The following is a 112,405-nucleotide window of genomic DNA, read 5'->3' on the forward strand; positions in this document are numbered from 1 at the left end:
GCCCACACTTATCGGCTGTTAGTTTTTAAAGATCGATCCGCCCAACCCGCCGCGCCTGAACCACCACTACCCGGCACCGCTTCGTTTGCGTCGCTGCGTCTGCAGCAGAGAAACGAGATTATGGAGAACTTCCACCGGATCGTCAACAGGTTTTTATCACTTGCTTAACCTGCCCACGCCGCTGAAGCCCTCGCCATAAAGGCTTCCCGCTTCCCCGCGCTCCGGTATCCGGAGCACGAAAGAGCGGAATTCTAGTCGCCACGGCCAGAACTTGCAAGTGAAATCTAGGGTTTTCCTTAAGGGGTCTTTCCCACACGGCCCGGATCGTCTATCGCCGGCGTTTTTACTTCTGGCGCCGCCGTCTGCGCGGCGGATGCCCCGATCGTCCAATCATGCAGCACGGTATGAGCGACCGCCAACAACGTTGGGCCGATGAAAACGCCAAGGAAACCAAACGCAAACGCGCCGCCGAGGATGCCAAGCATGACCAGAATCAGGGGCATATCGCTGTTCTTGCCAATCAGGATCGGCTTGATGACGTTGTCGGCCATGCCGACTACCAGCAGACCCCATATAACCAGAAAAATCGCCCATCCAGTCGACCCACCCTGATAGAGCCAGATCGCTGCCGGCAACCAGACAACGACTGGACCGCCCGGTATCACCGACAGAAAGAACGTCACGAGCCCGAGCAACGCCGGCGCCGGCACGCCCGCCATCCAGAAACCGAATCCCGCGAGAACCCCCTGCACGAGGGCCGTACCAAGAATCCCGTAGACCACACCCTTCACGGTGCTGCCCGCCAGCGCCAGCAGATACTCGGCACGCTCGCCGGCGACTCGACGCATGCCAGCGTTCAGCCACGCGGCCGCACCCTCGCCCCCGGTATAAAAGAAGAACGCAAGCACGATGCTCAACGCGAGGAGCCCCAGCCCATGCGTCACCGCCAGCGCCGCCGCGAGAATCCACTTGCCAGCCGGCGCGGCGAGCGTGCGCAACTGCGCAATCAGCTCAGAATTGCTACTGGTCAAGCGCTCCCAAAAAGCTTCGATGCTCGAACCAACCAGCGGAATCCGCTGCACCCACGGCGGCAGATCGGGCAACCCCGACTCGAACAGTCTTTGCACCAGCGCGACGATCTCGTGAACATGGGTACCGAACGCGAAACCCGCATAGACGAACGGCCCGAGCACCACGACCAGGATGATCAGCACGATCAAGGTCGCGGACAGCTTGCGCCGGCCCCCAACCACGCCAGTGAGTCGCCGGTAGAGTCCCCAGGAGCTGTAGCTGAGGATGGCGCCCCACAGCAGCGCGGTCGTAAACGGCGCCAGCACCAGCAACGACCCACCCACGAGCACAATTAACGCGAATACCGCGGCTAGTCGCTCGATTAGTTGGTCCGATTTCACGATGGATCTCCTATTGCACCAGACGTGGCGATGAAATGGCACACGCCCGTCAGGCGCCCCCTAAACGCCGTAAGTATAGAAGCGAGTCGGGTATCCGGGGTGTCGAATCCCATCCGGCCAGAGCGTTATCAGTCGCGTGCGTCGTGCCAGTGGCGAACGCATTTTTTGAGACGAAAGAACTCGAATCTGCCTCAACATTGCCGACCAAGCCGTATAGCTGCCTGGAAAAGACTAGAATATAAGGTTCCGTGCCCCCAATTTTTCTGGATTTATGCGCTCGCGAATCGCCAAACGTCTCCCTCCCGACGCCGACAAGCTCGTCGGTCTCTCGCTCGCGCTTTTCGCGTCGGGCAGCCGTACCGAAGATCGCTTCTGGGAAGCGAAGCTCGACGCGCTGCTGGCCAAAATTGTGCGCAACGCCAACCAGACTACGCTGGACGCCGCGCTCGACCATCTGCAGCAAAACCATCCGGATGCCTACGGCGCGCTCGCCGACATGGCGGAAACCCATAGCGAATCGTTCGTCATCGAACACGAAGGCGTGTCGTACGAAGCGCTGCTGATCGCGGCTCCCGTACTCGCCTGGACCCGCTACGTGATCCCGTCCGGCCCGCTCAAGTCGGACGCCGCCGACGCCCTGCGCGCTCATCTGCAAGCGCACGTGCTTGCCGCCAACACGCGCGTGGCAATGGCTCCGTTCCTGTACAGCATCGACCAGTTGCCGCGCCATCACGTCGAAACGTGGCGCATCGCTCAGCAACTTGCGCAAGCCGCGGTCAGCGGCGGCAACGCGAAGCTCAATTTCGGAGAACTGCCGGAGACCTCGCCGATTCTGGCGGACCCGCGCTTTCTGCTTGCCGTAGTCGCCGCGCCCGTCGGCGAAGCGACGTTCCGCTGGCAGGAAGAAGAGCACGGCACGCGGATCGAACGCGGCCAATGTCTCGAGCAATGGGCCACGCAAGGCGGCGCGAACCTGTCGGTCGTGCTGCCGGGCTGCGAATTCGAATGTCTGCTGCCCGATGCTTACTACTCGGCCTGCCGCGACGCCGACGAGAGTGTGCGTCCTCACACCGTGCGTACCGCCGTGCGTTATCTTTTCGACACGATTGGCGCGGCGCCGCAGGATCTGCGCGCGGTGGTCGCCGGCTTCGGTGAACGGCGCATCGACGAGTACCGCGTCGGCTTCACCCGCAAGGGCAGCAACGAGGTGATTTATGGTGTCGTGTGGCCGCTCTACGGCCGCGAAAACGGCGAGGCCGGCATCGACGAGGAGCCGGAAGAAGTCACCGGCTCGGACGAGCCGCTCGAAGAAATCGTCGCGCTGCTGAAGGAAACCGGCATCACGGATGTGCGCCGCCACGCAGGCCGCTTCGAGCCGGAATACTGCGACGACTGCGGCGTGCCGCTGTATGCGGACCCGCTCGGCGAAATCGTCCACGCGGAAATGCCCGAGGATGCCGAGCCCGCGCAACCGCATTTCCACTAACCCCGACGTCGACATCCACGCCTTATCGCAAAAAGCCCCGTATAGACGGGGCTTTTTTCGTTGAATGTCCGCTTTTCTTATGCCTTTTGGACAGCCGTCAAAACGGAGGGAATTTGTCATCATAGGCACGGTGACGCATCGCCGTGATCGAGTCAGCTTAACGAGTCCCACAGATGCGTCGCGCCATTTCGCCCGACACATCTGGAGACATGCATGCGCTTCGCGATTCTCAATTCAAATGCAGAACGACGTGATGGACTCAAAGCCTTGCTGCGGCAGATCGACCGGCTGGCACGCTTCACCGAGGCCGACGAATGGCGTCTGCTCGAACGTCCGTTCAAGCGTTATCGGCCCGATCTCGTCGTGATCGACTGGGAGGACTGGATGTCGGTTGCACAAGTTCGCGCGCTGCTCAGCCACTTTCCCGACCTGCGCATCAGCGTGCTCACCGACGGGACCTTGCCAGCGCTCGTGCGTGCGCTGATGGACGAGGGTGTGCTCGGCGTCGTTCCACGCGACACCGATCCCTGCCTGATCGTGCGCGCATTGGAAATGGTGCTGCTCGGCGGTCACTACGTGCCGCCCGGCGCGCTGGCGATCGATCCGCCGCTGCCGACCGACACCACGATCCGTACGTTCGATGAAGAAAGTCCGCCGCCCCGCCGCAACAAGCTCTCGAGCGGGCTGTCGCCGCGGCAAGAGCAGATCATGCGCTGCGTGCACATGGGCAGCACCAACAAGATGATCGCACGCACGCTCGGCATTAGCGAAGGCACGGTCAAGATCCACCTGACGAGCATATTCCAGCAACTCGGGGCGCCCAATCGCGCCGCCGCGGTCGCGCTTTACAACGGCTGGCTCACGAATCATTTGCAAGTGCTGCGCAACAACGGCGAGCACAGCGCGCGGCCGGTCATACGCGGGCAGCCCGGCCCGGTTCCGCTCCGGCGACGCCAACGCGCGCGCTTCCAGTATCCGTTGCCCGGCAGCGACGCCAGCGCCGCGCTGCCGATGGCCGCGGAGCCCGCCACGTCGTACAGTGAAACGCCACACGGCTGGCCCGCGCGCAAGTCGGTCAGGCCGGACTCCGCATGACGCGGGTCGCGCCGCGCAAATGGGTTAGAACATCCGCATGCCCGCAGCGGCATGCGCGCAGCGTCGAGGGTGAGCTGGCATGGAATCCGCTCACACCTTTTGTCGTCCAACGAGTAATATGAGACACATGGGTTTCCTCTACACACCGCTTCCGTTCTGGGTCGCTGTCGGTGGCTGGACTGCCACCGCGATGGTGATCGCGCTCGCGCTGTGGAAAAATCCTTTCAAAAGACTTCAGGACGGCACGCTCCAGCATGTCTGGCTCGCGATAATCGTCGCGGTGTCTGTGCTGTGGGCGAGCAACGCCTGGCTGGACGACGGCACCGTGATGCACCTGCTCGGCGCCACACTCGTCGTCACGCTATTCGACTGGGGGCTCGCCCTGATCGCGATGGCACTGGTCACGGGCCTCGCCGCCGTCGTCTTCGATGCACCGTGGCAAGGCATTGCGCTGACGTTCCTCGTGTACGGCGCCCTGCCCGTCGCCGTCTCCACCTTGCTCCAGCGCCTCTGCACCGCGTGGCTGCCGCGCAACCTTTTCATGTTCATCTTCGGCCAGGGCTTCGTTTCGCCCGCCATCGCCGTGTCCTTCACCGCCGCGGCTGCGCTCGGCATCCATATCGCAGTGTCCGGCGGCTCGATGACCGTGGTGCCAGTCGGCTACGCGCTCAGCGTGCTGCTGCTCGCCACCGGCGAAGCATGGTTCACCGGCATGGCGACCGCGCTGATCGCGGTCTACCGTCCGGCGTGGGTTACCACCTACGACGTCCGGCGCTATCGTCTGGGCGGCCCGCGCACCTGAGAATGCGCGCTTTGGCGTCGCGTGCGGCGGATCTGTGATAATCAGCGCCTCTTCGCTGGAGACTTTCCGGGCGCGCCCATCAGGACAAGACAGAATATTTGCTGCAACATTGAACTCAACCCTTGCGCGGGGCATCTTATTTGCCTCATCTCCCATTTGCGTCTAAAGAACTAGATGGATCGCACCAATGTACCGAGCCGGTTGCTGCGGGTGATCGGCCGGGTGGCAGCCTGCGCAGCGAGTCTCTCGCTCATCTGCGCGGCTCCCGCATTCGCTGATCAGCTCGAACAGCACAACGACCTCGTCAAAAGATTTATCACCGAAATGCACGCGGATCCGCTCGTCGCGGACTGCGCCGCCCACGGCGACTTCGTCGCGAGCACATCGACCGCGTTCGACCACGTCGAATTTCCGTCCAGTTCGTTCGACAGCGCGCACTCCTCCGTCACGCCGTGGAACGACTCGTTCGACGAAGGCAAGCAGCGCGTCAAGGTGGATAGCATCGTCACCGTCGAAGGCGTCGGTGTGCGCCAGAACAACTCGGGCGAGCCCGCCGATCTGAAATTCCGCTGCGGCTACGTGGGATCGCAAATGCTCGCGTTCAGCTGGAACGACCCGGTACCGCCGAACCGCGCGCGCAGCGAGGGATCGGGCAAGCACAAAAGCGGCAAAGGCAAGCACGCGGTCGGCGGCAAGACGCCGAAGAAGTCGTCGAAGTCAGGCTCGGGCCAATCGTCGCGCACGACGTCGAGCAAATCGGCAAACAAGAACTCGAAGAAGAAGAGCTAACTGCATCTGGCGCTGATCGAGTCGCGCCACCGTCCGATCAGTCGCCCCAATAAAAAACGAGGCACGCACTTTTCCCGTGCGTGTCTCGTTTTTTTGTCCAGCCGTCCGCTGCTTCAGGCGAACGTCTCCACATGACGCAGAATCGCCTGCAACATTGCTGCGCCAAGCGACGCGCTGCGCTCTCCGTTCCAGCCCACGCGCTCGTCGGGCAGATTCGCGTTGTCCTTGAACGGCATTTCCAACGTCAACGACAGACAGCCGAATTCATTGCCAATGTACTTCGACGCAAGCTTCAACGCATCCTCTCGATACTTGCTCGCCGCATAGCCATACTTGTCCTGAAAATCCGGACTCGCGTGCTTGAACGCCTCGATGAACGCCTTCTGCTCGCGCCCCTGCCGCTCGGTAAAGCCCGGCAGCATTTCGGAGCCCGCGACGAACACATACGGCAAAGCTTCGTCGCCGTGAATATCGAAGAACAGGTCGCAGCCTGCCGCGTGGATCGCGTCGCGCACCACCAGCACCTCGGGACTGCGCGCGGCGTCCGGCTCCATCCATTCGCGATTCAGGTTCGCGCCGGCCGCGTTGGTGCGCAGATTGCCGCGCACGCTGCCGTCCGGATTCATGTTCGGCACGATGTGGAACACCGCGTGATCGTACAGCTTGCGCGCGACCGGGTCGCCCGCCCAGTCTCCCCAGCCCACGAGCCGCTTCACCAACCCCTCGATGAACCACTCGGCCATCGTCTCGCCCGGATGCTGGCGCGCGATCAACCAGATGTTCTTTTTGGGCACGGCGTTGGCGGCATCGTCCGCGGGCGGCGTGCCGAGCGTGAGCAGGGAAATCGGCCGCCCTTCGACCGTCTTGCCGAGCTCGGTCAGCGACGCGTGCGGCATCTGCTGCACGGCGCCGAGAAACTCGGCATGACGCTCCTCGCTGTACGGTTCGAAGTACGCGTAGTAGATGCTGTCGAATTCGGGCGTATGGTCGATCGTCAGCACGCGGCCGTCGTACGAGGTCGGCACGCGAAACCAGTTCACGCGGTCATAGCTCGCGACTGCCCGATAGTCGCGCCAGCCCTCCGCGAACGCGCACGCGGCGGCGTTCTCGAAGCTCATCACGCAGCGCTCGCCCGCCGCGCCCGACAGGCGGAAATAGAACCACTGCGCGAACTCGGCGTGGCTGTCGGGCCGCACGCGCAGGCGAATATGGCCGGCGTCCTCGCAGGACAGCACATCGATTGCGCCTGCGTCGAAATTGCTCGTAATCGATAAGGTCATCAGAGTCTTCCCTGCCTGATTGCACGCTGTCTTGTTAGCGCAGCGGCATGCTCATTCCGCAACGCGGCGGCGAAATACGAAAGTGGAGTCGTTCGAAGCTTCAGCGCTGAACGCGTAGCCTTCGGTGTCGAAGTCCTTCAGCTGCTCGGGACGATCGACGCGGTTTTCCACCGCGAAGCGCGCCATCAAGCCGCGCGCACGTTTTGCATGGAAGCTGATGATCTTGTAGCGGCCGCCCTTCCAGTCTTCGAACACCGGCGTGACCACCGGCGCGTCGAGCAGCTTCGGCTTGACCGATTTGAAGTATTCGCCCGACGCGCAATTGACCAGCACGCGCGAGGTGGCCGCATTCTTCTTCAACTGCGCGTTCAACGCGTGCGTGATCCGCTCGCCCCAGAACGCGTAGAGATCCTTGCCGCGCGGATTGACGAAGCGCGTGCCCATTTCGAGCCGGTAAGGCTGCAGCAGATCAAGCGGACGCAGCAGGCCATAGAGGCCCGACAGCACGCGCACATGATTCTGCGCATAGTCGAGATCGGTCGACGACAACGACTTCGCATCGAAACCTTCATACACGTCGCCATTGAAAGCGAGCACCGCCTGCTTGGCGTTGTGCGTGCCGAATTGCGGCGACCAGTCCGCGTAACGCTGGAAATTGAGGTGCGCGAGCTGATCGGAAATGCTCATCAGCGAAGCGATCTGTTGCGGCGACAAACGGCGCAGGCCGCTGATCAGTTCGGCGGCGTCATCGACGAAATCGGGGATCGTGTGCTTTTTGACGTGCGGCGGGGTGTCGTAGTCGAGCGATTTCGCCGGCGACAGAACGATTATCATAGAGGCTTGCAGGCACGCCGTGCCTGGCGGTCAAAGACGAAAGCCCGATTGTAACGAATGCCCAGTTCCCTCGCCTCAAGCGGCGCGTTGCGCGTCGTACTCGATTCCAATGTGTGGATCGATATTCTCGTATTCGACGACCCGCACACGCGGCCGATCGCCGCCGCGCTCGAAAGCGGCGCGCTTATTGCGCTAATCGACGCGCGTTGCCTCGCCGAGCTCGCCTACGTGCTCGACTATCCGCAGTTCGCGCATCGCAACGTCGACAAAGCGGCTGCGCTCGCGGTCGTCGCGCGGCTGGCGCAACTGGTCGAACCGCCTGAGCCGACCGGGTCCAGCGATAACGCCCGGCCGCTGCCCCAATGCAAGGATCGCGACGACCAGAAGTTTCTCGAGCTCGCGCATGCGGCAGGGGCCGACTGGCTCGTGTCGAAAGACCGCGCGGTGTTGAAGCTCGCGAAACGCATCGCGCGCGATTTCGGCTTCAGGATCGCGCAGCCGGCACCGTTCGCCGCGGAAGCCCGCATCGTGCAGAATGCTGGGGGCGAGGCCGTCAGCGCGTGAATCCGGCCGTCCGTAGGTGACACCCGCGGCGCGCACAGCGTGTCGCGATTCCCTACAATCAGGCTTCGCCCATCGCAACACTGTTCGCGAATCCGGACAAACCAGGCCCACCTTATCGCCCCGCTACCCACGACGCCATGAACGCACCGCACGACACGCCCACGAGCCCCACGTTTCCGTCTCGCCTGCCGAACGTCGGCACGACGATTTTCACCGTGATGAGCGCGCTCGCCGCAGAAAAAGGCGCGGTGAACCTGGGTCAGGGCTTTCCCGACTTCGCCTGCGATCCGCGCATCGTCGACGCGGTCGCGAACGCGATGCGCGACGGCCACAACCAATATCCGCCGATGGCCGGCGTACTGCCGCTGCGTCAGGCGATTTCGGACAAGATCGCGAATCTGTACGGCCGCCGCTACGACGCGAACAGCGAAATTACCGTGACCGCGGGCGCCACGCAGGCGTTGCTGACCGCGATTCTTTGCACGGTCCATGCGGGCGACGAAGTGATCGTGATCGAACCGACCTACGACAGCTATCTGCCGTCGATCGAACTGGCTGGCGGCAAGCCGGTCTTCGTCACGCTCGACGCACCCGACTACGCGATCCCGTTCGACAAGCTCGCCGCCGCGATCACGCCGAAGACGCGGCTCATCATGATCAACACGCCGCACAATCCGACCGGCACGGTGTGGCGCGAACAGGATATGCGCAAGCTCGAGGAGATCGTGCGCGGCACCAACGTGCTGATTTTGTCCGACGAGGTGTACGAGCACATGGTCTACGACGGCGCGCCGCATGAAAGCGTCGCCCGTTATCCGGAACTCGCGCAGCGCAGCTTCGTCGTGTCGAGCTTCGGCAAGACCTACCACGTGACCGGCTGGAAAGTCGGCTATGTGGCCGCGCCCGCCGCGCTGACCGCCGAGTTCCGCAAGGTGCACCAGTTCAACGTATTCACCGTCAACACGCCGATGCAGATCGGCCTTGCGGATTACATGAAGGACCCGGCGCCGTATGTGGAGCTACCGGCGTTCTATCAGCGCAAGCGCGACTTCTTCCGCGCTGGCCTCGCGAATTCGCGCTTCCGGTTGCTGCCGTGCACGGGCACGTATTTTCAGTGCGTCGACTATTCGGCGATCAGCGACCTGCCTGAAGCCGAATTCGCGCAATGGCTGACCGGCGAGATCGGCGTCGCGGCGATTCCGGTCTCGGCGTTCTATCACGAGGCTCACGAGTCGGGCGTCGTGCGCTTCTGCTTCGCCAAGCAGGAAGGCACGCTCGCTACCGCGCTCGAACGGCTCACGCGGCTCTAGGATGTCTTGCGCGATGCCACGAACGAACCTGCGTTCCTTGCCATCGCGCTCTGCGGCATGGGTGTGTCCTTGGCACCCATGCGCGCTTCACGACATCGCGGTCATACCCTCAGGACGCACGCGACGCCGCGACACAGGCCTTGCGATCCTCGCTCACGCGCTGCGCAGCCGGCCGCGCGTTGATCGTCTTCACGTAGCTCTTCCAGTCGATCCCCGCTTCGAGCAGAAAATCGCGGCCGTAAATCGTCCGCGTCGCCATGCCGACGAGCGGCAGGCTCACGTAACCGGCGGTATCCGCGACGCTGAATTGCTCGCCGCACAGATACGGCGCGAACTTCGCGATCCGCCTGAAGCCCGCGATGTGATGCGTGAGCAGCTTCTCGACGCGCCCTTTCGTCGCGTCGCTGACCGTGCCGCCGAAAAATGCTTCTTTGTACAGATTGCGCACCGTCAGTTCGAGATGCACATCGACGAAGAAGATCATTTCGCGCTCCTTGGCGGCCTGCCACGGATCGGCGGAGAAGATTCGCTTGTTGGGAAAACGCGCGGCCAGGTATTCGACAATGCACTGCGACTCGCACAGATCGCCGTGCTCGGTCTGCAGATATGGCACCTTGCCGAGCGGCGAATGCTCCAGCAGCGCTTCGTCCTGGCTCGGCTTCACGAGATGCTCCTCGAACTCGATGCCATGCTCGAGCAGCACGAACTTGACCTTGTTGTAGTAGTTGGAAAGTGCGAAACCGCACAGTTTGATCATCGGGTGTCTCCTTGTGTCATGGTGTGTGAGACCGCGCGTCGAGGTTGAAGCAGCGGCTTTCCATCGAATCATCCAAGAAACTGCACGATCGTGCTATTCTAAAATTACCATGGAGTCGGGCATCTCAATGAACTCTCGCAATTTCAGCATCGAGACCATCGGCATCGTCGGCACTGGCGCGATGGGCCGCGGGATCGCGCAGATCGCAGCGCTCGCTGGCCTGCGTGTGCGGCTCTACGACACCAACGCGGCCGCCGTCGGCGCGGCGCGCGACTATCTCTCGGAGACTTTCGCCACATTGACGGCCAAAGGCAAGCTCGAGCAGTCGCGCTCGCTCGCCGCGCTCGCCAACGTCAGCGGCGTGCAGGCGGTGAGCGAACTGGTCGGCTGCGATCTGATCGTCGAGGCAATCGTCGAAAAGCTCGAGATGAAGCAGGACCTGTTTCGCGAGCTCGAAACCGTGGTCAGCGGCCGCTGCATCCTCGCGTCGAATACGTCGTCACTGTCGATCACCGCGATTGCCGCGGGCTGCACCGATCCGTCGCGCGTGGTCGGCTATCACTTCTTCAATCCGGTGCCGCTGATGAAGGTCGTCGAAGTGATCGACGGCCTGCGCAGCGACCCCGAGGCCGGTGACGCGCTGATGGATCTCGCGCGCCGCATGGGCCATACGCCGGTGCGCGCGAAGGACATGCCCGGCTTCATCGTCAATCACGCGGGCCGTGGCATGAATACCGAGGGTTTGCGCGTGGCGAGCGAAGGTGTCGCGAGCTTTGCGGATATCGACCGCATCATGCGCGAGCAGGCCGGCTTTCGCCTCGGACCGTTCGAGCTGCTGGACCTGACCGCGCTCGACGTGTCGCATCCGGTGATGGAGTCGATCTATCACCAGTTCTACGAAGAACCGCGCTATACGCCGTCGCCGATTACGGGCACGCGGCTGTCGGCCGGACTGCTAGGCCGCAAGAGCGGCGAAGGTTTTTATCGCTACGTGGACGGCCAACAACAGGTTCCCGCCGAAGCACCCGCGCCGGCCACGCTGCCGCAAAGCGTGTGGGTCAGCCAGCGCTATCGCGACGCGTATCAGGCCGTCGTGCAACTGGTCGGCAAAGCGGGCGTGAAGCTCGACGAAGGCGTAACGCCTGCGGCCGGTTCACTGATCGTCGTCACGCCGTTCGGCCACGACGCGACCACGGCCGCGGTCGACGAAACGCTCGACGCGAGCCGCGTGGTCGCCGTCGACGCACTGTTCCCGCTCGTCGGCGCACAACGCCGCACGCTGATGACCACGCCCGCCACGACACGCGCCGCGCGCGATTGCGCGCATGCGCTGTTCGCCGCCGACGGCATCCCCGTCACCGTGATCCGCGATTCGGCCGGCTTCGTCGCGCAGCGGGTGGTCGCGACGATCGTCAACATCGGCTGCGACATCGCGCAAAAACAGATTGCAACGCCAGAGGACATCGACCTCGCCGTGATGCTCGGTCTCGGCTATCCGCGCGGACCGCTCGCGCTCGGCGATGCGCTCGGCGCCACCACCATTCTCACGATCCTGCGCAACATGCACAGCGTGCTCGGCGAACCGCGCTATCGGCCGTCGCCGTGGCTCGCAAGACGCGCGCAACTCGGCCTCTCGCTCACCCAGCGAGACGCCGCCGACATTCGAACGGAGACCCCATCATGAGCGCCGCCCTGCTCGCTTCACGCCCCGCCAGCAGCGAATCCACGCTGGTCCTCACGCTCTCGAACCCCGGTGCGCGCAACGCGCTGCATCCGGATATGTACGCAGCCGGCATCGAGGCATTCGATACCGTCGAGCGCGATCCGTCGATTCGCGCCGTCGTGATCACCGGCGCCGACGACTTCTTCTGCGCGGGCGGCAACCTGAACCGGCTGCTCGAAAATCGCGCGAAAGATCCGTCCGTGCAGGCCGATAGCATCGACATGCTCGCGCAATGGATTTCGGCGCTGCGGCTGTCGTCGAAGCCGGTGATTGCCGCGGTGGAAGGCGCGGCGGCCGGCGCGGGGTTTTCGCTCGCGCTCGCCTGTGATCTGATCGTCGCCGCGGACAACGCGAAGTTCGCGATGTCCTACGCGCGCGTCGGCTTGACGCCCGACGGCGGCGGCTCGTGGTTCCTCGCGCAGTCGCTGCCGCGTCAGCTGGCCACCGAGGTACTGATCGAAGCCAAACCGATCGGCGCCGCGCGTCTGCACGAACTCGGCGTCGTCAACCGGCTCACCAAAGCCGGCGCCGCGCTCGATAACGCGCTCGCATGGGCCGATGAGCTCGGCGCGATCTCGCCCAATTCGGTCGCGCGCATCAAAGGGCTGATCGCCGCGGCCGGCACGCAGCCGCTCGCGGATCACCTGGTCGCCGAGCGCGATAACTTCGTCGCGTCGCTGCATCATCGCGACGGTCTCGAAGGCATCAGCGCGTTCCTCGAAAAGCGCGCGCCGATTTACAAATAAGCGACGAGAGAGCCGCCCGACATGCCCGACTATCAATTGCCGAAACGGCGCCGCGTTTTCCTGATGCGTCACGGCGACGTCACCTACTTCGACGACTCCGGCCGCGCGATCGATCCCGAAACCGTGCCGCTGAACGCGAACGGCCGCGAGCAGGCAAGCGCGGCCGGCCGCGTGTTCGCCGAGCAGCAGGTGCGCTTCGACCGCGTGATCGTCAGCGGCTTGCCGCGCACGATCGAAACCGCGCGGCGCGTGCTCGCCGAAACGGGTCAGCAGATCGAACCCGAGATCGACCCCGCATTGCAGGAGATTCGCAGCGGGCGGCTCGGCAGCATTCCGCCGAGCGATATCGAGGCGGCGTTTCTCGGCGTGTTCGACGGCATCGTGCCGGAGAGCATGCGCTTTCTCGACGGCGAAACGATCGGCGAGCTGTTCGATCGCGTGCTGCCGGCCATCGCGGCGCTGCGCGAAGACACCTCGTGGGACACCGTGCTGCTGGTGCTGCACGGCGGCGTCAATCGCGCGATCCTGTCGCACGCGCTGACGGCGGGTGGCCGCACCTTCTTCGGCCATCTGTCGCAGGCGACCGGCTGCATCAACGCGCTCGACGTCGGCGCCGCGCCGCGCGACTGGGTGCTGCGCATGCTCAACTATTCACCGCCGTCGCCGCTGCATCGCGACGTTCGCAACACCACGATGGAAATCCTCTACGCACAATTCATCCGATTCCAGCGTAGCTGACACCGAACTGGAGGAGACACATGGCGCAAGCCACGCAGACCGGCGAACCCGCAGGCAAACAGGACTACTCGGCTTTCGAGGGCACCCGCCCGGTCAACGAGCGGCAACGCTTCGACACCGACGCGCTCGCCGCGTGGCTGGCCGGCCATGTCGACGGCTTCGCGGGACCGCTGACGCTCGAGCAATTCGCGGGCGGACAATCCAATCCCACGTTCAAGCTGATCACGCCGTCGCGCTCGTACGTGATGCGCGCGAAGCCCGGACCCACCGCGAAACTGCTGCCATCCGCGCACGCGATAGAACGCGAATATCGCGTGATGCACGCGCTCGCCGCCACCGACGTGCCGGTCGCACGCATGCTCGCGCTGTGCGAAGACGAAACCGTGATCGGCCGCGCGTTCTACGTGATGGAGTTCGTCGACGGCCGCGTGCTGTGGGATCAATCGCTGCCCGGCATGACGCCCAGCGAGCGCGCGGCGATCTACGACGAAATGAATCGCGTGATCGCGGCGTTGCACAGTGTCGACGTCACCGCCGCCGGCCTCGCCGACTACGGCAAGCCAGGCAATTACTTCGCGCGCCAGATCGGCCGCTGGAGCAAGCAGTATCTGGCGTCCGAGACCGAACCGATCGACGCGATGCATCGCCTGATCGAATGGCTGCCGCAGCATATGCCGGCCGAAACGAACGAGCGCGTGTCGGTCGTGCACGGCGACTACCGGCTCGACAACCTGATCTTCGATCGCAACGAGCCGCGCGTGCTCGCGGTGCTCGACTGGGAACTGTCGACGCTCGGCGATCCGCTCGCCGATTTCGCGTATCACTGCATGGCGTGGCATGTCGACCCGACGCAGTTCCGCGGCATCGCGGGACTCGATTGGGCCGCGCTCGGCATCCCCGATGAAGCACGCTACGTGGAGCGTTATTGCCAACGCACCGGCTTCGAGATTCGTGGCGACTGGAATTTCTATCTGGCCTACAACATGTTCCGCATCGCCGCGATCCTGCAAGGAATCATGAAGCGCGCCGTCGACGGTACCGCGTCGAGTGCGCAGGCGCTCGACGCCGGCCGGCGCGCGAAGCCGATGGCCGAACTGGCCTGGCATTACGCGCAGAAGGTTCGCTAGACTCGAGGGCTCGCCCCGCTCCCCCATCATTCGCAGTCCGTTACCCGCGAGGTCCCAGATGAATTTCGATTACACCCCGAAGGTCCAGGCGTTGCGCGAAAAACTGCTCGCCTTTTTCGACGAGCACATTTACCCGAACGAGCAGGCCTTCTATGCGGAGATCGCGCGCAATCGCCAGAACGGCAACGCATGGGTGCCCACCGAACTGATCGAGCAACTGAAGCAGAAGGCGCGCGATGCCGGTCTGTGGAATCTGTTCCTGCCGCAATCGCAGCGCGGCGCCGGCCTGACGAATCTCGAATACGCGCCGCTGTGCGAGATCATGGGCCGCGTGCCCTGGGCGCCTGAAGTGTTCAACTGCAACGCGCCGGACACCGGCAACATGGAGACAATCGAGCGCTACGGCAGCGAAGACAACAAGCGCGAATGGCTCGAACCGCTGCTGCAAGGGCAGATCCGTTCGGCGTTTCTGATGACGGAGCCGGAGGTCGCGTCGTCGGATGCGACGAACATCCAGACCAGCATCGTGCGCGATGGCGACCATTACGTGATCAATGGCCACAAGTGGTGGTCGTCGGGTGCGGGCGACCCACGCTGCGCGATCTATATCGTGATGGGCAAGACCGATCCCGACGCGCCGCGCCATCAGCAGCAGTCGATGATCCTCGTGCCCGCCGACGCCACCGGCATCACCGTGCATCGTCCGCTCACGGTGTTCGGTTACGACGATGCGCCGCACGGCCACATGGAGATCACACTCGACAATGTGCGCGTGCCCGCCACCAACCTGCTGCTCGGCGAAGGCCGCGGCTTCGAAATCGCGCAAGGCCGTCTCGGCCCGGGGCGCATCCATCACTGCATGCGCCTGATCGGTCTCGCCGAACGCGCGCTCGAACTGATGGCGAAGCGCTCGCTGCAACGTGTCGCGTTCGGCAAGCCGGTTGCGTCGCAAGGCGTCACGCAGGAGCGTCTCGCCGAGGCGCGCTGCATGATCGAGCAGGCGCGTCTGCTCACGCTGAAGACCGCGTACATGATGGACACCGTCGGCAACAAGGGCGCGCGCGGCGAGATCGCGATGATCAAGGTGGTCGCGCCGAACATGGCGTGTCAGGTGATCGACTGGGCGATTCAGGCGCACGGCGGCGGCGGCGTCAGCGACGATTTCCCGCTCGCGTATGCGTACGCGTCCGCGCGCACGCTGCGTTTCGCCGACGGCCCCGACGAAGTGCACCGCAACGCGATCGCCAAGCTCGAACTCGCGCGTCATATGGATGCGGGCGCGGCGGCTCGCGTGGAGATGCCGGTCACGCGCGTTTGAGTGCTTCGGCCCGAAGCGAGTGCGCCGTTGAGGTCACTGCAAGCAGCATCGCGCGATCTATGCTCTAATTTTCGACAACGGCGGCGCCCTCTTTGCGGCGCCGCTTTGACGAACAAGGAGCCAGGATGATCGATGTCTATAGCTGGGCGACCCCGAACGGCCACAAGGTTCATATCATGCTCGAGGAGACGGGCCTACCCTACAACGTGCATGCCGTGAATATCGGTGCAGGTGACCAGTTCAAGCCCGAATTTCTTGCCATCAGTCCCAACAACAAGATTCCCGCGCTGGTCGATTCCGAAGGTCCGAAAGGCGCCGACGGACGGCCGTTCGCGCTATTCGAATCGGGTGCGATCCTGATTTATCTGGCCGAGAAAACCGGTAAGTTTCTACCGACCGACCCGGCTGCGCGCTACGCGGCACTGCAATGGCTGATGTTCCAGATGGGCGGCCTGGGTCCGATGCTCGGCCAAACGCATCACTTCCGCGTGTATGCACCCGAGCAGATCGAATACGCGGTCAATCGCTACACCAACGAAGCGCGACGCCTGTACGGCGTGATGGACACGCAACTCGGCAAGACGCGTTACCTCGCGGGCAACGACTATACGATCGCGGACATCGCCGCGTTTCCGTGGACCCGTTCGTGGAAAAATCAGGGCGTCGACCTCGATTCGTTGCCGAACGTGAAGCGCTGGCATGAGGAGATCGCCACGCGGCCGGCAGTAGTGCGCGGCGTCGACGTGCTCGCATCCGCGCGCGTGCCGCTGATGGACGACAAGGCGAAAGAGATTCTGTTTGGCGCGACACAGTACGCGAAACACTAGTTGCAGGCCGTCTGGCTGACGCGGCTGGACACAACACAAAGCGCGAGCGGCATGTCTGCCGACTCGCGCTTTTTCACTGCATCTGCGAAGGGCAAACGCTAGAAGTAATGCCGTGTGATGAACTCCGCGACGCACACCGGTCGATCGCCGCCCTGACGCTCCAGCGTCACGTTCCACGCGACCTGCACGCCGTTGTTGTCTACGTCGGTCACCGACTCGACGGCGAACTTCGCGCGCAGCGATGACCCCACGAGTACCGGCGACATGAAACGTACGCGGTTCAAGCCGTAGTTGACGCCCATGCGCTGCTCGATTCTCAGAGTCTTACCGAGCAACGCCGGAATTAGCGACAACGTCAGAAACCCATGCACAATCGGCCCGCCAAACGGCGACTCGCGTATGGCCCGCTCGGGATCGATGTGAATCCACTGATGATCGCCGGTCGCCTCGGCGAAACGGTTGACTCTGTCCTGATCGACGCTCAGCCATTCGCTGACGAGCGACTGCGTGCCGACGAGTGCGCGCAGAGCGTCCGCACTGTCGAAGGCGGAGATCGTCGCCGCGCTCACCGTCATGCCGCCGCTCCCGGATTGCGCAGACCGAACATGCCGTTCGAGCGCACCGTGATCACCGTGTCGCCGTGCTGATTGATGCCCTCCCAGCGCGTCGACACGATGCCGCGATCGGGCTTGCTCTGCGACACGCGCTTGTCGACGATGACGTTCATCATCGTGATCGTGTCGCCGACTCGCACCGGCTTCAACCAGCGAATCTCGTCGATCCCGGGCGAACCCATCGACGTCGAATCCGCCAGCACCTTGCGCACGAGCATGCCCATCATCACCGAGCACGTGTGCCAGCCGCTCGCGACGAGGCCGCGGAACGGCGATTCGGCCGCGGCGGCTTCGTCGAGATGAAACGGCTGCGGATCGAACTTCTGCGCGAACTCGACAATCTCCTCGCGCGTGAACGTGTGCTTGCCGATTTCGTGGCTCGCGCCCACTTCCATGTCTTCGAAACTGATTTTCATCAGTGCATCTCCTTTGTTCGATGGAACGCCCCGATCAGACTTCGGCGACTGCAAATCCGGGCAGCGCGGCAAATCGCGCGAGATGATGATCTACGTCGCCGAGCGTGGTCTCGATGATCGCGAGGCGCTTGAACAGATGCGCGGCCGCCACTTCATTCGTGACGCCCATGCCGCCGTGCAACTGCACCGCCTGTTGACCGACGAAACGCGCGGCCTGGCCGACCCGAACCTTGGCCGCGGAGATCGCGCGACGGCGCTCGTTCGCGTCTTCGCTCGCGTAGCGCATCGCTGCGAGATACGTGATCGAGCGCGCCTGCTCCGCGTGGATCAGCATCTCGACCATGCGGTGCTGCAGCGCCTGGAAACGCGCGATCGGCTGACCGAACTGCTGGCGCGTTTTCGTGTATTCGACGGTGGCGTGATTGAGTGCGTCGAGCGCGCCGATCGCTTCCGCGCACAGCAGCAGGGTGCCGTAGTCGGCGATCTGCTCGAGCGTTGCCGCCCCCGCATGTTCGCCGGCGAGCCGGCGCGCGGGCGTGCCGTTGAATTCGAGCGTTGCGGCGCGTTGACCGTCGATCGTGCGGTACTCGGTGAGCGTAACGCCGGCCGCGTCGCGGGCGACGACGAAGAGTGCGATCTCGCCATCGAGGCGCGCCGGCACGATCCAGTGGTCCGCCTGCGCGCCGTGCAGCACGACAGATTTGCTGCCGCTCAGCATGTGCTGCGCGCCCTGCCGGCTCGCGTTCGTCGCGACGTCGAACAGATCGTAGCGGGCATGCGGCTCATGAAACGCCACGGCCAGTTTGCCTTCGCCCCGGGCCGCCCGTTCGAGCAGCGCGGCATCTTCGCCGTCGCCGGTGCCGGCGAGCCGCAGCGCTTCGATGCCGACCGCGGTCGCCCAATACGGCTCGACGACGAGCGCGCGGCCGAGCTCCTGCATGACCACGAGCATGTCGATCGGGCCGCCGCTGAAACCGCCTTGATCTTCCGGCACCGGCAACGCGGTCAGCCCCAACTCGGTGAACGCGGCCCAATGATCGGCCGATACGCCCGCCTCCGAGCGCACGATCGCCTGGCGTGCTTCGAAGCCGTAGTTCTTCTCGAGATAGCGGCGCAGCGCATCGGCAAATTGCTGCTGTTCGTCGTTGAAAGTGAAGTCCATGCGCCGCTCCTCAAAGTCCGAGAATCATCTGCGCGATGATGTTCTTTTGAATTTCGTTCGAGCCGCCGTAAATCGACGTCTTGCGGAAGTTGAAGTAGTACGCGGCAAGCGGCGCGGCATCGTCGTCGCCGGCAAGACTGTGCCCGCGTTCGCCTTCGAGGAACGGCACGTCGAACGGCGCGGCCAGCGGACCGATCGCTACGAACATCAGTTCGGTGAGTCCCTGTTGCACTTCCGTGCCCTTGATCTTCAGCATTGACGCTTCCGGGCCCGGGCCGCGTCCGCCCGCCTCGTTCGCCACCACGCGTTGCACGGTGACTTCGAGCGCCATCAACTCGATTTCCAGACTCGCGACCTTTGCCGCAAACACCGGATCGTGCAGCAGCGGCTTGCCATTCTTTTTCTGATTCAGCGCGACACGCTTGAGAAACACCAGTTCGCGCTTCGACGCACCGACTCGCGCGATACCAGTACGCTCGTGCCCGAGCAGATATTTCGCATAGGTCCAGCCGCGATTTTCTTCGCCGACCAGATTGTCGAGCGGCACTTTGACGTCCTCGAAGAACACTTCATTGACTTCGTGATCTTCGTCGAGCGTGATGATGGGCCGCACCGTGATGCCCGGCGTTTTCATGTCGATCAGCAGGAACGAGATGCCCTCCTGCTTTTTGGCGCCGCTGTCGGTGCGCACGAGGCAGAACATCATGTCGGCGTGCTGGCCGAGCGTGGTCCAGGTCTTCTGACCGTTGACCACGTAATGATCACCGACGCGCTCGGCGCGGGTGCGCAGCGACGCAAGGTCGGAACCCGATCCCGGCTCCGAATAGCCCTGACACCACCAGTCAGTGCCGTCGAGAATGCGCGGCAGATAATGGCGTTTCTGCGCCTCGGTACCGTATTTCATCAGCACTGGCGCAACCATCGACACGCCGAAAGGCAGCACGGTAGGTGCGCCAACACGCGCGCACTCTTCTTCCCAGATATGTCGTTGCGTCGCGTCCCAGCCGGGGCCGCCATATTCGCGCGGCCACGCGACCGCCGACCAGCCTCGCGTGCCGAGCAGCCTGTGCCAGCTTGCGAAGTCTTCGCGGGAAAGACGTTTGTGATTGAGAACCTTGTCGCTCAGCTCGCGAGGCAGATTCGCTTCGAGCCAGGCGCGGATGTCGGCGCGGAACGCGTCTTCAGCGGGGGAATAGTCCAGATTCATGCGTAGTGTCTCCTGGCCGCCACCGCCCAGCCGCCTGCAGCCACCGCGCTACTGCAGTGGTTCCTTCAGCGCAGCCGGGACCGGCAGCGGCATCACTTCGATGCCTTCCTCGACCAAGGCACGCGCATCCTCGGGTGTCGTGACACCGCGAATACTGCGCGCGGGCGCTTCGTTATAGTGAATGCGCCGCGCTTCCTCGGCGAAGCGGTCGCCCACGTTCTCGGTCTTCTCCAGTACCTCGCGCAGCGCGCGGATCATGTGCGCCTGCATTTGCTGCACACCCGCCGGCGCTTTTGAGTCGGTCGCGCCCGACAGATTCAGACGCGGTGCCGACGGCAAACGGCTCACCTCGTGCGCACCGCAGATCGGACATTCGACGAGTTTGCGGGACTGCTGCGACTCGAAGTCATCAGCCGAAGCAAACCAACCTTCGAACCGATGGCCATGCGGACACTGTAAATCGAGGACCTTCATGTGGAATCAGGGCTTGCGTGCCAGTTTAGCGCAAAATGGAAATTTGTGAACGATCGTTCGTAAAACCTTAGGGCCGACGCACAGCCGCCAGCTGCCGAAAGGGAATATCACGTGGGTGCGCGATTTTAACGCTTTACGGCATGTGCTGCCGAAGACGGCCCGAGCGGTCACCGGTGCCACAATTGCTCCGTTCTCCAGCCCGCTTGAAGCGCACCGCTACACCACGAGATTGCCGAGTTGGCGACTTACGCGCGGTTCAATCTGACGGGCCTCCTTCGCCAGATTGATCTGCTTCGCCAGTTTTGCGACATCCGCGACACCGATCTCAATCGCGTACCCGCCGCGCGCGGTCAGCCATTCGAGCACGTCCGTCAGATGCCACACCGACGCACTGCCTTCGTGGACCGGCGGAGGGAAGTCGATGGCGTTATTCAGCATCAGCTTGCGCATGTTTTGCCGCGACACGCCCGCCATTTCGGCCACGTCTGTCAGCCCCACGAAGTCAGGTCCCGCCTCGACCAGTTGCGCGGACGGCACAGCGCGTTTCACGTCCTTGAGCGCGCTGATGACAGCCTCGAATGCGCTCGCGCCTTCACGGGTGAAAAGCAGCGCGAGGCGGCCTGCTTGCCCGACGCCAATCGTAGCGTCGTCGCACCCCGCTTCGCCCAACCTCTCGACGATTGCATCTGCATCGCAATCTTCCGCGGTGAGGCGGTATTTCAAGGTGAATACATATTCCATACGGTACTCCTGTCTTTGTTGAGCCCAGGTTATTGCGATTCCTGTTTGCTGCCTACGAACGCACTAGCGCCGTGCCGCGCAGTTGCCGACGATGCGCCGCAGATGTCTGGCGTGATTGCCGGGATTCTTCGGCGTACTCCAGACGCTCGATATACAGAACTCACCGCACCGACATTCGGCGTCTTTGTACGGGCAATAGATTTTTCCCCACGCATGACCTTTTCCGCCTTCCTGAATGCGCCAGCCGTGCTGCTCCGCGTACGCCAATGCAGCCTCGATCTCTTTCTTCTTGTGCCTTCCTCGAACCATCGACACCTCCAATGTAGCCGCTCAATTTCGAGTTGTCAATTGACAACCCAGAGGTTGAGCTGGAATCAGATCGTTCCGATGAGTAACGTCGGTTATCCCAAACAAAATCGACGACGCACTCGGTGATCGGAGGGTTCATACTAGCCGGCCGGCGGGGCCGCGACGAGCCAGCCAGATGGCATAGGGAACGGCATTTTGTTGAGCCAGAAAGAAACGGCGGAGCCAATGACAAAGCCCCTGCCGGTCATCGACCGACAGGGGCTTGGTTAAATCAGCTATCGGGCTGACGCGAACTTATACCGTCTCGGGCGCCTGCGTCGGCCACGTGCCCGACAGCACTTTCTCGAGCCAGAAAGTACCGATGATCGTCTTCACATCGGTGATCTTGCCCGTGCGCACCCACTCGGACACTTGTTCCACGGTCGCGGTGAACAGTTCGAGAAACTCACCTTCGTCGAGCTTGCGCTCGCCCGCGGTCAAGCCCCGCGCCAGATAGATATCAATGAATTCGGTCGAGTAAGAAATGATCGGGTGGATCCGTGTCAGGTATACGTATTCGCGCGCGGTATAGCCGGTTTCCTCGCGCAGTTCCCGCACCGCGCATGCCAGCGCGCCCTCGTTCGGGTCGAGCTTGCCGGCCGGATATTCGACCATCACCTTGCCCATCGGATAGCGATACTGACTTTCGAGCAGCACGCGACCGTCATCGAACAAGGGGATCACCATGACGGCGCCCGGGTGCTGAACATATTCGCGCGTCGCGTGTTTGCCGTCCGGGAGTCGGACCGTATCGTACTTGACCGTCATGAACGGCCCCTGATGGACCGTCTTGCTGTCGATACAAGTCTCGGTTAGCGCGGCGTCGTGATTGGGAACTTCAGCCATGTGCGGACCTCAGAACAGCCAGGCGCGCGCGACGGCGGCACGCCGTCAGCGGCGTTTGACGAGATATTGGAAAGTAAAGCCGGGAAAAGCGAACACGACGAACAGAGCGAACGTGATCGCATAGAACTGCCAGCCCTGCTCGAAGCGATTTCCCGCGCGCGCTTCGAGCAGAAAGCCCAGCGCGCCGACCACGAAATACAGCACTATCAATTCGGCAATCCGGAGCCAGGCGCTTTTCTTCGCCGCTTTCAACGGCACCGCGGCGAAGAGGCGCTGATTCAGGAACGGCAGGTTGGCGCCGACCAGCGCCAACAGCACGATAAACCAGCCCGCAGCGGACATCAGAGCAGCAGCGTGTGCTGGATCGCCTGCAGGCAGGCGCGCAACAGCGGATCCGGCACGATACCGAGCGCCAGCACGGCGACGCCGTTCAACGCGAGCAACGCGCGCGTGCTCGTGTCTGCCGCGATCGTCGACTTGTCTTGCGGCTCGTCGAAGTACATCAGCTTGACGATACGCAGGTAGTAGAACGCGCCGAACAGCGACGTGATCACGGCAAGCACGGTGAGCCAGGTCAGGCCGGCGTTCATCGTCGCTTGCAGCACGGCGAGCTTCGCGTAGAAGCCGACTGCCGGCGGGATACCCGCGAGCGAGAACATCATGATCATCATCACGAAGGCGAATACCGCGCTGCGCTGATTGAGGCCTTTGAAGTCCTCCAGCGTGTCCGCTTCGAAGTCGCGGCGCGCGAGCAGCATGATGACGCCGAAGGTACCGAGCGTGGTGATCAGGTAGATGATGCTGTAGAACATCGCCGAGCCGTACGCGCTCGCGGCGCCCGTGGTCTTCTGGTCGACCACGCCGGCGAGCAGGCCGAGCAGCACGAAGCCCATGTTCGAGATCGCCGAATACGCGAGCATCCGCTTGACGTTGCGCTGCACGATACCGGTGATGTTGCCGACAATCAGCGACAGCGCCGCCAGAATCACCAGCATCTGTTGCCATTCGACCGCCAGCGGCAGCAGGCCCATCACGAGGAAACGCAGACCCCACGCGAACGCCGCGACCTTCGGGCCGCCACCGACGATGAGCGTCATCGCCGTCGGTGCGCCCTGATACACGTCGGGCACCCACATATGGAACGGCACCGCGCCCATCTTGAACGCCACGCCCGCCACGATGAAGATCACGCCGAACAGCAGCACGGTCGGATCGTAGTGGCTCGTGTTAATCGCCTTGAACACTTCATTCAGGTCCAGCGAGCCGGTCGCGCCATACAGCATCGAAACACCGTACAGCAGGAAACCGGAAGCCAGCGCGCCGAGCACGTAGTACTTCATCGCCGCTTCGTTCGACGACGCCACTTCGCGACGCAGCGCGATCACCGCGTACAGCGACAGCGACATCAGTTCCAGACCGAGATACAGCGTCAGGAAGTTGTTGCCCGAGATCATCACGATCTGGCCGAGCAGCGAGAACATGCCGAGCAGGAAGAAGTCACCGCGGAACAGGCTACGGTCTTCGAGGTAGCGACGCGAATAAACGATCGTCACCGCGTAGCCGAGCGACACCACCGCCTTCATCACGTTGGCGAACGGATCGACCACGTACATGTGATCGAAGAAGTAATGCACTTGCGGGTCGAACGCATTCACCGCGAACCAGATCCCGGCGACGAGCGTCGAGAAGAACGCGATGAAATACGTAGTACGGCGACCCTCCGGGCCGACGAACGTGTCGTTGAGCCACGCGATGACAATGGCGAACATCACCAATGCGTCAGGCAACAGAGCAGTCATAGGGGCGTTTTGCATGGTCTTAAATTCCTCCGCTCGTCGTTACTGAGGCAACGGCAGCTTCGATTGCGCAACGTGGGAGAGGAGGTTTTCCACGGATACGTGCATCACATCGGTAAAGGGCTTCGGATACAGGCCCATGAACAGCGTCAGTGCGGCGAGCACTGCCAGCATGAAAAATTCGCGACGGTCGATGTCGACCAGGCTCTTCACGTGGTCGTTCGCGACCGCGCCGAAGTAGACACGCTTGTACATCCACAGTGTGTAGGCCGCGCCGAGAATCAGCGTGACAGCCGCGCCACTCGCGATCCAGAAGTTGTACTGGACGGAAGCCAGAATCACCATGAATTCGCCGACGAAACCGGACGTGCCCGGCAAGCCGCAATTCGCCATCGCGAACAGCATCACGAACGCCGCGAACTTCGGCATCACGTTGACGACGCCGCCGTAATCGGCGATCTGACGCGAGTGCATGCGGTCGTACAGCACGCCGATGCACAGGAACATTGCGCCCGACACGAAGCCGTGCGAGATCATCTGCACGATCGCGCCTTCCGCGCCGAGCTGATTGAAGATAAAGAAGCCGAGCGTGACAAAGCCCATGTGTGCGATCGATGAATACGCGACCAGCTTCTTCATGTCGGCCTGCACCATCGCGACGAGACCGATGTAGATCACAGCGATCAACGACAGCGTGATGATGACCGGTGCAAGGAAATGGCTCGCATCAGGCGTGATCGGCAGCGAGAAGCGCAGGAAACCATACGCGCCGAGCTTCAGCATGATCGCGGCCAGCACGACCGAACCGCCGGTAGGCGCTTCCACGTGCGCGTCCGGCAACCACGTGTGCACCGGCCACATCGGCACCTTCACCGCGAAGGCCAGGAAGAACGCGATAAACAGTAGCACCTGCGGCGTCATCGCGATCTGCGCGTGCTGCCACGTGGCGATATCGAACGAGCCGGTCTCGTTGTACAGATAAATCAGCGCAACCAGCATCAGCAGCGAGCCCGCCAGCGTGTACAGGAAGAACTTGAACGCCGCGTACACGCGGTTCGCCCCACCCCACACGCCGATGATGATGTACATCGGGATCAGCGTCGCTTCGAAGAACACGTAGAACAGCATGCCGTCGGCCGCGCTGAACACGCCGACCATGATGCCCGACAGGATCAGAAAGGCCGCGAGGTACTGGCCGACGTTCTTCGTGATCACTTCCCACCCTGCGATCACGACGATCACCGTGATCAACGCGGTCAACGAGACGAACCACATCGAAATACCGTCCACACCGAGGTGATACATGATGTGGAAGCGCTGGATCCAGTTCGCCTGCTCGACGAACTGCAGGTCGGCGGTGCTCGAATCGAAGCTGGTGATCAGCGGCAGCGTGACGAGGAAGCTCAGGACCGAGCCGATCAGCGAGATCCAGCGCGCGGGAGCGGGGCTCTCGTCGTTGCCGATCGCGAGGACCAGCAGACCGAAGAAGATCGGCAACCAGATCGCGATGCTGAGAATCGGATAAGCGTGCATGAGTGTCCCTCGCCTTATTTGCCGCCGAGCGTTACAAACAGGGTCAGGAGCCCCAGCATGCCGATGATCATGGCGAACGCGTAGTGGTAGATGTAGCCGGATTGGAGGAAGCGGATCACGCTAGCGAACCAGCCGATAAAGCGTGCGCTGCCGTTGACGATGCCGTCGATCACGACCACGTCGCCTTCCTTCCACAAACCACGGCCAATGGCCACCGCGCCTCGCGCAAACACGACTTCGTTGATCTTGTCCATGTAGTACTTGTTATCGAGCAACGTGTAGATCGGGCCGAATGCGCGCTTGATGACAGCGGGCAGATCCGGACGGACCAGATACAGGAACCATGCGACTACCACGCCAGCCAGCGCGAGCCATACCGGCAGGCCCGAGACCGAGTGCAGACCCATCGACGCCCAGCCCTGGAACTCTTCGGCCATCTCATGCAGCGCCGGATGGTTCTCGCTGATGTAGATCACCTTGTCGAACGCGACGCCGTGCTGGAAGAAGTCGCCGAACAGCATCGGACCGACGCCGATCGCGCCGATCACGATCGACGGAATCGCCAGCAGCACGAGCGGCACCCACACGACCCACGGCGTTTCGTGCGGTTCGTGAGCGTGGTCGCCGTGACCATGGCCATGGTCATCGTGGCCGTGCGCGCCATGTGCATGCGACGCGGCTTCTGCGCCCATCGGCGATTCAGGGTGCTTCGGATTGCGGAAGCGCTCCTCGCCGTGGAACACCATGAAATACATACGGAACGAATACAACGCGGTCACGAACACGCTTGCGACCACCGCGAAGTACGCGAAACCCGAGCCCGGCAGATGCGACAGCTTCACCGCGTCGATGATCGAGTCTTTCGAGTAGAAGCCCGAGAAGAACGGCGTACCGATCAGCGCGAGCGAACCGATCAGCGACGTGATCCACGTAATCGGCATGTACTTGCGCAGGCCGCCCATGTTGCGCATGTCCTGATCGTGATGCATGCCGATGATCACCGAACCCGCGCCGAGGAACAGCAGCGCCTTGAAGAACGCGTGCGTCATCAGGTGGAACACGGCGACCGAGTACGCCGACGCGCCGAGCGCGACGGTCATGTAACCGAGCTGCGACAGCGTGGAATAAGCGACCACACGCTTGATGTCGTTCTGGACGATGCCGAGAAAGCCCATGAACAGCGCGGTAATCGCACCAATGACCATGACGAACGACAACGCCGTATCCGACAGTTCGAACAGCGGCGACATGCGCGTAACCATGAAGATACCGGCCGTCACCATGGTCGCCGCGTGAATCAGCGCGGAGATCGGCGTCGGACCTTCCATCGAGTCCGGCAGCCACACGTGCAGCGGGAACTGAGCCGACTTACCCATCGCGCCGATGAACAGGCAAATGCAAGCCACCGTCAGCAGGCCCCAGTCGGTACCCGGGAAGTTCAGCGCGGCGAGTTCGGTACGCTTGGCGAAGACTTCGCCGTAGTTCATCGAACCAGCGAACGCGAACAGCAGACCGATGCCGAGCAGGAAACCGAAGTCGCCGACGCGGTTCACGATGAACGCCTTCATGTTCGCGTAAATCGCGCTCTCACGCTTGAAGTAGAAGCCGATCAGCAGGTACGAAACGAGACCCACCGCTTCCCAGCCGAAGAACAGCTGCAGGAAGTTGTTGCTCATCACGAGCATCAACATCGAGAACGTGAACAGCGAGATGTACGAGAAGAAGCGCTGGTAGCCGTCGTCGTCGGCCATGTAGCCGATCGTGTAGATGTGCACCATCAGCGACACGAAGTTGACCACGACGATCATCATCGCGGTCAGCGAGTCGACCAGGAAGCCGACTTCGAGCTGCGTCTTGCCGATCGACATCCATTGATAAACGGTCGCGTTGAAGCTCGCGCCGTCCATCACCTGGAAGAAGACCATCACCGACAGGATGAACGAAATCGCGACGCCGAGGATCGTGACCGAATGCGCACCCGCCCGCCCTATCGCCTTGCCGAACAGCCCTGCAACCAGGGAACCGGCGAGCGGTGCAAGCGGAATTGCCAACAGCAGGTTTTCATTGAGTATCGTGGACATAACCGCTTTTCCTGAAATTAACCTTTGAGCTGATCGAGATCCTCGACATTGATCGTGTCGAGACTACGGAACAGGGTCACCAGAATTGCGAGACCGATCGCCGCTTCGGCTGCCGCGACCGTCAGCACGAAGAAGACGAAAATCTGGCCGTGCACGTCGCCCAGGTAGTGCGAGAACGCGACAAAATTGGTGTTCACCGCGAGCAGCATCAGTTCGATTGCCATCAGGATGATGATGACGTTGCGGCGGTTCAGGAAAATGCCGACGATGCTGATCGCAAACAGGATCGCGCCGAGGACAAGGTAATGGGCAAGGGTCAACATGATTTCTATCTCCTGTCCGCTCAGCTGTTCTTGGCTGCTGCCGAGTCGGCTGCTGCTGCGGCCGCCGCGGCAGCCGCTTGTTCCGCCGCGATGGTCGCCGCGGTTTTCTCCGACGGCATCTTCACGACGCGCACGCGGTCCTGGGCACGCACCTTGACCTGTGCGCTGACGTTCTGACGCTTGCTGTCCTTCTTGTGGCTCGTGGTCAGCGCGATCGCCGCGATGATGGCGACCAGCAGAATCAGGCCGGCGATTTCGAACGCGAAGATGTAGTTGGTGTAGATGACCTTGCCGATCAGGCGCGTGTTCGACCAGTCGCCCATACCGGCAGCGGCCGAGGCCGTGTCGTGCAGCGCGGTGGCGGTCGCGCCGTAGCCGTGCCACAGAATCAGCGCGGTTTCGATCACGATGATTGCGCCCACCGCCGAGGCCATCGGCACGAAGCGTTTGAAGTCCTTGCGCAGCACGTCGAGATTGATGTCCAGCATCATCACGACGAACAGGAACAGCACCATCACCGCGCCGACGTAGACCAGCACCAGCAGGATCGCGAGGAACTCGGCCTCGAGCAGCATCCAGATCGCGGCTGCGTTGAAGAACGCCAGCACCAGAAACAGTGCGCACGCCACCGGGTTGCGCGAGGTGATCACCTTCAGCCCTGAAACCACGAGGAGCAGCGCGAAGATGTAGAACAGTACGGTCGTGAATTCCATGATTACCGGTTCATCGTTAGGCCATCGTCAGGCATTGTTCTTTGGCACGCGTGGTTGGCAAAAGCGGAGCAATCCGCCAGTACCGCCACACAGGTGCGCCGTGCCGCGGCGTTCAGGCCGCGGCGGTCGGCCCGACAGCAGGCCGTGTTACTGCTTTTGCTGCCGCATTTACTGCACCAGCGGGAAAGCGCTTCAACGATACGGTGCGTCGGCTGCCTTGTTGGCGGCGATTTGTGCTTCGTAGCGATCGCCAACGGCCAGCAGCATTTCCTTCGTGAAGTACAGGTCGCCGCGCTTCTCGCCGTGATACTCGAGAATGTGCGTCTCGACGATCGAGTCGACCGGGCAGCTCTCTTCGCAGAAACCGCAGAAGATGCACTTGGTCAGGTCGATGTCGTAGCGCGTCGTGCGGCGCGTGTTGTCCGCGCGCGTTTCCGATTCGATCGTGATCGCGAGCGCAGGGCACACTGCTTCGCACAGCTTGCATGCGATGCAGCGCTCTTCGCCGTTTTCATACCGGCGCAGCGCATGCAGACCGCGGAAACGCGGCGAGATCGGGGTCTTTTCTTCCGGGAACTGCACGGTGACCTTGCGCTGGAACGTGTAGCGTCCGGTCAGCGCGAGGCCTTTCAGCAGTTCCGTGAGGAAGAAAGTCTTGAAGAAGTTTTGGATTGCGGTCATAGGTTCGTCCGCCCTTTATTTCCAGATGTTCAACGGCGACATGATCCAGAAGCCGACCACCACCAGCCACACCACGCAGACCGGAATGAAGACCTTCCAGCCGAGACGCATGATCTGGTCATAGCGGTAGCGCGGGAACGTGGCACGCGCCCAGATGAACACCGACAACAGGAAGAAAACCTTGGCGACGAGCCAGACGATGCCCGGGATGAACGACAGGAACCCGAACGGTGCGCTCCAGCCGCCGAGGAACAGTGTTGCAGCCAATGCCGAGATCACTATCATATTGATGTACTCGGCGAGGAAGAACAGCGCGAACGCCATACCCGAGTAATCGATCATGTGGCCCGCGACGATTTCCGATTCGCCCTCCACCACGTCGAACGGGTGACGGTTCGTTTCAGCGATGCCCGAGATGAAGTACACGACAAACATCGGCAGCAGCGGCAGCCAGTTCCACGACAGGAAATTCAGGCCGTGCGAGGCGAAGAAGCCCTGCTCCTGCGAGCCGACGATGCCCGACAGGTTCAGCGTACCGGCTGTCATCAGCACGACCACCAGCGCGAAGCCCATCGAGATTTCGTACGAGACCATCTGCGCGGCAGCGCGCATCGCGCCGAGGAACGCGTATTTCGAGTTCGACGCCCAGCCGGCCAGAATCACGCCATACACGCCGATCGACGAAATCGCCATCGCGTACAGCAGACCCGCGTTGATGTCGCCGAGCACCGCGCCCGCCTGGAACGGAATCACCGCCCACACAGCGAACGCCGGCACCACCACCATGATCGGCGCGATGATGTAGATCCAGCGGCTCGCCTGGGCGGGCTGGATCACTTCCTTGAGTAGAAGCTTCAGCACGTCGGCGATCGGCTGCAACAGGCCGCCGGGGCCGACGCGGTTCGGACCGAGACGCACGTGCATCCAGCCGATCAGCTTACGCTCCCACAGGATCAGGTAAGCGACGCACAGCAGGATCACGACGGCCACCACCAGGATGCGCACGAGCGCCCACACCGTGGGCCATGCCACACCGAGAAGCTGGGCGCCGCCCGAGTTGATCGTATCGAACAAGCTCATTTACGCCTTCTCCACCACCAGTTCACCGAACAGGCTGCCCAGCGCTGCACCGGCAGGCGTAGCCGCCGATACGCGGACCACCGTCTCCGCAAGATTCGCGTCGCGCACGGCCGGCAACTGCACCGCTTGCTCGCCCTGACGAACGCGCACCGCGTCGCCCTCTTTCAAACCCAGTTTGTCGAACAGCGCAGCCGGCAGGCCGACCGAATTCGCCGTACGGGCCGCCGCGGTCAGATGCAGCGACTCCGCGCGACGCACCAGCGCGTCGGCATGATAGATCGGCACGTTCGCGAGACGCTCGAACTTGCCTTCCGCCGCCTTCACGGCGTGGCCGCGCGTCACCGCGACGCCGGTACGGTTCGACAGCCTCGAACTCAGGTCACCGTCGCCGAGCGCGGCTGTGCGCACTTCCTCGACCGTGTCGTATTCGAAGCCCGGCGCACCGAGCAGGCTGCCCAGCACGCGCAACACCTTCCACGCCGGACGCGTGTCGCCGAGCGGACGCACGACGCCGTTGAAAGCCTGCACCGTGCCTTCCGCGTTGACGAACGAACCGCCCGTTTCGGTGAACGGTGCAATCGGCAGCAGGACGTCGGCATAGTCCGCGCCGGTCTGGAACGGCGACATCACGACGACCATCTCGGCCTGCTTCAGAGCGGCAAGCGCTTGCGCCGGATTGGCCGTGTCGAATTCCGGCTCGAGATTCAACAGCAGATAACCCTTGCGCGGCTGTTCGAACACTTCGCGGGCATTCAGACCGCCTTCGCCCGGCAGCGCGTTCACGAGGTGCGCGCCGACCGTGTTGGCCGCTTCGGTCAGGAAACCGAGCGTAGCGCCGGTTGCCTCGGCAATCCATTGCGCCGCGGCGTGGATCGCCGCGAAGTCCGGATGGCGGACCGCTTCGTTGCCGAGCAGCACGACGCGCAGGGCGCCGTTGGTCAGCGATTTAGCGATCTGCTTGTGCGCGTCCGTCGGCTGCGTGCCCGCAAATGCTTCCGGCAGTGCGACGCCCTTCGCTTCGCCCACCGCGCCGGCGATCCCTGCCAACGCCTCAAGCCATGCCGACGGTGCGGCGACCACACGGTGCGCCTGCGGGATCATCGCGTCGTCGTTGGTGGCCTGGATCAGCGTGAGCGCCGAACCGCCGCGTGCGACCTGGCGCAGACGCGCGGCGAACAGCGGATGATCACGACGCAGATCCGAGCCGATCACGAGCGCCGCATCGACGTTCGACAGATCGGCGATTGTCGTACCGAGCCACGGCGCGCCCGTAACGGGAGCCGAGAAGTCCGACTGGCGCAGACGGAAGTCGACGTTCGGTGTGCCGACCGCTTGCGCAATCTGCTTGAGCAGGAACAGTTCTTCGACTGTGCTGTGCGCGCTCGCCAGCGCCGCAAGCGCGTTCGCGCCGTGGTCGCCCGCGATGCCCTTCAGACCCTTGACCACATAATCGAGCGCGGTTTGCCAGTCGGTTTCGACCCACTGGCCGCCCTGCTTGAGCATCGGTTTGGTCAGACGCTCGGGGCTGTTCAGACCTTCGTACGAGAAGCGGTCCTTGTCCGAAATCCAGCACTCGTTGATCGCTTCGTTTTCGAACGGCAGAACGCGCATCACGCGATTGTTCTTCACCTGCACGATGAGGTTCGCGCCGACGGAATCGTGCGGGCTCACCGACTTGCGGCGCGACAGCTCCCACGTACGGGCGCTGTAGCGGAACGGCTTGCTGGTCAGCGCGCCGACCGGGCACAGGTCGATCATGTTGCCCGACAGTTCCGAGTCGACCGTCTTGCCGACGAACGACGTGATTTCCGAATGCTCGCCGCGGCCCAGCATGCCGAGTTCCATCACGCCGGCGATTTCCTGGCCGAAGCGGACGCAACGCGTGCAGTGAATGCAGCGCGACATCTCTTCCATCGAGATCAGCGGGCCCACGTTCTTGTGGAACACCACGCGCTTTTCTTCGCTATAGCGCGACGACGACTTGCCGTAACCGACGGCCAGATCCTGCAACTGGCATTCGCCGCCCTGGTCGCAGATCGGACAGTCGAGCGGATGGTTGATCAGCAGGAATTCCATCACAGCTTGCTGGCCCTTCACCGCCTTGTCCGACTTGGTGCGCACGATCATGCCGGCCGACACCGGCGTCGCGCACGCGGGCACGGCCTTCGGCATCTTCTCGACATCGACCAGACACATCCGGCAGTTGGCCGCAATCGACAGCTTCTTGTGATAGCAGAAGTGAGGAATGTAGGTGTCGACCTTATGCGCAGCCTGGATCACCATGCTGCCTTCAGGCACCTCGACTTTCTTGCCGTCTATTTCCAGTTCAACCATGATGGTCAATCTTCCTTAACCTGTTACCGCTCAATCGTTCGCCTGTTCATCGCCCGCTTCGGGCGATGAATCCTGCGGTTGAGGTGTTCGTCTGGTAGTTATTCGTCAGCCAAATCTGTCGGCGCGACTCAGGCTGCCACTGTTTCGGGCGCCGCCGCCGTGCCGGCATGGCCGCCGACGAGGCAATGCTTGTGGGCGACGTGATATTCGAATTCGTCCCAGTAGTGCTTGAGCATGCCCCGAACCGGCATCGCTGCCGCGTCGCCGAGCGCGCAGATCGTGCGGCCCATGATGTTTTCCGCGACGGAGTTCAGCAGATCCAGATCTTCCTGGCGGCCGAGACCATGCTCGATACGATGTACGACGCGATACAGCCAGCCCGTGCCTTCACGGCAAGGCGTGCATTGACCGCACGACTCTTCGTAGTAGAAGTACGACAGGCGCAGCAACGAGCGCACCATGCAGCGCGTCTCGTCCATCACGATCACCGCGCCCGAGCCGAGCATCGAGCCAGCCTTCGCGATCGAGTCGTAATCCATGTCGGTCTGCATCATCATCTCGCCCGGAATCACCGGCGCGGATGAACCTCCAGGAATCACGGCCTTGATCTTCTTGCCGCCGCGCATGCCGCCGGCGAGTTCCATCAGCGTCGCGAACGGCGTGCCGAGCGGAATCTCGTAGTTGCCCGGACGCTCGACGTCGCCCGACACCGAGAAGATCTTCGTGCCGCCGTTGTTCGGCTTGCCGATCTCAAGGTAATTCTGCGGTCCGATCGCGAGCAGGAACGGCACCGCCGCGAAGGTCTCGGTGTTGTTGATCGTGGTGGGCTTGCCGTACACGCCAAAGCTCGCCGGGAACGGCGGTTTGAAGCGCGGTTGGCCCTTCTTGCCCTCGATCGATTCGAGCAGCGCGGTTTCCTCGCCGCAGATATACGCGCCGTAACCATGGTGCGCATGCAGCTGGAACGAGAAGCCCGAGCCCATGATGTTGTCGCCGAGGAATCCGGCGCGGCGAGCTTCTTCCAACGCTTCTTCGAAGCGCTTATAGACTTCCCAGATTTCGCCGTGGATATAGTTGTAGCCGACCGTGATGCCCATCGCGTACGCGCCGATCACCATACCTTCGATCAACGAATGCGGATTGAAGCGCAGAATGTCGCGGTCCTTGAACGTACCCGGCTCGCCCTCGTCCGAATTACAGACGAGGTACTTCTGGCCCGGGAACTGGCGCGGCATGAAGCTCCACTTGAGACCGGTCGGGAAGCCCGCGCCGCCGCGGCCGCGCAGACCCGACGCCTTGACGTCGGCGATCACCTGCTCGGGCGCGATCTTCTCTTCCAGGATGCGGCGCAGCTGGGCGTAACCGCCGCGCGCCACGTAGTCTTCGAGATGCCAGTTGTCGCCGTTCAGTCCGGCGAGAATCAGCGGTTTGATGTGACGATCGTGTAAAGCCGTCATTTCGAAAGTTCCTCGAGCAGCTGGTCGATCTTCTCGCGGCTCATGAAGCTGCACATGCGTTGGTTGTTCACCAGCATCACCGGCGCGTCGCCGCACGAACCCATGCACTCACCCTCTTTCAGCGTGAATTTGCCATCGGGCGTGGTTTCGCCGAAGTCGATGCCGAGCTTCTGCTTCAGGTATTCAGCGGCGCTTTCGGAACCGCCGTCCGGGCCGAGCTGGCACGGCAGGTTCGTGCAGAGCGTGATCTTGAACTTACCGACCGGCGAGGTCTCATACATCGTGTAGAAGGTCGCTACCTCCTGCACGGCGATTGCCGGCATGCCGAGATAATCCGCGACGAACTGCATGAGTTCGGGCGACAGCCAGCCATGCTCGGTTTGAGCAGTGGCCAACGCCGACATCACGGCGGACTGTTTCTGATCGGCGGGGTACTTTGCGACCGCACGATCGATTTCTTTCAGGCCTTCAGCTGAGATCATTTTCAGACACGACTCTTTCAATTCCTACCGAACGAAAACCTGTCGCTCACGTGATACTGCGACAGACCCGGCGTTCCTTTGCTTGACGCGCGTGGCGGTGCAACGACCGCGGACGCGCGTCGATGAATATGTCCTAGCGATCCACTTCGCCGAACACGATGTCCTGGGTGCCGATGATCGTCACGGCATCGGCGATCATGTGGCCGCGCGCCATTTCGTCGAGCGAGGACAGGTGTGCATAGCCCGGCGCGCGGATCTTCAGACGATATGGCTTGTTGGCGCCGTCCGAGATCAGATAGATGCCGAACTCCCCCTTCGGATGTTCGACTGCGGCGTACGCCTCGCCTTCCGGCACGTGGAAGCCCTCGGTGAACAGCTTGAAGTGATGGATCAGATCTTCCATGTTCGACTTCATGCCGACGCGAGACGGCGGCGCCACCTTGTGATTGTCCGTCATCACAGGGCCCGGATTTTTACGCAGCCACTCAATGCACTGTTTCGCGATCCGGCACGATTGACGCATTTCTTCGACGCGTACCAGATAGCGGTCGTAGCAATCGCCATTCACGCCGACCGGAATATCGAAGTCGAGCTTGTCATAAACTTCATACGGTTGCTTCTTGCGCAGGTCCCACTCGACGCCCGAGCCACGCAGCATCGCGCCGGTCATGCCGAGTTGCAGCGCGCGCTCCGGACTGACCACACCGATGCCGACCAGACGCTGCTTCCATATCCGGTTGTCGGTGAGCAGCGTTTCGTATTCGTCCACGCACTTCGGGAAACGGGTGAAGAAGTCGTCGATGAAGTCGAGCAGCGAACCCTGACGGTTCTCGTTCATCTTCGACAACGCCTTCGCATTGCGAATCTTCGACGCCTTGTATTGCGGCATTGCGTCAGGCAGATCGCGGTAGACGCCACCCGGACGGTAGTAGGCCGCGTGCATCCGTGCGCCGGACACCGCTTCGTACACGTCCATCAGGTCTTCGCGCTCGCGGAACGCATACAGGAACACCGCCATCGCACCGACGTCGAGCGCGTGCGCGCCGATCCACATCAGGTGATTCAACACGCGCGTGACTTCGTCGAAGAGTACGCGAATGTATTGCGCGCGCAGCGGCACGTCGATGCCGAGCAACTTCTCGATGGCGAGCACGTAGCCGTGCTCGTTGGCCATCATCGACACGTAGTCGAGACGGTCCATGTACGGCACCGACTGGATAAACGTCTTGCTTTCGGCGAGCTTTTCAGTCGCGCGATGCAGTAGACCGATGTGCGGATCGGCGCGCTGAATCACTTCGCCGTCGAGTTCGAGCACGAGACGCAACACACCGTGCGCTGCCGGGTGCTGCGGACCGAAGTTGAGCGTGTAGTTCTTGATCTCTGCCATGACGTTCTCTTAGTGTTTCAGACCGCCATAGCGATCCTCGCGGATCACGCGCGGCGTGATTTCCCGCGGCTCGATCGTCACCGGTTGATAGACGACGCGCTTCTCTTCCGGGTCGTAACGCATCTCGACGTAGCCGGAGACAGGGAAATCCTTGCGGAACGGATGACCAATAAAACCGTAGTCGGTCAAAATGCGGCGCAAGTCCGGATGACCTTCGAAGACGATGCCGTACAGGTCGAACGCTTCGCGCTCGTACCAGTTGACCGAATTCCAGATATCGACGACGGACGGCAGGATCGGCATGTCGTCGTCCGGCGCGAATACGCGCAGACGCAGACGCCAGTTGTTCTGCACCGACAGCAGATGCAGCACTGCTGCAAAACGCGGGCCGTCGTAAGCGCCCTCAGCATAGGTCTGGTAATCGACGCCGCAAAGGTCGACACACTGCTCGAAACCGAGCGAGCGGTCGTCGCGCAGGCGCTTTGCCGCGTTGAGGTAGTCGCCAGCCTTGACGACGATCGTCAATTCACCGACCGACTCGGTCACGCTCGTCAGGAGGCCGCCAAAGGCCACCTCGAGGTTCGCTTTCAGGGTCTCGAGTTTGCTTGCCATATTGTGGGGAGGCTTTGGCCTTATTGACGGGCGATGGTGTTGGTGCGGCGAATCTTGGCTTGCAGCTGGATCACGCCGTACACCAGCGCTTCCGCTGTGGGCGGACAACCCGGCACGTACACGTCGACCGGGACGATCCGGTCGCAGCCGCGCACCACCGAGTACGAGTAATGGTAATAGCCGCCGCCGTTCGCGCACGAGCCCATCGAGATCACCCAGCGCGGTTCCGCCATCTGGTCGTAGACCTTCCGCAGAGCGGGCGCCATCTTGTTGCACAGCGTACCGGCGACGATCATCACGTCCGACTGACGCGGACTCGGACGGAACACCACGCCGAAGCGGTCAAGGTCATAACGGGCGGCGCCCGCATGCATCATCTCGACCGCGCAGCATGCGAGACCGAACGTCATCGGCCACAGCGAGCCGGTGCGCGTCCAGTTGATCAGTTTGTCTGCCGTAGTGGTGACAAACCCTTCTTTCAAGACCCCTTCGATACTCATTTGCTTTCCACTCCAGACGGGGCGGCAAGCCTGGCCACCCACGCAAACCGGCGATTAATCCATCATTCCCAGTCGAGGCCGCCCTTCTTCCAGATGTAGGCAAAACCAAGCAGGAACTCGAGCAGGAAAATCATCATTGCCGTGAACCCGGCCCAGCCGATGTCACGCAATGCCACGCCCCACGGGAACAGGAACGCGGTTTCAAGATCGAAAATGATGAAGAGAATGGCGACGAGGTAGTAGCGCACATCGAACTTCATGCGCGCATCTTCGAATGCTTCGAAGCCGCACTCGTACGGTGCGTTTTTTTCGGTGTCGGGTTTGTTGGGACCAAGGAGCTTGCCAATACTGACCAGCGCTACGCCTAAACCGGTGCCCACAATAAGGAACAACAAAACGGGGAAATAGGCTGCGAGGTTCAAGACAATCCTCAATCGGTTGGTTCTGAGTGCCGTCAGGAGCATAGCACCCCCTGACGCGAAATCACTTCCTGAACACGCATGACGTAAGCTCATAGCCATACGCCAGAAGTGAAAATGCCAGCCGAAGCGAAGCAAGCGGCTGGCATTTAGATAACATTTGGTGCCGACGGCGAGACTCGAACTCGCACAGCTTTCGCCACTACCCCCTCAAGATAGCGTGTCTACCAATTTCACCACGTCGGCACTATATGCAATCCGGGAAAACAACTTGTAAAACCCGCGAATCGCTTCAAGACTTGAATTGTAACTTGTTTAAACAGATTGTTCAACGCACAAGAGCACGCCTACCGAAAATTTATTTCGGCACACCCGTTGCTGGAACCGACGCAGGCGAAGCCGGCGCTGCGGGCGATGCCGCCACCGGAGCTGAACCTGCAGCCGGTGCGGAAGCAGGTGAAGCCGCGATCGGTGCAGTAGCTGCCGCGCCCAGCACGCCTGACGACGGCTTCACGTGATACGCACCAAGGTAAGTGAGCGCCAAGGTCGTGGCAAAAAACAGCGCTGCGAGCACCGCCGTGGTACGCGACAGGAAGTTCGCCGAACCCGTCGCACCGAACAGGCTACCCGATGCGCCGCTGCCGAAAGCCGCGCCCATGTCGGCCCCTTTGCCGTGCTGCAGCAACACGAGGCCGATGACCCCGAGCGCCGACAACAACTGAACGACGATAATCAATGTTTTCAAATACAGCATCACACTCACCTGAGTCTTTATTTAACCGCGCCGCACACTGTGTGTTGCGCGAAAAGGAGCCATCCTTGTCGAGACGCTCTGCTTAACCAGCCACGCTGGTCGCAGCGGCCGCCTTGCAGATTGCCAGGAAATCCTGATCTTTCAACGACGCGCCGCCGATCAGGCCGCCGTCGATATCGTTCTGACGGAACAGTTCTTCCGCGTTGTCCGGCTTCACGCTGCCGCCGTACAGCAACGGCACGTCCGCCGCACCTTTTGCCGCGAGACGTGCGCGCAGGAACGCATGCACGGCCTGCGCCTGTGCCGCCGATGCGCTCTTGCCGGTGCCAATTGCCCACACCGGCTCATACGCGACGACGAGGCGAGCCGCTTCCTGGGCCGACAGCTTCGCGAGCACCTCGTCGAGCTGACCGCCGACGACCTGCTCGGTCGAGCCAGCCTCGCGTTCTTCGAGCGTTTCGCCGACGCACACGATCGGCGTCAACCCTGCCTCAAGCACACGCTGCGTTTTCACCGCGACCAGCTCGGCGCTTTCGCGATGATACGCGCGGCGCTCCGAGTGCCCGACGATCGCAAACGTGGCACCAAAGTCTGTCACCATCGGCGCAGCCACTTCGCCGGTATAGGCGCCATGCGTGAACGCGGACACGTCCTGCACGCCCCACACGACCGGACTGCCTTCGAGCAGCGACTGCGCCTGCGCGATATAGAGGCTCGGCACGCAGACACCGACGCGCACGTCGGCCGGCAATTCATTGGCCCCCTGCACCACTGCCTGCAACAACGCGGCGTTCGCGGCGAGCCGCCCATGCATCTTCCAATTACCGACTACCAGTTTGGCTCGTTGTTGATTCGACATCGTCTCGTATTGTCCTGTCTTGCCAGTCCGACCTGCTCCGGCGCGCGCAAAACGCGCAATTTTACTGCGTGGGGTGGATCGGGTCAAACCGGTGGTGTCAAGCCTCCTGACCCCACGTCAACACGATCTTGCCAACGTGGGCGCTGCTTTCCATCAGCGTGTGGGCGTCGGCAGCCTGGGTGGCCGGAAACACGCGATGCACGACCGGCTTGATGCGCCCGGCTTCGAGATGCGGCCATACGCGCTCTTTCAGTTGCGCGGCGATCTGTGCCTTGAACTCGATCGGCCGTGGCCGCAGTGTCGAACCGGTAACGGTCAGGCGGCGACGCAGCACTTCGTTCAGGTTCAGCTCCGCCTTCGCGCCGCCGAGCAGCGCAATCAGCACGATGCGGCCACCGTCGGCGAGCGCCGACAGTTCGCGCGGCACGTAGCTGCCCGCGACCATATCGAGGATCACGTCGACCCCACGATCGTTGGTCAGCGACTTGATGACTTCGACAAAATCTTCCGTCTTGTAGTTGATGGCCCGTTCGGCGCCGAGCGCTTCGCACGCGCGGCACTTTTCGTCCGAGCCAGCGGTGGCGAACACACGGAACCCGAGCGCGTGCGCAATCTGGATCGCCGTCACGCCGATGCCGCTCGATCCGCCCTGTACGAGCAGCGTTTCGTTCGCGCCACCCTCACCCTGGCCGAGCTGCGCGCGATTGAATACGTTGCTCCACACCGTGAAGAAAGTCTCGGGCAGCGAAGCCGCTTCGACATCCGACAATCCCGCCGGCACGGGCAGGCATTGCAGAAGCGGCGCCGCCGCATACTCCGCATAGCCGCCGCCCGCGAGCAGCGCGCACACGCGGTCGCCAATCTTCAGACCGAACGGGTTGTTCTTCGCGTCGATCGTGCCGCCGACGATCTCGCCCGCCACCTCCAGCCCCGGCAGATCCGACGCTCCGGGTGGCGGCGCATAACCGCCCTTGCGCTGAAACACGTCCGGACGATTGATGCCGGATGCCGCCACCTTGATCAGCACCTCGCCAGCCTTGGGCTGCGGCGTCGGACGCTCCGCCAGCTTGAGGACTTCCGGGGCACCGAATTCAGTGATTTCGATCGCTTTCATCTGCGTCAACTCCCAGATTGGATTGCGTTGCCTATCCGTTGCTGCCGTTCGCCCTGGCACCCAGCTGCGATTCGAATGCGCAACGCAATCCATCCTGCATGAAAAACGGCCGGCGTGCATGACACGGCCGGCCGTTTGTCCGTTACCGCCTTACTGCGGCGTCGGTTCGCCTTGCGGCGCGTCGTTCAGCAGTGCCTTCGCCGACAGACGCACACGACCCTTCTCGTCCGTCTGGATGACCTTGACCTTCACCTGCTGGCCATCCTTCAGATAGTCGTTGATGTCCTTGATGCGCTCGTTCGCGATCTCGGAGATATGCAGCAGACCGTCCTTACCCGGCAGGATGTTCACGATCGCGCCGAAGTCGAGCAGCTTGAGCACGGTGCCTTCGTACACCTGGCCCACTTCGACTTCCATCGTGATCGCTTCGATACGACGCTTCGCTTCGGCCATGCCTTCGCTGTTCGTGCTCGCGATCGTGACGACGCCATCGTCCGAAATGTCGATCGTGGTGCCGGTTTCTTCGGTCAGCGCGCGGATTACCGAGCCACCCTTGCCGATCACGTCGCGGATCTTTTCCGGGTTGATCTTGATGGTGATCATGCGCGGGGCGAACTCCGACAGCTGGGTGTTCGCGCCCGACACCGCCGAGGTCATCTTGCCGAGGATGTGCATGCGGCCTTCCTTCGCCTGCGCGAGCGCGACCTGCATGATTTCCTTGGTAATACCCTGGATCTTGATGTCCATCTGCAGCGCGGTCACGCCTTGTTCCGTACCCGCGACCTTGAAGTCCATGTCGCCGAGGTGATCTTCGTCGCCGAGGATGTCGGTCAGCACCGCGAAGCGGTTGCCTTCGAGAATCAGGCCCATCGCGATGCCGGCGACGTGCGCCTTCATCGGCACGCCGGCGTCCATCAGCGCGAGGCAGCCGCCGCACACCGAGGCCATCGACGACGAGCCGTTCGACTCCGTGATTTCCGACACGACGCGGATGGAGTAGCCGAATTCGTCGGCGCTCGGCAGGCACGCGACGAGCGCGCGCTTGGCGAGACGGCCGTGACCGATTTCGCGGCGCTTCGGCGAACCGACGCGGCCCGTTTCGCCGGTCGCGAACGGAGGCATGTTGTAGTGGAGCATGAAGCGCTCACGGTATTCGCCTTCGAGCGCGTCAATGCTCTGCTCGTCACCCTTCGTGCCGAGCGTCGCAACCACCAGCGCCTGCGTCTCGCCGCGCGTGAACAGCGCCGAGCCGTGGGTACGCGGCAGCACGCCGGTGCGGATTTCGATCGGGCGCACGGTGCGCGTGTCGCGGCCGTCGATGCGCGGCTCGCCGTTCAGGATCTGGGTACGGACGATCTTCGCTTCGATGTCGAACAGCACGTTGCCGACCGACGCCTTGTCGGCCGCCACGGTACCGGCTGCCGCCGCTTCTTCCTCGAGCTTCGCCGAGGTCGCCGCGTAGACTTCCTTCAGCTTGGTCGAGCGAGCCTGCTTGTCGCGGATCTGGTAAGCCGCGAGCAGATCGGCTTGCGCGAGTTCCGTGACGCGCGCGATCAGCGCTTCGTTCTTCGCGGCCGGCTGCCAGTCCCACTCGGGCTTGCCGCCTTCGCGGACCAGTTCATGGATCGCGTCGATCGCGGTCTGCATCTGCTCATGACCGAACACGACGGCGCCGAGCATTACCTCTTCGCTCAGTTGCTGCGCTTCCGATTCGACCATCAGCACCGCGCGTTCCGTACCGGCGACGACCAGGTCGAGCGCCGATTCCTTCATCTGCGGACGCGTCGGGTTCAGCACGTATTCGTTGTTGATGTAGGCCACGCGTGCCGCGCCGACCGGGCCGTTGAACGGCAGACCGGACACCGCGAGCGCCGCCGATGCGCCGATCAGCGCCGGGATGTCGGCGGGGATTTCCGGATTCAGCGACAGCACGTGAATCACGACCTGCACTTCGTTGTAGAAGCCTTCCGGGAAGAGCGGGCGCAGCGGACGGTCGATCAGGCGCGAGATCAGCGTCTCGCCTTCCGACGGACGGCCTTCGCGACGGAAGAAGCCACCCGGGATCTTGCCGGCGGCGTAGGTCTTTTCGATGTAATCGACGGTGAGGGGGAAGAAGTCCTGACCCGGCTTCGCGGTCTTCGCGCCGACCACGGTGGCGAGCACCACGGTGTCTTCGACGTCGACGATCACCGCGCCGCTCGCCTGGCGAGCGATTTCACCGGTTTCGAGGCGAACGTTGTGCTGCCCCCACTTAAACTCTTTGACGATCTTATTGAACATAGTCATTGCTTTTCCTCATCGTAATGCCGCGCAGACCGGAAGCGGCGCGGCAACGCCGGGGCCGGCGCCGCATGGGAAGAGTCGTGCTATGCCATTCCAGAGAGTCACGTGCTGCGAGCGCGCGCGAACCGCTGGAATGACACAAAACTCTGCCCTGAAGCCCGGCCTTGTTTCCTGTTACTGCTTTTCTACTGCTGCTCTGCTACTGCTACTACGCTTGCCCGTGGACGCCGCGCGAACCGGCATACGCCGCGGATCACAGGCGGTGCGCGTTACACGAAGCGCGCCGTGCAAAAACAAAATGCCTGTATCAGCGAAACTGACACAGGCATCTTGCTGAACGACTGGCCGATTACTTACGCAGACCCAGCTTCTCGATCAGGCTGCGGTAACGGTCCGCGTCCTTGCCCTTCAGGTAGTCGAGCAGTTTGCGACGGCGGCTCACCATGCGCAGCAGACCGCGGCGGCTGTGGTGATCCTTCGTGTGCTCCTTGAAGTGGGAGGTCAGTTCGTTGATACGGGTCGTGAGCAGCGCGACCTGAACTTCGGGGGAGCCGGTGTCGTTGGCTGCGCGTGCGAATTGCGCGACGACTTCGGACTTCTTGCTTGCTTCAACTGCGGACATGTCAATTTCCTTGATAACTGGACAGGCGGTCACGGAAGAAAGGCCGTGCCGTGGGATACCCGTTTCACAATTTACTGAGCCCCGTTCGTGGCCGAATTAGCTGAATGAGAACCCAGCCCAACAACGGGACGCGTATTGTAGCACAGCCGACTTCGGCCGCGAAGCCCGCGCTAGCAAGGCGGATCGCGCGTCTCTCAGGGGCGTCGCATCCGACAGACCGTCGGCAATATCGTGCGCTCGGCTGCCAGCGCCAGCACCGTGCGAAAGCCATAGCCGGAACCTTCGTTATCGAAATGCACGCCGGGGGTGCCGGCTTTGTCCATCTGCATCACGTAAAGGGGCTGGATCAGCTGATGGTCGTCGGCGCGCATCCACGATGCGTGAAAACCGTTGTCGAAGCGGATGCCCTCGAGCGCTTTCGCGACCGCCGTCGGATCGGCGCTGCCGGCGCGGTTCATCGCGGCGGCGAGTGTGTCGATCAGCAGTGGCATACGCAGCACCGGATAGTCGTCCTGCGCGGCCGGATAGCGCGCGCGGAACGCCGCGTACCATGCATCGGAAGCCGCGCCGCCGACGTTCGGATGCCACTCGGCCACGGCGATCACGTGACCCACGCCCGCGTCGCCGAGGGCGGCCGGCGCGCCGAGGCTGTTGCCGTAGAACGTGTAGAACTTCGTGTCGAGGCCCTGCTCGCGCGCCGCCTTCACGAGCAACGTCAGGTCGTTGCCCCAGTTGCCGGTGATCACGGCGTCCGCGCCGCTCGCGCGGATCTTCGCGATGTACGGCGCGAAGTCCTTCACTCGGCCGATCGGGTGGAATTCGTCGCCGACCACCGCGATGTCAGGCCGCTTCGCCGCGAGCGTCGAGCGCGCGAGGCTGCTTACGTCGTGGCCGAAGCTGTAGTCCTGATTCAGCAGGTAGACCTTTTTCACCGTCTTGTCGCGCTCGATCACCTCGGCGAGCGCGGCCATCCGCATGCCCGCGTGCGCGTCGAAGCGGAAGTGCCAGAAGCTGCAGTTCGTGTTGGTGAGCGCGGGGTCGTCGGCCGAGTAGTTCAGGAACAGTTCGCGGTTGTCCGGCTCGCGGCTGTTGTGCTTGTCGATCGCGCCGATGAGCGCCGCGGCGACCGCCGAGCTATTGCCCTGCAGGATGTAGCCGATATGGCGATCCGCGGCTGCGCGCAATTGCGTCAGCGCTTCCTCTGTGCTGCCTTTGCTGTCGAGCACGACGAGTTCGAACGGATGCGCGCCGTCTGCGAGCTTCACGCCGCCGTGCGCGTTGACCTGTTCGACACCGAAGCGCAGATTGCGCTCGACTGCCGTGCCCGCGTTCGCGAACGGGCCAGACATGCCTTCGATCAGCGCGAGCCGGATCGGGGCGCCCGTGGGTTTGCCGATCGGATTCACCTCCGAACTCGTCGCCCGCGCCACGCCCACGCCAACCGCCGCCATAGAGATCGCCGTCAGCGCAACCGCCGCCGCCCGTTGCCACATCGCCGTCATGGTCGTCCTGCCTGAATCTTCGAAGCGCGGATCATAGAACCACGCGCACGGAATAGGCAAGCCGGCGCATCCGTTCCCTTTGGAGGCGACGCACGTTTGGGCAGCGCCATTCTTTCGCCGTGGCGCGTGTCAAAATAGTGCGTCTCGATGATAAGAACCGCTATTCAAACGCCATCGGAGGAATACATGTCGAACCGCCATCACCGCACGGCGGCCTCTATCACAACCCCGGCCGGCGCGAGTCTGCGGCGCGCCGCGTTCGTTTGCCTGAGCGTGCTCGCGCTCGCCGGCTGCGCCCAGCCGTGGCAGCAGTATCAACAGGGAGCGGATGCATCGACGGTGATCGCGCGGCTCGGACCGCCGCGCGAAACCTACGACCTGCCCGACGGCGGCAAGCGCCTGATGTGGCCGACCCAACCGATGGGCGAAACCACCACCGCCGCCGACATCGACGCGGCCGGCAAGATCGTCAACATGCGCCAGGTGTTGCAACCCAACGAGTTCTACCGCGCCGAGATCGGCAAATGGACGCGCAGCGACGTGCTGGTGAACTTCGGCCGTCCGGTCGAAACGTCGTACTTCCCGATGATGAGGCGCGAAGTGTGGACCTATCGGTATCTCGAGGACAACGTCTGGTACATGCTGTACAGCTTCTACTTCGACGACCAGGGCATCTTGCGCCTCACGCAGAAGACTCCCGACCCGCTGCACGAGCCCGACCGCCGCAGCCTGTTCTGAGTCCAGAGCGCCGTTTTCGAAAGAAGAAGCCTATCTCAAAAAAGCCGCTAGCCATAGGCGGCTTTTTTATTCCTTGAGCATAGAGAAGAATTTTATCCTGCTCGCGTCAACCATTTCGCAAAAGAAAGGTTATCGTAAACACCGTTAGGCACCGGCTCGCGATCGACCGCACAGCCGCGGTTTCGATCCGGTGCCAGGTCAATTGCCTGTGTTACGGAGTTGCTACGATGAACCGCCCCAAACACCTGCTGGTCGCCAACGTCGCGTGGGCCCATGAAACCGCGACGCGCAATCCGGCATTCTTTCGCGACCTCATGCGCGGTCAGAATCCGCACATTCTGTGGATAGGCTGCGCGGACAGCCGAGTGCCCGCCGAAACGATCACACATTGCGAGCCCGGCCATCTGTTCGTTCATCGCAACATCGCCAACCTGTTTGATCCCGGCGACGACAACGTCGCGAGCGTCCTCGAATACGCGGTGCGAGTGCTCAAGGTCGGCCATGTGATCGTCTGCGGGCACTATGGCTGCGGCGGCGTGCGCGCCGCGCTGCTGCCGCCTGACCCCGCGCTGCCGCATGTAAACCGGCGTATCGCGCCGCTCTGCGCGCTCGCGCGAACGCATCGCCCGGAACTGGACGGCGCGGCGAGCGAATCGGATCGCGTGAACCGCCTCGCCGAGCTGAATGTGCTCGAACAGGTGCGGCAGCTACGGGCGAGCCCGATCGTGCACGAGGCTGATGCGCCGCCGCTCGTGCACGGCTGGATCTTTGCGCTCGACGACGGGCGCATCAAGGTTCTCACCTCCGGCTATAGCGCCGACGACGCGATGACCTGCCCGACCGCCGCGCACAGCGCGGCCTAGCGAAGCGCGTCGCGCGCCCCATTCAAACCGCGGACGGAGCCGACAGCGGAATCGTCATCGAGCCACCGCTGTTCGTCGCCCGCCACCCTACTCCCGCTTCTGGACTCCATGGATACTCAAACCTCCTTCTCCGCGCTCCAGCGCGACGTACTCGCCGGAACGGCCGTTTTTCTGGTCGCGCTGCCGCTTTGCCTCGGCATTGCTCATGCATCGGGCGTCGACCCGTTTGCCGGACTGGTGTCGGGCATCATTGGCGGGCTCGTGGTTGCCGCGCTGAGCGGCTCGCGTCTGAGCGTGAGCGGCCCGGCCGCCGGCCTCGTCGTGATCGTCGTCGACGGCATCGCGCGGCTTGGCGGCTTTTCCGCTTTCCTGCTGGCCGTACTGCTGTCGGGCGTCATCCAGTTCGGCTTCGGCATGCTCAGGGCTGGTCGGTTGGCGGCCTACGTGCCGTCGCCAGTGATCAAGGGGATGCTCGCGGCCATCGGCGTGCTGTTGATCCTGAAGCAGTTTCCCGTAGCGCTGGGGTTGTCCGGCACCGCTCACTCCGTCCTCTCGGCGGCGGAGGTCGCAACGCCGCTCGGCCCAATCTCGCTGACCGCCGTGCTGATCACACTGCTGTCGCTCGCAATCCTCGCCGGCTGGGAAACGCGCGCGCTGCGCCGCTTCGCCGTCGTGCGCATCATGCCGGCGCCGCTCGCGGTGGTGCTGCTCGGCATCGGCGCGACCCTCACGCTCGATCTCGTCGCGCCATCGTTGGCACCGCCCGCCGAACGGCGGGTCGCGTTGCCGTCGCTCGAATCGTTCGCGGCACTGCAGGCCGTGCTCGCGTCGGCCGACTTCGGACCGCGGTTCGCCCAGCTCATCAATCCAGACATATGGCGCGTCGCGATCACGATCGCCATCCTCGCAAGTCTCGAAACGCTACTGAGCCTCGAAGCGGTCGAACAGATCGATCCGGAACGCCGCCGCGCACCGCCCGATCGCGAACTGAAGGCGCAGGGCGTAGGCAATCTGATCGCGGGCGCGATCGGCGGACTGCCGATCACCGCAGTGATCGTGCGTAGCTCCGCGAACGTGCATGCCGGCGCAAAAAGCCGGCTCTCGGCGATCGTTCATGGGGTGTTGCTTCTCGTCAGCGTGTTCGCACTCACGAGCGTGATCAACCTGATCCCGCTCGCCTGCCTTGCCGCGATCCTGATCTTCACCGGCTTCAAACTCGCCAAGCCGTCGTTGTTCGCCGGGCTCGCGCGACAGGGATTCGCGCCGTTCGCACCGTTTATCGTCACGGTCGCCGGTGTGCTCGTCACCGATCTGCTGATCGGTATCGTGCTCGGCATCCTGTGCAGCATGCTGTTCGCGCTGTACGCAAACCTGCGCGGCCCGATCGTGCTCGCGCAGCATGGCGATCACTACCTGCTGTCGTTTCGCAAGGACATGTCGTTTCTCGGCAAGGTGCCGCTCAAGCACTATCTGGAGCAGATTCCGGATGGCGCCACCGTCATCGTCGACGCGACACGCGCCGATTTCGTCGATCACGACGTGCGCGAACTGCTGGACGCGTTCGTCGCGGATGCGCCCCGCCGCGGGATCACCGTCGACCTCAGATATCAGGTCCGCGAGCAGGCGCGCGCAACGAACGGCTGGTCGCTGCGGCGCACGGCGGCGGAGTAGTCCCGGCGTATCGGGTCGCCGCGCTTGCGCGATGACCGCGAAAAAAAGCCCCGCGTCCCAGGCATCGCGGGGCTTCTCATCGATTCACAGTCGACATTGCGCGCCACCGGCGCGCAATGTTCGCGTTACTCCGAGCGCTGCGGATTCAATTTGTCCGCATTCGAATAGAGTTTGTTGAGCGCCGAGAAATATGCCTTCGCGGACGCCGCGACGATATCCGGATCGGTGCCGGTGCCGTTGACGATGCGTCCGCTCTTCGACAACCGAACGGTCACTTCGCCCTGCGCCTGGGTGCCGGTCGTGATCGCGTTGACCGAGTACAGCAGCAGCTCGGAGCCGCTGCCCACTTCCGTTTCGATCGCGTTGAGCGTGGCGTCGACCGGGCCATTGCCGCGCGCTTCGCCGGTGAACTCTTTACCCTCTACCGAGAATACGACCTTCGCGTGCGGCTGCTCACCGGTTTCCGAATGCTGCGACATCGACAGGAATTTGTAGTGCTCCTTCTCGTGCGCTTCGGCCGATTCCTCGTTGACGATCGCGATGATGTCTTCGTCGAAAATCTCCGCCTTGCGATCCGCAAGTTCCTTGAAGCGCGCGAACGCGGTGTTCAGTTCGGCTTCGCTGTCGAGCGCGATGCCGAGCTCCTGCAGACGCTGTTTGAACGCATTGCGGCCCGACAGCTTGCCGAGCACGATCTTGTTCGCGGTCCAACCCACGTCTTCCGCACGCATGATTTCGTAGGTGTCGCGGGCCTTCAGCACGCCGTCCTGATGGATGCCCGACGCATGCGCGAATGCGTTCGCGCCGACCACGGCCTTGTTCGGCTGCACGACGAAGCCGGTGATCTGCGACACGAGCTTCGAGGCCGGCACGATTTGAGTCGTATCGAGACCGACGTCGAGTCCGAAGTAATCCTTGCGGGTCTTCACCGCCATCACGATTTCTTCGAGCGACGTGTTGCCCGCGCGCTCGCCGAGACCGTTGATCGTGCATTCGACCTGGCGCGCGCCGCCGATCTGCACGCCGGCGAGCGAATTCGCGACCGCCATGCCGAGGTCGTTGTGGCAATGCACGGAGAACACCGCCTTGTGCGAGTTCGGAATGCGCTCGCGCAGCGTCTTCACGAGTTGGCCATAGAGCTCCGGCACACCGTAGCCGACCGTGTCCGCGATGTTGATCGTGGTCGCGCCTTCGGCGATCACCGCTTCGAGCACGCGGCACAGAAAGTCCATATCCGAGCGGCTGCCGTCTTCCGGCGAGAATTCGACGTCGTCGGTAAACTTGCGCGCGAAACGCACCGCGAGCTTGGCCTGCTCGAATACCTGCTCGGGCGTCATGCGCAGCTTCTTTTCCATGTGCAGCGGCGACGTCGCGATGAACGTGTGGATGCGGAAATGATCGGCCGGCTTCAGTGCGTCTGCGGCCTTCTGAATGTCCTTGTCGTTCGCGCGCGCAAGCGAGCAGATCGTGCTGTCCTTCACCAGGCCGGCGATCGTATGGATCGCGTCGAAGTCGCCGTTCGAGCTGGCCGCGAAGCCCGCTTCGATCACGTCGACTTTCATCCGTTCGAGTTGCTTGGCGATGCGGATCTTCTCTTCCTTCGTCATCGACGCGCCGGGCGATTGCTCGCCGTCACGCAGCGTGGTGTCGAAAATGATCAGTTTGTCGGACATGTCGGGCCTCCTCGGGAGTCGTTCAGATGTGTGACCTGGTTTTGGAATAGGACGATGGGTGCGGCCGCTGGCAAGGTAAGGCGATCGCGATGATCGCGGCCGGCGCGGACGGAACGCAAAGACGCATAAGGGCGAGAACCATGCATGATGGCGCGGCGCAGCGAACGATCTCGCCGACTCGGCAAAATCGGCCACGTCAACGCACTGATCCGACGACTATAGCGGCATTCCAGCCACCACGCAATGCGCTCCGGCGCGGCCTGCCCCGCGCTCCGAAGCGGGCTCGTAACAGCATCAGCCAATGAAAAACGGCAGCGCGTGGGCTGCCGTTTTTCGTATGTCGCTGCGATGCAGCGAAGCTCAATTCGTCACCGGTCGTGCGACATCGAACGCGCCGGATTGGCCCGGCCGCGTATCGCCTGATAGGCCCAGAACACGTAGCCGGACAGACCGTACAGCACGAACAGACCGAACAGCATCAGCGGCGGATCGGACGACACGAGCACGAACGCGACCACGACCAGCAGGATCACGCCGAACGGCACGCGATGCCGCACGTCGAGCGCCTTGCCGCTGTAGAACGGTGCGTTCGACACCATCGTCACGCCCGCATAGATGGTCAGCACGAAGGCGACCCACGGCAGCCAGACGAGCTTCAGCGGCACGCGGTTGTCGGTGGCGAGCCACACGAAACCGGCGATCAGCGCCGCCGCGGCCGGGCTCGGCATGCCCTGGAAAAAACGCTTGTCGACCACGCCGATGTTCGTATTGAAGCGCGCGAGCCGCAGCGCCGCGCCCGAGCAATAGACGAACGCCGCGAGCCAGCCCCACCGGCCGAGGTCTTTCAGTATCCACTCGTACATCACGAGCGCGGGCGCAACACCGAACGACACCATGTCCGACAGGCTGTCGAACTGCTCGCCGAACGCGCTTTGCGTATGCGTCATGCGCGCGACGCGGCCGTCCATGCCATCGAGCACCATCGCGACGAAGATCGCGATCGCCGCGATCTCGAAGCGCACGTTCATCGCCTGCACGACGGCGAAGAAACCGCAGAACAGCGCGGCCGTGGTGAACGCGTTCGGCAGCAGGTAGATGCCGCGTTTTCTGAGGAACTGCTGACGCTGCGCGCGCCGGCTGTCGGCGGCCGGCGACTCCGTGACCACCGGCTTGTTGCGGCGAAACGGACGCGGCAGCGGTCCGCTGCTGCGAGGTCGACGCGGTTTGAATGCGGCCATTCGGACAACCTCCTGTATGCCGCTTTACAGCTCGGCGAGGATCGTGGACGACGCCGACACCTTCTCGCCGATCGATACGCGCGGACGGCTGCCCACCGGCAGATACACGTCGACGCGCGAACCGAAGCGGATGAATCCGTAACGTTGGCCGCGGGTCAGCGGCTCGCCGGCACGGACGTAGCAAAGAATGCGCCGTGCGATCAACCCGGCGATCTGCACCGAGGTGACCGTCTGGCCGCCGGCCATTTCGATCACGACCGCGTTGCGCTCGTTTTCGAGCGAGGCTTTGTCGACCGCGGCGTTCAGATACGCGCCAGGAAAGTATTCGACCTTCGAGATCGCGCCGTCGACCGGCGAGCGCTGCGAGTGCACGTTGAACACGTTCATGAAGACGCTGATCTTGAGCGCTTCACGATTCGCATAAGGATCATGGGCGGTTTCTACCGCGACGATGCGACCGTCGGCGGGACACAGCACCGCGTTGGCCTGCGTCGGAATCGGACGCGCCGGGTCGCGGAAGAACTGCACGACGAAGATCAGGATCAGCCAGAAGAGCCACGCAAAGCCGAACCCCGCGAAGGCGTGAACCAGTAGTGCAACGACGGCCGCGATGGCGATGAACGGCCAGCCTTCTCGCGCGATGATCGGATGAGGGTAATTCATGGATGGCTTCTGTGTTTTTGTAAAACCGTAGGATAGCAAAAGCCGCCCAGGGTTCAGCACCCTTGGACGGCTTTTTGACTGGTCCGGCCGCCGCGCCGAAGCGCCGCGCCGGACCTGGTTGCGTCGAGACGCTTAGTTCTTCGACTGGTCGACGAGCTTGTTCTTCGCGATCCACGGCATCATCGCGCGCAGCTTCGAGCCAACCTGCTCGATCTGGTGCTCGGCCGTCAGACGGCGACGCGATTGCAGCGTCGGTGCGCCAGCCTTGTTCTCGATGATGAAGCTCTTCGCGTATTCGCCGGTCTGGATGTCGGTCAGCACGGCCTTCATCGCCTTCTTCGTTTCGGCGGTCACGATGCGCGGACCCGTCACGTACTCGCCGTACTCGGCGTTGTTCGAGATCGAGTAGTTCATGTTCGCGATGCCGCCTTCGTAGATCAGGTCGACGATCAGCTTCAGTTCGTGCAGGCACTCGAAGTACGCCATTTCCGGCGCGTAACCCGCTTCGACCAGCGTTTCGAAGCCAGCCTTGATCAGGTCGACGGTACCGCCGCAAAGCACGGCCTGCTCGCCGAACAAGTCGGTTTCGGTTTCTTCGCGGAAGTTCGTTTCGATGATGCCGGCACGGCCGCCGCCGTTAGCCGCTGCGTACGACAAAGCGATGTCGCGCGCCGCGCCCGACTTGTCTTGCGCAACCGCGATCAGGTGCGGCACGCCGCCACCTTGCGAGTAGGTGCCGCGAACCGTATGGCCCGGGGCCTTCGGCGCGATCATGATCACGTCGAGGTCAGCACGCGCGATCACCTGGCCGTAATGAACGTTGAAGCCGTGCGCGAACGCGAGCGCTGCGCCCTGCTTGATGTTTGCGTGGACTTCCTTCGCGTACACGTCGGCGATCTGCTCGTCCGGCAGCAGCATCATCACGACGTCCGCGCCCTTCACCGCTTCTGCGACTTCCTTGACTTGCAGGCCGGCGTTTTCAGCCTTGCTCCACGATGCGCCGCCCTTACGCAGACCGACCGTGATGTTCACGCCGCTTTCCTTCAGGTTCAGCGCGTGCGCATGGCCTTGCGAGCCATAGCCGATGATGGTGACCTGCTTACCCTTGATGAGGGAGAGATCGGCGTCCTTGTCGTAGAAAACTTTCATGTCGGTTCCTTGGCTAGATTCGATGATTCAGAGAAATTCAGGTACTGCGAATGTTGTTATTACAGCCGGGCGATGCCGCGTTGCCCGGCCTTTCGATCGGGACGTCAGACCTTCAGAATGCGCTCGCCGCGACCGATGCCCGAGCTGCCCGTGCGGACCGTCTCGAGAATCGCCGTGGAGTCGAGCCCCTCGATGAAGGCGTCGAGCTTGTCGCTCGCCCCCGTCAGTTCGATCGTGTAGGTCTTTTCGGTGACGTCGATGATGCGGCCGCGGAAAATGTCCGACATCCGCTTCATCTCCTCACGTTCCTTGCCGACCGCCCTCACCTTGATCAGCATCAACTCGCGTTCGATGTGGGCGCCCTCGGTAAGGTCGACCACTTTCACCACCTCGATCAGGCGGTTCAGATGCTTCGTGATCTGTTCGATCACGTCGTCGGAGCCAACGGAGACGATGGTCATGCGCGACAGCGAACGATCTTCGGTCGGAGCCACCGTCAAGGTTTCAATGTTGTAGCCGCGTGCCGAGAACAGACCCACCACGCGCGACAGCGCGCCCGGTTCGTTTTCCAGCAGGACTGAAATGATGTGTCTCATGTTTCGCTTCTTCCAGATGATGTGTCGATGTCTGCGAGCGGAGCGGCGCCGCCTCGTCTGCTCTCGCCCTTTGTGAAGGCGCGCATCACGAAGCCGGCGCTGGATTCAACCAAACGCCCCGTCGTTAAAGATCTTCCGAACCCATGAGCATCTCGGTGATGCCCTTGCCGGCCTGAACCATCGGCCAGACGTTTTCGGTCGGGTCGGTCTGGAAGTCGAGAAACACCGTGCGATCCTTCAGGCGCAGCGCTTCCTTCAGCGCCGGTTCGACATCGGCGGTGCGCTCGATGCGCATGCCCACGTGACCGTACGCTTCGGCGAGCTTCACGAAGTCCGGCAGCGCATCCATGTACGAATGCGAATAGCGCTTGCTGTATTCGATCTGCTGCCACTGGCGCACCATGCCCAGATAGCGGTTGTTCAGCGAAATAATCTTGATCGGCAGGTCGTACTGCTTGCAGGTCGACAGCTCCTGGATGCACATCTGGATCGAGCCTTCGCCCGTGATGCACAGCACGTCGTCGTCCGGATGGGCCATCTTCACGCCCATCGCGGCCGGCAAGCCGAAGCCCATCGTGCCGAGGCCACCGGAGTTGATCCAGCGACGCGGCTTGTTGAACTTGTAGAACTGCGCGGCCCACATCTGATGCTGGCCGACGTCGGAGCACACGAACGCGTTGCCGTCGGTCAGTTCCCACGCCTTTTCGACCACGTACTGCGGCTTGATGATGTCGCTCTTGCGGTCGAACTTCAGGCAGTCTTTCGCGCGCCAGCCTTCGATGTCCTTCCACCACTCGGCGAGCGCCGCGGTGTCGGGGCCATGCTCGGCCGTCTGCAACTGCTCGATCAGTTCCTTCAGCACTTCCTTCACGTCGCCGACGATCGGAATGTCGACCTTGACGCGCTTCGAAATGGAAGAAGGATCGATGTCGATATGAATGATCTTGCGCGGCCGCGACGCGAAGTGGTTCGGGTCACCGATCACGCGGTCGTCGAAGCGCGCGCCGATGGCGATCAGCACGTCGCAGTGCTGCATTGCCATGTTGGCTTCGTACGTACCGTGCATGCCGAGCATGCCGAGGAATTTCTTGTCGCTCGAGCGGTAGCCGCCCAGGCCCATCAGCGTATTGGTGACCGGATAGCCGAGCAGATCGGCAAACTGGTTCAGCTCACGCGACGCGTCCGCGAGCACGATGCCGCCGCCGGTGTAGATATAGGGGCGCTTCGCCGACAGCAGCAGCGACACCGCCTTGCGGATCTGACCGGAGTGGCCCTTCGTGACGGGGTTGTATGAGCGCAGCGACACGCTCTTGATCGGCTCGTACTGGCACGGCGCCTTCGACACGTCCTTCGGAATGTCGATCAGCACCGGGCCGGGACGGCCGGTACGGGCGATGTAGAAGGCTTTCTTGACGGTGGCCGCGAGGTCGCGCACGTCCTTCACGAGGAAGTTGTGCTTCACGCAGGGACGCGTGATGCCGACCGTGTCACATTCCTGGAATGCATCCTGACCGATCGCGGCAGTCGGCACCTGGCCGCTGATCACGACCATTGGGATCGAATCCATATAGGCGGTGGCGATGCCGGTCACCGCATTGGTGACGCCGGGGCCGGAGGTCACGAGACACACGCCGACCTTGCCGGTGGAGCGGGCGTAGGCGTCGGCAGCGTGCACGGCAGCCTGCTCGTGGCGCACCAGCACGTGCTGGAACTTGTCCTGCTTGTACAGCTCGTCGTAAATGTAGAGTACCGAGCCGCCGGGATAGCCCCAGATGAATTCGACGTCTTCGTCGGCCAGTGCCTTCATGAGCACGGTGGCGCCGATAGAGTCTGCTTCGTGAGGGGGGGTCGTATCCGACGTGGAGAATTCCGCGCTGGGCATATTCATTGATTCACCTTTCGAATTTTCGGCAAAAAATTGATCGGGTGCTCTCTGCCGGGCTTGTGGCTCGGGTTCAAGCGGCGCGTCCAGTTGACAGGCGGGCTTCTTGGGCCACACCTCAATTGAGACAACTCACTTATGTTGCGAACCAGCGACGATAGCTGTTGGCGCGCTCGCGGTCAAGAAAATATTGCCATTAGTACACGCGCGGGAGCGCGCGATCGGGCGGAATGTCGACTGTCATGCAAATGCAAGGTTCAGCAGGTTTCACCCCAATCTGAGCAAAAGTTTGTTAGCATCCGCGGGTTTTACGACATTTTTCGACCGATTACGCGCACGCTTGCTGCGCCGACCCCACACGGATGGCATCAGACAAGGAACTCGCCGATTTTCTGGCGGGCGTCGAAAGGCGCGCGTTCAAGCAGACGGTCTACGCCGTGCGGGACGACGATGCGTCCCTCGACATCGTGCAGGACGCGATGATCAAGCTCGCCGAGAAATACGGCGACCGCCCGGCGGCAGAGCTGCCACTGCTGTTTCAGCGTATTCTGCAGAATGCGACACACGACTACTTCCGTCGTGCCAAAGTACGCAACACCTGGGTTAGTCTGTTCTCGTCGCTCGGCAACGCCGATGACGACGAATTCGATCCACTGGAAACCTTCGAGGCGGAGGCGGGTTCGACTGGCGCCGAGAGCAACGAACAGAAGCTCGAGCGCGAGCAGGTCCTGCAGTTGATCGACGACGAGATCCAGAAATTACCGGCACGTCAACGGGAGGCGTTTCTCATGCGTTATTGGGAAGATATGGATGTCGCCGAGACTGCCGCCGCAATGGGCTGCTCCGAAGGCAGTGTGAAAACGCACTGCTCCCGGGCCACCCACACGCTTGCGCAAGCGCTCAAGGCGAAAGGAATCACGCTATGAGCTCCCTCGAAAACACAGAACTCGAGTTCGCGCGTCAACTGCGCCGCGCGCTCGACGAAAACACCGCCAGCCTCCCGCCCGCCACCGTCGACCGGCTCGCCGCCGCACGTCGCGCCGCGTTGGCGCGCAAAAAGCCTGAAGCCGTCAGCGCGCCGGTGTTCGTGCCTGCGTTCGCCGCCATGCCGGCGGGGCTGCCGCAGGGAGGCTTCGAGCCGCGCCGCCGCTGGTCGCTGCGCCGCTTCGCGCTCGCGTGGCCGCTCGCCGCGCTGGTGGTGAGCCTGATCGGCATCGCGTACTGGGAAGACCAGCAGCGCACCGCCGAACTCGCCGATATCGATGCCGCCATGCTTAGCGACGACCTGCCGCTCAATGCCTATCTCGACCACGGCTTCAACGCGTATCTTTCACGCGCACACTGAGCGGGAGATTCCTCGGGTGAGTTACAAGCGCGGCCTGGCCGTTGTTTTCGGATGCGCAATCGCGGCTCTGGTGTCCTTCGTCGCGACCTATCCGCGTTTTCATCCGAGCCCGTCCCCGGCGGGCCATCCGTCGCCTGACGTCAACGTCGCCGCGTCCGCGCCCGCCCCCGCACTTTCCGTCGACTTGCCTGGCCTGCCCGGCAGCAACAGCCCGCTCGCGTGGTCGCGTCTAAGCGCCGCTGAGCATATCGCGCTCGCGCCCTTCGCATCGCAGTGGGATTCGTTCAGCGACGAACGCAAGCGAAAGTGGATCAAGATCGCGTCGCGATACGCAAAGATGTCGCCGGATGCGCAAAAGCGTCTGCATGAGCGCATGAGCGAATGGGTGCGCATGACGCCCGATCAGCGCCGCGTCGCGCGCGAGAACTACCAAGTTTCGAAGGAATTGCCGCGCGAAGCGCGCCAGAATGCATGGAAGGCGTACCAACAACTGCCCGAGGAAACGAAGGAGCGGCTCGCCGCCAGTGAGCGCAAGCGCCGCCCCAGCGTCGTGAGCGCGCCGCCGTCGGCTCGCAATGAGATCAAGGGCATCGACCGGTTCGTGAACGCGCGCGAGCACGGCGCGGCCGCCAGCGCTGCCGCGGCGGCGAGCGCCGCGCCGGCCGCCTCCGCACCGGCCGCGGCCTCGCTGCCGGCTACCCCCGCGATTCCGGCGGCGGGCAGCTTCGTGCCGGCGACGCCCGTGCCGGTGTCGCCGGCCGAAGCGCCGGCGATTTTCCACGGCTCCTGATTCCCGACTCGAGCCCATTACGTGTCCCAGCCGCTCGTCACTCCCACCCTGCCCGCCGCCGCGCCCGGCGGCACGGCGCCCACCGTCCGGCGACGGCTGGCGGCGCTGCTCTACGAAGCGGTCATTCTGTTCGGCGTGGTGTTTCTCGCCGGCTATCTGTTCAGCACGCTGACGCAGCAGCGGAACGGGCTCGCGCATCACAACCTGCTCGCCGGCTGGATTGGCCTCGTGGTTGGCGTGTATTTCGTCTGGTTCTGGACGCATGGCGGCCAGACGCTGCCGATGAAAACCTGGCGGTTACGGGTTGTCGGCGCTGATGGCGAGCCGATTTCCATTGGACGGGCGATTGGGCGGTACTTGCTCGCCTGGTTGTGGTTTTTGCCGCCGTTGGCGGTACATCCGCTTCTTGGGTTGCGGGTGCCGCAGACGCTTGTCGTTGCGGGCGTCTGGTTCGTGGTTTGGGCCGCGAGTGGGCGGTTTGATTCGCAGCGGCAGTTTTTGCATGATCGGCTCGCGGGGACGCGGGTGGTCCAGGTTGTGCGCTAGCGCGCGTGCTGAATGCGTTGCCGCCTTTGGCGGGGTTAGGCTTTTTTTTCGTTGTTCTGGCTTTTTTGGCCTTTCCTTGCTGACTTGTCGGTCTATTGGCGTTGCACAGGCGCAACGCTAATAGACAAAGCAAGGAAAGGCCAAAAAAGCCAGAACAACGAAAAAACAGGCCCCGCCAAGGCTGCTCCGTAATAAGAACTTCTCGTGACTGTCACGGCAGAGTCACTCGCGCCTGGCCCAATACGGGCACCGCCACTCGACGCGTGAGCCATGGACCCCAATACGTCCGCGACTTCCCTGTTTCGTCAAACCGGACCGAGCGTCGACCCCGTCGCGTTCCGGCCCGCCCCGGGTTCTACTCATCACGGCTTGCCGCTGCCGGCGACGCCATCGCTCGACGCCCACGCCGATCATCCCGATGACGGCCACGACGATCCACATCGCTATCGCACGATCTGGCTCTCGGATATCCATCTCGGCTCGAGCGGCTGCCAGGCGGGTTATCTGCTCGACTTCCTGCGCCACAACGAATCGGAGTACCTGTACCTCGTCGGCGACATCATCGACGGCTGGCAGTTGAAGAAAGGCTGGTACTGGCCGCAGGCCCACAACGACGTCGTGCAGAAAGTGCTGCGCAAGGCGCGCAAAGGCACCCAGGTCATCTACGTGCCCGGCAATCACGACGAAGCCGCGCGCCAGTTCTGCGACCTCGCGTTCGGCGACATCCACGTGCGCGGCGAAGCGTTCCACACGACGCTCGCCGGCAAGCGGCTGTGGATCGTGCACGGCGATCTGTTCGACGGCGTGATCCAGCATGCGAAGTGGCTCGCCTATCTCGGCGACACGCTGTACACGATGATCCTCGTGCTGAACCGCTGGTTCAACCGCATTCGCAGCAAGCTCGGCTTCCCGTACTGGTCACTGTCGCAATACCTGAAGCATCAGGTCAAGAACGCGGTCAACTTCATCTCGTCGTTCGAAACCGTGATGACCGACGAAGCGCGTCGCCGCGGCTGTGACGGTGTGGTCTGCGGGCACATCCACAAGGCCGAGATGCGCGAGATCGACGGCGTGCTCTATTGCAACGATGGCGATTGGGTCGAGAGTCTGTCGGCGCTCGTCGAGACCTATGAAGGCGAACTCAAGGTGATCTTCTGGACCGCGCTGCGCGCGCCCCAGGCGCGTGCGCAAAAAGCCCGCGCCACCGCCTGAGCACTTCCACTGTCCACTTCCACAGGGCCCGCAGCGATGAACAACGCGATGAAGATCATGATCGTCACCGACGCATGGGAGCCGCAGGTCAACGGCGTCGTGCGCACGCTGAAGAACACCCGGCGCGAACTGGCCGCGCTCGGCCACCAGGTCGATCTGCTGACACCGCTCGAATTCCGCACCATCCCGTGCCCGACTTATCCGGAGATACGCCTGTCGCTGCTGCCGCGCCGCCGGCTGCGCGAGCGCATCGACCGTTTCGCGCCCGATGCGTTGCACATCGCGACCGAAGGTCCGCTCGGCATGGCCGCGCGCGCGTATGCGCTGGAGCACAAGCTGCCGTTTACGACCGCGTATCACACGCGCTTTCCCGAGTACGTGCAGGCGCGCTTTCGCATCCCGCTCGCGGCGACCTACAAGTTTCTGCACTGGTTCCACAAGCCGTCGCTCGCGGTGATGGCGCCGACGCCCGTCGTCAAGCAGGACCTCGAAAAGTTCGGCTTCACCAACGTCGTGCTGTGGACGCGCGGCGTCGATCTCGAGATCTTCCGTCCGATGGACTCGAAGGTGCTCAACACCGCGCGGCCGATCTTCCTGTACGTGGGACGCGTGGCGGTCGAGAAGAACGTCGAGGCATTCTTGCAGCTCGATCTGCCCGGCTCGAAGTGGGTCGCGGGCGAAGGTCCGGCGCTCGCCGAGCTGAAGTCGCGCTACCCGCAGGTGAACTATCTGGGCGTGCTGTCGCAGGCCGAACTCGCGAAGGTCTACGCGGCCGCCGACGTCTTCGTGTTTCCGAGCCGCACCGACACGTTCGGGCTCGTGCTGCTCGAAGCGCTCGCATGCGGCACGCCGGTGGCCGCGTATCCGGTCACCGGCCCGATCGACGTGCTAGGCGACGGCGGCGCCGGTGCAATGCACGAGGATCTGCGCGAGGCCTGTCTCGAGGCACTGAAGATCGAGCGATCGCATGCGCGCGCGTGGGCCGAGCGCTTTTCGTGGGCAGCGGCGTCCGCACAATTCGCCGCGCATTTGAAGCCACTGCGCGGCACGGCGTATCGTGAGGAAAGCGCCGCTGCGTGATGCGGCGCGCGGAGCTATCCATGCGAAGCAGTCGATCCAGCGCCGAAGGCGCGTCGAACGGCGCACTGCGCGCCGTCGAGTCCAGCCGCGACACCGCGAGCATCGAACCGTTCGATGATGTCCGCGAGCCGGGTGTGAGCGGGCATGCGGACACCGTGCATCGGGTGAACGGCGCGAGGTCCCTGAACGGCGGCCCCAGCGTCTCGGGCGGCGTGCAGCATGACGCCGGCCACGACACAACTCGCGACTCGAGCCACGACGTCCCCAACGAACCGCTCAGTCCCGACGACCCGCTCGCCCCGCTGCCCTTCAACCCGTACAAGGGCAACCGCGGCCTCACGCGCGCATGGCACGCGATGAAAAACTCGCTGGCCGGCTTTCGCGTCGCGATTCGCGAGGAAAGCGCGTTTCGTCAGGAACTCACGCTGGCCGCGATCCTGATTCCGTGCGGCCTCGTGGTGCCCGTCGATCCCGTGTCGCGTGTGCTGCTGCTCGGCTCGGTGCTGCTCGTGCTGATCGTCGAGTTGCTCAATTCGAGCGTCGAAGCAGCCATCGACCGGATCTCGCTCGAACGTCACGAGCTGTCGCGGCGCGCGAAGGATCTCGGCAGCGCGGCCGTGATGGTCGCGCTCGGCATGTGTATGATGACGTGGGGGGTGATCGTCGGGCCGCTGGTCGTCGGCTGGGTTCGCGCGTGGCTTTGAGTCTCGACGCGGGGTTGCAGCGCGCGGTTGCCCATGTCCGACAGGTTGAATATCCGCGCAGGCGGTTGGGTATTAGAACGCTCGGTTTATAATCGTTTAACGGTCTCACAGGAAAGGCGCTCGCGCAAACGTATCCGCGCATCGCCTCATCCTGCCCTTTCGGGGGGCCCGCCGCGTGCCGGCGGGTTCGGGAGAGCTCAATATACCAACCGCATCCGGGTGGAACACGCAGCGGCGGCACGCCGCCATGCGCCCAGCCCGGCATAACGAGGGCCGGACGACATGGAAGCCAAACCTCCCCGCCGCACGCGCGAACGGATTCTCGAACTGTCGTTGAAGCTGTTCAACGAAATCGGCGAGCCGAACGTCACGACGACGACGATCGCCGAGGAAATGGAAATCAGCCCAGGCAACCTGTACTACCACTTCCGCAACAAAGACGACATCATCAACAGCATCTTCAGCCAGTTCGAGCAGGAGATGGAGAAGCGTCTGCGTTTCCCCGACGACCATCGCGCGACCATCGACGAAATGTGGTCGTATCTGCAGTACATGGTCGATTTCACGTGGCGCTACCGCTTCCTGTACCGCGACCTGAACGACCTGCTCGCGCGCAATCGCACGCTCGAGACGCACTTCAAGCAGATCATCAGCCACAAGGTGCGCTTCGCGAGCCAGTTCTGCGAGCAGCTCGTCGCCGATGGCGAAATGGTCGCGACGCCGCAGGAAATGCAGGTGATTGCGACCAACGTCGGCGTGATCGGCACGTACTGGCTGTCATATCAGTTCGTGATGAATCCGCGCAAATACAACGAGCAGGAAGCGATCCGCGAGGAACTGCATCAGGTCAGCGTGCAGATCGTCTCGCTGATGGCGCCCTACCTGCGCGGCCGCTCGCGGCAGCTGTTCGACGACCTCGTATCGGGCATCCTGCCCAAGCGCGAGTTCTACGACTACCTGCCGCCGCGTGAAGGCGCCGCGCCTCGCAACGAATCGAAGGAAAGTTGAGTATGAAGTCGGTGTGTGTCTATTGCGGCTCTTCTATGGGAGCCAAACCGCTGTATGCGCAGGCGGCGCGCGCGTTCGGCCGCGCCCTCGTCGAGGCCGATCTCGCGCTCGTCTTTGGCGGCGGCAAAGTGGGACTGATGGGCGTGATCGCCGACACCGTGATGGCCGAAGGCGGCCGCGCGATCGGCGTGATTCCCGAGCTGCTCGTCAGCAAGGAAGTGGGTCATAACGGCCTGACCGAGCTGCACGTGGTGCCCGACATGCATCATCGCAAGAAGATGATGGCCGAGCTGTCCGATGCGTTCGTCGCGATGCCGGGCGGCGCGGGCACACTCGAGGAGCTGTTCGAGGTCTTTACGTGGGCGCAGCTCGGCTATCACGGCAAGCCGGTCGCGCTGCTGAACACGGGCGGCTTCTACGAACCGCTGATCCGCCTGCTTGAGCACACAGTCGACGAAGGCTTCCTGCGTAAGACCTATCTCGACATGCTGCAGATCGACGCCGATCCGCTCGCGTTGATCGGCAAGCTGCAACGTTACGCGCCGCCCGCTCGCGACAAATGGACGGCGGTCCAAAGCGACGCGATCTGAATCCGCGGCACGCCGCACACGCATCACCCCAACGACGAGGTTGCGATGACGAAAGCTGTTCTGATCACCGGCGGCAGCCGCGGCATTGGCCGAGCCACCGCGCGGCTGCTAGGCGCGCGCGGCTGGTATGTCGGCGTGAACTACGTGCGTGACCTCGCCGCCGCGCAGCAGACGGTCGCCGAGGTCGAACACGCGGGCGGCCGCGCGCTCCCGATCGCCGGCGATGTCGCGAACGAAGCCGACGTGATTCGCATGTTCGATATGCTGCAGCAATCCTTCGGCCGCATCGACGCGCTCGTCAACAACGCCGGCATCGTCGCGCCGTCGAGCCAGCTCGCCGATATGGACTTCGCGCGTCTGAAACGCGTGTTCGACGTCAACGTCCTCGGCGCCTATCTGTGCGCGCGCGAAGCGGCGCGGCGCATGTCGACTCAGCGCGGCGGCGCGGGCGGCGCGATCGTCAACGTTTCGTCGGCGGCGGCGCGGCTCGGTTCGCCGAACGAATACGTCGACTACGCTGGGTCGAAAGGCGCAATCGACACGATGACGATCGGCCTCGCAAAAGAACTCGGCCCGCAGGGCGTGCGCGTGAACGCGGTGCGTCCGGGTCTGATCGACACCGAGATCCATGCGAGCGGCGGCAAGCCCGAACGCGCCGCACAACTGGGCGCGACGACACCGCTCGGCCGCCCCGGCCGGGCCGACGAAGTCGCCGAGGCCATCGTATGGCTGCTCAGCGACGCGTCGTCGTACGTGACGGGCGCGCTGTTCGACGTCGCCGGCGGCCGCTGAGCGAACGTCGCGTTCAACGGGACACACAAGCCTCGAACGCATAGCGCGGTCCGCTACGGCCGCGCCTTTTTCCGCGCTCCCTCTCTCGTTCCACGAATCCCCGTCGATTTGTCGTGAAACCGACATAGCCGCGCATCGAATGCGCGCCTTTCTGCACCTGTAATCTTCCGTAATAATGCGGCGCTACAATCGGTCGGATCGAATGCATTCGCAGGCGACGTAAGCAAAACATAAGTACGAGGCCAACGCCGACGCGTACGCTGACCAGAGACTTCCATGCAAGACAAGCAGTCCACGCGCTGGCGCGCGCACAATGCCAGCGCGACGGCCGTGACCTCGGCCGCTCCAGCAGGCCGTGCGCAAGAGGCCGCGCTTAGCGCCAGCACCGCGCACCCGTTCGCCGGCGCGCAGGCCCAGCCCGCAATTGGAGACACCGCGGCTTCGGCGCTCGCGATCCATAGCGTCGACACAGCGCAGACATCGGACTCAGCCGTTTCCGCCGACCGCGCCGCGCGCGGCCTGCAGCGTTGGCGCGCGCTCGCGGCGATTCGTCCGCTGCTGTGGTTCGTCGCGCTGGCGATCCTGTGCGCGTGGCTCGTCCCCGGCATTCTCGGCCACGAGCCATGGAAGCAGGACGAAACCTACACATTCGGCATCGTGCAGCACATGCTCGATACCGGCGACCTCGTCGTGCCGACCAATGCCGGCCAGCCCTTCGTCGAAAAGCCGCCGATCTACGACTGGGTCGCCACCGGCCTCGCGTGGATGTTCGGCCGCTATTTGCCGCTGCACGATGCGGCACGGCTCGCGAGCGCGCTGTTCGCGGGCCTGACGGTGTACTACACCGCGCGCGTCGCGCGTCGCGCGGTCGCTGCGTCGAGCTGGTTCGACCTGCGCGTGATCGGCACGCTCGCGCTGTTCGGCGGCACGCTCGTCGTCGTCAAGCACGTGCACGACATGATGACCGACGTCGCGCTGATGGCCGGCGCCGCGCTCGGCTTTTGCGGACTATTCGAACTCGTGCTGGTGCATCTGCGTGACGACCCGCGCGCGGCCTCTTATTTCCCGATGGATGCTCAGGCCGCCCGGCAGATCAAACCGCTCGATGCCCGCGCGCGGCGTCACGCGATCCTCAGCGGCGCGACGATGTTCGGCGCAGGCGTCGGCGTGTCGCTGCTCGCCAAGGGGCTATTCGTGCCGCTCGTGTTCGGCGCCACCACCTGTGCTGCGCTGTTGCTCTATCCGGCTTGCCGCAGCCGCGGCTTCGCGGGCGCGCTGAGCCTCGCCGCGCTCGTCTGCGCGCCCTTCGCGCTGATCTGGCCAATCTGCTTCTACCTGCGCTCCGAGGCACTCTTCAAGGTGTGGCTGTGGGATAACAACGTCGGGCGCTTCTTCGGTTTTTCAGTCGCCGAGCTCGGCTCCGAAAACGAGAGTCACCTGTTCGTGCTGCGCACCGTGCTGAGCGTCGGCTTTCCGGTCGTGCCGCTCGCGCTGACCGCGCTCGCGGGTGGCGCATGGCGGCGCTGGCGCGATCCGCGCGTGGCGTTGCCGATGCTGTTCGCCGGCATCGGTTTCGCGGTGCTGCAAACTTCGGCGACGGTCCGCGAACTCTACATTCTGCCGTTCATCGCACCGCTCGCGCTGGTCGCGATGCAGGGCGTCGAACGCTTGCCGGCGCGCCTGCATACCGGCTGGGATATGGCGAGCCGCGTGCTGTTCGGCAGCGCGGCCGCACTCGTCTGGATCGTCTGGTCCACCATGACGAACCCGGCGAGCAACCATGCGTCGCTGCATCTGCTCGGCCGCTGGCTGCCGCTCGACTGGGTGCTGCCGATTTCGCCCGCGCTGATCATCGGTGCACTCGTGCTGACGATCGGCTGGCTGTGGCTGCTGCCGTCGTTCAAGTACGCGGGCAAATGGCGCGGCGCGCTGAGCTGGTGCGCGGGCGCGATGCTCGTCTGGGGGCTCGTCAGCACGCTGCTGCTGCCTTGGCTCGACTACGCGAAAAGCTACCGCTCGGTGTTCCGCGACCTCGGCGCGAAGATGGATATCGAATGGAACGACGGCGACTGCATGGCGAGCTCCGGCCTCGGCGAATCCGAAGCGCCGATGCTCTTCTACTACACGGGCATCGTGCATCAGCCGAGCGAAGATCCGCGCACGACCGCCTGCACGTGGCTGATCGAGGAAAGCCACCGCGATAACGCGCGGCCGCCGGCCGGCGAATGGCGGCTGTTCTGGTCCGGCGCGCGGCCGGGTGATTCGGATGAGCTCTTGCGCGTGTTCGTGCGCACGCCGGTGGCGGGCAAGCTACGCGGCGACGAGTAAAGCCGCGCAACACGTCGCGCCGGCCGAGTGCTTCGCGTGCGCGTCCGCGCTGATTCAGAACCTCGAACCGGGCTCGCGCAGAAACGCGATCTCCTCGTCGCTCGATTCACGTCCGAGCAACACGTTGCGATGCGGAAAGCGGCCAAACCGCTCGATCACTTTCGCGTGGCGCAGCGCGTGCTGATAGTAGCCGTCACCGCCCGGCTCCTGCGCCAGCTGTTTGAAGAGGCGCAGCGATTCCTGCTGGCTCGCGAGCGATTCAGCGTGCTCGAACGGCAGATACGCGAACGCCCGATGCTGCACGCCTGGCAACAGCCGATCTGCGCCGCTCGCGATCATTCGTTGCGCGGTTTGCAGCGCCTTGCTGTCGGTCGCGAACGCGCGCGGCGTCCCACGATGGCAGTTGCGGGAAAACTGGTCCAGCACGATCACGAGCGCCAACGCGCCCAACGGCGTGGCCTGCCATGCGTCGAGCTCGCCCGCGTTGGCCGCATCGATCAGGTTGCCGAAACGCTCGCGCAGCATCGCATCCACGGCGTCATTGCGCTTGAACCAGAGCTTGCGCTCGGTGCCGTGCTCCGGCGTGCCCGGCGCGCCGAACCAGCAGTCGAGTATCTCCCGTGCGCGCGGCTCGAGCGCCGCATAGTCGGCTTCGACCGAGTACGGTGCCGAGGCGGCGTGCGGCGGCGTATCAGCCATTGCGGTTGCGCATCCAGTCGGCGGTTTCGAAGAACGAGCCGAGCAGCCGCTCGCGCAGCGGCTCCGGCAAGCCGATGTCCTCCATCGCCCACGCCATACACCTCAACCACTGGTCGCGCTCGCTCGACGCGATCGCAAACGGCAGATGCCGCGCGCGCAAACGTGGATGGCCAAAGCGGCTGATGTAATGATCGGGACCGCCGAGCCAGCCGCACAAAAACCAGAACAGCTTGTCGCGCGAACCCTCGAGCGATGCCGGATGCAGCGCGCGAATCCCGGCGAAATCCGCCTCGAGATCCATCAGGTCGTAAAACCGGTCGACCAGTTCGCGCACGCGCGCCTCGCCGCCCACCAGTTCGAAGGCCGTCGGCTTGTCCGAGGACACTTCGTCGTTCAAATCGCTCATACCCTGCTCAACAGCAAATAAACATCACAAAGAAAGCTCACGCGTCGCGCAGCGATTGCAGCGCGGGCCGCGCCAACACATGCCGCAGACTCAGCCACCCGCCGACACCAGCACAAGCGATACCCGCGCCAATGCCCGCCGGCAGCAGCCACGGATCGAAGTCCAGATAGAACTCGAACACGTGCGTGGCCAGCAGCGAGCCGATGACCTGCGCGCCGACCGCCGCCATCAGGCCGGCTAGCGCACCGACCGCGACGAACTCGGCCACCTGCACCGCCCGCACCTGACGATGCGATGCGCCCAGCGCACGCAGCAGCGCGGATTCTCGCATACGCTCGTCGCGCGTACCGGCGAGCGCCGCGTACAGCACCAGCACGCCGGCCGCGAGCGTGAACGCGAACAGGAACTGCACCGCGCCGATCACCTGCTGCAACACGCGCTGCACCTGCGCGAGGATCGGGCCGGTGTCGATCGCGGTCAGATTGGGATACGCGGCGATCAGGCCGTCGATCGTCGACTGCTTATCCGCGGGCAGATGGAAGCTCGTGATGAATGTCGCCGGGAAGTCCTGCAACGAGACGGGCGGCATCAGTACGAAGAAATTGACCTTGAACGACCCCCAGTCGAGCTTGCGCACGCTCGTCACCGGCGCCTCGATGGTCAGTCCCGTCACGTCGAAGCGCAGTACGTCGCCGGGCTTCACGTTGATCAGCTTCGCGAGACCCTGCTCGATCGAAATCTGCGGCTTCGTCGTATCGCCGAACCAGCTGCCCGCGGCGATCCGGTTGTCGTCGGGCAGTTGCGTCGTGTACGACAGGTTGAACTCGCGGTCCACCAGACGCCTGGCGTCCGCGCCCTTGAACGAGTCCGGGTTGACTGCCTTGCCGTTGATCGCGACGAGCCGCCCGCGCACCATGGGCGACAACTCCACGCCAGCGATGCCGTGCGCGTCCAGATACTGCGTGACCGCGTCGCGCTGATCAGGCTGGATGTCGATGATGAACTCGTTGGGCGCATCGGGCGGCGTCGATTTGCGCCAGCCCTGCACGAGGTCGTTGCGCGTCATCGCGATCAGCAACAGGCACATCAGGCCGATGCCGAGCGCGGTGACTTGCAGCGCACTGGTGCTGCTGCGCCGCTCCAGCGACGCGAGCGCATAGCGCCAGCCGATGCCCGCATTGACGCGCTCGCTGCGCACCACGCGCGCCGCGCCCCACAGCGCGAGCCGCGCGATGCCTGCGAACACCAGCAAGCCGCCCGCGAATCCACCCGCGACGATGCCGCCGAGCTTCAATTCGCCGGCGGCGAGAATCAGCAACCCCGCGAACAGCACGATGCCGAACGCATAGGCGGCCCACGCGGTGCGCCCCTCCTCGCCCCATTCACGCCGTAGCACGCGCACCGGTGGTACGCGCGTGAGCGGCAACAGCGGCGGCAGCGCGAAGCCGAGCAGCAGCACGAGGCCGGCGGCAATGCCTTCGAACGCGGGCCACAGCGTCGGCTGCGGCAGCACCACGTCGATCAGGCCGCCGAGCCACGTCAGCAGCGCGAGATGCCCCAGATAACCGAGCGCCACGCCGAGCACCCCGCCGAGCAGGCCGAGCCCGACGAATTCGAGCGTGAACAGCGCCCGTAGCGCGGCCTGGCTCGCGCCGAGACAGCGCATCGCCGCGCAGCCGTCGAGATGCCGGCGCATGAAGCGGTGCGCGGCCATCGCGATCGCGACCGCTGCGAGCAGCGCGGTCAACAGCGACACGAGCGTCAGGAAATGGCCCGCGCGATCGAGCGTCTGACGCACCTGCGGCTGGCCGTCCTGCAGAGACTCGAGCGCGACGCCGCGCATCTTGCCGGCGTCGACGTGCTCGTGCGCAAACTGCGCGAAGCGCGCGACCGCGTCGTCGGAGCCGGCGACCAGCAACCGGTACGTGACCCGGCTGCCGTACGTGATCAGGCCGGTCGACTGCACTTCGTCGGCGCGCAGCATCAGGCGCGGCGAAAAGTTGACGAACGAGAAGCCACGATCGAGCTCGCGCGTGATCAGCGCGCCGACCGTGAAGCTGCGATTGCCGACCTTCACCGCATCGCCGACCTTCAGCTTCAGCGCGTCGAGCAATTCCTGGTCGACCCACACGGTGCCCGGCGCCGGAATCGACGTCGCCGGATGATCGGCCGCACCCGGCGCCGCCGCGATGCGCAGCGCGCCGCGCAACGGATAGCCCGGCGACACCGCCTTGACAGCGGCGAGCCGCGACGCCGGCTGCGCGCCGGTCGAGTTGATCATGCTGGGAAAGATCGCCGTGGTGGCGGTGCGCAGGCCCAAGGCGTGCGCCTCGGCCGCGAATTGCGGATCGACTGGATGATCGGCGCGCACGATGAAGTCGGCGGCGATCATGCGCCGCGCATCGCGCTCGAGCCCCTGATGCAGCCGGTCGCCCAGAAACCCGACGCTCGACAACGCCGCGACCGCCAGCACGAGCGCGAGCAGCAACATCGTCAATTCGCCCGCGCGCCAGTCACGCGCCGTCATCCGCATGGCCTGGCGCAACAGATCGATGCCGCCGAGCCGGCGCGCCGGTCTGGTGTCGGCGCGCGTTCTTGAACCCGCCTTAGATCCTGGTAGTGCTTCGCTCAATCGTGCCTGCTCCTCGCCAATCGCGACACCATGTGCGTGGCCATGCCGCGAAAACCGCCCTGCACGCCACGCCACAATCGCGGCAACGCCCACGCCGCGAGTAGCAGAAAGCCTACCATCAAGACCAGAAATGCGAGCGGCACGAATAGCGCAAGGAGTACCCCGCCGACCGCGAGGCCGTCCTCGGCGGTCGACGTGACGACGTTCGACACCGGTTCCGGCGACAGATTGATCAGCGCGCGGGTGCCCGCCTTCGCGAGATGCGCAGTGCCGGCGAGCGTGCCGCCCGCGAGCGCGGCGACGGTCAGCAGCGTCGGATCGGCGTGGCCGAGCGCGCCGGCGGCCAGCACGGCGCCGGCGGGAATGCGGATGAAGGTGTGGATCGCGTCCCACAGCGAATCGAACGCGGGGATCTTGTCGGCGAGGAATTCGGTGAGCGTCAGCACGGCTGCCGCGCCGATCACCCATGGCGACGACAGCGCGGACAACGTGTCCGGCAAGTGAATCAGGCCAAGACGTTCCAATACGCCGGCCAAAAGGACCGTTAGATAGAGGCGCAGACCGCTGCCCCATGAAAGGCCCGCTGCAAGCGAAAGTGATTCAAGCATGGCCGCCTCCACGCGCTTTGTGCTTGCCTGACGGCTTCGGCGGGAACCAGCGGGGGTTCCGCGCCCAAGCCGTCAGGCTTGCCAAGCCGGCCGCGCCAGCCAGGCCGCGGGCAATCTCAACGTCGTTGCTGTCTCATTATAGCTACGATGATTCGCGGAACGTAGAGCGGCGAGGCCGCGCTGTAGCTTGCAGGCAATGGCGGCCGCGCGCCGGGCGGACGGGGCCGAGGGGTCAGTGCCCCGACGACAGCTTCAGCCCGACGAGGCCGATCACGATCAGCGACGCACTGGCGACGCGCGCGAGCGTCAACGCCTCGCCCATCATCACGACGCCGAAGATGAACGCGCCGACCGCGCCAATTCCTGTCCACACCGCATAGGCGGTGCCGAGCGGCAGTTGCCGCATCGCCAGCGCGAGCAGCGCGAAGCTGCCGAGCGCGGTCACGACCGTGAAGACGGACGGCCAGAAGCGGGTGAAACTTTCGGAAGTTTTGAGACCGGCCGCCCAGGCGACTTCGAGCAAACCGGCGATCAACAGAAGAAACCAGGACATTGAAACAGCTCCATGAAAAATGGGGCCGTCCCCGATGATCGACAAAAGCGTAAGGTCGTCCTTACGTCGGGAGATTATAACGGAGCGGCTTCGCGGACGAACTCACACCGCGCCCACCAGCCGATACCCGACGCCGGTCTCAGTGACGATATGCTCGGGCTGCGCCGGATCGCGCTCGAGCTTGCCGCGCAGATGCGCCATGTAGATGCGCAAATAGTGGTGACTCTCCACATGCGACGGCCCCCACACGTCGCGCAGCAGCTGCCGGTGCGTGAGCACGCGGCCGGCGTGGCGCACGAGCGTCGCGAGCAGCCGGTATTCGATCGGCGTCAAATGGACCGCGGCGCCGTCGCGCGTGACCTGGCGCAGCGCGAGGTCGACAGTGACCGCGCCGAAGCGCACCTGCGGCGATTCGTTCGCGCCGCCGTGATTGCGCCGCCGCAGATGCGCGCGGATGCGCGCGAGCAACTCGGACACGCCGAACGGCTTGGTCAGGTAGTCGTCGGCGCCGGCGTCGAGCGCGGCGACCTTTTCGCTTTCCTGGGTGCGCGCCGACAGCACGATCACCGGCAGTTCGCTCCAGCCGCGCAACTCGCGGATCACGTCGAGGCCGTCGGTGTCGGGCAGGCCCAGATCGACGATCACCAGATCGGGCTTGCGCGTCGCCGCTTCGACGAGCCCTTGCTTGCCGGTCTCGGCGTCGTACACGGCGATGCCCTCGCCTTCGAGCGCCGTGCGCACGAAGCGGCGAATCTGCTTTTCGTCTTCGATCAGAACGACGGTGATGCTCAGGTCACTCATGGGCGGGTCGGGTGAGCGGGTTGAGGTCGGCGGCGGTGTCGTCGGCGGCGCCTTCGTCTTCGAGCGTATCGAACGTTTCAGGAGCATCGGGCGGCGTCTTGACCGGCAGTGTGAACCAGAAGCGCGCGCCCTCGACGTGGCCATCCGCTGCCGTCCTGTTGAGCGCGCCGATTGTACCGCCGTGCGCCTCGACGATCGCGCGGCAGATCGCGAGCCCAAGGCCGATGCCCGGTTTCGCCGATTCCTTCTCGCCGCGCGTGAACTTCTCGAACACCCGCGCTTCCATGCCGGCGGGCAGGCCGGGGCCGTTGTCGTCGATCGTCACGCGCACGAACGGCGCGCCGTCCGCGTCGATCTGCTGCGCGCCGATCATGAGCGGCGTGCCCGACGCCGTGTATTTGGCCGCGTTCTCGAACAGGTTCGAGAACAGCCGCTCCATCAGCACCGCGTCGAGATGCAGCAGCGGCAGATCGGCGGGCAGCGTGACCTGCACCGGATGATCGGCGAGCACGCGCTTGCACGCGCGCAGCGCGGCGCCGACCGTCTCCTCGAGCAGCGTCCATTGCTGGTTCAGCTGCAGGCTGCCGGCCTGCAGGCGCGCCATGTCGAGCAGATTCGTGACGATGTCGGTCATGCGCAGCGCTTCTTCGTGGATTGCATCGACGAGTTCGTCGTTGCGACGCGCGGCGGATTGCGGGTCGGTCGGCCCCTGCGCTCGCTGCCCCTGGGCGAGCATCGATGAAAACCCGACGATCGTCGTCAGCGGCGTGCGCAGATCGTGCGATATCGCCGACAGCAGCGAATTGCGCAGCCGTTCCGACTCCATGTTGACGAGCGCATCGCGCGCGATATCGACGTAATGCACGCGTTCGAGCGCGAGGGCGATCTGCGCGGCGAACGCATCGAGCATGCGCCGCTGTTCCGGCACGGTCAGCTCGCGCTCGTCACGCACGACGACCGCGAGCACGCCGCGTGTGCGCATCGGCGCCTTCAGCGGCAGGTACAGCGCCGCGGCGGCCGGCAGCGTGTCGGTGCCGTGGCCGGCCGGCTTCTGCTGATCGTAGACCCACTGGCCGACGTCGAGGTCGAGCGCGTCGCCTTCCAGCGTGATCGCCGGGTCCGGGTCCTCGATCTTCTGTTTGACCTGATCGGCGCTGTCCGGCAGCAGAATCGCGACTCGCGCGCCGAACACTTCGCTCAAGTGCCGGGTGCCGATGCCGACGATCTGCTCGGCCGCAAGCGCCGCGGCGAGCTCGCGCGCCATCTCGTACATCGCGCCGGTGCGCTGCTCGCGGCGTCGCGCGACGCTCGCCTCGCGGCGCAGGCTCGAAGTCAGATGGCTGATCACGAGCGATGTCAGCAGCATGCCGAAGAACGTCAGCAGGTACTGCGTATCGGACACCGACAGCGACATGCGCGGCGGCACGAAAAAGAAATCGAACGCCGCGACGCTCGCGAACGACAGCACGACACCCGGCCCGCGTCCGAGCTTCACCGCGGTGAAGATCACGCCGAGCAGGTACAGCATCACGAGGTTGGTCAGATCGATGCGGTCGATCAACTGGCTCGACAGCAGCGTGATCGCCGCGCCGATCGCAAGCGCGCACGCATACGCGCGCGGCGGCGAGCGACGCTCGCGCGCCGCGCTCAACGCTTCGCGCCACGCGTTCGCGGTCGTGTTCAACAGCCGCCGCTGTTCGCCGGCGTCGCGCTCCGACGACACGCGAATCAGCGTGAGATCGAGATCGCCGCTCTTCTCGGCGATGCGCTCACCAAGCGGCCGGCGCAGCCAGCGGCTAATGCCGGTGCGCGACGATGCGCCCGCCACCAGCTTCGATACGTTGCGCGCCTGCGCGTAACCGATCAACGCGTCGAGCGCATCCGCGGCGGCGAGCGTCGCGGTTTCGGCGCCGAGTTCGGCGGCGAGCTTCAGCGCGTTCAGCGTGCGTGCGCGGCGCGCGTCGGGCAGACGCTGCAACGCGGGCGTTTCGACATAGACCGCGAGCCAGTCGGCCTTCAGGCTCGCGGCGAGGCGCGCAGCAGAACGCACCAGCGCCGGCGCCTCGGGACCAGGACCTACGCACACCAGCAGCCGCTCGCGCGCCTGCCAGATACGCTGGATCGACCGGTCGGCGCGGTACTCGCGCATCTGCGCGTCGACACGATCGGCGGTGCGGCGCAGTGCGAGTTCGCGCAGCGCGATCAGGTTGCCCTTGCGAAAGAAGTTGCGCACCGCGCGCTCGGCCTGCTGCGCCATGTACACCTTGCCGTCGCGCATGCGGTCGAGCAGTTCCTCGGCCGGCAGATCGACGAGCGTGACTTCGTCGGCATGATCGAACACGCGATCGGGCACGGTCTCCCAAACGCGGATGCCGGTGATCTGGCCGACCACGTCGTTCAGGCTCTCCAGGTGCTGCACGTTGACGGTCGTATAGACGTCGATGCCGGCGTCGAGCAGTTCGTAGACGTCCTGCCAGCGCTTCAGATGGCGCGCGCCCTGCACGTTCGAATGCGCGAGTTCGTCGACGAGGATCAATTGCGGCTTGCGCGCGAGCGCGGCGTCGAGATCGAACTCGCCGAGCTTGCGGCCGCGATAGTCGATATGCGCGAGCGGCAGCACGTCGAGTCCAGCGAGCAACGCGGCGGTTTCGCCGCGCCCGTGCGTTTCGGCGATGCCGACCAGCACGTCGACACCCTCTTCCTTGCGGCGGCGCGCGGCCTGCAACATCGCATACGTCTTGCCGACACCTGCCGACGCGCCAAAGAAAATTTTCAGCCTGCCGCGCAGACGCTTTTCTTCGTCGCGCTGCAGCTTGTCGAGCAGTTCGTCAGGATCGGGGCGGTTCATGCTCAGTGATTGTCATAGTCGTGCGAGCGGCGGTGCCTGCATGGTGGCACGGCCCGCGCCGGCCCGCAAATGGCGCAGCGGCGCCACGCGGACGCCGCTGTTTTGCCGATGAACCGCAATCGCGGTTGATGATTCGTCGTTTGCGTTTCGGGTCAACCGCGCTTCATTTCATCGAGCGCGAGATTGAGCTTGAGCACGTTCACGCGCGGCTCGCCGAGCACACCGAACTGGCGCCCCGTCGTATAACGCTCGACGAGCACCTGCACGTCGCTCGGCGCGAGGTGGCGCGCCTGCGCGACCCGCTCCACCTGGTACGCGGCCGCGGCCGGACTGATCTCCGGATCGAGCCCGCTGCCCGACGACGTGACCAGATCGACCGGCACCGGCTTCGACATGTCGGTGCCAGCAGCCTTAAGCGCCGCGAGCCGACCCTTGATCTCGTCGAGCAGCGCCGCGTTGTTCGGCCCGAGGTTCGAGCCGCCCGAGCCCTGCGGGTTGTACGGCATCGGGCTCGTCGCCGATAGCCGGCCCCAGAAATACTGGGGCGCGTCGAACTGCTGGCCGATCAGCTGCGAGCCGACCACCTTGCCGTTCTGCTCGATCAGGCTGCCGTTGGCCTTGTCGTGGAACGCCGCCTGGCCGAACGCGGTCATCACCGCGGGATAAGCGAGTCCGGTGACCGCGGTCAGCACCGCGAAGATCACGATCAGCGGACGGAACAGATTTTTCATGATGAGTCTCTTTCCCTTTTCATCAATGCTGGTTACCGCGTAGCGATGCGCTGCGCGCTCAAACCCAGCCGAACACGGCGAGCACCATATCGATCAGCTTGATGCCGATGAACGGCACGATGATCCCGCCGAGGCCGTAGATCAGCAGATTGCGGCGCAGCAGGATCGCAGCTCCCAGCGCGCGATAGCGCACGCCCTTAAGCGCAAGAGGAATCAGCAGCACGATGATCAGCGCGTTGAAGATCACCGCCGACATGATCGCCGAGGTCGGTGTCGCGAGATGCATCACGTTCAGCGCATTCAGCGCCGGATACGTCGACGCGAACGCGGCCGGAATGATCGCGAAGTACTTGGCGACGTCGTTGGCGATCGAGAACGTGGTTAGCGAACCGCGCGTCATCAGCATCTGTTTGCCGATCTCGACGATCTCGATCAGCTTGGTCGGATTCGAATCGAGGTCGACCATGTTGCCGGCCTCTTTCGCCGCCTGCGTGCCGGTGTTCATCGCGACCGCGACGTCGGCCTGCGCAAGCGCGGGGGCGTCGTTGGTGCCGTCGCCGGTCATCGCGACCAGACGCCCTTCGGCCTGGTGCGCGCGGATCGTCGCGAGCTTCGTCTCCGGTGTCGCTTCGGCGAGGAAGTCGTCGACGCCTGCTTCGGCCGCGATCGCGGCGGCGGTCAGACGGTTGTCGCCCGTCACCATCACGGTCTTGATGCCCATCTTGCGCAGCTCGGCGAAGCGCTCCTTGATGCCGCCCTTCACGACGTCCTTCAGCTCGATCACGCCGAGCACGCGCGCGCCCTGCTCGCTCTTCTCGGCGACCACGAGCGGCGTGCTGCCGCGTCGCGCGACCTCGGCGACCGCGTTGCTGACTTCGTTCGGGAAACGGCCGCCGTTCGCTTCGACGTAGTGCTTGACCGCATCGGCCGCGCCCTTGCGGATTTCTCGGCCATGCGTTCCGGCGGGCGTTCCTTGCGGCGACAGATCGACCCCGCTCATGCGGGTCTGCGCGGTGAACGCGAGAAACACCGCGTGCAGCGAGGCCATGTCGCGCTGGCGGATATTGAAACGCTGCTTTGCGAGCACGACGATGCTGCGGCCTTCCGGCGTTTCGTCGGCGAGCGACGACAACTGCGCGGCATCGGCAAGCGCTTCTTCGGTGAGACCCGGCGCGGGCAGGAACTGCGACGCCTGGCGGTTGCCGAGCGTGATCGTGCCGGTCTTGTCGAGCAGCAGCACGTCGACGTCGCCGGCCGCTTCGACCGCGCGGCCCGAGGTCGCGATCACGTTCGCCTGCATCATGCGGCTCATGCCGGCTACGCCGATCGCCGACAGCAGGCCGCCGATCGTCGTCGGGATCAGACACACGAGCAGCGCGACGAGCGCGGTGATCGTCACCACGTGGCCCGCCGAATTGGCCAGGTGAGCGGCTTCGACCGAGAAGATCGAGAACGGCAGCAGCGTCGCGGTGGCGAGCAGCATCACGATCGTCAGCGCGACGAGCAGGATGGTCAGCGCGATTTCGTTCGGCGTCTTCTGACGCTTCGCGCCTTCGACCATCGCGATCATGCGGTCGAGGAACGCCTCGCCCGGGTTCGCCGTGACGCGCACGACGATCCAGTCCGACAGCACGCGCGTGCCGCCCGTCACCGACGAAAAGTCGCCGCCCGACTCGCGGATCACCGGCGCCGATTCGCCGGTGATCGCCGATTCGTCGACCGATGCGACACCGTCGATCACTTCGCCGTCGGCCGGAATCACGTCGCCGGTCTCGACCAGCACGACGTCGCCTTTACGCAGATCGGTCGCGGTCGTGATGCGGATCGGCGACTTCGGATGCGGCTCGTTGAGCTTCTTGGCCATCACGTCTTTCTTCGCGCTGCGCAGCGACGCGGCCTGCGCTTTCGAGCGGCCTTCGGCGAGCGCCTCCGCGAAGTTCGCGAACAGCACCGTGAACCACAGCCACAGCGTGACCGCGAGAATGAAGCCCGCGGGCGCCTCGGCCTGACCGCCGAGCGCGGCGATCCACAGAATGGTCGTCAGAATGCTGCCGACGTACACGCAGAACATCACCGGGTTGCGAAACTGCGTGCGCGGCGTGAGCTTTTTGAAGGAGTCCACGATCGCCGGACGCAGCAGCGCCGGGTCGAACATGGACCGCGTAGCGTTATGTTCAGTCATTGAATCCTCGAATATCCTTGTGCGCTTGCAGGCTTGCCGCGTGCAAGCGCCGGTTCGGTCGTCGGGAGTCGTTGATCGCGGCCCCCGCGTCAACCGTCACTGCACGCCGATCATCATCAGATGCTCGACGCCGGGACCGAGCGCGAGCGCCGGGACGTAGGTCAGCGCGCCGACCAGCAGCACCGTGCCGAGCAGCAGCACGACGAACAGCGGTCCGTGCGTCGGCAGCGTGCCGCCGGTCACGCCGATGCGCTTCTTCGCGGCGAGCGAGCCGGCGATCGCGAGCACCGGCACGATCGTGCCGAAACGGCCGAACCACATCGCGATCGCGGTGAGCCAGTTGTAGAACGGCGTATTCACCGAGAGACCCGCGAACGCGCTGCCGTTGTTGTTCGCGGCCGAGCTGAACGCGTAGAGGATTTCGGAGAAGCCGTGCGCGCCGGGGTTCGCGATGCCCGCCTTGCCGGCGTCGGTCAGCACCGCGATCGAGGTGCCGACGAGCACCAGCAGCGGCGTGAGCAGCACGACGATCGACACCATCTTCATCTCGTACGCCTCGATCTTCTTGCCGACGTATTCAGGAGTGCGCCCGATCATCAGTCCCGCGACGAACACCGCGAGCAGCGCGAACACGAGCATCCCGTACATGCCGGAACCGACGCCGCCGAAGATCACTTCGCCGAGCTGCATTAGCAGCATCGGGTATAGGCCGCCGATCGGCGTCAACGAATCGTGCGTGTTGGCGACCGCTCCGCACGAAGCCGCCGTGGTCGCGACCGTGAAGATGCCCGACTGCGCGATACCGAAGCGCGTTTCCTTGCCCTCCGCATTGCCGCCCGATTGCAGCGCGTTCGCCGACTGATCGACGTTGAGCGCGGTGAACGCGGGATTGCCGCTTTGCTCGGCGCTGATCTCGCCGAACAGACAGACGCCGAACGCGATCGTCATCGCCGCAAGCACCGCGACACCCTGGCGGCGATCGCCGATCACGCGGCCGAACACGAGCGCGAGCGCCGCCGGGATGATCAGGATCGAGAAGATCTGCACGAAGTTCGAGAACGGCGTTGGGTTTTCGTACGGATGCGCGGAGTTGCCGTTGAAGAAGCCGCCGCCGTTGGTGCCGAGCATCTTGATCGCTTCCTGCGACGCGACCGGTCCCATCGCGATGGTCTGCGTCTTCACGGGCGTGTCGACCGTTACCGGATTGCCCTTCGCGTCCTTCACCGGATTGCCTTGCGCGTCGAGCTTCGGCGCGGCGTAGGTGGTGGTCTGCAGCGTCGGCACGTCCTGATACGCCTTGAAGTTCTGGATCACACCCTGGCTCATCAGCAGTGCCGCGACGATCGCCGCCATCGGCAGCAGCACGTACATCGTCACGCGGGTGATATCGACCCAGAAGTTGCCGATGGTCTGCGCGGTATGCCGCGCGAAGCCGCGAATCAGCGCCATCACGACGACGATGCCGGTCGCCGCCGACAGGAAGTTCTGCACGGTCAGGCCGAGCATCTGCGTCAGATAGCTGACCGTTTGCTCAGGCGTGTAGTCCTGCCAGTTGGTATTCGACACGAAGCTGACCGCGGTGTTGAACGCGCTGTCGACCGACATCGCGCCGAACTGCTGCGGATTGCCGGGCAGCCACCCTTGCACGCGCAGCAGCACGTACAGGAACGCCACGCCGAGCACGTTGAACGCGACCGCGGCGATCGCGTAGTGCTTCCAGCCCATTTCCGCCGCTGGATCGACGCCCGCGATACGGTAAAGCAGCCGTTCAAGCGGCGCGCAGAAGCGCACCACGCGTGAGCTGCCGTCCATCACGGCGCCCAGATAGCTCGCCACCGGCACCGCGGCGGCCAGTAGCACGACGATAAAAAGACTCGCCTGCAGGACATCATTCGTGTTCATTCAATGTCCTCCGCGCGCAGCAGCGCATACACGAGATAAATGAACAGCAGCGCGGTGGACGCGCCGGCCAGCCACAGCATCCAGGTCATCAGCGTGCTCCCTGTCCGCGACGGAACTGCATCAGCTTCTCGCAGCCGCCAATCAGCGCAAAGGTCAGCACGGCAAACAGCGCCAGGCCACCGACATACAACACATCCATTTGTGTTCCCCATTTACGGATTTTGGATAGGTAGAACGGTATGCCGATCCGCCTAAAGGGCTGGTCAAAGATTGCGCGGTGCGCGTAAAAATCGCGTAAACGGACAAGGCCGTTTCATCTCGCGATGAAACGGCCCTGGTGGAGGTGAGGTAGCGCGGCCGGAGGCCGCGAAGTTTCTTTACGGCAGCAGGATCGTCGAGCCCGTCGTGCGGCGCCCTTCGAGGTCGGCATGCGCCTGCCCGACGTCCGGCAGCGCATAGCGCTGATTGATACTCGTCTTGACCTTGCCCGAGCTCAGCACGTCGAACAACTCGGCCGACATCGCCTCGTAATCGGCGCGTTTCGCGATATAGGTGAAGAGCGTCGGTCGTGTAAAGAACAGCGAACCGCGTCCCGCGAATTCCGACGAGTCGATCGGCGGCAGCGGACCCGACGCGTTGCCGAAGCTCACGAAGAGGCCGAGCGGCGCGAGGCAGTCGAGCGACTTTTCAAAGGTGTCCTTGCCGATCGAATCGTAGACGACCGGCACGCCCGCGCCGTTGGTGATCTCGCGTACGCGCTTCGTGAAATTCTCGCGCGTATAAACGATCGCGTGATCGCAGCCGTGCGCTTTGGCGATCTCGGCTTTCTCGTCGGAACCGACCGTGCCGATCACCGTCGCGCCGAGCGCCTTCGCCCACTGGCACACGAGCAGGCCGACGCCGCCCGCCGCGGCCTGAATCAGGATCGTGTCGCCGGCCTTCACCCGATACGTGCGGCGCAGCAGATACTGCGCGGTCAAGCCTTGCAGCATCACGGATGCGGCCTGCTCGTTGCTGATCGCGTCGGGCAGCTTGACGACCTGCGCGGCCGGCAGCACGCGCTCCTGCGCATAGGCGCCGGGCGGCCGCGCGACATACGCGACGCGGTCGCCCACCTTCAGACCGCTCACGCCCGAGCCGAGCGCGCTGACCTCGCCGGCCGCCTCCATGCCGAGCCCTCCCGGCAGCGGCAGCGGATACAGACCGGTGCGGAAATACACGTCGATGTAATTGAGGCCGACCGCCGTCTGGCGAATGCGGATCTCGCCCGCACCGGGCTCGCCCACCTCGACGTCGACCCATTTCATTACTTCGGGGCCGCCGGTTTTGTCGAATCGGATTGCCTTGGCCATCATGTCTCCTTGATCTGTAGAAATGTGGGTGCGGCGACGCGCGCGCTCACGCCTCGCCCGACATGCGCAGCGTCAGCACGTCGAGCACCATGCGCGCGGTCGAAATATTCGTCGCGCACGGAATGTTGTGCACGTCGCACGCGCGCACCAGCGCGTTGATGTCCGGCTCGTGCGGCTGCGGCGTCATCGGGTCGCGCAGGAAAATCACCATGTCGACGCGGCCTTCGGCGAGCTGCGCGCCGATCTGCAGATCGCCGCCGTGCGGGCCCGACAACATGCGCTCGACCGTGAGGCCGTGCGCGTCGCTAATGCGTCCGCCGGTCGTGCCGGTCGCCACGATCTCGCAGCGCGCGAGCGTGTCGACGTATTCGCCGGCCAGTTTGACGATGTCGTCTTTCTTGTGATCGTGCGCGATCAGCGCAATGCGGGTGCTCATGACTTAAGACTCCTCAAACCGTTGTGAATATCGTTGTTGTGATGTCATGCGTGCCGTTCGCGCGCGGCGGCTCGGTACGTGCGTGCTCAGTACGTACCGGCTCAGTACGTCCCCGGATAAGCGCCGCCGTCGATCAGCCAGTTCTGCCCGGTGATGTAGCCAGCATGCGTGCTGCACAGGAACGCGCAGGCCTGGCCGAATTCTTCGCGATTGCCGAAGCGTCCGGCGGGGATCGTCTTCATGCGCTGCTTGCGCGCTTCGTCGATGGAAATGTTGTGCGTCTTCGCCTGCGCCTCGAACGTGACCGCGATGCGGTCGGTATCGAACAGACCCGGCAGCAGGTTGTTGATCGTCACGCCGGTCGGCGCGACCTTGCGCGCGAGACCCGCGACGAAACCGGTCAGCCCCGAGCGCGCGCCGTTCGACAGGCCCAGCACGTCGATCGGCGCCTTCACCGCCGAGCTCGTGATGTTGACGATGCGCCCGAAGCCGCGCGCGCTCATCGTGTCGATGGTCTGACGGATCAGCTCGATCGGCGTCAGCATGTTGGCTTCGAGCGCGCGAATCCAGTCGTCGTGCGTGAAGCTCCTAAAATCGCCCGGCGGCGGTCCGCCCGCGTTGTTGACGAGAATGTCCGGCTGCGGGCAGGCCGCGAGCGCGGCGGCGCGCCCTTCGGGCGTGGTGATGTCGCATGCGACTGTCTTCACCTCGACGCCGCTCTGCTTGCGGATCGCCTCGGCGGTCGCTTCGAGCGTTTCGGCGGTGCGCGCGACGATCGTCAGGTTGACGCCCTCGGCGGCGAGCGCTTCCGCGCAGCCGCGTCCCAGACCTTTGCTCGCCGCGCAAACCAGCGCGGTACGTCCTGCGATTCCCAAGTCCATGTGGATGCCCTCATTGCGAAGTTTCCCCAGATTCTAGAAGAATCGGTGCCGGACTGTGCCGCGTCGCTGCAATCTCAGGTATCGCCGGGCGCTACTCTTTCGGTAAACTTGCGCGGTGGCGCACATTTCCACCGTCCGTCCGGGCTTCGCGCGCGGACGGACGCAACGGATGGGCGCGCCGAACCGATCCACCTTGCCGCCGCGCGCGAGCCCGCCATGACCCAGGACAGCCGTTTTCCCAATCTTTTCATCCTCGATCACCCGCTGATCCAGCACAAGCTGTCGCACATGCGCGACCGGGACACGTCGACGCGCACGTTCCGCGAGTTGCTGCGCGAAATCACGCTGCTGATGGGCTACGAAATCACCCGCAACCTGCCGATGACGACGCGCCGCATCACCACGCCGCTGGTCGAGATCGACGCGCCGGTGATCGCCGGCAAAAAACTCGCGATCGTGCCGGTGCTGCGCGCGGGCGTCGGCATGTCGGACGGCCTGCTCGAGCTGGTGCCGTCGGCGCGCGTCGGCCACATCGGCGTGTATCGCGCGGAGGATCATCGGCCGGTCGAATACCTGGTGCGGCTGCCGGATCTCGAAGATCGCGTGTTCATTCTCTGCGATCCGATGGTCGCGACCGGCTACTCGGCCGTGCACGCAGTCGATGTGCTCAAGCGCCGCAACGTGGCCGCCGAGAACATCCTGTTCCTCGCACTCGTCGCCGCGCCGGAAGGCGTCCAGGTATTCCAGGACGCGCACCCGGACGTCAAGCTGTTCGTCGCGTCGCTCGATTCGCATCTGAACGAGCATGCGTACATCGTGCCGGGTCTGGGCGACGCGGGCGACCGGTTGTTCGGCACGAAGAACTGAGGCGCAGGGGCCGGCAGGGTGGCCCGGCAGTGCCGCTGCCCTAAGGGCGGACCGCTTTCGACCCCATCCGGCCGTCCAATGGCACATCCGCGCCGCCTTAATTCATTTTCGCTTCGATTTCATTGCATTTGCGGCCGGTTTCGCGCCGCGGCCCCCTCTGCCGCACCCTCGCGGCGTGATAAAATTCGAATCCGCTCGATGAGCGGCTCGACCCGCACGATCACTCGCACCACCGTCTGCAATTTCGACCGGCGCCCCGCGCCTTCATCAGGGGTCATGCGGCGCCTGGCCGCGCAAGCTGCCCCGCTTCCATCGCGCCGCCGCACTGCGGCCCCGCTTGGGCCGCGGCTCATGTATGAACCGGCTCGAACGCCTACCGGCGGGCAAGCTGGGAACGACGCGCGGGAACGGCCGGGCTGAGATCGGCGGCAGGAGTGGCCGCCGACGGGCGAACATGAGCAACGAGCACGAGCGGCCGGCAGCCTTTCACCTGACGGTTTGGGATCGGGACACGACACGCGAGGCGCAACCCGCGAGGCGCCCGACATCGCAACGACAATTGCACTATGCGTGCGCCCCGCTGGCGCGCGCGACGGAGAAAAGTATGGCGGGTCATTCGAAATGGGCCAACATCAAGCATAAGAAAGCAGCGGCCGATGCCAAGCGCGGCAAGGTCTGGACGCGGCTCATCAAGGAAATCCAGGTTGCGGCCCGTCTGGGCGGCGGCGACATCGACTCGAACCCGCGTCTGCGGCTCGCCGTTGACAAGGCGTACGACGCCAACATGCCGAAGGACAACATCAACCGCGCGATCCAGCGCGGTGTCGGCGGCGCGGACGGCGCGAACTACGAGGAAATCCGCTACGAAGGCTACGGCATCGGCGGCGCGGCGGTGATCGTCGACACGATGACCGACAACCGCACCCGCACGGTCGCGGAAGTGCGTCACGCGTTCTCGAAGAACGGCGGCAACATGGGCACGGACGGCTCGGTGTCGTTCATGTTCGATCACGTCGGCCAGTTCCTGTTCGCGCCCGGCACCGCCGAAGACGCGCTGATGGAAGCCGCGCTCGAAGCGGGCGCCGACGACGTCCAGACCAACGAGGACGGCAGTATCGAAGTGCTGTGCCCGCCGCACGATTTTTCGAAGGTGAAGGCTGCTCTCGAAGCCGCGGGCTTCAAGGCCGAACTGGCCGAAGTCACGATGAAGCCGCAGACCGAAGTCGAATTCACCGGCGACGACGCCGTGAAAATGCAGAAGCTGCTCGACGCGCTGGAAAATCTGGACGACGTGCAGGAAGTCTATACAAACGCGTCGATCGCCGGCGAGTGATGGCGCGCCGGGCTTTGGCATCGTTTGCCCTTGCTGTTGATGGTTTATTGCACGGCCGAGCACAGCGCTCGGCCGTTTATGGTTTTTAAGTCTCGGGGATTCACATGAAGTTACTCGTCGTCGGTTCCGGCGGTCGCGAACATGCGCTGGCATGGAAGCTCGCGCAATCGCCGCGGGTCCAGCTCGTCTACGTCGCGCCCGGCAACGGCGGCACCGCTCAGGATGAGCGTCTGCTCAACGTCGACATCACCGATCCGGCCGCACTCGCCGATTTCGTCGAAAAAGAACAGATCGCGTTCACGCTGGTCGGGCCGGAAGCGCCGCTCGCGGCAGGCATCGTCAACCTGTTCCGCTCGCGCGGTCTGAAGATCTTCGGGCCGACCAAAGAAGCCGCTCAGCTCGAAAGCTCGAAAGATTTCGCCAAGGCGTTCATGAAGCGCCACGGCATCCCGACGGCCGAGTACGAAACCTTCGCCGACGTCGCCGCCGCGCACGCGTATCTGGACGCCAAGGGCGCGCCCATCGTGATCAAGGCCGACGGCCTCGCCGCGGGCAAGGGCGTGGTGGTCGCGCAAACGCTGGAAGAAGCGCACGCCGCGGTCGACATGATGCTGTCGGACAACAAGCTCGGCGACGCCGGCGCGCGCGTCGTGATCGAGGAGTTCCTCGCCGGCGAGGAAGCGAGCTTCATCGTGATGGTCGACGGCAAGCACGTGCTCGCGCTCGCGTCGAGCCAGGATCACAAGCGTCTGCTCGACGGCGACCAGGGCCCGAACACGGGCGGCATGGGCGCCTACTCGCCCGCGCCGATCGTCACGCCGCAGCTGCATGCGCGCGTGATGCGCGAAATCATCCTGCCGACGGTGCGCGGCATGGAAAAGGAAGGCATCCGCTACACCGGCTTCCTGTACGCGGGCCTGATGATCGACGCACAAGGCAACCCGAAGACGCTCGAATTCAACTGCCGGATGGGCGACCCCGAAACGCAGCCGATCATGGCGCGTCTGAAGGGCGACTTTTCGAAAGTGGTCGAACACGCGATCGCCGGCACCCTCGACACCGTCGAACTCGAATGGGACCGCCGCACCGCGCTCGGCGTCGTGCTCGCCGCGCACAACTATCCGGACACGCCGAGGAAGGGCGACCGCATCAACGGCATTCCCGCCGAAACCGCGGATTCGGTCACGTTCCACGCCGGCACCACGCTAACGGACGGCAAGCTGACCACCTCGGGCGGGCGCGTGCTGTGCGTCGTCGGCCTGGCGGATTCGGTGCGCACCGCGCAGGCGGCCGCGTATCACACGATCAACCAGATCGCGTTCGACGGCATGCAATACCGCCGCGACATCGGCTATCGCGCGCTCAATCGCAAGCACGACGGCAAATAAGCGCTACCGCCGGGCGCCGTGCGAGCGGCGCCCGCGCGCGACAGCGCGCCGCGGGCGCGCGACGCGACGCGCGCTACACTGCATTTTTCGCGCTCGTCGCAACAGACGGACACGGAGCCCGCGGATCGACCGGAGCGGCAAGCCGCCTCGCCCATCCGCCTCCCGGCTTCCGTGCAAGCCGAATGCGCGATCCGGGCGTCCCGGCAGCCAACCCGGCGCGAACGCAGCCGTCGCCCTCTTTCGAAGAACCCGCGGCACGACGAGCGTGCCGCCCTCAGAACCTGCATTCATGAGCAATTCGAGCTACGACGCACAAGCCGTGCGCAGCTGGCTGCAAGGCCTGCAATCGCACATCGCCGACACGCTGGGCGCCTTCGACGGCACCGCTTTCGCGACCGACGCATGGCAGCGCGGCCCCGGCGAAAAGCTGCGCGGCGGCGGCGTCACGCGGATTCTCGAAGGCGGCCAGTTCTTCGAGCGCGCCGGCATCGGCTTCTCGGACGTCGCCGGCGACGCGCTGCCGGGCTCGGCGAGCGCCGCGCGGCCGCAATTGGCCGGGCGCGGTTTCGAGGCGATGGGCGTGTCGCTCGTGCTGCACCCGCTTAATCCGCACTGCCCGACCGTTCACATGAACGTGCGCCTGCTCATTGCGACCAGGGAAGGCGAAGAGCCGGTGTTCTGGTTCGGCGGCGGCATGGATCTGACGCCCTACTACGGCTACGAAGAGGACGCGCGGCATTTCCATCAGGTGTGCCGCGACGCGCTCGCGCCGTATGGCGCAGACCTGTACCCGAGCTTCAAGCGCTGGTGCGACGAGTATTTCTTCCTGAAGCACCGCAACGAGGCGCGCGGCATCGGCGGGATTTTCTTCGACGATTTCTCGGCGCCGGGCTTCGAGCAATCGTTCGCGATGCTCAAAAGCGTCGGCGAAGGCTTTCTCAAGGCGTACCTGCCGATCATCGAGCGGCGCCGCAATACGCCCTACGGCGAAGCCGAACGCGCGTTCCAGGCCTACCGGCGCGGGCGCTACGTCGAGTTCAATCTGGTCTTCGACCGTGGCACACTATTTGGGCTGCAGAGCGGCGGACGCACCGAATCGATCCTGATGTCGATGCCGCCCGTGGTGAACTGGCGCTACAACTGGCACCCCGAGCCGGGCACGCCGGAAGCTCGCTTGTACAGCGATTTCCTCGTGCCGCGCGAGTGGGTGTGACGCGCCACCCGTGTCGCTTACGGTCACGACAAAGGATCCTCACCTGAAGCCGAACGCTCACCCTGTCGCGCTGCCCCGCCGGATCGGTCTTCTGGGCGGCACTTTCGATCCGATCCACGACGGCCATCTCGCGCTCGCGCGGCGGTTCGCCGACGTGCTGCGGCTGACCGAACTGGTGCTGCTGCCGGCCGGCCAGCCGTGGCAGAAAGCCGACGTATCGCCCGCCGAACATCGACTCGCAATGACGCGCGCGGCGGCCGCGTCGCTCGCGATCCCCGGCGTGACGGTGCGCGTCGCGACCGACGAGATCGAGCATGAAGGCGCGACCTACACGGTCGACACGCTGCAACGCTGGCGCGAGCGCGAAGGCGACGACGCATCGATCACGCTGCTGATCGGCGCGGATCAACTGGTTCATCTCGACACGTGGCGCGACTGGCGGCGCCTGTTCGAGCTTGCGCATATCGGCGCGGCCACGCGGCCCGGCTTCGACCTCGCGTCGGTGGCCCCCGCGGTGGCCACGGAAATCGCCGCGCGCCGTGCGAAAGCCGAGGTGCTGCAGGCCACGCCCTGCGGCCATCTGCTGATCGACACGACGCTCGCGTTCAACGTTTCGGCCACCGACATTCGCGCGCATCTGCGCGAGCAGGTCAACCAGCGGCTCGTCCACGCGGGTGCGAGCGACGCCGCCCAGGATCAGGCCACGAGTCACGTCCCCGCCGCGGTGTGGGACTATATTCTTCAACATCATCTGTACCACCGGTAACTCCATGGATATTCGCAAACTGCAGCGCGTAATCGTCGACGCTCTCGAAGACGTCAAGGCGCAAGACATCAAAGTGTTCAACACCAGCCACCTGACCTCGCTGTTCGATCGCGTGATCGTCGCGAGTGGCACGTCGAACCGGCAAACCAAGGCGCTCGCGTCGAGCGTGCGCGAAGGCGTGAAGGAAGCCGGCGGCGAGATCGTCAGCACCGAGGGCGAGGACATCGGCGAATGGGTGCTGGTCGATTGCGGCGACGCGATCGTCCACATCCTGCAGCCGGCGCTGCGCCAGTACTACAACCTCGAGGAAATCTGGGGCGACAAGCCGGTGCGCATCAAGCTGTCTACGCCGAGTCCGTTCGGCGGCGCGCGCGCAAGCGAGCCCGACGACGAGGAAGAAGAGGAAGCGCCCGCCGCGAAGCCAGCGCGCAAGACCACCGCGCGCCGCAAGTAAGCGAACCGTGTCAGGCGCACCGCCACTTTCCTTGCAATGAAACTGCATATCCTCGCCGTCGGCCACAAGATGCCGGACTGGATCGCGACCGGCTTCGACGAATACGCGAAGCGCATGCCGCCCGAGCTGCGCATCGAGCTGCGCGAGATCAAACCGGAGCAGCGCTCGTCGGGCCGTTCCGCCGAAAGCGTGATGGCCGCCGAGCGGCAGAAGATCGAAGCCGCGTTGCCGAAGAACGCGCGCATCGTCGCGCTCGACGAACGCGGCAAGGACTGGACCACGATGCAGCTTGCGGGCGCGTTGCCGGGCTGGCAACAGGACGGCCGCGACGTGGCCTTTCTGATCGGCGGCGCGGACGGTCTCGATCCCGAGCTGAAGGCGCGCGCCGATATGATGCTGCGCGTGTCGAGCCTCACGCTGCCGCACGCGATGGTGCGCGTGCTGCTGGCCGAGCAGCTTTACCGTGCGTGGAGCATCACGCAAAATCACCCGTATCATCGCGCGTGAGGGCTGGAGCCAGCGCGGCGACGCCTGGCAACCGTTCGTTGTTGATGGCACGTCGCCAGTGCTCTGCTCCTACGTTTAAGCGTATTGCCACCACTTCATGCGATGATGCGCCCGACGCGCTGTGCATCTATGCCATGAATGGATTCAGCGCATCGATTGCGTCGCCGAATCTAGCTCGCCCCGCCCACTCTTCCAAGCCATCCGCTTTCACCTCCCGCACGCCATCCGTTTCCGCTCCATCGAGACCCGTTCATGCCCACGCCCTCCGCTTCGCTGCATCCGTTCGTCTACCTCGCCTCGCAAAGTCCGCGCCGCCAGGAGCTGCTGCAACAGCTCGGCGTGCGTTTCGAATTGCTGCTGCCGCGCCCCGACGAAGACGCCGAAGCGCTCGAAGCCGAACGGCCCGGCGAACACGCGCGCGACTACGTGCAGCGCGTATGCATCGCGAAAGCGCATGCGGCGCGCGCGCGTCTCGTGGCCGCTGGCCACGCGGTGCGGCCGATCCTCGTCGCCGACACCACCGTTACGATCGACGACGCGATTCTCGGCAAGCCCATCGACGCCGACGATGCGGTCGCGATGCTCACGCGCCTCGCGGGCCGCACGCACGAAGTGCTGACCGCGCTCGCCGTCATCGATGCCGACGGCGTGCTGCTGCCCGCGGCGTTGTCGGTGTCGAAGGTGCGTTTTGCTGCAGTGCACGCAGACGCGTTGCGTCGTTATGCGGCGAGCGGTGAGCCGCTCGGCAAGGCAGGAGCGTATGGCGTGCAGGGACGCGCGGCGGAGTTTATCGAGCATATAGACGGGTCCTATTCGGGTATCATGGGTTTGCCGCTTTTTGAAACCGCTGCCCTCCTGCGTGCAGCGCGCATCGACTTCTAGAACAACACCATGAATGAAGAAATCCTGATCAATGTCACGCCGCAGGAAACGCGCGTCGCGCTCGTTCAACAGGGCGCCGTCCAGGAACTTCATGTCGAACGAACGCTGTCGCGCGGGCGCGTCGGCAATGTCTATCTCGGCAAGGTCGTGCGCGTGCTGCCGGGCATGCAATCGGCGTTCATCGACATCGGCCTCGAACGCGCCGCGTTCCTTCATGTCGCCGACATCTGGCATCCGCGCATCGCCGGCGAAGCACAACACCAGGCACCGCATCAGCCGATCGAAAAGATCGTCTTCGAAGGTCAGACGCTGATGGTGCAGGTCGTCAAGGACCCGATCGGCACGAAGGGCGCGCGGCTGTCCACGCAAGTGAGCATCGCCGGGCGCACGCTCGTTTATCTGCCGCAGGAACCGCACATCGGCATTTCGCAGAAGATCGAAAGCGAAGCCGAGCGCGAGGCCGTGCGCGCGCGCCTGACCGCCGTGCTGCCCGCCGACGAGAAAGGCGGCTATATCGTGCGCACGATCGCCGAGGATGCGACGAGCGAAGAACTCGCCGCCGACGTCGCGTATCTGCGCAAGACGTGGGCGACGATTCTGTCGCAGGCGCAGCGCATGCCGCCCACCAGCCTGCTCTACCAGGATCTGAATCTCGCGCAGCGCGTGCTGCGCGATTTCGTCAACGATGAAACGTCGCGCATTCAGGTCGATTCACGCGAAACGCATCAGATGCTCGCCGATTTCGCGACCGAGTTCACGCCGGCGGTATCGTCGAAGCTGCACCACTACACCGGCGAGCGGCCGCTATTCGATCTGTACAACATCGAGGCCGAGATTCAGCGCGCGCTGTCGCGTCGCGTGGACCTGAAGTCGGGCGGCTACCTCGTGATCGACCAGACCGAGGCGATGACGACGATCGATGTGAACACCGGCGGTTACGTCGGCGCGCGCAACTTCGACGACACGATCTTCAAGACCAACCTCGAGGCCGCGCATACGATCGCGCGGCAACTGCGGCTGCGCAACCTCGGCGGCGTGATCATCATCGATTTCATCGATATGGAAAACGTCGAGCATCGCGATCAGGTGCTAGGAGAATTGAAGAAGGCGTTGTCGCGCGATCGCACGCGGGTGACCGTCAACGGCTTCTCGCAGCTCGGGCTCGTCGAGATGACACGCAAGCGTACGCGTGAGTCGCTCGCGCATGTGCTGTGCGAACCGTGCCCGGTTTGCCAGGGCAAGGGGCAAGTGAAGACCGCGCGCACGGTGTGTTATGACGTGTTGCGCGAGATTTTGCGCGAGTCACGGCAGTTCAATCCGCGCGAGTTTCGCGTGGTCGCTTCGCAGCAGGTGATCGATCTGTTTCTCGAGGAAGAATCGCAGCATCTGGCGATGCTGATCGATTTCATCGGCAAGCCGGTGTCGTTGCAGGTGGAGTCGAATTTGAGTCAGGAGCAGTACGATATTGTGCTGATGTAGGTATTGGCCCCGGATCAGGCCGCATCATTAATACCGCGCAAAGAATCAATCTCGACTGTGCCGCCCATCGCGTCGGGCGGCTCGTCATTGTCACCACCGCCGGAGAGAATCGAAAGGTGGTCTGGGCGCAGTGCCTGGATCACCTTCTTGATTTTGTTGTCATATCGATGGTCATTCGGATCGAGGTGGGCAGTACGGCCGGATTTCCTGTTCGCCAGGAGCGCCGCCTGCACGCGAGGCTTGCCGCTTTGACACGACTGCGATCACGTCGCCGCTTTCGACGGCGGACTGTAGCGCACGGATCAACTGCTCCGGCGCAGGACCACTCGCAGACCCGCGGCCGCGTACATTTCGCATGAAGCCGGTGAGCTGCGCTAGCTGGCGTGCGTCGCGGGTATACGTAGCAGAAGGCTGGAGACAGCGCGATAGAACCGAAAACAATCGATGACGTTCTTGTTTGCTGGTCGATCACGCGGAACCAATAAAGCGTCGCCATGCGCGCGTCGAAGCGCCCTGGAGTCCGGACAGATTCGGCATGAGCCAGCCCGCCGCTTTTGGAAGAACACCTTGGCGGTTGAGTGCGGAAATGCCTGTTGCAACGAGTCGAACGTATACACTGAGCGCAACTTCCAGAGGGAGACATCTGATGCAGCTTCTCGATCACGTATCGATCGGCGTTCCCGACATCGACGCAGCCCGCCCTTTCTACGACGCCATCATGACAGCTCTCGGCGCGCGCAAAGTGTTCGACCGTCCCACCGCGTTAGGCTACGGCGAGCGTTGCACGATCGACGACACCTCATCGACCTATCTGGCCGTGTATCTCGATCCAAATGAAATAACAGAAAACAAACGTCACTGGTGCTTCAAAGCCCCGTCCCGCGCGCACGTCGATGCATTCTTCAAAGCGGGACTCTCGAGTGGCGGCAAATCCGACGGCCAACCTGGCGCGAGGCCCCACTATCACTCCGGCTACTACGCGGCATTTCTGATCGACCCGGCCGGCAATCGCGTCGAGGCCGTATGCCATGCCGCGAAACCCTAATCCCGAACATCTCCAGGCCTAAGCCGCCACCTCACATCCCGCCTGCTCCAACACGGCCTGCGCCCGGTCATGCAGATCACCGCCAGCCAACGACGCATCCGGCGACCTGACCCACGCAGCGATCCTTAACGTCGCGCCGCCATCGGCCGGATAATCCGCAACCGAAACCACCGGCGCAAGCGTCGAACCGCTCAGCACACGCGGCTCGTCGTTCACGAGTTTCTGCAGTTGCCCGATCGCCGCATCCACGTCCTTGCGCTGCGCGAGTTCCACATCGACCTCGATGCGCTGCGTGCCGCCACAACTGTAGTTGATCACCGGATTGCTCCAGATCTGGCTATTCGGCACGAACACGATGTTGCCATCGCCGCGCTCGATCCGCGTCGTGAAGAGCCCCACCTCGCGCACGATGCCAGCCGCGGCGCCGCTGCCTTCGATCACGTCGCCGACGCGAAACGGTCGCAGCAACAGCAGCATCATGCCGGCCGCGATGTTCTGCAACGTACCTTGCAGCGCGAGGCCGATCGCGAGGCCAGCCGCGCCTAGCACGGCCAATACGCTCGCGGTCGCGATGCCGACTTCGCCGAGCGCCGCAATGAAGGCGAGCACGCGCACTGCCCACGTCCCCATCGCGGCGAGCATCGGCGCGAGGGTCGGGTCCGCGTGCGTGCGTGCGAGCGCCTTCGCGAACATCGCACCGACGCGGTTCGACAACCACCAGCCGACCACGAGGATCAGCACGGCAATCGCGATATGAACGACGTCGTGTGTCAGCGTGACGAGCAGTGACGGCTGAAGATGAAAGAAACGGTAGAGGGAGTCGTTCATCGTCGGCGTGATTCGCTTGATCGATACCGATGCAGAGCAAGCACGACGCGTTCCTGTCCATCCGTCGCAAGATGCGGTACGCGGCTTGCTAGCCGCAGGTCGATCTCGCTTCAGTGCTGCGCGTCGCGCTCGGCGCGATTCGCAAACTACACGCCGCGCGGCAGCGCTGCCTCGATGAACACCGCGCACAACGCTTCCATGCCCTTCGCGTCCTCCTCGTCGAAGCGCGCGACGACTGGGCTATCGACATCCCACACTCCGATCAGCGTGCCGTCGGGCGCGACCAGCGGCACGACGATTTCCGATTGAGACGCCGAATCGCACGCGATATGACCGGGAAACTCGTGCACGTCGCGCACGACCTGGGTCTGACGGGTTTGCGCGGCCGTACCGCAGACGCCCTTGCCGAGTGCAATGCGTACGCACGCGGGCTTGCCCTGGAACGGGCCGACCACCAGTTCGCGGCCGTCGTGAAAGTAAAAGCCGGCCCAGTTCAGATCGCTCAACGAATGAAAGACGAACGACGCAAAGTTCGCGGCGTTGGCGATCCAGTCCGTTTCGCCGGCCAGGAGCGCGCGCGCCTGCGCAACCAGTTCTTCATATTGCGCGGCTTTCGGCAGATGCGAGGTGGAGGAAACTTCGAACATGACGGTGTCCGTGATCAGAGCGGGATGGTAAACGGCAAAGTTTAAAGCAAGCGCAATCCCCGCGCGCGGATGTCGACCGCGGTGACGCGCGGCTCTCGTCTACGGTCGCGCCCCTTCAGTTCTCAATTTGCCCTTTTTACGTTCTATCTTAATATAATAAATAACTTATTTCGCATTATTTTAATTCAAACTGATTTTTGCGAGTTATATTTTATTATATTACCCACTCTAGGCAGCAGTTAAAGCCGTGGTAACGCAGTACGAATTGACTCAGGCACAGTTCGGCGCTGCCGTGTCTTTTGCTTTTAACTCGTCACGCCAGAACAGACGCGACGCGCTAGGTCCCGCAAATACCGGAGACATAACAGCCGTTGCAGAAAAAATGATGCTCAATGTGATGATTGCCCCGCGCGATCGCAATGGCCGAAAGATCGGTCCTGAGAAGAGAAGCCGGGGACTAACGAGCCGCCGCCAACGAGAATCCGCGCCCTTCCGGCAGTCCGCACAATGACAGGCCACAAGTTTTTTGCATATGTGGCTCTCGCACTGACCGCCTCGGTAAGCGTGCGCGCGGCACAAACACCGCACGCGACAATGAATGATTTCGTCGGCAATTGGGTCGTGACCGATGTAGTTGACTACGCCGATATTTCTGGTGGCATCCCCGAAGCAAAACGGATTCTCGGCATGACGATCGCAATTACGCCGCACTCCATGAGCTTCGACAGTGAAACCTGCAAGCCGAACAAAGGTTTTACCGTCAAACGAATCGACACGCTTTCGGCGTTGAAGAATCAGTTCGGGCTTCGCGCGAATGAAACCGGATTGCCCGCTACAACCGTTGTCGTAGATAGCGACAATTGTTTTGCGGTTTTCCGAATGGACGCTCACAGGATCGTTTTTGGATGGGACGGCATCATCGTTCGCGCGCTGCCGGGATCAGTGAGAACTCGCTGAGTACCCGTCCCAGAGGCCCGGGCCTGCTACTGATCGACCCCGATAATCACGCTCGACGCCTTGAAAATCGCCGTCGCCGTCTTGCCGCTCGCGAGACCAAGACGCTCGACACTGTCGTTCGTGATGATCGCCGCGATCTGTGCGCCGCCTGCACCGATCGTCACTTCCGAATTGACCGCGCCCTTCGTCACGGCCGCGACGGTCCCTTCGATACAGTTGCGCGCCGACACCTGATGCTTCGCGACATCGACCATCACTATCACCGACGATGCCTTCACGAGCGCAAACGCCTGCTTGCCCGCCGCGAGCCCGAGCGACTTCGCGCTGCCGTGCGTGATGATCGCGACGATCTCGAGACCGTCCGACGTGCGCAGCGTGACTTCGTCGTTGACGGCGCCGTGCGTGACGTCGGTGATTTCGCCGCTGAACTGATTGCGTGCGCTGGTTTTCATAGCGTGCTCCCTGTCGATTGAAGCGCGTGGCAACGCGCCAGTGGACGGACAAAGCGAGTGTAGCGGATGCCGCGCGCGCCGCCCCGAACATCCGATGCGCCGCGGATATCGCCGACACCGTATCATCGTGGCCTTGCACCTCATACGCCGAATCTTCATGTCAGTCGCCGTTCTCTCCCGTCGTGCCTGCCGCACCGCCATGGTATGCGCCGCCGTCACGATGCTCGTCGCGTGCGGCACGCCAGCACCGCCGCATCGCACGCAAGCGTTCGTCGACAACGTCACGCTGTTTCCACTCGCCAATTACGACCAGAACGTCGATCACTGGCTCGAACCGAACAGCCCCGACTTCGACCGGCCGTTTCTCAGCGCTGCCGAGCAGCGCGCACATTTCGACGCGCTGTTCGCACGCTACTTCGGCACAGGCGAGAACGCGCCGTCGCCATGGAATCCCGCCTGGGTGACCGCACGCGTGTTTCGCGAGCAGGGCGAGGACATTGCCGCACTGCAACAGCGCCGCATCGACAAGTTCGACAACACCGGCAAGCATGGCAGCGTCATCGGTTACGGCGAAAACTTCCGGCCGCACGACAAGGCGTGGATCGAGGCGATCGCGCGCAACATCAACGTCGCGCAGTTCACGCAAGCGCCGGCGTATCAGCCCGAGCGGCGCGCGATCGCGACCGGCAACCTGATGGTGCGCGAGCTGCCGACCACCGATCCGTCGTTCTATGACCGTCACCTGGCCGGCGAAGGCTATCCGTTCGACAACCTGCAGATCTCGGCGGTCCGGCCCGGTACGCCTCTCTATGTGCTCGGCAGCAGCGTCGACGGTGCATGGCATTACGTGCAGACGCCTGACGTGCAGGGCTGGGTGCGCAGCGACGGCGTCGCGTTCGCCGACGATCGTTTCATCGATCAATGGCGCGCGGCGGCCGGCAAGTCGCTGGGGGCGGTGATCGTCGCATCGGCGGCGGTCAACGACAGCCGCGGCGTGTTCCGCTTCAACGCGCCGGCCGGGACGATGCTGCCTCTGCTGACGGGCGCCTCGGCATCGCCGGCGGCGAGCAGCACCAACGCGGGCACGCTTCAGTTCCTCGTTCCCGCGCGCGACGTCGACGGCCGCGCGCTGATCCGCACCGCGTCGCTCGACGCCACGCAGATCACGCCGATGCCGCTCGCCGCGACGCCGCGCCATCTCGCGATGCTGTTAAAGGCGCTGATCGGCCGGCCGTACGGCTGGGGCAATAGCGGCTTGTACAACGACTGTTCGTCGGAACTGCAAAGCATCTTCGCCGCGTTCGGCGTGTGGCTGCCGCGCCATTCGTCGACGCAGATGAGCGCCGGCCGCATGGTCGATCTGTCGGACTCGACGCCCGCCGAGCGGCTCGACTATCTGGCGCGGCATGGCGTGCCGCTGCGCACGCTGATCTACATCGGCGGCCACGTGATGCTGTACCTCGGCAACACGACGCGCAACGACGCCACGGTCCCCGTCGTCTATCAGGACGTATGGGGCCTGCGTCCGGCCGACAACAGCCGGCGCGCGGTGATCGGCGGCTCGGTAATCCTGCCGCTCGACGAGCGCATCCCCGAGGACGCGACGCTGCAGTCGCTCGCCGCGACGCGGACCTTCCAGATCAGCATCCTCGGCGCACCGGCCGGCAGCGCGGCGCCCACGTCCGCGCCACCAGCGGACGAGGAGAATCCGGCGGGGTAAATCGCGAGGGCGGGTCGCCCTCGCCCGGGCCCAAAAATATTTTTCCCGGAGTGTCGATCCAACGGTCACAAACTCGTCGTAACGTTGAAGACCCAGCTCACGCAGCCGGTCTTTCCACTGAGGAACCGTTACTTCAAGGAGTCACCGTCATGTCCAGCGCCGCAGTCAAACCGATCCCGGAAGGGATGCACTCGCTCACGCCGTACCTGATCTGCAAGAACGCCGCCGAAGCGATCGCGTTCTACACGAAAGCCTTCAACGCCGTCGAACAGGTCCGTCTGCCGGGCCCCGACGGCAAGGTGATGCACGCGACCCTGAAAATCGGCGACTCGATGCTGATGCTGACCGACGAATGGCCCGAGCACCAAACCTTCGGCCCGAACACGCTGAAGGGCACGCCGGTCACGATTCATCACTACGTACCGGACGTCGACGCGAGTTTCAAACAGGCGGTCGACGCCGGCGCGACCGTCACGATGCCCGTCACCGATATGTTCTGGGGCGACCGCTACGGCCAGGTCAAAGACCCGTTCGGCCACAGCTGGTCGCTCGCGACGCACAAGCGCGACCTGAGCACCGAGGAAATCCAGAAGGCGATGGCCGAGATGGATTGTTCGTCGCAAGAGAAGAAGTGAGCTGAAGGTGGGCGTCGGGCGAACGCACGCCCGGCCCCACCGACACCCGTCCCGAAGGAGCAACGTCATGCAGAAAATCGCGCCGTGCCTGTGGTTCGACGGCAATGCGGAAGAAGCCGCGGAGTTCTACACGTCGGTGTTTCCGGCCTCGCGCATCGCCACTACGCTGCACTCCACGGACGCCGGCCCTGGACCGGCGGGCGAGGTCGTCGCCATCACATTCGAAATCGAAGGCCAGGAGTTCATGGTGCTGAACGGTGGCCCGCAATATAAATTCACGCCGGCCATCTCGCTGATGGTTCACTGCGACTCGCAGGAAGAAATCGACCACTACTGGTCGAAGCTGCTCGACGGCGGCGAGCCGGTGGCGTGCGGCTGGCTGCGGGACCGCTTCGGCGTGTCGTGGCAGATCACACCCAACGTTCTGCTGCGGATGCTGCGCGATCCGGATCGCGCAAAGGCAAGCCGCGTGATGGCGCAGATGATGAAGATGGTCAAGCTCGATATCGCGCCGCTGGAACAGGCGTATCGCGGCGAGTAGGACGGCGTCAGCAGCGAGCGCGCCGCCTTCCCCCGCTTGCGCGATCTTTTGATAGGATCGGTCTCGACCCCAACACGGCGAGACATCCACGGTGCGCGTCAACCATCAGGCGTTCTTCTGCTCGCTGTTCATCGCGCGTCTCGCCGATCAGATCCTGCTCTTTCTGGTGCCGCTCGTCGTCTATCAAACGACGCGCCAGGTCTCGTGGTCCGGCCTCGCGTTCTTTATCGAAACGCTGCCGCGCTACCTCGTGTTCCCATTCTTTGGCGCGCTGTGCGACCGCTTCCCACCGCTACGTCTGATGCGACTGAGCCAGGCAGTGCGCGCGCTCGCGTGCTTCGGCGGTATCGCCGCGTATGCGCTGTTCGGCGGCATCGGCTGGCTGATCGCGCTGTCGGCCGCGTGCGGTGTGCTGACGAGCCAGGGGCTCGTCGCGCGCGAGGTGATGCTGCCGCAGATCTTCAGCACGCAACAGATCCAGAAGGTGCTCGCGTATTCGCAACTGGCCGATCAGCTCGGCTTCGTGCTCGGGCCGATGCTCGCCGCGCTGCTGCTCGGTGTGTGGCGTTGGGAATGGGTGGTCGCCGCGACCGGCGTGCTGTTTCTGTTTGCCGACGCGGCGCTGTTCGTCTGGCAGCGACTGAGCGGTTTTCGCGCGCCCTCGCCCGGGTCCGCTCAATCGCTCGCGCCTGCCGCTCACTGGAGCACGCCGCTGCGGATCGCGCTCAATCACGTGTGGACGCTTCCGGGTTTGAAAAAGGTCATCATGCTCGCGGCCGCGGAGAACCTCGTGATCGGCGTCACGCTCGCGACATCGGCGGCGATGGTGACGGGCTTGCATGCGCAATCCAATCGCTACTACGCAGCTTTGCAAACGGCCGGCGCGGTCGCCACGGTGCTGGTGCTGCTGACGGTGGCGCGCGCCGGCTGGCCCGCGCGCGTGCTCGGTCTCGTCGCGTTCGTGACGATCTGCGCGGGCGGCGTGATCGCGGGCGCGAGCGCATCGCCGTGGGGCTATGCGTTGGGCTTTCTGCTGATCGTCGGCTTCGACAAGATGTTCAACGTTTACATTCGCAGCGCGCGTTTGCAGATCATTCCGCCCGAGGACTACGGCAAGACGATCGGCGTCGCGATTTTGCTGAACAATCTGACGCAGCCGCTCGCCGGCCTGCTGGTCGGCGTGTTCTCCGCTCGTACGCAAACGGGCCCACTGATCGTCGCGCTGTCGCTGACGATGGGCGGCATCGGCGCCGCGGTATCGATCGGCTCGGCGCTGCTGCGGCGCAAGCGCGCGTGGGCGCTCGAAGACTGACAGCGCTTCGACCCACGACGACACACGCGCCAAGTTACCCACAGATTTTGTTGGCAAATCTGTGCATAACTTCCCGGAAAAAGCCGCAAGCCTTTGATACGGCTGTCGTTTTTTCGTCTGCATCGAAGGTGCGGCAGCGCACGGAGTTTTACCGGGGTTCATGGTCGAACGGAAGCCATGATGCGTGACAGGTTGAAACGCAACCGGGAGCGCGCCCGCGCGCTGGACGGCGACGATCCGCGTGACCCAGCGAATAGTTTCAGCCGGCTTCACACACCAGTCAGCTAAACCCGGCACACTGTAATTCATGACGAAAAGGCTACGTTCGCTTGCGGCGCAATTAGCGGTACTTCACGCGAAACATTCATGAGAAAGTAAAGCCACATGCATAGCGTAGTTTTTTTGTATCGCTGACAATGTGTCTACCAGACCTGAAATTACCGAGTGCGCGCGCGCAATTCCAATGTGAACTCAGGTTCACATTCAATCGAAAATGGTCAATTCAATAGACATAAATTGTCAAATGTGATTTTCAAAATTGAATTGATAAATCACATCTGTCAATTGCGTTCAGAATGAAGCACACTTAATCAAAATGCTTCGCGAGTCGAATACGGAAAGACGAGCCAATCATGAATTGCGGCGCGAAGCCGGCACCGCGCTACGCGAAGACGCGGGGGTTGCCGGCATTTCGACGGGACGGCGACGCGCGCTGAAGGCGCTGTCGTGGCTCGCAATCGCCACGTCCGCTGGCTGGGTCGCGAGCCGCCCGCCGTGGCGCACTTGGACCGCCGACTTCCGCACCGCGACCGGCGAACTGCACGACCTACTGCTCGCGGACGGCTCCCAGATCACGCTGGCCAGCGCGAGCGCGATCGACGTTGCGTTCAAAGCGAACGTTCGGCGCATTCATCTGCTTGAAGGGGAAATCATGGTGCGGCCCGTGAGCGATGTCCGCGGCGCCGCGGGCACGCGGACGACTCATCCGCCTCTCCTCGTGCAGACGGCCGAAGGCGTCCTCGAAGCGCGTGGCGCGCAGTTCAGTGTGCAGCAACGGGATGGTTTCACGCGCGTGGCCGCGTTTCGCGGCGACGCGCTGGTGACGCCGGCAGCAACCGCGGCGCTGATGCTGACGCAGGGCCAATGTTGCAGCTTCACGCGCGACGGCATCGCGGCACCGCTCACGCTCGACCCACGCGAGGCGATGTGGACACGTGGCCTGCTCTACGCGAACGACACGCGTATCGCGGACCTCGTCGATGAACTCGCGCGCTATCGCGCCGGCGTATTGCGCTGTACCGACGACGTCGCCGATCTGCGCGTGTCGGGCATTTATCAGCTCACCGATAGCGACGCGACGCTCGCGCTGCTGCAGCGGATCTACCCGATCCATCTGCGCTCGATCACGCCTTACTGGACTCTCGTCGAAGCGCTCGACAGCGCGAGAGTGTGACGCTCAAGCCGCCACGGCCTGCGGCAACGCGAACCCTTGCTCGCCCTGCTCGCCGCCGAGCGCATCGATCAGATCGCGCAGCATGCGGTCGAGTTCGGCCGTCATCAGCGCGACGTCGGAATCGAAGCGTTCGTCGTCGTTCTGCGCGGTCGGGTCGCTCGCTTCCTTGAGCACGTCGAGCGGCGCGATGCGCTTGATCGTCAGCGACGGCGTCAGCACGAACGACACGCGATCATTCCACGTCATCGCCAGCCGCATGCATTGCTTGCCCGCCTCGATGTGGCGGCGCATGTCTTCGGCGTCGAGCGCGTGTCCGACATAGCGGACCGTCGCGTTGCCTTCGGCGGGCGAACGCAGCTCGGTGTCCTGATCGAGCGTGAAACCCGCCGGCGCGTCGCCGTCGAGCAGCCAGCCGGTCATCGCCGCGACCGGCGACTGCGCGACGCGCACCGTCATCAGCGGCAACTGGTCGATCGACTTGACGAGCAGACCGCGCACATCGTCGGCGAGCGCCTGCGACGCCGCGTCGATCACGAGCCAGCCATTCGTGCAATCGATCCACACGCGCGTATCGCGGCGGATGCTGAACGCACGCGGGCGCAACTCGTCGGTGACCTGCTCCTTCAGGTCGCGCATCTGCTTGCGGCCCGGCTTGAAGCCCTGCTGCTCCTCGAGCTCGGCCGCGCGCTCGCGCGTGATCTGGGTGACCACCGACGCGGGCAGCAGCTTCTTCTCGGCCCGGAACGTCAGCAGCATCTGACCGTTCATTGCGTAGACGAGCGAGTCGCCGTCGCGCGGCGGCGCCCAGCCCTGGGCCTGCATCTCGACGCTCTGGCCGGGCGCGAACGCGTACGGCGCGAGCCACTTCTGCATCTGTTCAGGGGTGACGGACCACGGAGCGGGCAGACGGTGCAGCTGAAGGTTTTTGAACCACATGAGCGAAGTCGGATTTAGGCAAAGCGCAGCATTTTATCCGACGAGAACCAACCGGGGCGTTCCGGCAGACGCGAACATGGAGGTGAGCTATTTTCAATTAAAAAATGAGAATCCTTCCATCGACAGGCCAATTATCAAACGCGACCGATGCCAGCAAACTGCGCTTCATCAACTCACTTCCAAGGAGCGCATCGTGAGCAACGCTACGATTTCCCGTCTTGCCCGTCAGGCTCTCGTCGCCGTCAGCGTTGCCGGTGCGCTCGGCGCACAGGCTGCGGATTCCGCGCCAAGCGCCAACGACGCCACGCTGCCCACGCCGCACCATCTGGCCGTCGACAGCACTTCCCCGCAAGGCGCCGCAGTCGTGCTCGCTGCGCGCCGCTACGCCGGGTTCTGGAACACGGGCGACGAAGCGTATGCGCGGCTCGCGCTGTCGCCCGAGTTCATCGACCGGACGCTGCCGGACGGCCGCCCGCAGGGCCCGAACGGTCCGCTGGAAGCGTCGAAGGGATTCCGCGCGGCGGTGCCCGACCTGCACGCGGACATCGACGATCTCGTCGTCGCCGGCGACCGCGCGTCGGTGCATCTGCACTTTCGTGGCCACTTCACGGGCGAGTTTCAGAACCGGAAGGGCAACGGCCAGGCCGTCGACTTCCAGGCGTTCGATCTGTATCGCGTGCAGGATGGCCGGATCGTCGAAAACTGGCACCTCGAGGACAATCTGACGGTGCTGAAGCAGCTCGGCGCGATCAAACCGTAGTCCAAGCCGTCACGGTTTGGCCGTAGCCGCGCGCCCCGCGCGTTTTGGCGGCAAATCACCTAGACTTTTGGACAGGACAGACCCAGACGGAGGCGGTCATGGCCGACCAAACCGCAAGTTGGCAGACGGTGCAATATGAGGGCTTCGAGATACATGTGTCGCCCGTCGAGAAGGACCCGCCCGACCCGGCGCACGCCGCCGATTCGGCCGCGCATAAGAGCCGCTACACGTATCTCGGCTACGTCTGCCATCCGGGCGCCAATCCTCAGCTTCCCGGCCATGCGGTGCCGTTTCACGCGGACGGTGAAGAGAGCTTCGCGAGCCTCGACGACGCGCTATACGAAGCGGTGCACGTGGGGCGCAGCATTATCGACGGCACGCATCCGGACCTGACGGTGCTGCCGCTCGTGACAGGCGGCGTTTGACAGGCGTCGTACGTCGAGCATCCGCTGCTTTGCGGTTCGACGCCCGTCAGCCCAACGCGCGCTTGATGCGCGACTTCAGCAGCGCACGACGCAGCCGGCCGGTGCGCTCCGGCTCGCTGACCGCGAGCGCACCGTCGATGGCGGTGCCGCGGCGCAGGTAATAGCGGTCGAACGTCGCCTGCGTCATTCCCCACTTGTTGAGAAACTGGCGGCGCCCGTCGTTCTTCACGATCTTGCCGGTGCTCTTCTGCTGGAAGTGATAGACGAGACTGTCGCCGACGCCGACGAACACGCGGCAGCCCGCGTCCCACAGCTTCATCGAGAAATCGTTGTCGCTGCTCATGCCGGGGCTCAGCTCGCTGCTGTAGCCGCCCAGCTTGAACCACCAGTCGCGATGCACGAGCGTCGGCGGCCACGTCGCGCCACGCCAGTCGGCACGCACGAGGCTGGGTGCGGCGGCGACCAGCTCGTCGGCGCGAAACACCTGCGCATCGCGGCCGAAGTCGCGCACGACCACGCATGGATTGCCCGAATCGACCGGCTCGATCATCGTGCCCGACAGCATGAATAGCCTGTCGGCCGGCATCTGCGCGAGACGCTTGACGAGCGCTTCATCCCAGCCGGGACAGCAGTACATGTCGTCGTTCATGTAGACGATGTAGTCCTGCGTCGCGCGCGCCGCCGCGATATTGACCGCGTGGCAGATGCCGATATTGCCTGGGGACGCCGTGTGCTCGATGCCCTCGTCGCGCACCCACGCGAGCGTGCCGTCCGAGCCGTCGTTCACGTGCACGATGATCTGGTGCGGATACGTCGAATGACGGCGCAGGCTTTTGATCACGAGGCGCAGATAAGGCAGGTTGTTCCAGGTCGGGATGATGATTGAGAACATCGAGTCGGTCCGTTGAGCTGGGCGCGGGGCGCGGCACGCGCCGCACGCCGGCCATGAATGTCGCGCGATTGTACCGCCCCCCGCCCGCACGCACGACAGGCGCCGCCCGCCGCCGCGCCGCATACCGCGGGCCGACGGAACCTTAGCGCGTGCGGCGGCAAGCATTCCGCAAGGAAGCGCATGGTTATAATCCGGATCGCTCTGCCGTCTTGAAAAACCTCAAATGGTCCGGCGTCCCCTGCAATTTCACCACCGGAACGGTAGTGTGCTCATCGATAACGTAGACCTATGATTTTTGCTTCCAGTCTCGTCTGGCTCACGTCGGTGCTGCTGTTTCTCGCGCCCGCGGTCAATCTCATGTGGCGCGGCGGCACCGGCTACTGCTTTTTCGCACTCGTCGCGCTCGCGCTCGGCGCGGCCATCGTCAACCGGCGCATGCCGGGCTATTTCTCCGCGTTGCGCACCTATCGCTGGTTCACGATCGGCATGCTCGCGTTCGTCGTCGGGATCGGCGCGCAGCAGCTGGTGCTCGGCTACTGGATGCCACGCGAACTCGACTCGGTCGCGCGCTTCGTGTTCGCGCTGCTGGTGTTCCTGCTGCTGCGCCAGTTGCCGTCGCGCAATCTGCGCATGATCGGCTGGGGCTGTGCGGCCGGCGCGCTCGCGGTCGGCGCATGGGCGATCATCAATCAGCCGCCCGGCGGCTGGACCGATGCGAACCGCCTGAACAACTCGTACACGAACGCGATTCCGTTCGGCGATACCGCGCTGCTGCTCGCGTTCCTGTCGGTATTCACGCTCGGCTGGGATAATCCGCGCGACTGGCGCGTGCTCGTGCCACGCGTGCTCGCGCTCGTGTCGGGCGGCTATGCGTCGTTTCTGTCGGGCTCGCGCGGCGGCTGGCTTGCGGTGCCGGTGTTCGTCATGCTGCTCGGCATGCAGTACCACTGGTTCACGCGGAAAAAGCGCCTGCTGGTCGCGACGCTCGTGATCGCGATCGGCGCGGGCGGGCTGTTGTCGACCGAACGGGTTCAGAAGCGCTTCGCCGAAGTGCCGAACGATGTATCGATGATGCACAAGGGCGAGGACGCCACCGCCACCGGTCTGCGCCTGCAACTGTGGAACGCTTCGCGGATGATCTTCGCGCGGCATCCGATGTGGGGCATCGGCAAGGGCCATCTGGTCGACGAGCTCGGCGCGATGGCCAGCCGCGGCGAAGTGAAGGCCGAGATCGTCAACGAGCGCGCGCATAGCGATTTTTTCTCGACGCTCGCCGAGATGGGCGCGGTCGGCGTGGTGTGCCTGCTGCTGTTTTACTACGGCATCACGGTGTATTTTTGGCGACACCGGCATGCGAGCGACCCGGTGATTCGCGCCGCATCGTATTCGGGTCTCGCGGTCGCAACGAGTACGGCAATCTTCGGACTCACGATCGACGTGCTGGTGCCGATCATGGTGACGGCACTAATCGCACTGCTGGTGGCGACGCTGCTGGCGGTAATAGACACGCGCAAACGCGAATGGGCGGCATCACAGTCGGCCACCATACGCTCCCCTAGCAGCGACGGCATCACCGCAGAGAGCGCTGCCAAGTTCCCATCTTCGGATTCGGCTACGGTCCAATGCAGCGGCGGCGAATTGGCCCGTCGACCAGGGTTACAGTGATCTGTCTGGAATTGCTCGCACGATTCCCGCTTGATAAACGCATTGCAGGAGCCGTTTCACCGCCCGTTCGTCGTCTCCATGATCATGGAGACGCAAAGTGTTTGAAGCACACAAGCGGAAATAAATAACCGAGGGAGAAGTGAGAGTGCGTTTAGTGTATTTTTGCACATCGCCGAGGGCAAACGAGCATGCTGGCGGGGTTAAAGTCATCTACGACCATTCCAGCCGCCTGAATAGTAGTGGCTTGATTACCTCAGCGATCATGCATGATAGGCGTGGTTATGAGTATCCTTGGGCCGAACACGGTGCCCAACTGATTTCCGACAGAAAGCTGCGTCCGACAGATCATCTGGTGTTGCCAGAGATCAAAGCGGCGCAGCTCGCGCGCATTCTGGTTCCGCGCAGACTGAAGTACTCGATTTTTGTTCAGAACGGCTACTATCTGCGTGACCGCGATAGCGGTTGTACCGATGCCGACGTAGATTACGCATACCAGAATGCGACTGCCATCCTGTCAATCTCCGAAGACACCTCCTCCCTGATTTCGCTTCACTATCCGCATCTGACAGGCCGGATAAGGCGAGTGTTTTGCTCCGTGAATGACAGCGAATTTAGTGCCGGCGGCAAGAAACGCAACCTCATCACGTTTATGCCGCGCAAGAACGGTGCACATGCGGCTGCGGTCGTCTTCGCATTGAAGAAGCGACTCCCTCCGAGTTGGGAAATTCGCGGCATCGACGGTATGAATGAAAGAGAAGTCGCAACCCTGCTTAAGGAATCGCGGATATTCATGTCGTTTTCAGGGTTGGAAGGATTGGGTCTGCCGCCAGTCGAGGCCGCGCTCTGTGGAAACTATGTGATTGGGTACCACGGCGGTGGCGGTCGGGAATACTGGGCATCACCGAACTTCGAAGAAGTCTCCGTTGGCGATCTTGGAGATTTCGTCCGTAGGATCGAGGCACGAGCGCGTTTACTGTCCAATAGCACGGACGATCTCAGTGAGCTTGAGCCTGGGATGGCCAGATTGCGCACGCTTTTTTCCCGAGAGAATGAGCTGGCCGCTCTTGAGCGGTTTGTTGACCAGATTAAGGTAGACGCAGCCCGCGAAGCGACGCGGCCCCCCGCCGTAGGATCCCCGCGAATTCGGCTGCAAAAGCGTATGCGTCTGGGCTGGCGGCTTGCGCTGCGGCGAGTGCGCGCACGAACACGCGCATTAGCATAGAGCAGCGGCGCCTCGAGAACTAAGCCCCGCCGTCATCCTCGCGTGAACACCTCGTAAAGCGCCGCGACATGCGCGTCGACGCTCGGGTCGTACACGAGGCTGTCGCGCGGTGCCGCGATGCGCGCAGCGCCGCTCTTCACGCGTTCGACCGCCTGCCCGATCGCGCGCTCGAAACTGCCGTCGGACTGCCGCGAAAACTCGATCTTCGCGGCGCCGGTCACGGTCTCCGCCGAGCCGACGTTCTCGGCGATCACGAGCGGCGTGCCGCACATCACCGACTCGACACCGACGAGCCCGAACGGCTCGTACGCCGACGCGACGACGGTGAAATCGGCGGCCGCGAACAGCTTCTCGATCTCCTTGCTGTAACCCGCGTAACGGATTGTGTCGCCGGTTTTCGGCACCGGGCGGCCCGCGACGACGAGGCAGACCGGCAGCGTCGTGCGCGAGAAAAACGCTTCGAGCAACGGATAGCCCTTGCGCTCATGGCTCGTCGACGAGAACACGAACATCACGCGATCGTCGGGCACGCCGAGCTGGCGGCGCACGGCCGCGCGCGCGGCGGCGTCGAGCGGCTTGAAGCGGGCGGTGTCGACGGGCGGATAGAGCACGTCGATGCGCTGAGCCGGCACGCGATAGAAACGCTGCAACTCGCGGCTCATCAGGTGCGAATGCGCGACGATCGCACGCGCCCGCGTATAGACGCGCCGCTCGAGCTCGATCTGCCATTCGTCGCTGCGGCGCGCGGTGCGGCCCGCGGCTTCGAGCGAGCCCGGATGCGTGCCGCCGCACAACGCGACGTCGGCATGCGTCGAGTGATTGATCGAGAACACGCACGCCGGACGGTGCCGCTTCAAACGCTGCTTAAGACGCCAGTCGAACGCGAGGTTGCGCAGCTTGCGCGGCGCCCAGCGCACGTTGAGCGGCTGCGCATCGATCCACGCGGCCTCGGGAAGCGCGCGGTCGATCTCGCGCGCGAACAGCGTCGGGCGCAGACCGAGCCGATGCAGGCCGGCGATCACGTCGCGCGTGTAGCGCTCCGCGCCGCCGCTGTTCTTCAGCGCCTGCGCGGTCAGCGCGATATCGGTGAGGGGCCGGTGGTTCGGGTCGAGGGTCGGCTCTGACAAGGATCGGTCTCGGTGAGGCGCACGCGCGGACGAGGCCGTGGGTGCGCAGTTGCGGGGCAGCGGCAATTGTAAAGGATGGTTTTCGCCCGGTTCAGCACGTGTCGTTCGGGATTGCCGTGTGCGTCGCGCGGCGCGGCGGTCAGCGGCTAAAATCTAGGCCAATCGCCTTCTCCCCGACTCCATGACAGATAGCCTGCCGCACCTCGCAACTCCTGCAACGGCCGACACCAACCGCCCCCTCGTCTCGATGCTCGTGATCGCCTACAACCAGGCAGAGCAGATCGGTGACGCCGTGCGCAGCGCGCTCGCGCAAACCTACGAGCCGCTCGAAATCATCGTCTCCGACGACGCGTCCAGCGACGCGACCTACGCCGCTATCGAAGCGGCAATCGCCGGCTACAGCGGGCCGCATCGCGTGATCGCGCGGCGCAATACGGTAAACCAGGGCATCAGCGCGCACCTGTCGCAACTCGCGCAGTTGGCGCAAGGCGAGTTGCTGTTCGTCGCGGCCGGCGACGACATGTCCGCGCCCGAGCGCTGCAGGCGCGTCGTCGACTGCTGGCTCGCGCACGGACGCCGCCCCGACCTGATCGCCACCGACCTCGCCGACATGGACGAAACAGGTCACGTGCACGAGCGCGTGAGCCCGACCGAGCTCGACCGCTATCGCAGCTTCGACGACTGGCTCGTCGCGCGTCCATGGCTGATCGGCGCCGCGCATACCTGGTCGCGACGCCTGATCGAGCGCTTCGGGCCGATGCTGCCGGGCGCCGCCGCCGAGGATCAGATCATGGTGCTGCGCGCGATCCTGTCGGGCGGCGCGATCAGCCTGCGCGAGCCGCTGGTGCGCTACCGGCGCGGCGGAGTCTCGCGCAAGCGCCGTTATCAGTCGGTCGATGAGCTGATCGCGCGGATGCGGCAGAGCAATCGCTACGGACTCGCGGAGCTCGCGCAGCTGCAGCGCGACGCTGAGATCGCCGGTGTCGGCGAACGCATGCGCGCGGCGATGGCGCCGAAGCTCGCGCGTGAGCAGTTCATCCACGCGATGTTCGAAGCGGGCAGCCTCGGCGAACGCATTGGCCTCGTGACGCGCAGCACCGGCGTGAAGCTCGGGCTGCGGATTCGGATGTTTCTGTACGCGAGTTGCCCGGTGGTTTATGCGCCGGGCATCTGGATCAAGCGGGTCGTGCGGGGCGGAAAGGCCTGAGGACGACGCCCGGGTCTGGGCGGTGCTTTGCGACGCGACCTAGGTCACGAAGCGCTGCGCGATGCGTCCGCAATGTGCCGGATCAAACCGGGCTTTGCTGGAACTGGATGCGATGCAGATGCGCGTACAAGCCGTCGTGTTCGAGCAGCTCGCGATGGCTGCCACGCTCGACGATCCGCCCCGCTTCCATCACGAGGATGCGGTCGGCGCGCTCGATGGTCGACAGACGGTGCGCGATCACGAGCGTCGTGCGGCCCTTCATCAGCGTTTCGAGCGCCGCCTGCACGTGGCGCTCGGACTCGGAATCGAGCGCCGACGTCGCTTCGTCGAGAATCAGGATCGGCGCGTCCTTGTAGATCGCGCGCGCGATCGCGAGACGCTGGCGCTGGCCGCCCGACAGCATCATGCCGTTGTCGCCGACGAGCGTCTCGATGCCCTGCGGCATCGCCTGCACGGTGTCCCATAGGTTCGCCGCGCGCAACGCCGCCTTGACCTTCTCCGCATCGACCTCCTGGCCGTACGCGACGTTGTGCGCGATGGTGTCGTTGAACAGCACGACGTCCTGGCTCACCATCGCGATCTGGCTGCGCAGCGCATGCAGGTCGTACTCGGGCAGCGCGACGCCGTCGACCAGAATCGCACCGCCGGTCGGATCGAAGAAGCGCGGCAGCAGGTTCACGAGCGTGGTTTTGCCGCTGCCCGACGGACCCGCAAGCGCAACCATCTCGCCCGGGGCGACCTTGAACGACACCTGGTCGAGCGTGTGACGGTTGTGCGTGGCGCTGGTGCCGTAGGTGAACGACACGTCGCGGAACTCGACCTCGCCGCGCGCGCGAGCGAGCGGCTTGCCGCCGCCCTTCGGCTCGGCGGGTTCGTCAATCAGACCGAAGATCAGTTCGGCCGCGGTCATACCGCGCTGCAACGGCTGGTTCACGTCCATCAGATGCTTGAGCGGCGAAATGATCAGCAGCATCGACGTGACGAACGCGACGAAGCCGCCGACCGTCGTCTGATCCGACGACGACTGCACCACCGCGATCGTGATCACGACCGCGAGCGCGATCGACGCGAGGAACTGCGTCAACGGCTGCGCGAGGCCGCCGGACACCGTCATGCGCATCGCGTAGCCGCGCAGGCGCCGGCTCATCGAGTTGAAGCGGTCCATCTCGTACTGCTCGCCGTTATGCACCTTGACGACCTTGTAGCCGCCCACCGTCTCCTCGACGATGTACGACAGCTCGTTGGTGAGCAGCTGATGCTCGCGGTTCAGGCGCCGCAGCCGGCGATTGATCTTGCCGACCAGCCAACCGATGCCCGGCAGCAGCACCGCGACGATCAACGTCAGCCGCCAGTTCAGATAGAACAGATAGCCGAGCAGGAAGATCACCGTCAGCGAGTCGCGCACGAGCGTGACCATCACGCTCAGCAGCACGTTCAGGATCTGGTTGACCTCGAAGACGATCGCGTTGATCACCGTGCTCGCGGTTTCACGCTGGAAGAACGCGACGCTCGTGTGGATCATGCGGTCGAACATCTTCAGACGCAGTTCGAGCAGGATCTTGTTCGACACGTACGCGAGCAGATAGCCGGATGCGTACTGCGACACGCCGCGAATCAGCGCGAGGCCGATCACCGCGATCGGTACGAGCCACTTGGTCTTGTCGACCGCGTGCGAGCCGAAGCCCTTGTCTAGCAGTGGCTTGAGCAGTGCGGGAATGGCGGCGTCGGTGCCGGCGCTCACCGCCATCGCGACAATCGCGCCGACCACGACCCACAGCAGCGGCTTGATGAATGGCCACAGGCGCCGCAGGACGACGGCCGGCGACGACGCATCGCCTGAACCCATGGGTTTGCTTAACGTTGGCTTCGCGCTCAAGGAATCCTCTGGAAATGCGGAACGGCGAGCACGCGGCGCAGGGTTGGGCGGCCGCGTGGAATATCAAAAAAGAGCATTGTAATCGGTTGCAGATGACGGCCGGCGCCCGGCGCGCGACGGCATGCGCGCAACACCTTGGCGGACACGCGCTGTGGTGTAGGGCCGGATGGGATGTGTATACTCGCTGCTCGATTGCCGGGTCGCGGGGCCCGCTCCGTCACTTCGTCCTCCACGCAACTCAGGTATGCAAGAAACCACTCTTGGCGTTGCCATCATCACCCGGAACGCTGCGGCGCGGCTCGCCGAATGCCTGCAGGCCGTGGCCTTCGCCGACCAGATCGTCGTGATCGACGGCGGCAGCACCGACGGCACCGCCGACATCGCTCGCGCGCACGGCGCACGCGTCATCGAACAAACGGACTGGCCGGGCTTCGGCCCGCAAAAGAACCGTGCGGTCGATGCACTGACCACCAACTGGATCCTGTCGCTCGACGCCGACGAAATCGTCACGCCGGAACTTGCCGCATCGATTCGCGCGGCGCTCGCCGCACCCACCGCCGACGTCTACGCGGTGGACCGTCTGTCGAGCTTCTGCGGCCAATGGGTCCATCACAGCGGCTGGTATCCGGACTGGATTCCGCGCCTTTTCAAACGCGGCGCCGCGCGCTTCTCCGACGATCTCGTGCACGAGCGCCTCGTGTTCGATACGCCCGCGCAACGCCTGACCGGCAAGCTGATGCACTACTCGTACGAGGACTTCGAGGGCGTGCTGCGCAAGCTCGACGCGTATTCGACGGCCGGCGCGCGGCAGCGTTACGAGGCCGGCCAAAAAGGCAGCATTCGTCTTGCTATCGGGCGCGGCCTGTGGGCGTTCGTACGGACTTATCTGCTGCGGCGCGGTTTTCTGGATGGCCGCGCCGGGCTGATGATCGCGCTGTTCAATGCGGAGACGGTGTACTACCGGTTTCTGAAGCTGGCGCGGCTCGAAAAAACCGGCGGGCGATAAGCCGAGCTCAGATTAGCCGGTACCCGCGGCACCGGCCGATCCACACCGCCGACCTCGCTCAATACACGATCTCGATCGAGCTTCCCGCAAACTCGCCGCGCAGCGCGGCGAGCAGTTCGTCGGTCGGCTTCACGCGCCACGCGTCGCCCAGACGCATTTCGCCTTGCGCATGCTCGCTGCGATAAACCACCTGCACCGCGAGCCCATTCGGAATCTGCACCGCCTGACGCTGACGGCCGCCATCGCCGCCGAAGCCGCCACGCCCACCCCCGTTACCGCCGCCATTGCCACGTGTGGCCGCCGCCGGTACGGCTTGCTCGTCCTTGCCGGCGGTGTGAGCTTCGAGCACCCGGCGCAATGCCTGCGCGTTAGCGTTGCCGTTCATCTGCACCTTCAGCGAGTCCGCGTAGCGGCAGCGCGCGCGGCCGAGATCCATCACCGTTTCGACGGTGAAGCGGATGCCGCCTGTAAACGCGTCGTTACGCGCCTGGCCCTGCACGATCAGCAGTTCGTCTTCCTTGAACAGCTGCTTGTGTTCTTCGAAGACCTCGTTGAAGACCGTCACTTCGCACTGACCGGTGCCGTCGTCGAGCAGCGCGATCAGCATCTTGCCGCGCTGGGTCATCTGCGTGCGCAGCGACACGATCACGCCCGCAACCAGCTTGTCGCGCCCTTCCTTCAGCTCGCCGATCTTCTGGCGCACGAAACGGCGCACTTCGTCCTTGTAGGCATCGAACAGATGGCCCGACAGGTAGAAACCGAG

The 112,405-nt window shown here is 63.9% G+C and carries 113 protein-coding genes and 1 tRNA gene (1 of these 114 cut by a window edge); 49 read left to right on the forward strand and 65 right to left on the reverse strand.

The window, feature by feature from the left end; genetic code table 11:
- Positions 1-296 precede the first annotated feature (296 nt).
- Complete coding sequence (locus ACLFKU_RS22210) at positions 297-1,412, reverse strand: AI-2E family transporter (protein WP_410850504.1); 1,116 nt, start codon at positions 1,410-1,412, stop codon at positions 297-299.
- A 271-nt stretch (positions 1,413-1,683) separates the two neighbouring features.
- On the opposite strand from ACLFKU_RS22210, the gene ACLFKU_RS22215 reads away from it, so the two are divergent.
- From ACLFKU_RS22215 to ACLFKU_RS22230, 4 genes are all read left to right on the forward strand, one after another.
- Positions 1,684-2,898 (forward strand): DUF2863 family protein, encoded by a 1,215-nt coding sequence (locus ACLFKU_RS22215; RefSeq protein ID WP_410850505.1) that lies wholly within the window; start codon positions 1,684-1,686, stop codon positions 2,896-2,898.
- A gap of 213 nt (positions 2,899-3,111) precedes the next feature.
- Positions 3,112-3,993, forward strand: a complete 882-nt coding sequence (locus ACLFKU_RS22220; RefSeq protein WP_368587064.1) for a response regulator transcription factor — start codon at positions 3,112-3,114, stop codon at positions 3,991-3,993.
- Positions 3,994-4,120: 127 nt separating this feature from the next.
- A complete protein-coding gene (locus ACLFKU_RS22225) occupies positions 4,121-4,795 on the forward strand; it encodes an energy-coupling factor ABC transporter permease (protein ID WP_368587067.1) in 675 nt (224 codons plus the stop codon).
- A gap of 174 nt (positions 4,796-4,969) precedes the next feature.
- Positions 4,970-5,584 (forward strand): BspC domain-containing protein, encoded by a 615-nt coding sequence (locus tag ACLFKU_RS22230; RefSeq protein WP_410850506.1) that lies wholly within the window; start codon positions 4,970-4,972, stop codon positions 5,582-5,584.
- 113 nt (positions 5,585-5,697) lie between these two features.
- Here ACLFKU_RS22230 and ACLFKU_RS22235 read toward each other — a convergent pair whose 3' ends face one another.
- A complete protein-coding gene (locus ACLFKU_RS22235) occupies positions 5,698-6,864 on the reverse strand; it encodes a M14-type cytosolic carboxypeptidase (RefSeq protein WP_410850507.1) in 1,167 nt (388 codons plus the stop codon).
- Positions 6,865-6,915: 51 nt separating this feature from the next.
- Complete coding sequence (gene yaaA, locus ACLFKU_RS22240) at positions 6,916-7,698, reverse strand: peroxide stress protein YaaA (RefSeq protein ID WP_410850508.1); 783 nt, start codon at positions 7,696-7,698, stop codon at positions 6,916-6,918.
- A gap of 57 nt (positions 7,699-7,755) precedes the next feature.
- On the opposite strand from yaaA, the gene ACLFKU_RS22245 reads away from it, so the two are divergent.
- Together ACLFKU_RS22245 and ACLFKU_RS22250 are read left to right on the forward strand one after the other, a co-directional pair.
- Complete coding sequence (locus ACLFKU_RS22245) at positions 7,756-8,262, forward strand: putative toxin-antitoxin system toxin component, PIN family (RefSeq protein ID WP_410850509.1); 507 nt, start codon at positions 7,756-7,758, stop codon at positions 8,260-8,262.
- A gap of 137 nt (positions 8,263-8,399) precedes the next feature.
- Positions 8,400-9,572, forward strand: coding sequence for a pyridoxal phosphate-dependent aminotransferase (locus ACLFKU_RS22250; protein ID WP_410850510.1), 1,173 nt, complete (start codon positions 8,400-8,402; stop codon positions 9,570-9,572).
- A 109-nt stretch (positions 9,573-9,681) separates the two neighbouring features.
- Here the strand turns inward: ACLFKU_RS22250 and ACLFKU_RS22255 are convergent, their stop codons facing one another.
- Entirely contained in the window at positions 9,682-10,329 is a 648-nt protein-coding gene (locus ACLFKU_RS22255) for a glutathione S-transferase family protein (RefSeq protein WP_410850511.1), read from the reverse strand.
- A gap of 127 nt (positions 10,330-10,456) precedes the next feature.
- Here ACLFKU_RS22255 and ACLFKU_RS22260 point away from each other — a divergent pair, with 127 nt between their 5' ends.
- The 6 genes from ACLFKU_RS22260 to ACLFKU_RS22285 all read left to right on the forward strand — a co-directional run bounded on the left by ACLFKU_RS22260 (position 10,457) and on the right by ACLFKU_RS22285 (position 16,808).
- Positions 10,457-12,013 (forward strand): 3-hydroxyacyl-CoA dehydrogenase, encoded by a 1,557-nt coding sequence (locus tag ACLFKU_RS22260; RefSeq protein ID WP_410850512.1) that lies wholly within the window; start codon positions 10,457-10,459, stop codon positions 12,011-12,013.
- Positions 12,010-12,798 (forward strand): oxepin-CoA hydrolase, alternative type, encoded by a 789-nt coding sequence (locus ACLFKU_RS22265; RefSeq protein ID WP_410850513.1) that lies wholly within the window; start codon positions 12,010-12,012, stop codon positions 12,796-12,798. Before ACLFKU_RS22260 ends, ACLFKU_RS22265 begins: the two co-directional genes overlap by 4 nt.
- A 21-nt stretch (positions 12,799-12,819) precedes the next feature.
- Positions 12,820-13,536, forward strand: a complete 717-nt coding sequence (locus tag ACLFKU_RS22270; RefSeq protein WP_410850514.1) for a histidine phosphatase family protein — start codon at positions 12,820-12,822, stop codon at positions 13,534-13,536.
- 20 nt (positions 13,537-13,556) lie between these two features.
- The gene (locus ACLFKU_RS22275; protein WP_410850515.1) at positions 13,557-14,663 is read left to right on the forward strand and encodes a phosphotransferase; all 1,107 of its coding nucleotides are present in this window, start codon (positions 13,557-13,559) and stop codon (positions 14,661-14,663) included.
- 58 nt (positions 14,664-14,721) lie between these two features.
- Positions 14,722-15,981, forward strand: a complete 1,260-nt coding sequence (locus ACLFKU_RS22280; protein WP_368587053.1) for an acyl-CoA dehydrogenase family protein — start codon at positions 14,722-14,724, stop codon at positions 15,979-15,981.
- Between the two features lie 125 nt (positions 15,982-16,106).
- Entirely contained in the window at positions 16,107-16,808 is a 702-nt protein-coding gene (locus ACLFKU_RS22285) for a glutathione S-transferase N-terminal domain-containing protein (protein ID WP_368587052.1), read from the forward strand.
- Positions 16,809-16,906: 98 nt separating this feature from the next.
- Here the strand turns inward: ACLFKU_RS22285 and ACLFKU_RS22290 are convergent, their stop codons facing one another.
- The 30 genes from ACLFKU_RS22290 to ACLFKU_RS22435 form a co-directional block, all read right to left on the reverse strand.
- Positions 16,907-17,383, reverse strand: coding sequence for a MaoC family dehydratase (locus tag ACLFKU_RS22290; RefSeq protein ID WP_410850516.1), 477 nt, complete (start codon positions 17,381-17,383; stop codon positions 16,907-16,909).
- Positions 17,380-17,838, reverse strand: coding sequence for a MaoC family dehydratase (locus tag ACLFKU_RS22295; RefSeq protein WP_368587050.1), 459 nt, complete (start codon positions 17,836-17,838; stop codon positions 17,380-17,382). Before ACLFKU_RS22295 ends, ACLFKU_RS22290 begins: the two co-directional genes overlap by 4 nt.
- A 34-nt stretch (positions 17,839-17,872) precedes the next feature.
- Positions 17,873-19,000, reverse strand: a complete 1,128-nt coding sequence (locus ACLFKU_RS22300; protein WP_410850517.1) for an acyl-CoA dehydrogenase family protein — start codon at positions 18,998-19,000, stop codon at positions 17,873-17,875.
- A gap of 10 nt (positions 19,001-19,010) precedes the next feature.
- Positions 19,011-20,207 (reverse strand): acyl-CoA dehydrogenase family protein, encoded by a 1,197-nt coding sequence (locus ACLFKU_RS22305; protein ID WP_410850518.1) that lies wholly within the window; start codon positions 20,205-20,207, stop codon positions 19,011-19,013.
- Positions 20,208-20,255: 48 nt separating this feature from the next.
- Positions 20,256-20,681 carry a DUF1178 family protein gene (locus ACLFKU_RS22310; RefSeq protein ID WP_368587047.1) on the reverse strand — a complete coding sequence of 142 codons (426 nt, stop codon included), beginning with the start codon at positions 20,679-20,681 and terminating at the stop codon, positions 20,256-20,258.
- A 216-nt stretch (positions 20,682-20,897) separates the two neighbouring features.
- Positions 20,898-21,422: a helix-turn-helix transcriptional regulator gene (locus tag ACLFKU_RS22315; RefSeq protein ID WP_410850519.1), complete on the reverse strand. Its 525-nt coding sequence runs from the start codon at positions 21,420-21,422 to the stop codon at positions 20,898-20,900.
- A gap of 63 nt (positions 21,423-21,485) precedes the next feature.
- Positions 21,486-21,731: a hypothetical protein gene (locus ACLFKU_RS22320; protein WP_410850520.1), complete on the reverse strand. Its 246-nt coding sequence runs from the start codon at positions 21,729-21,731 to the stop codon at positions 21,486-21,488.
- Positions 21,732-22,025: 294 nt separating this feature from the next.
- Positions 22,026-22,616, reverse strand: a complete 591-nt coding sequence (locus ACLFKU_RS22325; RefSeq protein WP_410850521.1) for an NUDIX domain-containing protein — start codon at positions 22,614-22,616, stop codon at positions 22,026-22,028.
- Between the two features lie 45 nt (positions 22,617-22,661).
- Positions 22,662-22,958: a DUF2818 family protein gene (locus ACLFKU_RS22330; protein WP_018420024.1), complete on the reverse strand. Its 297-nt coding sequence runs from the start codon at positions 22,956-22,958 to the stop codon at positions 22,662-22,664.
- The gene (gene nuoN / locus ACLFKU_RS22335; RefSeq protein WP_368587044.1) at positions 22,958-24,430 is read right to left on the reverse strand and encodes an NADH-quinone oxidoreductase subunit NuoN; all 1,473 of its coding nucleotides are present in this window, start codon (positions 24,428-24,430) and stop codon (positions 22,958-22,960) included. The genes ACLFKU_RS22330 and nuoN overlap by 1 nt, the downstream gene beginning before the upstream one ends.
- A gap of 24 nt (positions 24,431-24,454) precedes the next feature.
- Positions 24,455-25,945 (reverse strand): NADH-quinone oxidoreductase subunit M, encoded by a 1,491-nt coding sequence (locus tag ACLFKU_RS22340; protein ID WP_410850522.1) that lies wholly within the window; start codon positions 25,943-25,945, stop codon positions 24,455-24,457.
- 14 nt (positions 25,946-25,959) lie between these two features.
- Positions 25,960-28,026, reverse strand: a complete 2,067-nt coding sequence (nuoL, locus tag ACLFKU_RS22345) for an NADH-quinone oxidoreductase subunit L (protein ID WP_410850523.1) — start codon at positions 28,024-28,026, stop codon at positions 25,960-25,962.
- 17 nt (positions 28,027-28,043) lie between these two features.
- Positions 28,044-28,349, reverse strand: coding sequence for an NADH-quinone oxidoreductase subunit NuoK (nuoK, locus tag ACLFKU_RS22350; protein ID WP_006052894.1), 306 nt, complete (start codon positions 28,347-28,349; stop codon positions 28,044-28,046).
- 20 nt (positions 28,350-28,369) lie between these two features.
- Positions 28,370-29,062 carry an NADH-quinone oxidoreductase subunit J gene (locus ACLFKU_RS22355; RefSeq protein WP_013088943.1) on the reverse strand — a complete coding sequence of 231 codons (693 nt, stop codon included), beginning with the start codon at positions 29,060-29,062 and terminating at the stop codon, positions 28,370-28,372.
- A 192-nt stretch (positions 29,063-29,254) separates the two neighbouring features.
- Positions 29,255-29,743 (reverse strand): NADH-quinone oxidoreductase subunit NuoI, encoded by a 489-nt coding sequence (gene nuoI, locus ACLFKU_RS22360; protein ID WP_013088942.1) that lies wholly within the window; start codon positions 29,741-29,743, stop codon positions 29,255-29,257.
- A gap of 15 nt (positions 29,744-29,758) precedes the next feature.
- On the reverse strand, positions 29,759-30,823 hold the full coding sequence (gene nuoH, locus ACLFKU_RS22365; RefSeq protein ID WP_368587041.1) for an NADH-quinone oxidoreductase subunit NuoH: 1,065 nt from the start codon (positions 30,821-30,823) through the stop codon (positions 29,759-29,761).
- Positions 30,824-33,157, reverse strand: coding sequence for an NADH-quinone oxidoreductase subunit NuoG (gene nuoG / locus ACLFKU_RS22370; RefSeq protein ID WP_410850524.1), 2,334 nt, complete (start codon positions 33,155-33,157; stop codon positions 30,824-30,826).
- Between the two features lie 128 nt (positions 33,158-33,285).
- Complete coding sequence (gene nuoF / locus ACLFKU_RS22375; protein WP_410850525.1) at positions 33,286-34,614, reverse strand: NADH-quinone oxidoreductase subunit NuoF; 1,329 nt, start codon at positions 34,612-34,614, stop codon at positions 33,286-33,288.
- Entirely contained in the window at positions 34,611-35,096 is a 486-nt protein-coding gene (gene nuoE, locus ACLFKU_RS22380; RefSeq protein WP_013088938.1) for an NADH-quinone oxidoreductase subunit NuoE, read from the reverse strand. The genes nuoF and nuoE overlap by 4 nt, the downstream gene beginning before the upstream one ends.
- A gap of 133 nt (positions 35,097-35,229) precedes the next feature.
- The gene (locus ACLFKU_RS22385) at positions 35,230-36,483 is read right to left on the reverse strand and encodes an NADH-quinone oxidoreductase subunit D (RefSeq protein ID WP_013088937.1); all 1,254 of its coding nucleotides are present in this window, start codon (positions 36,481-36,483) and stop codon (positions 35,230-35,232) included.
- Between the two features lie 9 nt (positions 36,484-36,492).
- A complete protein-coding gene (locus ACLFKU_RS22390; RefSeq protein ID WP_410850526.1) occupies positions 36,493-37,095 on the reverse strand; it encodes an NADH-quinone oxidoreductase subunit C in 603 nt (200 codons plus the stop codon).
- 20 nt (positions 37,096-37,115) lie between these two features.
- Positions 37,116-37,595, reverse strand: coding sequence for a NuoB/complex I 20 kDa subunit family protein (locus ACLFKU_RS22395; protein WP_006052903.1), 480 nt, complete (start codon positions 37,593-37,595; stop codon positions 37,116-37,118).
- A gap of 62 nt (positions 37,596-37,657) precedes the next feature.
- Positions 37,658-38,017 carry an NADH-quinone oxidoreductase subunit A gene (locus ACLFKU_RS22400; protein ID WP_018420012.1) on the reverse strand — a complete coding sequence of 120 codons (360 nt, stop codon included), beginning with the start codon at positions 38,015-38,017 and terminating at the stop codon, positions 37,658-37,660.
- A 158-nt stretch (positions 38,018-38,175) separates the two neighbouring features.
- Positions 38,176-38,260: transfer RNA gene (locus tag ACLFKU_RS22405), tRNA-Leu, on the reverse strand.
- Positions 38,261-38,372: 112 nt separating this feature from the next.
- The gene (gene secG / locus ACLFKU_RS22410) at positions 38,373-38,768 is read right to left on the reverse strand and encodes a preprotein translocase subunit SecG (protein WP_410850588.1); all 396 of its coding nucleotides are present in this window, start codon (positions 38,766-38,768) and stop codon (positions 38,373-38,375) included.
- Between the two features lie 82 nt (positions 38,769-38,850).
- Positions 38,851-39,627 carry a triose-phosphate isomerase gene (tpiA, locus tag ACLFKU_RS22415; protein ID WP_368587038.1) on the reverse strand — a complete coding sequence of 259 codons (777 nt, stop codon included), beginning with the start codon at positions 39,625-39,627 and terminating at the stop codon, positions 38,851-38,853.
- 97 nt (positions 39,628-39,724) lie between these two features.
- On the reverse strand, positions 39,725-40,741 hold the full coding sequence (locus ACLFKU_RS22420; protein ID WP_368587037.1) for an NAD(P)H-quinone oxidoreductase: 1,017 nt from the start codon (positions 40,739-40,741) through the stop codon (positions 39,725-39,727).
- A gap of 150 nt (positions 40,742-40,891) precedes the next feature.
- Complete coding sequence (gene pnp / locus ACLFKU_RS22425; protein WP_410850527.1) at positions 40,892-43,027, reverse strand: polyribonucleotide nucleotidyltransferase; 2,136 nt, start codon at positions 43,025-43,027, stop codon at positions 40,892-40,894.
- Between the two features lie 346 nt (positions 43,028-43,373).
- Positions 43,374-43,646, reverse strand: coding sequence for a 30S ribosomal protein S15 (rpsO, locus tag ACLFKU_RS22430; RefSeq protein WP_008920609.1), 273 nt, complete (start codon positions 43,644-43,646; stop codon positions 43,374-43,376).
- A gap of 194 nt (positions 43,647-43,840) precedes the next feature.
- Complete coding sequence (locus ACLFKU_RS22435; protein ID WP_410850528.1) at positions 43,841-45,148, reverse strand: branched-chain amino acid ABC transporter substrate-binding protein; 1,308 nt, start codon at positions 45,146-45,148, stop codon at positions 43,841-43,843.
- 186 nt (positions 45,149-45,334) lie between these two features.
- Here ACLFKU_RS22435 and ACLFKU_RS22440 point away from each other — a divergent pair, with 186 nt between their 5' ends.
- From ACLFKU_RS22440 to ACLFKU_RS22450, 3 genes are all read left to right on the forward strand, one after another.
- Entirely contained in the window at positions 45,335-45,886 is a 552-nt protein-coding gene (locus ACLFKU_RS22440) for a hypothetical protein (RefSeq protein ID WP_176380822.1), read from the forward strand.
- Positions 45,887-46,113: 227 nt separating this feature from the next.
- Positions 46,114-46,749, forward strand: a complete 636-nt coding sequence (locus tag ACLFKU_RS22445) for a carbonic anhydrase (RefSeq protein ID WP_368587034.1) — start codon at positions 46,114-46,116, stop codon at positions 46,747-46,749.
- A 108-nt stretch (positions 46,750-46,857) separates the two neighbouring features.
- A complete protein-coding gene (locus tag ACLFKU_RS22450; protein ID WP_410850529.1) occupies positions 46,858-48,420 on the forward strand; it encodes a SulP family inorganic anion transporter in 1,563 nt (520 codons plus the stop codon).
- Positions 48,421-48,545: 125 nt separating this feature from the next.
- Here the strand turns inward: ACLFKU_RS22450 and ACLFKU_RS22455 are convergent, their stop codons facing one another.
- From ACLFKU_RS22455 to ACLFKU_RS22480, 6 genes are all read right to left on the reverse strand, one after another.
- Positions 48,546-50,093 carry a 2-isopropylmalate synthase gene (locus tag ACLFKU_RS22455; protein ID WP_368586176.1) on the reverse strand — a complete coding sequence of 516 codons (1,548 nt, stop codon included), beginning with the start codon at positions 50,091-50,093 and terminating at the stop codon, positions 48,546-48,548.
- Between the two features lie 368 nt (positions 50,094-50,461).
- On the reverse strand, positions 50,462-51,331 hold the full coding sequence (gene pssA, locus ACLFKU_RS22460; RefSeq protein WP_013088925.1) for a CDP-diacylglycerol--serine O-phosphatidyltransferase: 870 nt from the start codon (positions 51,329-51,331) through the stop codon (positions 50,462-50,464).
- Between the two features lie 24 nt (positions 51,332-51,355).
- Positions 51,356-51,994 (reverse strand): phosphatidylserine decarboxylase, encoded by a 639-nt coding sequence (locus ACLFKU_RS22465; RefSeq protein WP_115102455.1) that lies wholly within the window; start codon positions 51,992-51,994, stop codon positions 51,356-51,358.
- A gap of 132 nt (positions 51,995-52,126) precedes the next feature.
- The gene (ilvC, locus tag ACLFKU_RS22470; protein ID WP_410850530.1) at positions 52,127-53,143 is read right to left on the reverse strand and encodes a ketol-acid reductoisomerase; all 1,017 of its coding nucleotides are present in this window, start codon (positions 53,141-53,143) and stop codon (positions 52,127-52,129) included.
- A gap of 104 nt (positions 53,144-53,247) precedes the next feature.
- Entirely contained in the window at positions 53,248-53,739 is a 492-nt protein-coding gene (ilvN, locus tag ACLFKU_RS22475) for an acetolactate synthase small subunit (protein ID WP_008920618.1), read from the reverse strand.
- Between the two features lie 124 nt (positions 53,740-53,863).
- Positions 53,864-55,627, reverse strand: coding sequence for an acetolactate synthase 3 catalytic subunit (locus ACLFKU_RS22480; RefSeq protein WP_368586177.1), 1,764 nt, complete (start codon positions 55,625-55,627; stop codon positions 53,864-53,866).
- Positions 55,628-55,983: 356 nt separating this feature from the next.
- Here ACLFKU_RS22480 and ACLFKU_RS22485 point away from each other — a divergent pair, with 356 nt between their 5' ends.
- The 11 genes from ACLFKU_RS22485 (at position 55,984) to ACLFKU_RS22535 (ending at position 66,016) form a co-directional block, all read left to right on the forward strand.
- Positions 55,984-56,547, forward strand: coding sequence for an RNA polymerase sigma factor (locus tag ACLFKU_RS22485; RefSeq protein WP_368586178.1), 564 nt, complete (start codon positions 55,984-55,986; stop codon positions 56,545-56,547).
- Positions 56,544-56,966, forward strand: coding sequence for a DUF3619 family protein (locus tag ACLFKU_RS22490; RefSeq protein ID WP_410850531.1), 423 nt, complete (start codon positions 56,544-56,546; stop codon positions 56,964-56,966). Before ACLFKU_RS22485 ends, ACLFKU_RS22490 begins: the two co-directional genes overlap by 4 nt.
- A 16-nt stretch (positions 56,967-56,982) precedes the next feature.
- The gene (locus ACLFKU_RS22495) at positions 56,983-57,756 is read left to right on the forward strand and encodes a DUF3106 domain-containing protein (RefSeq protein ID WP_410850532.1); all 774 of its coding nucleotides are present in this window, start codon (positions 56,983-56,985) and stop codon (positions 57,754-57,756) included.
- Positions 57,757-57,777: 21 nt separating this feature from the next.
- The gene (locus ACLFKU_RS22500) at positions 57,778-58,302 is read left to right on the forward strand and encodes an RDD family protein (RefSeq protein ID WP_410850533.1); all 525 of its coding nucleotides are present in this window, start codon (positions 57,778-57,780) and stop codon (positions 58,300-58,302) included.
- Between the two features lie 270 nt (positions 58,303-58,572).
- Positions 58,573-59,514: a UDP-2,3-diacylglucosamine diphosphatase gene (locus tag ACLFKU_RS22505; RefSeq protein WP_152850709.1), complete on the forward strand. Its 942-nt coding sequence runs from the start codon at positions 58,573-58,575 to the stop codon at positions 59,512-59,514.
- A gap of 48 nt (positions 59,515-59,562) precedes the next feature.
- On the forward strand, positions 59,563-60,594 hold the full coding sequence (locus ACLFKU_RS22510) for a glycosyltransferase family 4 protein (RefSeq protein ID WP_368586234.1): 1,032 nt from the start codon (positions 59,563-59,565) through the stop codon (positions 60,592-60,594).
- A 20-nt stretch (positions 60,595-60,614) separates the two neighbouring features.
- Positions 60,615-61,298, forward strand: a complete 684-nt coding sequence (locus tag ACLFKU_RS22515; protein WP_410850534.1) for a diacylglycerol kinase — start codon at positions 60,615-60,617, stop codon at positions 61,296-61,298.
- A 282-nt stretch (positions 61,299-61,580) separates the two neighbouring features.
- On the forward strand, positions 61,581-62,306 hold the full coding sequence (locus ACLFKU_RS22520) for a TetR/AcrR family transcriptional regulator (protein ID WP_368586184.1): 726 nt from the start codon (positions 61,581-61,583) through the stop codon (positions 62,304-62,306).
- Positions 62,307-62,308: 2 nt separating this feature from the next.
- Positions 62,309-62,896, forward strand: a complete 588-nt coding sequence (locus tag ACLFKU_RS22525) for a TIGR00730 family Rossman fold protein (protein ID WP_368586185.1) — start codon at positions 62,309-62,311, stop codon at positions 62,894-62,896.
- Between the two features lie 45 nt (positions 62,897-62,941).
- The gene (locus tag ACLFKU_RS22530; protein WP_368586186.1) at positions 62,942-63,688 is read left to right on the forward strand and encodes an SDR family oxidoreductase; all 747 of its coding nucleotides are present in this window, start codon (positions 62,942-62,944) and stop codon (positions 63,686-63,688) included.
- Positions 63,689-63,964: 276 nt separating this feature from the next.
- Positions 63,965-66,016, forward strand: a complete 2,052-nt coding sequence (locus ACLFKU_RS22535; RefSeq protein ID WP_410850535.1) for an ArnT family glycosyltransferase — start codon at positions 63,965-63,967, stop codon at positions 66,014-66,016.
- Between the two features lie 54 nt (positions 66,017-66,070).
- Here ACLFKU_RS22535 and ACLFKU_RS22540 read toward each other — a convergent pair whose 3' ends face one another.
- The 15 genes from ACLFKU_RS22540 to ACLFKU_RS22610 form a co-directional block, all read right to left on the reverse strand.
- Positions 66,071-66,715 (reverse strand): DUF924 family protein, encoded by a 645-nt coding sequence (locus ACLFKU_RS22540; RefSeq protein ID WP_368586188.1) that lies wholly within the window; start codon positions 66,713-66,715, stop codon positions 66,071-66,073.
- Entirely contained in the window at positions 66,708-67,121 is a 414-nt protein-coding gene (locus tag ACLFKU_RS22545) for a group II truncated hemoglobin (protein ID WP_176109145.1), read from the reverse strand. The genes ACLFKU_RS22540 and ACLFKU_RS22545 overlap by 8 nt, the downstream gene beginning before the upstream one ends.
- Positions 67,122-67,158: 37 nt before the next feature.
- The gene (locus tag ACLFKU_RS22550) at positions 67,159-69,648 is read right to left on the reverse strand and encodes an ABC transporter permease (RefSeq protein WP_410850589.1); all 2,490 of its coding nucleotides are present in this window, start codon (positions 69,646-69,648) and stop codon (positions 67,159-67,161) included.
- 101 nt (positions 69,649-69,749) lie between these two features.
- Positions 69,750-70,361 (reverse strand): DUF4126 domain-containing protein, encoded by a 612-nt coding sequence (locus ACLFKU_RS22555; protein ID WP_368586190.1) that lies wholly within the window; start codon positions 70,359-70,361, stop codon positions 69,750-69,752.
- A 232-nt stretch (positions 70,362-70,593) separates the two neighbouring features.
- Positions 70,594-70,914 carry a quaternary ammonium compound efflux SMR transporter SugE gene (gene sugE / locus ACLFKU_RS22560; protein WP_176109148.1) on the reverse strand — a complete coding sequence of 107 codons (321 nt, stop codon included), beginning with the start codon at positions 70,912-70,914 and terminating at the stop codon, positions 70,594-70,596.
- 102 nt (positions 70,915-71,016) lie between these two features.
- A complete protein-coding gene (kdpE, locus tag ACLFKU_RS22565; protein ID WP_176109149.1) occupies positions 71,017-71,715 on the reverse strand; it encodes a two-component system response regulator KdpE in 699 nt (232 codons plus the stop codon).
- Positions 71,708-74,563, reverse strand: coding sequence for a DUF4118 domain-containing protein (locus ACLFKU_RS22570; RefSeq protein ID WP_368586191.1), 2,856 nt, complete (start codon positions 74,561-74,563; stop codon positions 71,708-71,710). Before ACLFKU_RS22570 ends, kdpE begins: the two co-directional genes overlap by 8 nt.
- Before the next feature lie 152 nt (positions 74,564-74,715).
- On the reverse strand, positions 74,716-75,294 hold the full coding sequence (gene kdpC / locus ACLFKU_RS22575; RefSeq protein ID WP_410850536.1) for a potassium-transporting ATPase subunit KdpC: 579 nt from the start codon (positions 75,292-75,294) through the stop codon (positions 74,716-74,718).
- A 58-nt stretch (positions 75,295-75,352) separates the two neighbouring features.
- Complete coding sequence (kdpB, locus tag ACLFKU_RS22580) at positions 75,353-77,476, reverse strand: potassium-transporting ATPase subunit KdpB (protein WP_410850537.1); 2,124 nt, start codon at positions 77,474-77,476, stop codon at positions 75,353-75,355.
- A gap of 96 nt (positions 77,477-77,572) precedes the next feature.
- Entirely contained in the window at positions 77,573-79,378 is a 1,806-nt protein-coding gene (gene kdpA / locus ACLFKU_RS22585) for a potassium-transporting ATPase subunit KdpA (protein WP_410850538.1), read from the reverse strand.
- The gene (gene kdpF, locus ACLFKU_RS22590) at positions 79,375-79,467 is read right to left on the reverse strand and encodes a K(+)-transporting ATPase subunit F (RefSeq protein ID WP_085484604.1); all 93 of its coding nucleotides are present in this window, start codon (positions 79,465-79,467) and stop codon (positions 79,375-79,377) included. The genes kdpA and kdpF overlap by 4 nt, the downstream gene beginning before the upstream one ends.
- Entirely contained in the window at positions 79,467-79,577 is a 111-nt protein-coding gene (locus ACLFKU_RS22595) for a potassium ABC transporter ATPase (RefSeq protein ID WP_176121285.1), read from the reverse strand. The genes kdpF and ACLFKU_RS22595 overlap by 1 nt, the downstream gene beginning before the upstream one ends.
- 178 nt (positions 79,578-79,755) lie before the next feature.
- Positions 79,756-80,730: a quinone oxidoreductase family protein gene (locus tag ACLFKU_RS22600; RefSeq protein WP_368586195.1), complete on the reverse strand. Its 975-nt coding sequence runs from the start codon at positions 80,728-80,730 to the stop codon at positions 79,756-79,758.
- 46 nt (positions 80,731-80,776) lie between these two features.
- Positions 80,777-81,166, reverse strand: a complete 390-nt coding sequence (locus ACLFKU_RS22605) for a methylglyoxal synthase (protein ID WP_368586196.1) — start codon at positions 81,164-81,166, stop codon at positions 80,777-80,779.
- Between the two features lie 101 nt (positions 81,167-81,267).
- Positions 81,268-82,047 (reverse strand): SDR family oxidoreductase, encoded by a 780-nt coding sequence (locus tag ACLFKU_RS22610; protein WP_410850539.1) that lies wholly within the window; start codon positions 82,045-82,047, stop codon positions 81,268-81,270.
- Positions 82,048-82,263: 216 nt separating this feature from the next.
- On the opposite strand from ACLFKU_RS22610, the gene upp reads away from it, so the two are divergent.
- Complete coding sequence (gene upp / locus ACLFKU_RS22615) at positions 82,264-82,914, forward strand: uracil phosphoribosyltransferase (RefSeq protein WP_013088896.1); 651 nt, start codon at positions 82,264-82,266, stop codon at positions 82,912-82,914.
- Between the two features lie 119 nt (positions 82,915-83,033).
- Here the strand turns inward: upp and ACLFKU_RS22620 are convergent, their stop codons facing one another.
- On the reverse strand, positions 83,034-83,192 hold the full coding sequence (locus tag ACLFKU_RS22620; protein ID WP_410850540.1) for a hypothetical protein: 159 nt from the start codon (positions 83,190-83,192) through the stop codon (positions 83,034-83,036).
- Positions 83,193-83,518: 326 nt separating this feature from the next.
- On the opposite strand from ACLFKU_RS22620, the gene ACLFKU_RS22625 reads away from it, so the two are divergent.
- From ACLFKU_RS22625 to rng, 8 genes are all read left to right on the forward strand, one after another.
- Positions 83,519-84,247, forward strand: coding sequence for a YebC/PmpR family DNA-binding transcriptional regulator (locus ACLFKU_RS22625; RefSeq protein WP_410850541.1), 729 nt, complete (start codon positions 83,519-83,521; stop codon positions 84,245-84,247).
- A 104-nt stretch (positions 84,248-84,351) separates the two neighbouring features.
- Positions 84,352-85,635, forward strand: a complete 1,284-nt coding sequence (purD, locus tag ACLFKU_RS22630) for a phosphoribosylamine--glycine ligase (RefSeq protein WP_410850542.1) — start codon at positions 84,352-84,354, stop codon at positions 85,633-85,635.
- A 289-nt stretch (positions 85,636-85,924) separates the two neighbouring features.
- A complete protein-coding gene (hemF, locus tag ACLFKU_RS22635) occupies positions 85,925-86,848 on the forward strand; it encodes an oxygen-dependent coproporphyrinogen oxidase (protein ID WP_368586200.1) in 924 nt (307 codons plus the stop codon).
- A 10-nt stretch (positions 86,849-86,858) separates the two neighbouring features.
- Positions 86,859-87,614 (forward strand): nicotinate-nucleotide adenylyltransferase, encoded by a 756-nt coding sequence (locus ACLFKU_RS22640; RefSeq protein ID WP_368586201.1) that lies wholly within the window; start codon positions 86,859-86,861, stop codon positions 87,612-87,614.
- Between the two features lie 4 nt (positions 87,615-87,618).
- Complete coding sequence (gene rsfS, locus ACLFKU_RS22645; RefSeq protein ID WP_410850543.1) at positions 87,619-88,068, forward strand: ribosome silencing factor; 450 nt, start codon at positions 87,619-87,621, stop codon at positions 88,066-88,068.
- A gap of 36 nt (positions 88,069-88,104) precedes the next feature.
- Positions 88,105-88,575 carry a 23S rRNA (pseudouridine(1915)-N(3))-methyltransferase RlmH gene (gene rlmH, locus ACLFKU_RS22650; RefSeq protein WP_368586202.1) on the forward strand — a complete coding sequence of 157 codons (471 nt, stop codon included), beginning with the start codon at positions 88,105-88,107 and terminating at the stop codon, positions 88,573-88,575.
- 252 nt (positions 88,576-88,827) lie between these two features.
- Positions 88,828-89,457 (forward strand): Maf family protein, encoded by a 630-nt coding sequence (locus ACLFKU_RS22655; protein WP_410850544.1) that lies wholly within the window; start codon positions 88,828-88,830, stop codon positions 89,455-89,457.
- A gap of 9 nt (positions 89,458-89,466) precedes the next feature.
- On the forward strand, positions 89,467-90,936 hold the full coding sequence (rng, locus tag ACLFKU_RS22660; protein WP_368586204.1) for a ribonuclease G: 1,470 nt from the start codon (positions 89,467-89,469) through the stop codon (positions 90,934-90,936).
- A gap of 14 nt (positions 90,937-90,950) precedes the next feature.
- Here the strand turns inward: rng and ACLFKU_RS22665 are convergent, their stop codons facing one another.
- On the reverse strand, positions 90,951-91,169 hold the full coding sequence (locus tag ACLFKU_RS22665; protein WP_410850545.1) for a hypothetical protein: 219 nt from the start codon (positions 91,167-91,169) through the stop codon (positions 90,951-90,953).
- A 413-nt stretch (positions 91,170-91,582) separates the two neighbouring features.
- Here ACLFKU_RS22665 and ACLFKU_RS22670 point away from each other — a divergent pair, with 413 nt between their 5' ends.
- Positions 91,583-91,981: a VOC family protein gene (locus ACLFKU_RS22670; RefSeq protein ID WP_410850546.1), complete on the forward strand. Its 399-nt coding sequence runs from the start codon at positions 91,583-91,585 to the stop codon at positions 91,979-91,981.
- A gap of 18 nt (positions 91,982-91,999) precedes the next feature.
- On the opposite strand, the gene ACLFKU_RS22675 is transcribed toward ACLFKU_RS22670, so the two are convergent.
- Entirely contained in the window at positions 92,000-92,809 is an 810-nt protein-coding gene (locus ACLFKU_RS22675) for a mechanosensitive ion channel family protein (protein ID WP_410850547.1), read from the reverse strand.
- 146 nt (positions 92,810-92,955) lie between these two features.
- Positions 92,956-93,456, reverse strand: coding sequence for a GAF domain-containing protein (locus tag ACLFKU_RS22680; RefSeq protein ID WP_368586208.1), 501 nt, complete (start codon positions 93,454-93,456; stop codon positions 92,956-92,958).
- Positions 93,457-93,703: 247 nt separating this feature from the next.
- Between ACLFKU_RS22680 and ACLFKU_RS22685 the strand changes: the two genes are divergently transcribed.
- Complete coding sequence (locus tag ACLFKU_RS22685) at positions 93,704-93,967, forward strand: glycoside hydrolase family protein (protein ID WP_410850548.1); 264 nt, start codon at positions 93,704-93,706, stop codon at positions 93,965-93,967.
- The gene (locus tag ACLFKU_RS22690) at positions 93,964-94,413 is read left to right on the forward strand and encodes a hypothetical protein (RefSeq protein ID WP_368586209.1); all 450 of its coding nucleotides are present in this window, start codon (positions 93,964-93,966) and stop codon (positions 94,411-94,413) included. Before ACLFKU_RS22685 ends, ACLFKU_RS22690 begins: the two co-directional genes overlap by 4 nt.
- A gap of 26 nt (positions 94,414-94,439) precedes the next feature.
- Here the strand turns inward: ACLFKU_RS22690 and ACLFKU_RS22695 are convergent, their stop codons facing one another.
- Positions 94,440-94,865, reverse strand: a complete 426-nt coding sequence (locus tag ACLFKU_RS22695; protein WP_368586210.1) for a molybdopterin-binding protein — start codon at positions 94,863-94,865, stop codon at positions 94,440-94,442.
- Between the two features lie 157 nt (positions 94,866-95,022).
- On the opposite strand from ACLFKU_RS22695, the gene ACLFKU_RS22700 reads away from it, so the two are divergent.
- The 5 genes from ACLFKU_RS22700 to ACLFKU_RS22720 all read left to right on the forward strand — a co-directional run bounded on the left by ACLFKU_RS22700 (position 95,023) and on the right by ACLFKU_RS22720 (position 100,526).
- Entirely contained in the window at positions 95,023-96,585 is a 1,563-nt protein-coding gene (locus ACLFKU_RS22700) for an SH3 domain-containing protein (protein WP_368586211.1), read from the forward strand.
- Between the two features lie 149 nt (positions 96,586-96,734).
- Positions 96,735-97,220, forward strand: a complete 486-nt coding sequence (locus tag ACLFKU_RS22705; RefSeq protein WP_368586212.1) for a VOC family protein — start codon at positions 96,735-96,737, stop codon at positions 97,218-97,220.
- Between the two features lie 67 nt (positions 97,221-97,287).
- Positions 97,288-97,761 (forward strand): VOC family protein, encoded by a 474-nt coding sequence (locus ACLFKU_RS22710; RefSeq protein WP_410850549.1) that lies wholly within the window; start codon positions 97,288-97,290, stop codon positions 97,759-97,761.
- Between the two features lie 91 nt (positions 97,762-97,852).
- Positions 97,853-99,073 (forward strand): MFS transporter, encoded by a 1,221-nt coding sequence (locus tag ACLFKU_RS22715; protein WP_410850550.1) that lies wholly within the window; start codon positions 97,853-97,855, stop codon positions 99,071-99,073.
- 595 nt (positions 99,074-99,668) lie between these two features.
- Positions 99,669-100,526 carry a FecR family protein gene (locus ACLFKU_RS22720; protein ID WP_410850551.1) on the forward strand — a complete coding sequence of 286 codons (858 nt, stop codon included), beginning with the start codon at positions 99,669-99,671 and terminating at the stop codon, positions 100,524-100,526.
- A gap of 3 nt (positions 100,527-100,529) precedes the next feature.
- Here the strand turns inward: ACLFKU_RS22720 and ACLFKU_RS22725 are convergent, their stop codons facing one another.
- On the reverse strand, positions 100,530-101,462 hold the full coding sequence (locus ACLFKU_RS22725; protein WP_176366918.1) for a recombination-associated protein RdgC: 933 nt from the start codon (positions 101,460-101,462) through the stop codon (positions 100,530-100,532).
- A 193-nt stretch (positions 101,463-101,655) separates the two neighbouring features.
- On the opposite strand from ACLFKU_RS22725, the gene ACLFKU_RS22730 reads away from it, so the two are divergent.
- Together ACLFKU_RS22730 and ACLFKU_RS22735 are read left to right on the forward strand one after the other, a co-directional pair.
- Entirely contained in the window at positions 101,656-102,222 is a 567-nt protein-coding gene (locus ACLFKU_RS22730) for an ester cyclase (protein WP_368586216.1), read from the forward strand.
- A 98-nt stretch (positions 102,223-102,320) separates the two neighbouring features.
- The gene (locus ACLFKU_RS22735; RefSeq protein WP_368586217.1) at positions 102,321-102,647 is read left to right on the forward strand and encodes a hypothetical protein; all 327 of its coding nucleotides are present in this window, start codon (positions 102,321-102,323) and stop codon (positions 102,645-102,647) included.
- Positions 102,648-102,693: 46 nt separating this feature from the next.
- On the opposite strand, the gene ACLFKU_RS22740 is transcribed toward ACLFKU_RS22735, so the two are convergent.
- On the reverse strand, positions 102,694-103,539 hold the full coding sequence (locus tag ACLFKU_RS22740) for a glycosyltransferase family 2 protein (protein WP_410850552.1): 846 nt from the start codon (positions 103,537-103,539) through the stop codon (positions 102,694-102,696).
- A 288-nt stretch (positions 103,540-103,827) separates the two neighbouring features.
- Between ACLFKU_RS22740 and ACLFKU_RS22745 the strand changes: the two genes are divergently transcribed.
- Together ACLFKU_RS22745 and ACLFKU_RS22750 are read left to right on the forward strand one after the other, a co-directional pair.
- Positions 103,828-105,204, forward strand: coding sequence for an O-antigen ligase family protein (locus ACLFKU_RS22745; RefSeq protein ID WP_410850553.1), 1,377 nt, complete (start codon positions 103,828-103,830; stop codon positions 105,202-105,204).
- A 145-nt stretch (positions 105,205-105,349) separates the two neighbouring features.
- Complete coding sequence (locus tag ACLFKU_RS22750) at positions 105,350-106,426, forward strand: hypothetical protein (protein ID WP_410850554.1); 1,077 nt, start codon at positions 105,350-105,352, stop codon at positions 106,424-106,426.
- A 32-nt stretch (positions 106,427-106,458) separates the two neighbouring features.
- Here the strand turns inward: ACLFKU_RS22750 and ACLFKU_RS22755 are convergent, their stop codons facing one another.
- The gene (locus ACLFKU_RS22755; protein WP_410850555.1) at positions 106,459-107,553 is read right to left on the reverse strand and encodes a glycosyltransferase family 4 protein; all 1,095 of its coding nucleotides are present in this window, start codon (positions 107,551-107,553) and stop codon (positions 106,459-106,461) included.
- A 181-nt stretch (positions 107,554-107,734) separates the two neighbouring features.
- Here ACLFKU_RS22755 and ACLFKU_RS22760 point away from each other — a divergent pair, with 181 nt between their 5' ends.
- Positions 107,735-108,760, forward strand: a complete 1,026-nt coding sequence (locus ACLFKU_RS22760) for a glycosyltransferase family 2 protein (protein ID WP_410850556.1) — start codon at positions 107,735-107,737, stop codon at positions 108,758-108,760.
- Positions 108,761-108,842: 82 nt separating this feature from the next.
- Here the strand turns inward: ACLFKU_RS22760 and msbA are convergent, their stop codons facing one another.
- The gene (gene msbA, locus ACLFKU_RS22765) at positions 108,843-110,636 is read right to left on the reverse strand and encodes a lipid A export permease/ATP-binding protein MsbA (RefSeq protein WP_410850557.1); all 1,794 of its coding nucleotides are present in this window, start codon (positions 110,634-110,636) and stop codon (positions 108,843-108,845) included.
- Between the two features lie 244 nt (positions 110,637-110,880).
- Here msbA and ACLFKU_RS22770 point away from each other — a divergent pair, with 244 nt between their 5' ends.
- Positions 110,881-111,642 carry a glycosyltransferase family 2 protein gene (locus tag ACLFKU_RS22770; protein ID WP_410850558.1) on the forward strand — a complete coding sequence of 254 codons (762 nt, stop codon included), beginning with the start codon at positions 110,881-110,883 and terminating at the stop codon, positions 111,640-111,642.
- Between the two features lie 58 nt (positions 111,643-111,700).
- Here ACLFKU_RS22770 and dnaE read toward each other — a convergent pair whose 3' ends face one another.
- Positions 111,701-112,405: the 3' portion of a DNA polymerase III subunit alpha gene (gene dnaE, locus ACLFKU_RS22775; RefSeq protein ID WP_410850559.1), read on the reverse strand. Its footprint extends 2,865 nt past the window's final position; only the last 705 of its 3,570 coding nucleotides appear in the window; its start codon lies off the right edge, out of view; it ends in the stop codon at positions 111,701-111,703.

It is taken from the genome of Paraburkholderia sp. EG304 (assembly GCF_046543485.1).
In the GTDB taxonomy this organism is placed as follows: domain Bacteria; phylum Pseudomonadota; class Gammaproteobacteria; order Burkholderiales; family Burkholderiaceae; genus Paraburkholderia; species Paraburkholderia youngii.

What these genes read in the sequence shown, in the direction of transcription:
- ACLFKU_RS22440 (WP_176380822.1), top strand. Translation starts at nt 45,335, where the DNA reads ATGTCGAACCGCCATCACCGCACGGCGGCCTCTATCACAACCCCGGCC.
- ACLFKU_RS22735 (WP_368586217.1), top strand. Translation starts at nt 102,321, where the DNA reads ATGGCCGACCAAACCGCAAGTTGGCAGACGGTGCAATATGAGGGCTTC.
- ACLFKU_RS22250 (WP_410850510.1), top strand. Translation starts at nt 8,400, where the DNA reads ATGAACGCACCGCACGACACGCCCACGAGCCCCACGTTTCCGTCTCGC.
- ACLFKU_RS22625 (WP_410850541.1), top strand. Translation starts at nt 83,519, where the DNA reads ATGGCGGGTCATTCGAAATGGGCCAACATCAAGCATAAGAAAGCAGCG.
- ACLFKU_RS22420 (WP_368587037.1), bottom strand. Translation starts at nt 40,741, where the DNA reads ATGAAAGCGATCGAAATCACTGAATTCGGTGCCCCGGAAGTCCTCAAG.
- ACLFKU_RS22465 (WP_115102455.1), bottom strand. Translation starts at nt 51,994, where the DNA reads ATGAATTACCCTCATCCGATCATCGCGCGAGAAGGCTGGCCGTTCATC.
- ACLFKU_RS22265 (WP_410850513.1), top strand. Translation starts at nt 12,010, where the DNA reads ATGAGCGCCGCCCTGCTCGCTTCACGCCCCGCCAGCAGCGAATCCACG.
- ACLFKU_RS22600 (WP_368586195.1), bottom strand. Translation starts at nt 80,730, where the DNA reads ATGGCCAAGGCAATCCGATTCGACAAAACCGGCGGCCCCGAAGTAATG.
- nuoF (WP_410850525.1), bottom strand. Translation starts at nt 34,614, where the DNA reads ATGACGGCTTTACACGATCGTCACATCAAACCGCTGATTCTCGCCGGA.
- ACLFKU_RS22255 (WP_410850511.1), bottom strand. Translation starts at nt 10,329, where the DNA reads ATGATCAAACTGTGCGGTTTCGCACTTTCCAACTACTACAACAAGGTC.
- ACLFKU_RS22595 (WP_176121285.1), bottom strand. Translation starts at nt 79,577, where the DNA reads ATGGATGTGTTGTATGTCGGTGGCCTGGCGCTGTTTGCCGTGCTGACC.
- ilvN (WP_008920618.1), bottom strand. Translation starts at nt 53,739, where the DNA reads ATGAGACACATCATTTCAGTCCTGCTGGAAAACGAACCGGGCGCGCTG.
- nuoN (WP_368587044.1), bottom strand. Translation starts at nt 24,430, where the DNA reads ATGCAAAACGCCCCTATGACTGCTCTGTTGCCTGACGCATTGGTGATG.
- rpsO (WP_008920609.1), bottom strand. Translation starts at nt 43,646, where the DNA reads ATGTCCGCAGTTGAAGCAAGCAAGAAGTCCGAAGTCGTCGCGCAATTC.
- ACLFKU_RS22710 (WP_410850549.1), top strand. Translation starts at nt 97,288, where the DNA reads ATGCAGAAAATCGCGCCGTGCCTGTGGTTCGACGGCAATGCGGAAGAA.
- ACLFKU_RS22675 (WP_410850547.1), bottom strand. Translation starts at nt 92,809, where the DNA reads ATGAACGACTCCCTCTACCGTTTCTTTCATCTTCAGCCGTCACTGCTC.
- nuoK (WP_006052894.1), bottom strand. Translation starts at nt 28,349, where the DNA reads ATGTTGACCCTTGCCCATTACCTTGTCCTCGGCGCGATCCTGTTTGCG.
- ACLFKU_RS22540 (WP_368586188.1), bottom strand. Translation starts at nt 66,715, where the DNA reads ATGGCTGATACGCCGCCGCACGCCGCCTCGGCACCGTACTCGGTCGAA.
- ACLFKU_RS22260 (WP_410850512.1), top strand. Translation starts at nt 10,457, where the DNA reads ATGAACTCTCGCAATTTCAGCATCGAGACCATCGGCATCGTCGGCACT.
- kdpB (WP_410850537.1), bottom strand. Translation starts at nt 77,476, where the DNA reads ATGACTGAACATAACGCTACGCGGTCCATGTTCGACCCGGCGCTGCTG.
- ACLFKU_RS22215 (WP_410850505.1), top strand. Translation starts at nt 1,684, where the DNA reads ATGCGCTCGCGAATCGCCAAACGTCTCCCTCCCGACGCCGACAAGCTC.
- ilvC (WP_410850530.1), bottom strand. Translation starts at nt 53,143, where the DNA reads ATGAAAGTTTTCTACGACAAGGACGCCGATCTCTCCCTCATCAAGGGT.
- ACLFKU_RS22300 (WP_410850517.1), bottom strand. Translation starts at nt 19,000, where the DNA reads ATGGACTTCACTTTCAACGACGAACAGCAGCAATTTGCCGATGCGCTG.
- ACLFKU_RS22610 (WP_410850539.1), bottom strand. Translation starts at nt 82,047, where the DNA reads ATGGACTTGGGAATCGCAGGACGTACCGCGCTGGTTTGCGCGGCGAGC.
- kdpA (WP_410850538.1), bottom strand. Translation starts at nt 79,378, where the DNA reads ATGAACACGAATGATGTCCTGCAGGCGAGTCTTTTTATCGTCGTGCTA.
- ACLFKU_RS22680 (WP_368586208.1), bottom strand. Translation starts at nt 93,456, where the DNA reads ATGTTCGAAGTTTCCTCCACCTCGCATCTGCCGAAAGCCGCGCAATAT.
- ACLFKU_RS22305 (WP_410850518.1), bottom strand. Translation starts at nt 20,207, where the DNA reads ATGAATCTGGACTATTCCCCCGCTGAAGACGCGTTCCGCGCCGACATC.
- ACLFKU_RS22325 (WP_410850521.1), bottom strand. Translation starts at nt 22,616, where the DNA reads ATGGCTGAAGTTCCCAATCACGACGCCGCGCTAACCGAGACTTGTATC.
- rlmH (WP_368586202.1), top strand. Translation starts at nt 88,105, where the DNA reads ATGAAACTGCATATCCTCGCCGTCGGCCACAAGATGCCGGACTGGATC.
- ACLFKU_RS22390 (WP_410850526.1), bottom strand. Translation starts at nt 37,095, where the DNA reads ATGGCAAGCAAACTCGAGACCCTGAAAGCGAACCTCGAGGTGGCCTTT.
- kdpC (WP_410850536.1), bottom strand. Translation starts at nt 75,294, where the DNA reads ATGAAAAATCTGTTCCGTCCGCTGATCGTGATCTTCGCGGTGCTGACC.
- yaaA (WP_410850508.1), bottom strand. Translation starts at nt 7,698, where the DNA reads ATGATAATCGTTCTGTCGCCGGCGAAATCGCTCGACTACGACACCCCG.
- kdpE (WP_176109149.1), bottom strand. Translation starts at nt 71,715, where the DNA reads ATGAGTGACCTGAGCATCACCGTCGTTCTGATCGAAGACGAAAAGCAG.
- hemF (WP_368586200.1), top strand. Translation starts at nt 85,925, where the DNA reads ATGAGCAATTCGAGCTACGACGCACAAGCCGTGCGCAGCTGGCTGCAA.
- nuoH (WP_368587041.1), bottom strand. Translation starts at nt 30,823, where the DNA reads ATGAGCTTGTTCGATACGATCAACTCGGGCGGCGCCCAGCTTCTCGGT.
- tpiA (WP_368587038.1), bottom strand. Translation starts at nt 39,627, where the DNA reads ATGTCGAATCAACAACGAGCCAAACTGGTAGTCGGTAATTGGAAGATG.
- ACLFKU_RS22310 (WP_368587047.1), bottom strand. Translation starts at nt 20,681, where the DNA reads ATGAAGGTCCTCGATTTACAGTGTCCGCATGGCCATCGGTTCGAAGGT.
- ACLFKU_RS22280 (WP_368587053.1), top strand. Translation starts at nt 14,722, where the DNA reads ATGAATTTCGATTACACCCCGAAGGTCCAGGCGTTGCGCGAAAAACTG.
- ACLFKU_RS22480 (WP_368586177.1), bottom strand. Translation starts at nt 55,627, where the DNA reads ATGAATATGCCCAGCGCGGAATTCTCCACGTCGGATACGACCCCCCCT.
- ACLFKU_RS22230 (WP_410850506.1), top strand. Translation starts at nt 4,970, where the DNA reads ATGGATCGCACCAATGTACCGAGCCGGTTGCTGCGGGTGATCGGCCGG.
- ACLFKU_RS22450 (WP_410850529.1), top strand. Translation starts at nt 46,858, where the DNA reads ATGGATACTCAAACCTCCTTCTCCGCGCTCCAGCGCGACGTACTCGCC.
- ACLFKU_RS22315 (WP_410850519.1), bottom strand. Translation starts at nt 21,422, where the DNA reads ATGGAATATGTATTCACCTTGAAATACCGCCTCACCGCGGAAGATTGC.
- ACLFKU_RS22385 (WP_013088937.1), bottom strand. Translation starts at nt 36,483, where the DNA reads ATGGCAGAGATCAAGAACTACACGCTCAACTTCGGTCCGCAGCACCCG.
- ACLFKU_RS22435 (WP_410850528.1), bottom strand. Translation starts at nt 45,148, where the DNA reads ATGACGGCGATGTGGCAACGGGCGGCGGCGGTTGCGCTGACGGCGATC.
- ACLFKU_RS22700 (WP_368586211.1), top strand. Translation starts at nt 95,023, where the DNA reads ATGTCAGTCGCCGTTCTCTCCCGTCGTGCCTGCCGCACCGCCATGGTA.
- ACLFKU_RS22525 (WP_368586185.1), top strand. Translation starts at nt 62,309, where the DNA reads ATGAAGTCGGTGTGTGTCTATTGCGGCTCTTCTATGGGAGCCAAACCG.
- ACLFKU_RS22455 (WP_368586176.1), bottom strand. Translation starts at nt 50,093, where the DNA reads ATGTCCGACAAACTGATCATTTTCGACACCACGCTGCGTGACGGCGAG.
- ACLFKU_RS22520 (WP_368586184.1), top strand. Translation starts at nt 61,581, where the DNA reads ATGGAAGCCAAACCTCCCCGCCGCACGCGCGAACGGATTCTCGAACTG.
- nuoI (WP_013088942.1), bottom strand. Translation starts at nt 29,743, where the DNA reads ATGACCGCAATCCAAAACTTCTTCAAGACTTTCTTCCTCACGGAACTG.
- ACLFKU_RS22745 (WP_410850553.1), top strand. Translation starts at nt 103,828, where the DNA reads ATGATTTTTGCTTCCAGTCTCGTCTGGCTCACGTCGGTGCTGCTGTTT.
- ACLFKU_RS22270 (WP_410850514.1), top strand. Translation starts at nt 12,820, where the DNA reads ATGCCCGACTATCAATTGCCGAAACGGCGCCGCGTTTTCCTGATGCGT.
- ACLFKU_RS22620 (WP_410850540.1), bottom strand. Translation starts at nt 83,192, where the DNA reads ATGACCCCTGATGAAGGCGCGGGGCGCCGGTCGAAATTGCAGACGGTG.
- ACLFKU_RS22485 (WP_368586178.1), top strand. Translation starts at nt 55,984, where the DNA reads ATGGCATCAGACAAGGAACTCGCCGATTTTCTGGCGGGCGTCGAAAGG.
- ACLFKU_RS22295 (WP_368587050.1), bottom strand. Translation starts at nt 17,838, where the DNA reads ATGAAAATCAGTTTCGAAGACATGGAAGTGGGCGCGAGCCACGAAATC.
- nuoL (WP_410850523.1), bottom strand. Translation starts at nt 28,026, where the DNA reads ATGTCCACGATACTCAATGAAAACCTGCTGTTGGCAATTCCGCTTGCA.
- ACLFKU_RS22510 (WP_368586234.1), top strand. Translation starts at nt 59,563, where the DNA reads ATGAAGATCATGATCGTCACCGACGCATGGGAGCCGCAGGTCAACGGC.
- ACLFKU_RS22670 (WP_410850546.1), top strand. Translation starts at nt 91,583, where the DNA reads ATGCAGCTTCTCGATCACGTATCGATCGGCGTTCCCGACATCGACGCA.
- ACLFKU_RS22275 (WP_410850515.1), top strand. Translation starts at nt 13,557, where the DNA reads ATGGCGCAAGCCACGCAGACCGGCGAACCCGCAGGCAAACAGGACTAC.
- ACLFKU_RS22605 (WP_368586196.1), bottom strand. Translation starts at nt 81,166, where the DNA reads ATGAGCACCCGCATTGCGCTGATCGCGCACGATCACAAGAAAGACGAC.
- ACLFKU_RS22720 (WP_410850551.1), top strand. Translation starts at nt 99,669, where the DNA reads ATGCTTCGCGAGTCGAATACGGAAAGACGAGCCAATCATGAATTGCGG.
- secG (WP_410850588.1), bottom strand. Translation starts at nt 38,768, where the DNA reads ATGCTGTATTTGAAAACATTGATTATCGTCGTTCAGTTGTTGTCGGCG.
- ACLFKU_RS22355 (WP_013088943.1), bottom strand. Translation starts at nt 29,062, where the DNA reads ATGGAATTCACGACCGTACTGTTCTACATCTTCGCGCTGCTCCTCGTG.
- purD (WP_410850542.1), top strand. Translation starts at nt 84,352, where the DNA reads ATGAAGTTACTCGTCGTCGGTTCCGGCGGTCGCGAACATGCGCTGGCA.
- ACLFKU_RS22340 (WP_410850522.1), bottom strand. Translation starts at nt 25,945, where the DNA reads ATGCACGCTTATCCGATTCTCAGCATCGCGATCTGGTTGCCGATCTTC.
- ACLFKU_RS22515 (WP_410850534.1), top strand. Translation starts at nt 60,615, where the DNA reads ATGCGAAGCAGTCGATCCAGCGCCGAAGGCGCGTCGAACGGCGCACTG.
- ACLFKU_RS22220 (WP_368587064.1), top strand. Translation starts at nt 3,112, where the DNA reads ATGCGCTTCGCGATTCTCAATTCAAATGCAGAACGACGTGATGGACTC.
- ACLFKU_RS22705 (WP_368586212.1), top strand. Translation starts at nt 96,735, where the DNA reads ATGTCCAGCGCCGCAGTCAAACCGATCCCGGAAGGGATGCACTCGCTC.
- nuoE (WP_013088938.1), bottom strand. Translation starts at nt 35,096, where the DNA reads ATGATCTCAGCTGAAGGCCTGAAAGAAATCGATCGTGCGGTCGCAAAG.
- ACLFKU_RS22245 (WP_410850509.1), top strand. Translation starts at nt 7,756, where the DNA reads ATGCCCAGTTCCCTCGCCTCAAGCGGCGCGTTGCGCGTCGTACTCGAT.
- ACLFKU_RS22550 (WP_410850589.1), bottom strand. Translation starts at nt 69,648, where the DNA reads ATGACGGCGCGTGACTGGCGCGCGGGCGAATTGACGATGTTGCTGCTC.
- ACLFKU_RS22770 (WP_410850558.1), top strand. Translation starts at nt 110,881, where the DNA reads ATGCAAGAAACCACTCTTGGCGTTGCCATCATCACCCGGAACGCTGCG.
- ACLFKU_RS22535 (WP_410850535.1), top strand. Translation starts at nt 63,965, where the DNA reads ATGCAAGACAAGCAGTCCACGCGCTGGCGCGCGCACAATGCCAGCGCG.
- ACLFKU_RS22695 (WP_368586210.1), bottom strand. Translation starts at nt 94,865, where the DNA reads ATGAAAACCAGCGCACGCAATCAGTTCAGCGGCGAAATCACCGACGTC.
- nuoG (WP_410850524.1), bottom strand. Translation starts at nt 33,157, where the DNA reads ATGGTTGAACTGGAAATAGACGGCAAGAAAGTCGAGGTGCCTGAAGGC.
- ACLFKU_RS22320 (WP_410850520.1), bottom strand. Translation starts at nt 21,731, where the DNA reads ATGGTTCGAGGAAGGCACAAGAAGAAAGAGATCGAGGCTGCATTGGCG.
- ACLFKU_RS22690 (WP_368586209.1), top strand. Translation starts at nt 93,964, where the DNA reads ATGACAGGCCACAAGTTTTTTGCATATGTGGCTCTCGCACTGACCGCC.
- pssA (WP_013088925.1), bottom strand. Translation starts at nt 51,331, where the DNA reads ATGGCCGCATTCAAACCGCGTCGACCTCGCAGCAGCGGACCGCTGCCG.
- ACLFKU_RS22235 (WP_410850507.1), bottom strand. Translation starts at nt 6,864, where the DNA reads ATGACCTTATCGATTACGAGCAATTTCGACGCAGGCGCAATCGATGTG.
- ACLFKU_RS22570 (WP_368586191.1), bottom strand. Translation starts at nt 74,563, where the DNA reads ATGAACCGCCCCGATCCTGACGAACTGCTCGACAAGCTGCAGCGCGAC.
- ACLFKU_RS22530 (WP_368586186.1), top strand. Translation starts at nt 62,942, where the DNA reads ATGACGAAAGCTGTTCTGATCACCGGCGGCAGCCGCGGCATTGGCCGA.
- ACLFKU_RS22445 (WP_368587034.1), top strand. Translation starts at nt 46,114, where the DNA reads ATGAACCGCCCCAAACACCTGCTGGTCGCCAACGTCGCGTGGGCCCAT.
- ACLFKU_RS22725 (WP_176366918.1), bottom strand. Translation starts at nt 101,462, where the DNA reads ATGTGGTTCAAAAACCTTCAGCTGCACCGTCTGCCCGCTCCGTGGTCC.
- ACLFKU_RS22285 (WP_368587052.1), top strand. Translation starts at nt 16,107, where the DNA reads ATGATCGATGTCTATAGCTGGGCGACCCCGAACGGCCACAAGGTTCAT.
- ACLFKU_RS22555 (WP_368586190.1), bottom strand. Translation starts at nt 70,361, where the DNA reads ATGCTTGAATCACTTTCGCTTGCAGCGGGCCTTTCATGGGGCAGCGGT.
- ACLFKU_RS22545 (WP_176109145.1), bottom strand. Translation starts at nt 67,121, where the DNA reads ATGAGCGATTTGAACGACGAAGTGTCCTCGGACAAGCCGACGGCCTTC.
- upp (WP_013088896.1), top strand. Translation starts at nt 82,264, where the DNA reads ATGACCCAGGACAGCCGTTTTCCCAATCTTTTCATCCTCGATCACCCG.
- rsfS (WP_410850543.1), top strand. Translation starts at nt 87,619, where the DNA reads ATGGATATTCGCAAACTGCAGCGCGTAATCGTCGACGCTCTCGAAGAC.
- sugE (WP_176109148.1), bottom strand. Translation starts at nt 70,914, where the DNA reads ATGTCCTGGTTTCTTCTGTTGATCGCCGGTTTGCTCGAAGTCGCCTGG.
- ACLFKU_RS22655 (WP_410850544.1), top strand. Translation starts at nt 88,828, where the DNA reads ATGCCCACGCCCTCCGCTTCGCTGCATCCGTTCGTCTACCTCGCCTCG.
- ACLFKU_RS22740 (WP_410850552.1), bottom strand. Translation starts at nt 103,539, where the DNA reads ATGTTCTCAATCATCATCCCGACCTGGAACAACCTGCCTTATCTGCGC.
- ACLFKU_RS22330 (WP_018420024.1), bottom strand. Translation starts at nt 22,958, where the DNA reads ATGTCCGCTGCGGGCTGGTTTATCGTGCTGTTGGCGCTGGTCGGCGCC.
- ACLFKU_RS22760 (WP_410850556.1), top strand. Translation starts at nt 107,735, where the DNA reads ATGACAGATAGCCTGCCGCACCTCGCAACTCCTGCAACGGCCGACACC.
- ACLFKU_RS22290 (WP_410850516.1), bottom strand. Translation starts at nt 17,383, where the DNA reads ATGACGGTGAGCGCGGCGACGATCTCCGCCTTCGACAGTGCGGACGCT.
- ACLFKU_RS22395 (WP_006052903.1), bottom strand. Translation starts at nt 37,595, where the DNA reads ATGAGTATCGAAGGGGTCTTGAAAGAAGGGTTTGTCACCACTACGGCA.
- pnp (WP_410850527.1), bottom strand. Translation starts at nt 43,027, where the DNA reads ATGACTATGTTCAATAAGATCGTCAAAGAGTTTAAGTGGGGGCAGCAC.
- kdpF (WP_085484604.1), bottom strand. Translation starts at nt 79,467, where the DNA reads ATGACCTGGATGCTGTGGCTGGCCGGCGCGTCCACCGCGCTGCTGTTC.
- ACLFKU_RS22505 (WP_152850709.1), top strand. Translation starts at nt 58,573, where the DNA reads ATGGACCCCAATACGTCCGCGACTTCCCTGTTTCGTCAAACCGGACCG.
- rng (WP_368586204.1), top strand. Translation starts at nt 89,467, where the DNA reads ATGAATGAAGAAATCCTGATCAATGTCACGCCGCAGGAAACGCGCGTC.
- ACLFKU_RS22225 (WP_368587067.1), top strand. Translation starts at nt 4,121, where the DNA reads ATGGGTTTCCTCTACACACCGCTTCCGTTCTGGGTCGCTGTCGGTGGC.
- ACLFKU_RS22490 (WP_410850531.1), top strand. Translation starts at nt 56,544, where the DNA reads ATGAGCTCCCTCGAAAACACAGAACTCGAGTTCGCGCGTCAACTGCGC.